This is a genomic window from Streptomyces sp. HUAS 31 (genome assembly GCF_028198125.1).
GTDB classification, from domain to species: domain Bacteria; phylum Actinomycetota; class Actinomycetes; order Streptomycetales; family Streptomycetaceae; genus Streptomyces; species Streptomyces chartreusis.
Map to the genome: position 1 here is coordinate 7,408,113 of NZ_CP116353.1, position 115,343 is coordinate 7,523,455.

The window sequence follows — 115,343 nt, forward strand, 5'->3', positions numbered from 1 at the left end:
CGACGATGCCGGCGAACCACGGCGGGCTCTCGCTGCCCTTCGTCAGCAGCGCTGGACCGGTGTATCCGGAGAGGCCGGCGAGGTCGAGCTCGGCCCATCCCGGGTCGCCCTGTTCGTCGGCGAACGTGGGCGCGTTGACGCGGAAGGTCTCCCGCACCCGGTCCGGCATCCGCTCCCACTCCCCGGGACCGAACGCGACCTCCTCCACGAACTGCCGCGCTCCCGCGAGCGGTTCACCGGACCGCAGCCGGTCGACGACGGATGCCAGGCGCCGTCCGGTCTCGGCGCGCAACGGACCCGACCCGGGGTCGTCGGCCACGACGCCCAGCAGCGGCGGCTCGTGCGCGAGGATGCCCCGGAACAGCTCGGGGTGCCGGCCGGCCAGCCCCAACGCGGTCGACGCGCCGAAGGAGTTGCCCGCGACGAACGCGGGGGCGAAGCCGAGGGTCTCCATCAGGTCCGCCAGATCGTCCTCGTCCTCACGACGTGACCCCTGCCCCGGCGGGCAGTCGCTCCGGCTGTGCCCGCGACGGTCGTAGACCAGCACCCGGTGGTCCCGGGTGAGGTCCTTCATCACCGGCACCCAGTTGTGGTGGTCGCCCCAGGAGCCATGGACCAGGACCAGCGGATCGCCTTCGCCGGCCACCTCGTAGTAGAGCTCGACGCCGTTCACCGAGACATGCGGCATGTGGATGCTCTCCCCGTTCCCGCCCGTTCGATCACCGCAGATGCCGGTCGAAGAAGCTCATGGTGACGTCCATCGAGTCCGCCCACCGCGGCCCGAACGTGTGCCCCTCACCCCGGTACGTCCGCAGCTCCACGTCCTTGCCCGCCGCCTCGAACGCGGCGACCGTCGCCCTCGTCCAGGCCAGGGGGCAGGTGTCGTCGGCGGTGCCGTGGTGGATCAGCAGGGGCTCGGTGACCCGGTCGACGTAGGTGACCGGCGAGACCTGCCGCCAGAACTCGGGGTTCTCCTGCGGGGTGCCGTGCGCGGCCTCGATCTCCTCGACGAGCGGGTCGCCCTCCGGCCGCTGGAACCGGTCGATGTTCTCCTGTGGACGGGAGCTGACCGGCGCGTACACGGCGGCGGCGTCGACCAGCCCCGGCGCCACGACCAGCGCGTTGTACACGACCCCGCCGCCCATCGACCGCCCGAGCAGCCCGATCCGCCCGTCGTCCACGTTCGGCCGGGACGCGGACCGCAGGGCGTGCACGGCGTTGATGACGTCCTCGGTGTAGCCGAGCCGCAGATTGACGTCGTTGTCGGGATCGTCGTCGGAGCCCGCGTGATTGCGGTAGTCGGTGTGCAGGACGACGTACCCGCCCCGCGCGAGGACGTCCTGCTCCCGCGGCATGCCACGGCCGGTGGTGTAGATGTCCGGATCGATGTAGCCATGCGCGAGCACCAGCGCCGGGAACGGCCCGGCACCCCGCGGGACGTTCATGATCCCCGAGATCTTCAGCCCGTTCGACCGATAGGTGACGGCGTACTGCGTATACGCGTCCGTCCGAACCCGCACCGCACCGACCCGCAGATCCGACCCCCGCTGCTCACGCTCCATCAACGCCGGAAGGGACACCGGATCCCCGGGACCGGGCGAAACCGAGACAGAGCCGGATGCCGAGACCGGTGCCGAGCCGGACGCCGGTCCAGACGCCGTGGCCGAGGCAGTCGCGCCGACGGACCCGCTCCCGCCCCGAGCCGAAGCCGAAGCCGTACGCGCACCCGCCGCACCCTCCCCATCACTCCCGGTGCACCCGACGGCAACCACCAGCACCATCCCGGCGACAACCCCGACGAGGCCCCGTAGCGACCGCATGGGGTCGAGTATGGCGCGGATCGGCGGGGTTGGCCTTGTGGGAGTGGGGCCAGAGCTCCGGCGGGCGCCGAGCCTCAGGCCGTCGGCTCCTTGGTCGGTGTGACGCCGTACGGGCCCGCTGCTGCCTTGAAGCGTTGCATCGTGGTCAGGCGGATGGCGAAGTACATGGCGGCTGCGGCGGCGAGGATGTGCAGTACGTCGGACGTCATGTACTGCTCCACCCCCTCTTTCGTTTCCGTCAAGGTCTCGGCGTCGTTGTACTTCGTGCCGGCGAAGCGGTTGAACAGGACGCTGAAGACGAACAGGCCCCACCACAGGTTCACCGGCCAGAGCCGCGCCCGGAATCGTTCGTCCTCGGTCGGCAGTGGTGTGGCGGCTCCCCACATGTCGACGGCGATGCGGTACGGCATCCAGAGGTTCACCAGGGGGATGAGCCAGCCGCCGATCGCCCAGCCGGGGCCGTTGCGGAAGCGGTCCGGTGCCATGAGGCCGGTGAGGGCGCGCATCCGGAAGAACCAGAGGACGAAGGCGATCGCGGCGGGCAGGTACACCATGACCTGGTACCGCGAGGTTGTTTCGTACAGGGAGACGGCGGCTCCCAGGTCTCCTTGCGGGGCGAAGAGGAAGCCGTCGTCCCCGTCGATCACCGCCCTGAGCCTGAGCCCGGCGAAAAGGCTGAACGCGTCGGTGAGGGCGACCAGCGAGAGGCCCGCCACCGCCGCGACCAGGAGCCAGAGGGGCGCTGCGCCGGGTCTTTCGGCGGGCAGCTGCGGATGTGGACGCGGGTCATTGGTCGCGGACACGGTGATGAGCCCCCCACGGGCGAGAAGAGAAGAGAAGAGACAGAGGCCCGCGGAACAGCGCGTGGCCGAGGCACGATATGTCGATCTCGCCCATCCCGTCCATGACAAATTCGCAGGTGGGTCCGACAATTCCGCAGGTCGGACCCTCCCCCCCGGCCCGCGGGCGATCAGTCGAGATAGTCCGCGACGAGGAGCGCGAACTCGTCCGGGGTGGCGAGCCGGATGCCGAGGTCCTCGGCCTTGGCGCGCTTGGACCCGGCGGATTCCCCGGCCACCACGAGGCTGGTCTTCTTGGACACGCTGGAGGAGGAGCGGCCGCCGGCCCGTTCGATGAGTTCGTTCATCTGGTTGCGGCTGAGCTTCTCCAAGGGACCGGTCATGGCGCCGGTGACCACCACGGTCATCCCGGAGAGCGGACCGCCCGCCGGGGCGTCGGCCGTGTCGGCGTCCGTGTCGGTGGCGTCGGCGGTGGCGTCCATGGGGACGAAGGCGGCGCCCGGCTCGGTCATGTTGACCCCGGCGGCGGCGAGTTTCTCGATCAGACCGGCGAGTTCGGCGAGCTCCGCGACGATCGAAGGTGCCTTCTCGGGGCCGATGCCCTCGACCTGCTGCAACTGCTCGGCATCGGCGGCACGGATGTTGTCCATGACGGCGAAGTGCCGGGCGATACGGCGGGACATGGAGCGGCCCGTGCCCCGGACACCCAGCGCGCACAGGACTCGCGACAGCGGGCGTGCCTTCGCCGTGGCGAGGGCGGCCAGCAGGTTGTCGGTGCTGGTCTCACCCATCCGTTCCAGCCCGAGGAGCTGCTCGCGGGTCAGGGTGAACAGGTCGGCGAGATCGGCCACCAGACCGGCCTCGACGAGCTGCACCACACGGGTGGCGCCCAGGCCCTCGATGTCGAGCTGGTCGCGGCCGGCGGCGTAGGAGAGGGAGGCGACCAGGTGGCAGTTGCGTCCCTGCTCGCACCGCCAGCGTTCCTGGCTGGTGTCGATCGCCGAACCGCAGCGCGGGCACGCCTCGGGGAAGACGATCGGCTTCTCGTCGCCGGTCCGCAGATGGGCGACCGGGGCCTCGATGCGCGGGATGACGTCACCCGCGCGGTGCACCATCACCTGGTCCCCGAGCCGCAGATCGCGCCGGGTGATGTCGGCCGGGTTGTGGAGCGTGGCGTAGGTGATGGTGGAGCCGTCGATCTCGACCGGTTCCAGGACGCCGCGCGGGGCGATGATGCCGGTGCGGCCCACATTCCACTCGACGTCCAGGAGCCGGGTGATCTTCTCCACGGCCGGCAGCTTGTAGGCGATAGCCCAGCGAGGGGCCCGCGAGCCGTTCCCGGCGGCCCGCTGGTCGTCGGCGAGATCGGCCTTGATGACGATCCCGTCGATCCCGAACGGCAGCTCGGCGCGCAGCGCGGCGATCTCCCGCACCCGGGCAAGGACGTCGTCCGTGCTGTCGGCGGTGACGCCGGGCACCTCGGTGGTGGCGGTGGTGTGCACGCCCAGCTGCCCGGCCAGGGCCATGAGCTCGCTGTGCGCGAGGCCGTCCAGCCGCGCCGTCAGGGCCTCGTCGGTCTCGGGCAGCGGCAGCAGACCGTAGCCGAAGAACGTCATCGGGACCGTGTAGGCGCGGTCCTTGGCCCGCAGGGTGCCCGCCGCGGCGTTGCGCGGGTTGGCGAAGGGCTGCCCGCCGTGCGCGGTGCGCACCTCGTTGGCGTGCTCGAACTGCGCGCCCGTCATCAGGACTTCGCCGCGTACCTCCACGGTGACCGGCTCGGCGAGCGTCTCGGGCAGGCCCTCGACGGTGCTCATCGCGTGCGAGACGTCCTCCCCGGCAGTCCCGTCACCGCGTGTGATCAGCCGCGTCAGCCGCCCCTCGGTGTACCGGGCCGCGATCGCCAGACCGTCGAGCTTCGCCTCGACGCTGTATCTCTCCGCCTCGTGCCCGATGCGGCGGGCCAGCGAGGCCGTCCACGCCGTGAACTGCTCGGCCGAGAAGACGTTGTCCAGACTCAGCATCGCGACCGTGTGCGGCACATCGCCCTCGACGGCGCCCCCGGCGACCTTCCCGCTCGGCGAGTCGGGCAGCACCTGATCGGGATGATCGGCCTCCCACGCGGTGATGCCCCGCATCAGCCGGTCGTAGGTGTCGTCGTCCAGCGGGGACGTGCCGTCCGTGTAATAGGCGGCCGCGGCCTTGACGACGTCCTCGACGGCCCGCGCGTACCCGGCGGCGTCCACGATCTGCGCAACTGGTGTTGTCATGCCTGTCATCCTGCCTGCCACCACTGACAATGCATTCCGCCGAACCCTGGCGGCGGCCGCGGCCCGCGAGGCCCTGGCGAGCAATTGTGATGCGCGTCACGGAAGGGCTAGGGTGATATCGCTTGGCGAAGCCCCCGGGTCGCGGGCCGAGCAGTGGTGCGCGTCCGGCCCGGCTTCGGGTGAGGAAGTGGTCCCGTTGTCCGTCGCCTGGGACGACATCGGCGGTCTCGTCGATGCACATGAACGATTCCTCGCCGGCTCACTCGTCGAGTCGGACGTGCGGGACTCGGTGCTCGACTCCTGGAAACGCTGCCGCTCCGTCGGTCTTGAGCCGCACCGGCTGCTGGTCCGGTACACCGGGGACGTCGCCCTGGACGAACGGTTCCGGCACGCCGCCGACCCCGTCCTGGCCGACCTGACCAGCTCTTTCGCCGATGCCAGCATGACTATCGCGCTGTGCGACGGACAGGGCCGCATGGTTCAGCGGCTCGGCGGCGACCGGCAGCTGCGCGACCGCCTCGACGCGGTGCGGTTCGCCCCCGGCTTCGACGCCTCCGAGGCGGTCGTCGGCACCAACGGCGTCGGCACCGCCCTCGCCGAGCGCGGCCCCGTCTACATCGCCGGCCGCGAGCACTTCGCCGACTGCCTCCAGCCCTTCGCCTGCGCGGGCGCCCCCGTACGCGACCCGCTCAGCGGACGCATCGAGGCCGTCCTCGACATCACGTGTCTGCGCGACCAGGGCGACCCGGCCATGGTGCGGATGGTCCGCGAGGCCGCCCGGAGCATCGAGGCCCGGCTGCTGGAACAGGCCGACCTGCGCGAACGCGCGCTCCTCGCCGCGTACCGGCGGGCCGACGGCCATGCCAGGGACTGGCCCCGACAGCCCGACGGGCTGCGGCCCGACCTGGACGGCGGGGCGCTCGGCCGGATCGACATGGCCGTGCTGCGCGCCAAGGCCGAGGAACTCATCGCCTCCCCGCACCGCACCCTCGACGAGGTCACCCTGCCCAGCGGCCGCAGCGCGACGCTGCTGCGCCGCCAGGTCACGGGCGCGGCGGGGGAGACCGGCGTGGCGGTCGAGGCCCGCGTCCTGGGCGGCCCCCGCCTCCGGCATCTGGACGTGGCTCCGGCTCCGGGGGAGACGGGGATCCCGGCGGCGCCGGCAGGGGAGGGGCGGCTCGGATCAGCGGGACGGCGGCCGGCCGGATCGCCCGTGACCCACTCCACGCCCGCCCCACAAGCCCCGGCCACCGCACCCGTCACCACCCCGGACGGCGAACCTGCGGGCGCCGAAGGCTGGTTGCTGCTCGTCGGGGAGCCCGGTGTCGGCCGGCTGGCCATGCTCGCGCGGCGGCGGCTGGAGCTGCTGCACGACGCGAGCGTGCGGATCGGCACCACCCTGGACGTCACCCGCACCGCCGAGGAACTCGCCGAGGTGACCGTCCCCCGGTTCGCCGACTTCGTCGCGGTCGACCTGCCCGACTCCGTGCTGCGCGGCGAGGAACCGGAGGCGCTCGGCGGCCGTACCGCACTGCGCCGGGTCGCCATCCGCGCCGTACGCAAACAGCCGCACAATCTGTACGACGTCGGGGACACCGTCGAGTACGTGCCCTCCACGCCGCAGGCCCGCTCCCTGGAGACCCGGCAGTCCGTCATGGAACCGGTCCTGACCGAGGCGGACGGGTGGATCGCGCAGGACCCGGAGCGGCTGACGCCGGTGCTGGAGGCCGGCATCCACTCCCTGATCACCGTGCCGCTGCGGGCCCGTGGCACGACCCTCGGCGTGGTCAGCTTCTACCGTTCCCTGCAACCCGACTCCTACGAGGACGACGACCTGTCCCTCGCCCAGGAGCTGGTCGGCCGCGCGGCGATCTGCATCGACAACGCCCGCCGCTACACCCGCGAGCACAACACCGCACTCGCCCTCCAGCGCAGCCTGCTGCCCAGGGGCCGTTCCGAGCAGAGCGCCGTCGAGGTCGCCTACCGCTATCTGCCCGCGCAGGCCGGTGTCGGCGGCGACTGGTTCGACGTCATCCCGCTGTCCGGCGCCCGCGTCGCACTCGTCGTCGGCGACGTGGTCGGGCACGGCCTGCACGCAGCCGCCACGATGGGGCGGCTGCGCACCGCCGTCCACAACTTCTGCTCCCTCGACCTGTCGCCCGACGACCTCCTCACCCACCTCGACGACCTGGTCGGACGGCTCGACCGGGGCGAGGGCTGGGCGGCGGAGAACAGCCCCGACTCCGGCATCGTCGGAGTCACCTGTCTGTACGCCGTCTACGATCCGGTGTCCCGGCGCTGCACCCTCACCCGCGCCGGGCACCCCTTGCCCGCGGTCGTCGCCCCCGACGGCAGCGTCGAGTTCGTCGACCTCCCCGCCTGCCCGCCGCTCGGCCTCGGCGGCATGCCCTTCGAGACGGTCGAGCTGGAGCTGGCGGAGGGCAGCCGGCTGGTGCTGTACACCGACGGTCTGGTCGAGGACCGGCACCGTGACATCGACGCCGGACTCGACGACCTCCGTGCCGTCCTGGCCGGTGCCGACCGCTCGCCCGAGGACACCTGCGAGGCCGTCCTCGACGCCCTTCTGCCGGCCCGCCCGGGCGACGACGTGGCGCTGCTCGTCGCCCGTACGCACTCGCTGGGCGCCGACCGGGTGGCCCAGTGGGACCTGCCCAGCGACCCGGCGGTCGTCTCCCGCTCACGCGCGGCGGTCACCGCCCAGCTCGCCGAGTGGGGCCTCGACGAGCTGACCTTCACCACCGAACTGATCGCCAGCGAACTGGTCACCAACGCCATCCGGCACGCCACCGGCCCGGTCCAGCTGCGTCTGCTCCGCGACCGTGCCCTGATCTGCGAGGTGTCGGACGGCAGCGGCACGTCACCCCGGCTGCGGCGCGCCCAGAGCACCGACGAGGGTGGCCGGGGTCTGTTCCTCGTCGCCCAGCTGACCGAGCGCTGGGGGACGCGTTACACGCCTGACGGCAAGGTCATCTGGACGGAGCAGCCCCTTCCGGGGTGCTGCCGCTGAGGGCGCCGCGATATTCAGGGCACCGGCGACTGTGCGGGCGCCTCCGGGGACCTGCGGCCCCCGGACCCCCGCTTTCGGCCCTGAACGGGCCTCGTCCTCAAACGCCGGACGGGCTGAAGGATTGCGGACCGGCATCGAGGATGAACCGCATTACCGCACCCCCGGCCCGTCGTGTCACCGCACCCCCGGCAACCCCGCCCCGCCACACCGCACATCGCTCCCCGGCACCACCCCGTCGACCAGATAAGCCGCCACCGCACCGTCCACACACGCGTTCCCCCGGCTCGCGAACACGCCGTGCGAGTAGTCGTTCTCCAGGGTGATCAGACGTGAGCCGGGCAGCAGTTTTCGCAGCTCATGGGCGCCCCGGATCGGTGTCACCGGGTCGTGTGCGGAGGCCACCAGGAGGACGGGCGGGGTGGCCGGGCCGCCCAGGGGCGTGCGGTGGTCGGGGCGGTGTTGCCAGTACGCGCAGGTCGTGGCCTCCAGGCCGGTCAGGACCGGCTGCGGGTCGAGGCGCCGTATGCGTCGGATGTCCGTCACGATCTCGCGCGGGGTGGGCGCCGGGCCGTCCGCGCACTTCACGATCCGGTTGGCCGCCTCGTAGTTGCGGGACTCGGGGCCGTCGAAGGCGGAGTGCGGGCGCAGGCCGTCCACGGTGGCGTCCGTCAGGTACGCGCGCAGACCGTCGGCCAGTGAGGTCCAGCGCTCGGTGCGGCCGAGGGCTCGGTAGACGGCGCGGTCGAACTCCGCCGGGCCGAAGCCGTTCAGCGGGCGGGCGGCGAGCCCTTGGCGTACGCGCAGGTATGAACGGCGTACGGCGGCCCTGTCCGCGCCCAGGCCGAAGCGGGCCGGGTGTCCGGCCGTCCAGCCGAAGAACGTGTCGCGGGCGCGCAGCAGCGCCCGGCTCTGGATCATGTCGAAGTCGTGCCAGTCCCAGGGCCCGACCACGCTGTCCAGCACCATCCGGCCCACCCGGTGCGGGAATCGCGCCGCGTAGGCCGCGCCCAGGTAACTGCCGTACGAGACACCGAGGAAGCCCGTGCGGGGCTCGCCCAGCGCGGCGCGGATCGCGTCCATGTCGTACGCGGTCCGCTCGGTCGACAGGTACGGCAGTACCTCCGTGCCCGCGCCCGCCGCGCAGTCGTCGGCCATGTGCCGCACCGCGGTGAGGTAGGCGCGTTCGGACCGCGGGCCCACCGGCACCGGGTCCGCGCCCGGCTTGGTGAACAGGCCGCCCATCGCGCCGCAGTCGACGGGCGCGCTGCCGCCGACGCCACGCGGGTCGAAGCCGATGACGTCGTACGAACGCCGCACGCTCGCGGGGAGTTTGGCGCGCTTGGTGACCGCGTAGGGCAGGCCGGAGCCACCCGGGCCGCCCGGGTTCACCAGCAGGATGCCGCGCCGTTCGGCGGGGGTGCCGGAGGCGGGGACCCGGGAGACGGCGATCTCGATGCGCGGGCCCGAGGGGTGCTGCCGGTCGAGCGGGACGGAGAGGCGCCCGCACTCCACGTGGTCCGGGGCGGGCGGCTTCGGCACGGAGTCGGGGCACGCGCCGAAGGCCAGGGCGGTCGCCGCGCGGGCGGGGGCGGTCGTGGGGAGCAGGGCGGCCGCGGCCACGAGGGCGCACAGCACGGCGGTGGGGCGGGGCAGGACGGACAAGGTCGCTCCGGGTTTCGGGAGGTCGGTAAGAACGGGCTAGCAAATGAAAATGATTATCGATAGCGTGTGCCCGTCAAGTCCGGTCCCCTCCCGCCGAGGGGTGCCCCGGGCTGCCCTGATGACGGAACCCATGGCACGAAAAGGGGAGTTGTGGCTCATCTGCTGGTGGTCGAGAGCTGGGTCGGATCGATGAGCAGGCTGCTGCCACGCGCCATCCGCGAGGGCGGGCACGAGTTCACCTTCCTCACCCGTGACCTGCACCACTACCTGCGCTCGGCGCCCGAGGGGACCGCGCACCCGCTGCTCGGCGCCCGCAATGTACTCACCGCCGACACCAACGACACCGACGCCCTGCTGCCCGAGGTGGCGCGGCTGCACTCGGTACTCGGCTTCGACGGGGTGATCACCTCCTGCGACTACTACCTGCCGGCGGTGGCCCGCATCGCCGGGCACCTCGGCCTGCCCGGCCCCGGACCCGAGGCCGTGGCGAACGCCTGCCGCAAGGACGTCACCCGTCGGATCCTGGCCGGGGCGGGCCTTCCCGGACCGCGCTTCGCCGTGCACGAGGAGTGGGCCGACCTCGCGCGGGCCGCCCGCGAGATCGGCTACCCGCTCGTCGCCAAGCCGGTCGACCTGTGCGCCGGCATGTACGTCCGGCGCATCGAGCACGAGGCCGAACTGGCCGAGCTCTTCCGGACGCTGGCCGACTTCCCGGTCAATGCCCGGGGACAGCGGCGCACCCCCGCCGTGCTGCTCGAAGAGCTCCTCGACGGCCCCGAGGTGAGCGTGGAGACCGTGTCGTACGCGGGCGCGGTCCACGTGGTCGGCATCACCGACAAGAGCGTCGGCGGGGCACCCGCCTTCATCGAGACCGGCCACATGTTCCCCGCCGCCCTGCCGGCCGCCGACATCGAGGCCGCCGAGCAGACCACGCTCGGCGCGCTCAAGGCGCTCGGGCTGACGGACGCCGTCGTCGCGCACACCGAGATCAAGCTGACCTCCGCCGGGCCGCGCGTCGTCGAGGTCAACCCCCGCCCCGCGGGCAACCGCATCACCGAGCTCGTCCGCCATGTCACCGGCATCGACCTCGCCGCCGCCTGCGTGGACGTCGCCCTCGGCCGCGGGCCCGACCTCAGGCGCACCGGCACCGGGCTGCGCAGCGCCGCCATCGGCTTCCTCGTGCCGGACCGCGCAGGCACCCTCGAAGCGCTCGACCCCCGTCGACTCGCCGCCGAACCCGATGTGCTGGAGGTGCGGCTCGCCGAGCCCGGCACGGCCGTGAAGGCGGCCGGCAGCAACAACGAGTACCTCGGTCACGTCATGGCCGGAGACCCCGACGGGCCCGGCGCCCGCGACCGCGTCGAGCGGCTGCTGGCGGCTCTGCGCGCCGGGCTGGTGATCCGGTGACCCCCGTCGGCGCCCGGCCCGCGGCGCCCGTCAGGACGTACGACGATCTCGTCGCCGACGTCCGCGCGGGTGCCCTCGGGCCCGACCCGCGCACGCTGCGCATCGCCGTCGCCTTCACCACCCGGCAGGCCGTACGGCACCACGGGCGCGGCACCGGCTACCGCAACGAGGTGCTGAGCCTGCGGCTCGCCGAGGCCGTCGGCTCGTGCGCGGTCGAACCCGGCGAACTGCCCGACGGCGCGCTCGACGACTGCGTGGGCGCCGACGTGGCAACCCTCCTCGGACATCCGCTGCCCGCGGTACGGGTGGCCGCCCTCGACGCCTACCTGATGCACGTCGCCCCGCACACCCCGCAGCACGGGGCCCGGTCCGTCGCCCTGCCCGCCGGCTCGTCCCTCGAGAAGTCCCGGGCGCGGGCGAGGGCCGTGGTCGAGCTGCTGGACCTGCCGGACGGTGGCACGGTGCTCGTCGTCGGAGTCGTCAACTCCCTGCTGGAGGCGCTGCGTTCGCGCGGTCTCGGCTATGTGCCGTGCGACCTCAAGGGCGGGCTCACGGAGTGGGGCGAGCCGGTCGTCCCCGACGCGCTCGCCGCCGCCGGGAGCTGCGACGCGCTGCTGGTGTCCGGGATGACCCTGGGCAACGGCACCTTCGAACCGCTGCGCGCGCACGCCCTGCGGCACGGCAAGCAGCTGGTGCTGTTCGCGCAGACCGGCAGCGCGGTCCTGCCGCGCTTCCTCGGGCACGGGGTCACCGCGGTGTGCGCGGAGCCGTACCCCTTCTTCTGGCTCGACGGCGGCCCCGGAGTCGTCCACCGCTACCGCTGTCCCGGGGGTGAGCGATGACCGCGACGGCCCTGCGTCCCACCGCACAGCGGGAGTTGCTCGCCCTGCTCGGCCGTACCCCGGTCGTGCGCGTGACGGCCGGACTGCCCCAGGCCCACCCCGGGTTCTGGGCCAAACTCGAAGGGCTCGCCGCGGGCGGCATGAAGGCACGGGCCGCCGTGTCCATGCTGCTCGGCGCGCGCGAACGAGGCGAACTGCGCCCTGGCGCGCCCGTGGTGGAGTCCACGTCCGGCACCCTCGGCATCGGGCTCGCCTTCGCCGGACAGGCGCTCGGCCACCCCGTCGTCCTGATCGGCGACAGCGAACTGGAGCCGTCCATGCGGCAGTTGCTGCGCGCGCACGGCGTCCGCCTGGAACTCGTCGACCGTCCCGCACCGCAGGGCGGCTGGCAGGCGGCCCGGCTCGGCAGGCTGCGCGAACTGCTCGCGGAACTCCCCGGCGCCTACTGGCCCGACCAGTACAACAACCCCGACAACACCGCCGGTTACGCCTCCCTCGCCGCCGAGCTCACCGCCCAGCTCGACCACCTCGACATCCTGGTGTGCAGCGTCGGCACCGGCGGGCACAGCGCGGGCGTCATCGGCCCGCTGCGCCGGCACTGGCCCGCGCTGCGCCTCGTCGGCGTCGACGCGACCGGATCGACGATCTTCGGCCAGCCCGCCCGCCCCCGCCTGATGCGCGGCCTCGGCAGCAGCATCCACCCCCGCAACGTCGCCTACGACGCCTTCGACGAGGTCCACTGGATCGGCCCCGCCGAGGCCGTGGACAGCTGCCGACGGCTCGCCCGGGGCTCGTTCGTCAGCGGCGGCTGGAGCACCGGCGCGGTCGCCAGGGTCGCCGCCTGGGCGGCCCGCGTGCACCCCGGCGCGGTCGTCGCGACCGTGTTCCCCGACGGGCCCCACCGCTACCTCGGCACCGTCTACGACGACGACTTCATCGCCGCCCACGGCCTCGACCTGGCCGGCGCCGCCACCCGCCCCGTGGAGATACCGCACCCCCGCGCCGCCGAGGCGAGCGGGTGGGCGCGGTGCGCGCGGGTCGCCGATCCACTCTCCGCCGGAAGGACACGATGAAGGCCCGCCTGCGCACCGTACGACTCGAACTCGCCGAGCCGCTGCGCATCTCCCGCTCCGTCATGACCGCACGCGACGCCGTCTGGCTGAGCGTCGAGCACGACGGCGTCACCGGACACGGCGAAGCCGTCAGCAGCGTGTACTACGGGCTGGACGCCGACACGCTCGCACGGCTGATAACGGCCGTCGGCCTGGAACGGTTCCCCGACCCCGAGAGCGCCCTGGAGGCCCTGCCCTCCGGCGCCGCACCCCCGGCCGTGACCGCCGCCGTCGAGTCCGCGCTCCTGGACCTCGCCGGCAAGCGGGCCGGCGTACCCGTCCACCGACTCCTCGGCACCGAGGCGTCGTTCGGCGTCGCCACCGCACGCACCATCGGCATCACCTCGCTCACGCACGCCGCCGCCACGGCCCGGCGCCTGGCCGCGAGCGGATTCGAGGTCCTCAAGGTGAAGGCGGGCTCGCCCGACCCCGAGGACGACGTGGAGCGCGTACGGGTCGTCCGGGACGCGGCACCGCGAGCGCGGCTGCTGCTGGACCCGAACGGGGCCTGGAGCAGGGCGCAGGCCGAGCGGCTGCTGCCCCGGTTCGCCGCGCTCGGCGTCGAGGCCGTCGAACAGCCGCTGCCGCCCGGCGACCCGGACGCGCTGGCCGCCCTCGCCGAGAGGTCGCCGCTGCCCGTCGTCGCCGACGAGGACGCGGTGGGCGTGGACGACGTACGGCGGCTCGCCGGGCGCGTCCACGGCGTCAACGTCAAGCTCGCCAAGTGCGGAGGAGTCCGAGCCGCCCTGCGCATCGCCGAGCTCATCGAGGGCAGCGGGACCGAGCTGATGCTCGGCTGCCTCACCGCCAGCACCCTCGGCCTGGCACCCGCCGTCCACCTCGCCGACCGCGCCCGCTGGGCCGACCTCGACGGGCATCTGCTGCTCGCCCACGACCCGTGGCGCGGCATCGGCGGCACCGACGGCGTCGTACGCCCAAGTGGCCTGCCCGGACTGGGAGTCCAGGAGGTGACCGCGCATGCGGACGTGGCGTGAGATGCGCGGCTTCCCGCTCGCCGTCCGGTTGCTGCTGGTCAACCAGCTCGGCGTCAACACCGGCTTCTACCTCCTCATCCCCTACCTCGCCACCCACCTCGGCGAGAACCTGGGCATGTCGGCGGCGGTCGTCGGGATCGTCCTCGGTGTGCGCAACCTCAGCCAGCAGGGCCTGTTCATCATCGGCGGCTCGGCAGCCGACCGGCTCGGGGCGCGGGGCGTCATCATCGCCGGGTGCGCGCTGCGGACCGTCGGCTTCGCGCTGTTCGCGCTGGGCGACGGGCTGCCGGTGCTGCTAGCCGCGTCCGTGCTCAGCGGGCTCGCGGGGGCGCTGTTCAACCCGGCCGTGCGGGCCTATCTCGCGCAGGAGGCGGGGGAGCGCAGGGCGGAGGCGTTCGCCCTGTTCAATGTGTTCGCCACGACCGGGGCGCTCGTCGGGCCGCTGCTGGGCAGCGCCCTGCTCCTCGTCGACTTCCGCACCTCCGCGCTGACCGCCGCCGGCATCTTCGCGGTGCTCACCGTGGCGCAGGCCCTCGTCCTGCCCGCGCGCAAGGTCGAGCCGAGCGGCAGCGGGGTCCTCGGGGACTGGCGCGAAGTGCTCGGCAACCGGGCCTTCCTGGCCTTCTCGCTCGCCATGGTCGGCATGTTCACCCTGGAGAACCAGCTGTACCTGCTGCTGCCGGACGGGGCCCGGGAGGCCACCGGCTGGGACGGGGCCGCGGGCATCGTCTTCCTCGTCGGCACGGTCGCCAACCTGGTGTTCCAGCTGCGGATCACCGGTTACCTCAAGTCCCGTCACCACAGGGGGCGTTGGATAGCCGTGGGGCTCGCGGTGATGGCACTCGCCTTCCTGCCGCCCGTCCTCGCCCCGGGTGCCGTGCCGGTCCTCGCGAGCGCACTGCTGCTCTGTCTCGGCATCATGATCGCCTCGCCGTTCGTGATGGAGCTGATCCCCCGCTTCGGCCGTCCCGAGCTGACCGGCACGTACTTCGGGATCTTCTACGTCGTCTCGGGCATCGCCGCGGCCGTCGGCAACACCGTCGTCGGCTGGGCCATGGACGCGGGGGAGAGCGGGGGCCGGGCCTGGCTGCCGTGGGTGTGCTGCGCGGTGTTCGGGGCGGCCTCGGCGGGCGGGGTCGCGTGGCTGCGGGGCCGCGGCGCGCTGCCGGAGCCCGCGGAACCGGTGCGGGAGAAGGCCGACGCATGACCGACGGCAACCTCCTCACCGACCACCCCGCCCTCTACGAGGCCCGCTTCCCCGACCCCGACCGGCTCGCCGGACGCTGGGCCGAGGACTGCCTGCGCCGCCACGGCGCCGGCCCGCGCGTCCTCGACATGGGCTGCGGCACCGGCCGCGACGCCGCCCGACTGCACCACGCGGGCCGTACGGTGACCGGCGCCGACCTCTCCGAGGCGATGCTCGCCCACGCCCGCACGCACCACCCGGGACCGGCGTACGTCAGGGCCGACCTGCGCGGCTTCGACCTGCGGGAGTCGGGCGGGGCCGCCTTCGACGCGGTCGTCTGCCTGGACAGCTCCCTGCTGTACTGCCACACCAACGACCAGCTCGACGGCTTCCTCGGCTCCTGCCGTCGCGCCCTCGCGCCGGGCGGGCTGCTGGTCGCGGAGATGCGCAACGGGGCGTACTTCCTGGGCCGTACCGATCTCCTCGACCGCCCGTCCGGCAACACCTTCACCTGGCAGGGCGTCGCCCACCGGTCGACGACCACGCTCACCGTCGACCGCACCGCCCAGCTTCTGCGCCGCACCCGCGTCTGGACCCGCGACGACGGTTCGCCGCCCGTCGCCCAGCACTCCGCCTGGCGGCTGCTGTTCCCGCACGAGCTGCGGCGCTTCCTCACCGCGCACGGCTTCGAGGTCCTCGAACTGCACGACGGACCCGGCCCGCGCACCGAACCGCCCTGGCGGGACGGCCGGCTGCCCGGGACCGCCACGGACGCGGACCGGCTGCACCTCGTCGCGCGCCTGCACACCCACTGACCCGAAGGACCAGTCATGAACGACGAACGTTTCCCCGGCCTGCACCGACGCGGCTTCCTCGCCGCCACCACCGGCGCCGCCACCGCACTCGCCCTCACGGGATGCGGCGGTTCCGGCGAGACGGCGACCTCCGACGGCGCCCCCAGGCGCGGCGGCCGACTGCGCGCCGCCTTCGCCGGCGGCGGCGCGAGCGAGACCCTCGATCCCCACCTGGCGAGCCTCTTCGCCGACGCCGCCCGGGCCAAGGCCCTCTTCGACAAGCTCGCCGACTACGGCGCCGACCTCTCCGCCCGGCCCCGGCTCGCGGAGCGCTGGGAGCCCAACAAGACCCTGGACCGCTGGCAGGTGACACTGCGCAAGGCCGTCTTCCACGACGGCAGGCCGGTCACCGCCGCGGACGTCCTTTACAGCTACCGCCGGATCGCCGACCCGAAGCAGGCGTTCCGAGCGAAGGCGTCCCTGGAGCCCATCGACCTCGATGCCAGCCGGGCCACCGGGGAACGGGGCATCGAGTTCGTGCTCAAGCGCCCGACGGCCGAATTCCCCAACGTCCTGGCCGCGTTCGGCGCGTACGTCGTCCCCGAGAACGCCACCGAGTTCGACGACCGGCCCATCGGATCGGGCCCCTTCCGGTTCGTGTCCTTCGCGCCCGGCCGCTCCGCCGTCTTCCGCCGCTTCGACGACCACTGGGACGGCGCCCCGCTCCTCGACGAGATCGAGTTCGTCGTCGCGGGTGAGGAGTCCGCCCGCGTCAACGCCCTCCTCGGCGGGCAGGTCGAGTACGCGCACGAACTCAACCCGACCACCGCCCGCGCCCACGAGCGCGGCGGACAGATCGAGATCGTACGGCTGCGCAACAGCGCCATGCAGGCGTTCTGCATGAAGACCGACCGGGCACCCTTCGACGACAGGCGGGTGCGCGAGGCGTTCTTCCTCATCGCCGACCGGCAGGAACTCGTCGACGGCGCGCTGTCCGGCGCCGGCGAGGTCGGCAACGACCTGTTCGGCAAGGGCTACGAGTACTACGCCGCCGACCTGCCGCAGCGCACCCAGGACCTCGACCGGGCCCGCGCCCTGCTCAAGCAGGCCGGCGCCGAGAACCTCAAGGTCACCCTGGACACCTCCGCGGTCGCCGCCGGGTTCACCGAGGCCGCCGGCATCTTCCGGGACCAGGCCGCGAAGGCGGGCGTCACGATCGACGTGCGGATGGGCAGCAAGGACTCCTACTGGAGCGACATCCTCGACGGCGGCACCCTGTGCTGCTACCGCTCCGGCGCCATGCCCGTCGAGGCCCACATCTCCCAGCGGCTGCTCACCGACTCCACCACCAACGCCACCAAGTGGCGGCACAAGGACTTCGACGCCCTCTACCGGCAGGCCCAGTCCACCCGCGACAGGACGGAGCGGGCCGCCGTCTACGGGCGCATGCAGCGCCGCCTGTACACCGAGGGCGGCTTCCTCGTGTGGGGCTTCGCGGACTGGATCATCGGAACGGCCCGGTCCCTGAGAGGAGTCGAGACGAAGGCTCCCGCCAACACCCTGGACTGGGCACGGTTCGACAGGGTGTGGCTGGCGTGAGGACGCGCTGGGACAGCGCCCCGAAGGGGCGCGGGGAACTGCGCGACCAGCCCGGACGGCTCCGCAGTCGACAGACGGCCCACGGCGGCACATCCTTCGTCACCCGGCGCCTGATCCTCGGCGCAGCCCAGACCGCGGCCGTCGTACTCCTGGTCTTCGCCCTCACCGAGGCGCTGCCCGGCGACGCGGCGGTCGCCCTCGCCGGTGACCAGCCGGACCCGGCCCGCATCGCGGCGATCCGCGAGGCGATGGATCTGGACCGGCCCGCGCACGAACGCCTCACGGACTGGGCGACGGGCCTGCTGCACGGCGACTTCGGCACCTCACTGACCTCGGGGCGCCCGGTCACCCGGTACATCGCCGACGGCTTCGGACCGACCCTCACCCTCGCCGCCCTCACCCTTGCGCTGCTGGTCCCGCTGGGCCTCGGCCTCGGCGTGCTCGCCGCCCGCCACGAGGGCGGCCTCGTGGACCGGCTGGTCAGCTCGGTGACGCTGGCCGTGTACGCCGTACCCGAGTTCGCCCTCGGAGTGCTCCTGGTGACGGTCCTCGCCCTGAAGCTGGCCTGGCTGCCGCCGACGGCCGTCGGCCACGGCACCGACCTGCTCGCCCATCCGGCGGTGCTGGTGCTGCCCGTCCTGGTCCTGCTGTCCCGCCCGGTCTGCTCCCTGTCCCGCCTAGTGCGGGCCGGCATGGCCGACGCCCTCGCCTCCCCGTACGTCGCCCACGCCCGCCGCTGCGGTGTCACCGGCGCCCGTCTCCGCTATGCCCACGCCCTGCCGAACGCCCTCGCCCCGGCCGTCCAGCAACTCGCCCGTACCGTCGACTGGTTGCTGTGCGGGGTGATCGTCGTGGAGGCCCTCTTCGTTGTCCCGGGCCTCGGGACCGTCCTGCTCAACGCCGTCGCCGAACGCGACGTACCGGTGGTGCAGGGGCTGGCCGTGGTCTTCGGCGTGCTGACGGTGCTGCTCAACCTCGGTGCCGACCTCGTGGCCCACCGGCTCACACCCCGGGCGGGGGTGGCCGCGTGACGCACCGCCGCTTCGCGCTCGGCCTCGGCCTGGTCGCCGTCCCGCTCCTGCTCGCCCTCCTCGGACCGTTCCTCGCGGGCGAACCGGGGCCGCGTGCCACGTCCTTCGTCCTCGGCGACGGCCACGTGCTCGGTACCGACTTCGTGGGCCGCGACGTCCTGCGGCAGACCCTGCTGGGCGGCCGTACCGTCGTGGTCACCGCCCTCGCCGCGACCGTGCTCGCCCATCTCGTCGCCGTCCCGGTCGCGCTGGCCGGCGCGCTCACCCGGCTGCGGTGGCTGGAGGACCTGCTGATGCGGCCGCTGGACGTGCTGCTCGCCGTGCCGTCGCTGCTGCTGATCCTGCTCGTGGCCGCCGTGTTCGCACCGGGTGCCGTGGGGCTCGCGCTGCTCGTGGCGCTGGTCAACGTGCCCGACGCGGCCCGGATCGTACGGGCCGCGGCCGGGGAGGTCGCCGCACGCCCTGCCGTCGAGGCGCTGCGCATGCAGGGCGAGAGCCGGTGGCGGATCGCCGTCGGGTACGTCGGCCGCTCTACGCTGCGCACCCTCGCCGCCGACGCCGGGATCCGGCTGACCGGCGTGCTGTACCTGGTGTCGACGGCCGCGTTCCTCGGGGTGGGCGTCGCGCCGGACGCCGCCGACTGGGCGGTGATGGTCGACCGCAACCGCACGGGGCTGCTGGTGCAGCCGTGGGCCGTGGTGGTGCCCGCGCTGCTGATCGTGGCGCTGACGATGGGCACGAACCTGCTCTTCGACGCGGCCCTTGAGAAGAGGGGGCGCCGGTGATGAGGGGAGATGGAACGCCGGTGACGGAGGGGAAGGGACGCCGGTGACGGAGGGGGAAGGGACGCCGGTGACGGAGAGGGAAGGGACGCCGGTGGCGGCGGAGGGCGGGACATCGGTGACGGCAGATGACGGGACACCGGTGGGCCGAGTGGCGACGGATGTCGCCGTCGCCGAGATCCGCGACCTGCGCGTCGAGATCGACGGCCGGGCGATCGTCGACGGGGTGTGCGTGAAGGTGCTGCCGGGCAGGGTGACCGCCCTGGTCGGCGCGTCCGGCAGCGGCAAGACCACGATCGGGCTCGCCCTGCTCGGCGAGTACCCGCCCGGCGCGCGCGTCACGGGTGAGGTGCGGCGGCACGCGGCCGGCCCGGTGGGCTACGTCCCCCAGCACCCCGCCGCCGTCCTCAACCCGGCCCGCCGGGTCGGCGCCCTGCTCGACGACATCGCCCGGCCCCAGGTCCGCCATCTGCCGCGGGCGCGGCGCCGTGAGGCGGCTCGCGCGCTGGTCCTGCGTGCCCTGTCGGAAGCCCAACTCACCGACTCCAAAGCTCTGTTGCGCCGCCACCCGCACCAGCTCTCCGGCGGCCAGCAGCAGCGCGTGGTCCTCGCCCAGGCCCTGCTGCTCGGCGCCCGGGTGATCGTCGCGGACGAACTCACCACCGGTCAGGACGCGTTGACCAAGAACCGGATCGTCGAGCAGCTGGCGGCGGTCGCGGCACGCGGCATCGCCGTCGTCCTGCTCAGCCACGACCTCGACGTGGTCCGCGCACTCGCCGACGAGGTCCTCGTGCTGCGCGCGGGCCGGGTCGTCGAGTCGGGACCGGCGGAGCGGCTCTGGGAGGCGCCCCGGCACGAGTGGACCCGCCGGTTGCTCGACGCACGGCACGGAACCCCGTCGGCGGGCACGGGCGACCCGGGACGCCAACCACGCTTGGAAGTACGGGACTTGACGGCCGCGTACGACCGGCGGACCGTCGTGCTGCGCACCCCGCGCCTCGTCCTGCACCCCGGTGAGTGCCTCGCCGTGGTCGGCCGCTCCGGCAGCGGCAAGACCACGCTCGCCCGCTGCCTCGCGGGCCTGCACCGCGAGCACTCGGGCGAGATCCTGCTCGACGGCACAGCGCTCCCGCGCAGCCTGCGCCACCGGAGCCGTGCCCAACTGGCGGCCGTGCAGTACGTGTTCCAGGACGCCCGCGCAGCGTTCGACGAGCACCGGCCGGTGCTGGAACAGGTGGCCCGCACGGCGGTACGGCTGCGCGGGGCGGGCGAACGGGCGGCCAGGGACGAGGCATCGGTCACGCTGAACCGCCTCGGCCTGTCACCGGACCTGGCCCGGCGTCGCCCCGGCGCGCTCTCCGGCGGCGAGCTCCAGCGCGCCGCCCTGGCCCGCGCCCTGCTCGCCCGCCCCCGCGTGCTGATCTGCGACGAGGTCACCTCCGGCCTGGACACGGTCACCCGACGCGGCATCCTCGACGTCCTCGCGGGGCTGGTCCGCGACGGTGAGGGCCTGTCCCTCGTCCTCGTCACCCACGATCTGGACACGGCACGTCTCGCCCACCGCCTCGCCGTCCTGGACGAGGGAGAGGTCGTGGAACAGGGCCCGGCGCAACGCGTCCTGACGGCGCCGCGGCACCCGTTCTCGATCGCCCTCATGGAGACGACATCGCGCTTGGAGGCCGGCGGCCGCAGCTGACAGCCGGCCTCCGGGCTCGTTCGCAGGAGGAGACGGGAGCCTCTGCGAGCGGCCCGGAGACCGGCGACCATGGGTGCGCCCGACGCCTATGACCTGGTCGGCAGGCGTCGGCGGCGCGGGCGGGCGGTGGCCCGGGCGAGCAGGATGTGGATCTGCCGGACCGCGTCACCCGGATGGGTGGCCGAGGTGGCGAAGGGCAGGCGGGTGTCGTGGTGGGAGTCCGGCGTCTGGGAGCGGAGCACCAGGCCGTGCCCGTCGAGCCGCAACGGCCGTACCTCGCACGCGCCGAGCTGCTGCCTCGCCGGGAGCAGCCGGGCGAGCGGGGTCACGGTGTCGGCGTGGGCCGCGTCCAGCCTGGCCAGCATCTCGGCCTCGTGGGTGGCCAGCGGGTCGGGCGAGGAGTGGGCGAGTTCGTCGAGGCCGACGACCGCCGTGCGGCCCTCCTCGGTGAGTACGGCCCGGGCCGGGTGGAACACCAGCGCCTTCGGGCCGAGGACGGTCAGCCGGCCACCCAGCGTGAGCCGGGCGCGCACCCGTTCGCGTACGGCGACCGGGGCGACGTCGGTGAACTCCACCAGGGCGGTCAGATCGCCGTGCGGCGCCATGGCGAGCTCGGCCGCGAGGTGACCGTCCGGCGGGTTGTTCAGGAGCAGCCGTGCGGCCGCGTCGACGGTGTGCAGGCCGATCAGTTCGACGCGATGGCCGTGCGTGGTGACGGTCAGCGAGTCGGCCGCCGCCAGCACCGAGCGGGCACGCTCGGCGGGCGTCGGCTCAGGGCAGGAGGCAGCAGACATGGGAACCTTTCGAACGCTCCAGCTCGACTTAGGTAAGCCTAACCTTATCCATTCCTGTTCGTGTTCACCAACCCGTCAGCAGCAGGTGATTGACGAGCAGCGCGAGCACGCCCTGTGCCGCGAGCCAGACGCGCGTCTTCGGCAGCAGCGCGCACGCGGGCAGCAGCCACAGTGCGAACGGCAGCCAGATCCGCTCCGTCTCCGCCTTGCTCATCCCCGACAGATCCGCGACCACCATCGCGACCAGAGCGCCGAGCACCAGAACGCCGAGCCGGAACGCGGCCGTTCGGTCCCGGCGCAGCAGCACGGCCCCGGTCCGCCGCAGCCCCGCCACCGTCGCGAGGCCCACCACCAGCACCTGGCAGGCGAGGTTGGCCCACACCCAGTAGGCCTGCGGCCGGGTGCCGCCGGCGCCCTGGTCGTAGCGGGTGACCAGCAGGTCGTACGCCTCCCACCAGTAGAAGCCCAGCGCCGTGAACACGACCGGTACGACGACGAAGCCCGCCAGCGCGAAAGGGAGGGGCCGTGCGCGGCGGGAGCCCAGCACACACACGGCGGCGGCGATCACGACGTACAGCGTCAGGCCGTACGACAGAAAGACCGTGAGGCCGAACAGGAGCCCTGAGGCGAGGCCGGTCCGGCGCGGCCGGTGTCCCGTCACCGCGAGCGCGAGCAGCGCCACCGCCCAGGCCGCGACCGCCGCGAAGTAGCCGTCGGCGGAGGTGCCCATCCACACGGCGGCCGGTGCCAGGGCCAGGAACGGTGCGGCGCGGCGGGCGAGTTTCTCGTCGGTGAGGGTGCGGACGGTCACGAGGACGCCCAGCGCGGCGGTCGCCCCGACGGTGATGCACCAGACCCCGGCCCAAGCGCCGCCGCCCAGGCCGATCCGGTCGAGGTAGACGAAGGTGAGCGTGGCCGCCGGGGGATGTCCGGCGATGTGCGCGGGCCAGTGCTCCGGCGAGGCGCCGACCACGATGTGCGAGGTGAAGTCCCGCAGCGTCGCGGGGATGTCCTGGAAACGGTCGATGACCTGGAGGTACTCGTACCGCGTGGTCAGCCGGCGGGCGATACCGCGCTCCCAGCCGTCGACGAGCGCGAGCGAGAAGGTCCAGGCCGTGCCCGCTGCCCAGACGGCGAGCAGCAGCCGCCGCCACGGCAGCCGGGCGGCCAGGGCCGGGCCGTACGCCACGACGGCGACCGCGACGGCGATCGCGGCCGGCGTGCCGGGACCGAGGTGCGGTGCCCAGTAGGCGAGCAGCGGCGGCCAGTTGACGAAGAGGGTGCCGTCCCGGTGCTCGATCACGGTGCCGACGACGGCTGCCGCCGCGACGAGCAGGACGGCCGCCGCGGCGGCGTACAGATCGCGGCGGAGGTCCCGGCGAGCGGTGGTGCGGGTGTCGGCGGCGGCCTCGGGCAGAAGATCGCTGGTCACATCCCCGACGCTAGGGGGCGCGAGGTCCGCCGGACGCGTGACGGGCGGGGACGTCAGAGATTCGTCATGGTTCAAGGCGGCGTTTCCTGCCCCTGCCCGGCCTACGGTCGGCGCATGGCTCGGTCTCCCTTCTCACCCTCCTTCTGGCGCAGCCCGCTGCGCGGCCCCTGGTTCACGTCGGTGCTCGGTGTCGTCCTGCTCGGCGGGATCACGGTGCTGTTCGTGACGGGCCTCGTGTCCTACGCCGCGTACAACCCGGACCTGTCGCCGGTGAACGACAAGACCCCGGACAAGGGCGTCCTCGGCTTCTACCTGTTCTCCTGGCCGACCGACCCGCACTGGCTCTACCGGCTCAACCAGGGCGTCCACGTCACCCTCGGCATCACGCTGATCCCTGTGCTGCTGGCCAAGCTGTGGTCGGTCGTGCCGAGGCTGTTCACGCTGCCGCCGGCGCGCTCGCTCGCACACGCGCTGGAGCGGCTCTCGCTGCTGCTCCTGGTCGGCGGCGCGCTGTTCGAGTTCGTGACCGGGGTGCTCAACGTCCAGTTGGACTACATCTTCCCCGGATCCTTCTACACGCTGCACTTCTACGGGGCGTGGGTCTTCATCGCCGCCTTCGTCGCGCACGCGGTCCTGAAGACGCCGATGGCCCTGCGCAACCTGCGTCAACTCCGCGAAGAACAGAACGACTTGATCGCGCCGAGCCCCGCGGAGCCGACGGTCTCCCGGCGCGGCGCCCTCTGGTTCGTAGGCGGCGGCTCACTGCTCCTGTTCGGCACGACGGTCGGCCAGAACTTCGACGGCCCCCTGCGCCGCACCGCCCTCCTCGCCCCGCACGGCGGCGCCGAGCCGGGGAGCGGGCCGGGCGGCTTCCAGATCAACAAGACGGCCGCGTACGCCGGGATCCGCGACGCCGACACCGGCGAGGACGCATGGCGACTGGTCGTCGTCGGGAACGGCCACACGGTCCGCCTCACCCGCGCCGACCTCCTCGCCATGCCGCAGCACAGCGCGGCCCTGCCGATCGCGTGCGTGGAGGGCTGGTCGACGTCCGACCAGTGGTGGCGCGGCGTACGGCTGCGGGACCTGGCGGCTCTGGTCGGCCACGACGAGGACCCGCCCGACGTGCTCGTGGAGTCCCTCCAGCAGCGCGGCGCCTTCCGCCGGGCCGCCCTGCGCGCCAACCAGGTCGCCGACCCCCGCTCCCTGCTCGCCCTCGCCGTCAACGGCGAGGACCTCACCCCCGACCACGGCTACCCGGCACGCGTCATCGTGCCCGCCGCCCCCGGCGTGCTGAACACCAAGTGGGTGGCACGGCTGACCTTCGGAGACCTGTGATGCGACGCCCCGAACCGCCCGTCCCGATCGGCAGCCCTCTCCAGATTCTCCTCCTCGCCTGCTCGTTCGCCCTCGCCGGATACGCGGGAGTGCGACTGCTGGAAGGAGAATGGTTCGAGATCGCGCTCTGGTTCGTCGGGGCGGCGATCGTCCACGACCTCGTCCTCGTACCGCTGTACGGGGCGGCGGACCAGGCACTGCTACGGACCTTCGAGGCGGCCGACCGCCGGACCTGGATCCCCTACGTCCGAGTCCCCGCCGCCCTCTCCCTCCTGCTGCTCCTGGTGTGGTTCCCTCTGATCACCGGTCGTGTGACGCACCGGTACACCGGCGCGACGGGCCACCCCCCGGCCGACTTCGCGACCCGCTGGCTCCTGCTCACGGCCGTACTGTTCGGAGCTTCGGCGATGGTGTTCGCCATCGGCCCGTGGCGGTCCGGGGGGCGCGCGGAGGGAGTGAGCCGCCGACATTCCCGTGACCTGTGACGCTCCCGGGAGCACGGCGACGAGGTCAGGAGGTGCTCGTCCTAAACCCCTCGACCTACCGGGTCGCGGCGCATACCTTCAAGTGCACCTTCCTGATCCCGTACGACGGACAACGCATCCGGTACGAGCAGGATGTGACCGAGCGGACGTCGGGGACGTACGACGAGGTCGTCGCGGTGCCGGAAGGACTGGGGTGAGGGGCGTGGAGTTGAAGCAGGACGGAACACAGGAGACGGTCGAGCTGGTCTACCAGCCGACGCGTGCCGACATCCTCGCGGGCGTTCTGGTGCGTGAGCGCCGACGGCGCCTGCATCTGGTGCGGTGGGGTTTCACGGGGCTGTTCGCAGCCGCCGCCGTGTTGATGGTGGCGGCACAGGGAAGCTCCTCACTGGCATGGGTGACCGCGGTCCTCTGCGCCGTCCTGATCTGGTCGATCCCGCATCTCCAGGCCCACCACGCGCTGAGCACCGTCTCCTGGCAGGGCGAGTACCGCACGTCGGTGAACGAGACGGGCATCGCCACCGACACCGTGCACACGACGCTCCTCCAGCGCTGGTCCGTCTTCCGCGGTTTCCGCGAGACCCGCGACCATGTGGTTCTGCTCAGCCGGGACCCGAACATCCTGCTCGTGGAGGTGCTGCCCAAGCGAGGGCTGCACGCTCCGGAGGAGGCGGAGCGGCTGTTGGCCGTCCTGAGCCGCCATCTGCCCCGCGTCTGACGCGACCGCAGCGGCTGAGGGGCCGCCCGCTCGGCAGCCCCTCGGCCGGTCACGCGGCCCCTCGACCGGTCACGCGGTCTCTTGGCCGGTCAGACGACCTCTCGGCCCATCACGCCGCCCGCGCCTCCGCGCCGGCCACCGGAAAGCCCTCCGTCCGCAGGACCCGCCGCTCCGCGTCCACCGCGAACACCTCGCAACCCGCCCGTGACGCCGCCCAGTCGAGGCCCTCCGCGCCCATCGCGAACGCCGCCGTCGCCACCGTGTCCGCGACTGTGAGGGAGGACGCCACGACGCTCAGCGAGAGCAGCCCAGTCGCCGGACGCCCCGTGCGGCCGTCGATGATGTGGTCGCCGCGCTCGTAGCGCGCGGACGTCGCGATCGCCCCGTCCGTCAGCTCGGCCACCGTGCACACCTTGTCGGCCTGCTCGGGATGGCGTACCCCCACCCGCCAGGGCCCGCCGCCCGCGACCACGTCACCACCGGCGTTCAGTACGAACCGCCGCGCACCGGCCGCCCGCACCAACTCGGCCGCGCGCTGCACGGACCAGCCCTTCACCACCGCGCACGGATCGAGCCCGCGCCCCGGCAGCCGTACGTCGAAGGCGCCGCCGGTGGCGACCCGGTACTCCTCGCACAGACCCAGCACCTCGTCGAGGTCGGCACTGACATCCCGGCGCGCGATCTCGCCCCGGTCGAGCCGGCGCACCTCGCTGTCCGCCTTGAACGGGCTGAACCGGGCGTCGACCTCGCGCAGCCACGCGAACACGGTGTCGGCGGCCTCCGGGCCCACGTGCGCGTCGTCGACCCGCAGCGAGACCGGGAACCCCATCACATGCTCGACGCGGTGCACGTCACGCACCCTTCGCGTCGATGGCGGCCTGGAGGGACTCCTTGTAGCCGTCGCTGGTGATCGTGGCACCGGAGACGGTGTCGACGTCGGCGCTCTGCGCCTCCAGGGTCTCGGCGACGAGCTGCGGGACCGCTGCCGTGGTCTGGGGGTGGTTCGGCTGCTGGAGCATCTTCACGGCCGTGATCCGGTCGCCGGCGAAGGTCACCTGGACCTGAACCGGACCCTTGTCGGTGTTCACGGTCGAGCCCTTGACCACAGTGTCGGCGGCCGACCCGGATTCCGACGACCCGGAATCCGCGGTGCCGGACTCCGCGGTGCCGGACTCCGCGGTGCCGGACTCCGCCGACGGGGTCGAGGCCGGGGAGGCCGTCTCCGTGGTGGGCGTGCCGAGGGACGGCTCGTAGCGCCAGACCGGGATCAGGCCCGCCACGCTCAGGACCAGGACAGGTATTGCTCGCTTCACGATGTCTTCCCGTCCTGCTCAGCCGGCCAGGCTGAAGCGCTCGAAGTGGACCTGCTCCTTGGGCACGCCCACCGCGCGAAGGCTGCCGATCACCGCGTTCATCATCGGCGGCGGCCCGCACAGGAAGACGTCCCGGTCGGTGATGTCCGGGACCAGCCGTGTCAGCTCGGCCGGGGCGAGCTTGTCCGGCGTGACCGGGCCGGTCACCAGGTGCAGCTCGGCGCCCTTGGCACGGGCGAGCTCCACCAGCTCGCCGTACAGCACCGCGTCCTGGTCCGAGGCGACCCGGTAGATCACCACCGCGTGGCCGTGCAGCTCCTCCAGCAGCGCCCGGATCGGGGTGACACCGACGCCGCCCGCGATGAGCACCGCCTCCGGCCGGGTCCGGTGCAGCGCGGTGAACGCGCCGTAGGGGCCCTCGGCGAAGACGCGGGTGCCGGGCTTGAGATGCCGCAGGGCCGCCGAGCCGTCGCCTGCCGCCTTAGCGGTCAGCCGCAGCCGGTCGCCGTCGGGCGCGGCGGAGAGGGAGAACGGGTTGGCCTGCCACCAGCGGTCCTTCGTCAGGAACCGCCACAGGAAGAACTGGCCGGCCCGCGCGGGCAGCCGGTCCAGGTCGCGGCCGGTGATGTAGATCGAGACGACGTTGTGGGACTCGGGGACGACGGCCTCGACCCGGAACTGGTGACGCCAGTTCCGCCACAGGGGCAGGACCAGGCGGCCGGTGAACACGGAGGCGAGGGCGACGCCCCACACGCCGTACCAGTACGCCGTGGCGGCGGACGACGACGTGAAGGACGTACCGACCGCGACCTGGTGCGTGAACGCCAGGATCACCGCGACGTAGGTGTACAGGTGGATGAAGTGCCAGGTCTCGTACGCCAGCCGGCGTCGCGCGAACCGGGCCGACACCGCGCCGATCACGATGATGATCCCCAGCGCGACGACGGCACGCAGCACGCCCTCGACGGTCTCGGCGAGGTCGATCAGCTGGTTCACCGGGTCCAGCGAGGACGACTCGGCGTAGCCGAAGGTGATGAACACGGCGTGCGCGAGGAGGGCCCACAGGACGCTGAAGCCGGTCCAGCGGTGCCAGGACGTCAGCCGGTCCATGCCGATACGGCGGTCCAGCCACGGCAGGCGGGCCACCAGCAGCAGCTGGAAGGCCATGAGCAGCGCACCGAGAAGGCCGGCGAGACGGCCGGTCACGATGAGCGCGTTGGAGGCGAAACCGGCGGCGGAGAAGAAGTAGAGCACCACGGCCACGTTCGCGGCCAGCACGGCGTACAGACCCGTGCGGGCGACGACCCTGGGGCGTATCGCCGTGGGGGGCGCAGGGGGCGATTGGACGGTCGTCACGTGCGACAGCTCCTTGATCTCGTCTGTGGATACCGAGCTTGTCCGGCCGGAGCTGTCGAAAAGCTGTCGTACCTCTATCAGCTGATTATCGATGTGGCCGCGGTCCCGCACCCGGCCCCGATGACCGGTGCCGGGTGCCGCACTATGAACGGGTGGAGAAAGTACGTCTTCTGGTCGTGGACGACGACCCGCCCATCGCCGACCTCGTCGCGACGGTCGCCCGCTACGAGGGCTGGGACGCGGCCACCGCGAACTCCGGCGAGGAGGCGCTGCGGCTGGCCGCCGAGTTCCACCCGGACATCGTGGTGCTCGACCTGATGCTGCCCGACGTCGACGGGTTCGGCGTCCTGGACCGGCTGCGCGCGGCCGGGACGATGGTGCCCGTGGTGTTCCTCACCGCCCGGGACGGGGTCGCCGACCGGGTGGCCGGACTGACCCGCGGCGGGGACGACTACCTGGTCAAACCGTTCGCGGTGGAGGAACTGATGGCCCGGCTGCGCACCGTGCTGCGGCGCAGCGCGGGACCCGGCTTCCAGCGTTCCGTCCTTCGGGTGGCCGACCTGTCGATGGACGAGGACACCCGCGAGGTCCGCCGCGGCGAGAGGCTGCTCACGCTCACGCCGACCGAGTACGAGGTGCTGCGCTATCTGATGCGCAAGTCGCCGACCGTGCTCACCAAGGCGCAGATCCTCGACCATGTGTGGGAGTACGGCTTCGGCGGCCGCTCGAACGTCGTCGAGCTGGTCGTCAGCAGGCTGCGCCGCAAACTCGACGAGCCCGACGACGGCACCGCACCGCTGATCCACACCGTGCGCGGCTTCGGGTACGTCATCCGGCAGGCGGCCGAGTGAACGGGCGGCTGCGGCGGGCGTATCGCGGGATGCGGCTCGGGACCCGGCTGGCGCTGGGTCTCGGCGTGCTGTCGCTGGTGGTGTTCGCGGTCGTCGGCACGGCTCTGACGACGTACATGCGCGACTACCTGTCGGCGCAGCTCGACACCCAGCTCGCGCAGGGCCAGGTCGCCCAGTCCAAGTCCATCGCGGACTACGGCACGCTCACCGGCAAGAAGTACTACAGCTGGTACTACGCCGTGTACGACGTGTCGGACGGCGAGCCCGTGCTGCGCAGGCCGGAGGACCCGGCGGACGTCCCGGCGGACGTCGACGACTTCACCTCCCTGGCCCGCGCGCAGACCGTCGCGAGCACCGAGGTCCTGCGCACCGAGCACCTGCGGGGCAAGGGCGAGTACCGGCTGCGCGCCTGCGAGGTCGAGCCCGGTGTGGTGCTGGTCAGCGCCGCGCCCATGGAGGACATCGAGGACACCGTCGGCCAGCTGATCACCATCCAGGCCGTCACCTTCGGGCTCGCGCTGGCTGCCCTCGTGGTGCTCGGGCGGGGGATGCTGCGCCGGGGCCTGCAGCCGCTCAGCGACATGGCGCACACCGCCCGCGGGATCACCTCGCACGACCTGACCGACTCGGGGCGGCTGTCGGTGCGGCACGACGGGCGCGGCGGGGGGCCCGAGGTGGAGGAACTGCGCACCGCGTTCAACACGATGCTGGAGCACATCGACGACTCGCTCGTGGTGCGCGCGGAGGCCGAGCAGCGACTGCGCCGCTTCGTGGCGGACGCCTCGCACGAACTGCGCACCCCGCTGATGTCGGTGCGCGGCTACGCGGACCTGTTCCAGTACGCGGCGGCCAACGCCCCCGAGGAACGCGACCGGCACCTGGCGCGGCTGCGCGCGGAGGCCGCCCGGATGGGCTTCCTCCTCGACGACCTGCTGCTGCTCGCCCGCCTCGACGCCGCGGAGGTCGAGACGCCGCTGCGGCCGCAGGAGGCCGACCTGGTGGACCTGGTCGAGCAGGCGGCGGACGCCTTCCGCGTCACCCACGCCGACCACCCGCTGACCGTGGCCCCCGGTCCCGGCGGTCTCGCGCTGCGCCTGGACCCCCAGCGCATCCGCCAGGTCCTGGACAACCTGCTCACCAACGCGGCCATGCACACCCCGGCCGGCACCGAGGTGTCCGTGGCGGTGTCGCTGATCGGCGACGCCGCACAGGTCCGGATAGCCGACGCCGGACCCGGCATCCCGCCCGCCGACCGGCAGCGGGTCTTCGACCGCTTCTACCGCGTCGACAAGGCCCGCACCCGCGACCGCGGCGGCAGCGGCCTGGGCCTCGCGGTCGCCGAGTCACTGGTCCGGGCCCACGGCGGCCGGATCGACCTGACGAGCGAGCCGGGGGCGACGGTGTTCACGGTGACGATCCCGCTGACCGTCGGAGCCCTTACGAAGTCATGACGTGACGGGCGCGTGGGGCCCGTCGCCGCCGGTCCCCGTCCTAGCGTGACGGCATGCGCGTACTTGTCACCGGCGGTGCCGGGTTCATCGGGTCCCATGTCGTCGAGGCGCTCGCCGCACGCGGGCACGAGCCCGTCGTGTACGACGTCCGCAGCGACCCCGCGTCGGACGTACGGGACACCGACGCCGTCCGCCGCGCCCTGACCGGCGTCGACGCCGTCTGCCACCAGGCCGCGATGGTCGGCCTCGGCACCGGATTCGCCGACGCCGTGGAGTACGTCTCCCGCAACGACCTCGGCACGGCCGCCCTGCTCACCGCCATGGCCGACACGGGCGTACGGCGGCTGGTGCTGGCCGGTTCGATGGTCGTGTACGGGGAGGGACGCTACGAGTGCGAGCGGCACGGAGTCGTACGGCCCGGCCCGCGTGCCGTCGCCGATCTGGAGGCGGGCCGCTTCGAGCCGCCGTGCCCGGCGTGCGGCGCCGCGCTCTCGCCCGGACTGGTCGGCGAGGACGCCCCGGCCGACCCCCGCAACGTGTACGCGACGACCAAGCTCGCCCAGGAACACCTGGCGGCGGCGTGGGCGCGCGCGACGGACGGCACGGCGGTGTCGCTGCGCTACCACAACGTCTACGGCCCCGGCATGCCCCGCGACACCCCCTACGCGGGGGTCGCCTCGTTCTTCCGCTCGGCCCTCGCACGCGGCGAGGCCCCACGCGTCTTCGAGGACGGCCGCCAGCGGCGCGACTTCGTCCATGTACGGGACGTCGCCGCCGCCAACGTGTCCGCGCTGGAGGCGGGTTCCGCGGACGGCGCCCTCACGGCGTACAACACCGGCAGCGGCGACCCGCACACCGTCGGCGAGATGGCCCACGCGCTCGCGGCGGCGTACGGCGGCCCCGAACCGGTCGTGACGGGGGAGTACCGACTCGGCGACGTACGGCACATCACCGCGGACTCGGCGCGCCTGCGGGCCGAGTCGGGGTGGAAGGCGGAGGTGGGCTTCGAGGAGGGAATGCGGGAGTTCGCCGAAGCGGGGATGCGCACGGCGTAGCCTGCCGGACCGGTGGTGCTGCCCGCGTTCAGGAAGCGGCGGCGGGCAGTACCACCTCGAAACGGCAGCCCCCGGGGACGTTCCGTACGGTGGCCCGCCCCTGGTGGGCCTCCACGATGCCCCGCACGATGGCCAGGCCGAGCCCGGCGCCCGCAGGGGGTGTACGGGCGTGCGTGCCGCGCCAGCCGGTGTCGAAGACGCGCGGCAGGTCCTCCTCGGGGATACCTCCGCAGCCGTCCGTCACGGACAGCACGACACCGTCCGGGGAGCGTTCGGCGGTGACGGCGACCGTGCCGTCGGCCGGGGTGCGCCGGATGGCGTTGACCAGCAGATTCCCGATGACACGGCTCATCTCCCGGCCGTCCACCTCCACCGGCACCCCCTCGACCTGCTCGCCGACCAGCGTGACGCCGTGCTCGCGGGCCAGCGCGTCCGCTCCCGACAGGGCGTCGCCGACCAGGTCGTACAGGGACATCCGGGCGAGCGAGAGGGGCAGGGTCCCGGCGTGTATCCGGGAGAGCTCGAACAGGTCGCCGACCATGCCGTTGAGGCGCTCGACCTCCATACGGATCTGCTTGAGATAGCGGTCGGGGTCGGCGGCCACCCCGTCCTCCAGGGCCTCCGCCATCGCGCGCATGCCGGCCAGCGGGGTGCGCAGGTCGTGCGAGATCCAGGCGACCAGCTCGCGCCGGGAGGTCTCCAGGGCGCGTTCCCGCTCGCGGGACTCGGCGAGTCTCGCGCTGGTCGCCTCCAACTCCCGGCTCACTGCGGCGAGTTCGGCGGTGGCGGGGCCGTCGGGGGAGGTGAAGTCGCCGCCGTCGCCGAAGGAGCGGGCGGCGAGCGCGAGGGCGTGGCTGCGGGCGGCGACCCAGCGGCCGAGCAGCAGGGCGGTGGCCAGGGAGACCACGGCTGCCATGGCGACGACGGTCGTGACGACGCTCAGGTCGTGCCCGGACAGGAACATCGCCTGGGCCACCGCGAGGGTGCCCGCGAGCATCGCGGTGATGCCGACGCCCGCGACCACGGTCAAGTGCGCGATGAGCGAGCGGCGCCGGATCAGCATCAGCACGCACGCGCCGAGCACTCCGGCCGCGGCGGCGCCCAGGAAGGCGAAGAGGGCGATCAGGAGGGTGTCGCGCATCGTCAGGCCACCTCGTCGGGTGCGGTACCGGGAGGGGTGCCGGTGGTGCCGCTCGCGTCGAAGCGGTAGCCCACGCCCCACACGGTCTGGATGAGCCGCGGCGCGGCCGGGTCGTCCTCGACCTTGCCGCGCAGCCGCCGTACGTGGACCGTGACGGTCGACAGGTCGCCGAAGTCCCAGCCCCACACCTCACGCATCAGGTCCTCCCGGCCGTAGACCCGGCCGGGGTGCCGCAGGAAGAACGCGAGGAGGTCGAACTCGCGTGTGGTGAGGGCGAGTTCGGTGCCGTCCTTGGTGGCGCGGCGGGCCGCCGGGTCCACCGAGAGCCCGGCCGCGCTGAGCGTGCCCGATGTCTGGACGGGGCCCGTGCGGCGCAGCACCGACTGGACGCGCAGCACGAGTTCGCGGGGGCTGAAGGGCTTGGTGACGTAGTCGTCGGCGCCGACCTCCAGGCCGAGGATGCGGTCGTCCTCGTCGCCGCGCGCGGTGAGCATGATGACCGGCACGGGGCCGCGGGCACGGATCCGGCGGCACACCTCCAGGCCGTCCATGCCGGGCAGCATCAGGTCCAGGACGACGAGGTCCGGCCAGTGCGCGGCGGCCCGGGCGAGGGCGTCGGGCCCGTCGCCGGCGCGGTCCACGACGTAGCCGGCGCGGTCGAGGTACCCGGTGACGATCTCGGCGACGGTGGGATCGTCGTCGACGACCAGGACACGGGCGCCTGCCCCGGCACCTTCCACTGCCCCTTTCATTGCCCCGGCCCGCGAGTACGGCTGTTGCTGCTCCATGCCGCCAAGCCTGGCACCCCGCGCGCGTGAATGCGGCCGGGGGCGCCCGACGTCCTTGTTTCGTAAGGACCCGCAGACCGAAATGTCTGTTTCGTGCTCGTAGGGTGAAAGCCGTGACGATCCCATCCGCAGGACCGAACCCGCCCAGCGCCGCGTCCGTCGACGTAGTGCTCCCCTGTCTCGACGAGGCCGAGGCGCTGCCCTGGGTCCTGGAGCGCATCCCGCCCGGGTGGCGGGCGCTGGTCGTGGACAACGGCTCCACGGACGGCTCGGCCGAGGTCGCGAGTGCCCTCGGAGCGACCGTGGTCCGGGAGGAGCGGCGCGGGTTCGGTGCCGCCTGCCATGCGGGGCTGACCGCCGCCACGGCCGACATCGTCTGCTTCTGCGACTGCGACGCCACACTCGACCCGGGCGACCTGGTGCCCTTCGTACGGCGGATCGCGGCGGGCGAGTCGGACCTGGTCCTCGGCCGACGCCGCCCCGAGTCCCGCGGTGTCTGGCCGTTGCGGGCCCGGGCCGGGAACCTCGCCGTCACCCGCCTGCTCCACCGCCGCACCGGCTTGCGCCTGCACGACCTGGGCCCGCTGCGTGCCGCCCGCCGCGAGCCCCTCCTCGCCCTCGCCCTGACGGACCGGCGCAGCGGCTACCCGCTCCAGATGGTCGTCCGCGCCGCCGACGCGGGCTGGCGCATCGCCGAGCACGACGTCCCGTACCGCCCACGCACCGGCGCCTCGAAGGTGACCGGCACCTGGCGGGGGACCTGGCAGGCGGTACGGGACATGAGCCGGGTGCTGGCGGAGGGCGGGGGTGCGGGGGAGTCGCCTGCGGGGGCGGTGGCGGTGGCGCCCGAGGGTGCCGACCGTCCCGGTCTCCTCGACGCCGGGACCGACACCCCCGCACGGAAGGGAACCGGCTCGTGACCACGCTCCTCGTCATCGCCAAGGAGCCCCGGCCGGGCCGGGTGAAGACCAGGCTGACGCCGCCCTTCACCCCCGAGGAGGCCGCCGCGCTCGCCGAGGCGTCCCTCGCGGACACGCTGGACGCCGTCGCGCACGCGCCCGCGCGACGGCGGGTGCTGGTGCTGGAGGGGACGCCGGGTCCCTGGCTGCCGGACGGCTTCGAGGTCGTACCGCAGTGCCGGGGTGGCCTCGACGAACGGCTGGCCGCCGCCTTCGCGGGCTGCGACGGCCCGGCGCTGCTCATCGGCATGGACACCCCGCAGGTGACGCCGGAGCTGCTGACGGTGGACTGGTCCGGCTGCGACGCGTACTTCGGCGCGGCCGACGACGGCGGCTTCTGGGCACTCGGACTCGCCCAGCCCGACCCGTCCCGCCTGCGCGGCGTCCCGATGTCGACCCCGCACACGGGCGCCGCCCAGCGCGCCCGCCTCGGGGACCTGCGGGTACGCGACCTGCCGCGACTGCGGGACGTCGACACGGCGTACGACGCCGACCTGGTCGCCAGAACGGCCCCGACCAGCCGCTTCGCCGCAGCACTCGCCCGCCTCACCCCGGCCACCCACCGATGACGCCCCTGCGCCGCCTGACGGCGACATGGATATCCCGCCGCACGGTCCCGGTCCCGGCAACCGCCACCGAGCCGGTGGTCCCTGGTCCGGCCGCCATCAGCGCGAGCAACGTCACCGAACCTTGGGTCCCCGGCCCTGCCGCCGCCAGCGGGGGGACGGTTACGGAGTCGACGATGCCCGGTCCTGCGGCCGTCGGCGGGGGGACGGTCACGGAGTCGACGGTCCCCGGTTCTGCGGCCGTCGGCGGGGGGACAGTCACGGAGCCGACGATGCCCGGTCGTGCCGCCGTCGGCGGGGGGACCGTCACCGAGTCCGTGGTCGCCGGCCCGACCGCCGACGGCGCCTGGTCCGCCGACCCCTACTCCCTCGCCCTCGGCAGTGGGCGCGGCCCCCTCTTTCTGCGCCGTACCGACGGCTGGCTGTTGCCGTTGGACGTGGAGCGGTGGTGTGCGGAGGCCGACGCGGCCGATCTGGAGGTACTGCGGCGCTGTGAGGGTGCGGTGCTCGACGTCGGATGCGGACCCGGCCGACTGGTCGCGGCGCTGAGCGGGCAGGGTCGGCGCGTGCTCGGCATCGACGTCAGCGAGGCCGCCGTGGCCCGCACGCTGCGGCTCGGCGCACCGGCGTTGCGGCGCTCCGTCTTCGACCCCCTGCCCGGCGAGGGCCGCTGGGGCACCGCCCTGCTCATCGACGGCAACATCGGCATCGGCGGCGATCCCGCGGCCCTGCTCGCCCGGACCGGCCGACTCCTCGCCCCCGGCGGCCTGTTGATCGCCGAGACCGTGCCGGACCTCGACCTCGACGAACGCGTCCGGGTCCATGTCACCGACGCCCGCGGAGCCACCGGAACCGCCTTCCCGTGGGCCCGCCTCGGCACGCCCGCCCTGCTGCGGTACGCGGAGCGCGCCGGCTGGCACGCCGTCGCCCGGTGGACGGCGGAGGGCCGTTCCTTCGCCGCCCTGCGCAGCGGCCCGCCGGCCTCGGCGCCGTCGAGCCGGTAATCGCCGCAAGAGGGCTCCCGGCAAAGGGAGTTGAGCAGGATGCGGCAGGGCGCCGCCGGCCTTCTGAAACCCGACCGATTCAGTGTTGGCGCAAATTTGCAGTAACGTAATTGCGCTGGCGGTGTGTCAGATGAGGCTGCTGGTACACCCGCTGTACGCATGGTGGACGGTCTTTCACCGTCGTGTGCGAGAGCGATACCGCTCGGAATGCTGTAGGGCCGTTGCGGTAGGGACGGGGTGGGAGCGAAGATGATTCCTGATGCTGCCGAGGTTGTGGCGATCCGTGGGAATCACGCCCCGCGGATTTCCGATGCCCCACCGCCGCTTCCGTGCTGATGGAGCTTCACAGAGCGAGGACCCCCCTTGTACATCGTTCGTCGGGTTGGTTCCTCTCCGCGTGAGAGGAGATGTCCGTGCGGTACCTGTTCGGGCTTTTTCGTCGAACTGTCGCGTGCTGACCTGGAGTCGATTTTCGAGGACCGTATCCGGCCCGACTACGAGCACGCGATCGTGCCGCAGGCGAACCCCGTCGTCGTGCACGTCATGGCGCAGCCCGGTGCCGGCAAGTCCGAGAACCGGCATCTGGTGCGGGGGCGCGAGAAGGCGACGCGTATCTGCGGGGACGAATTCAAGGTCGAGCACCCCGCCTATCTGATGCTCCTGGCGGCGAACCCCCGCACCGCGGGAGAGCGGATCCGCCCCGTCTACAAGGCCTGGCAGCGGCGCGTGGAGGGCATGGTCCGCCGTCAGGGCGGGGACCTCGTCGTCGAGATCAGCCCCGGGCCGCCCCAGGAGTTCCTCGACGACGTCAGCGCCTTTCGTGGCGAGGGCTACCGTGTCGAACTCGTCGTCCTTGCGGTCCGCGAGGCGGACAGCTGGCAGGGCATCGGCCTGCGGTACGCGCAGGCGTACCGGGAGAACAGTCCCTCCGCCCGGTTCACCTCCGCCACCGGACACCACGCCTGCTTCCGGGCCCTCGCCCGGGTCGTCGAGGCGGTGGAGGCCCAGTCGGCGGTCGACTCCCTGAAGGTGGTGCGCCGGGACGGCACCGTCCTGCACCACAGCGAGCGCGACACCGCCGGCCTGCTGCCGTCCGGCGCGGTCGAGGCGCTGCGCGAGGAGTGGTGGCGCGGTTATACGAACGCGGAGGCCGCGGCCTTTCGCGCCAATCAGAAGCGGCTGTACCGGGACCTGCCGATGTATCAGAAGGAATGGGAGCGCATCGAGGAACTCGCCGGACCGTTGATGCCCTCGGTCAACTGAGAGGCGCCCCACTCCGCCGGGCATTCCTCCAGCAGACGCCGTAACCTCCGGCTGTAAACCAGTGACATGCGCGCCACTTCGGAAGCCTCGGCATCGGCGAGGTATTTCCGGTCGGTGACACATGCGCGGCGTTCGGAGATGAGGCCGTCCAGGCGTTCACGGTCCGGTGACGGTGAACGTTCCTCGAGATAAATGGCCCTGTTGTACCAGGCGATGACCAGACGTACGCATTCCAGCGCCGCGGCATACCCGGCCGCCTCGGTGCGGGGGGATTCCGGCGGTGGCGCGGGCGGGCGCTGCGGGATTTCCGGCTCGGGCACGACGGGCACCTCGACGGCTTCAGCGGCCTGGCCTTTGTCGGGCGTAAGAATTCCCAGGGCCCTGGTCAACCACACCTATTTCTCTCCGTGTCCTATGGGGCGAGAGCGGAGCGCGGAGAGGCGTGTGTCCTTCCCCCGTTCCGTGGCCCACAGCTTAGGACCCTTGACTCGTCAGTGACACTCGTACGTCGTGACGAACACGCAGAGTTCTTGTGGAATGGCTGATTCCGCTATGGGGTGCTCGGTTGCCCGCACATAAAATCCGGGTATACCCGGGGGGAGTGTCGGTGGGCGGACGGGATCTTCGTGCGCTGTTCGGTTCGAATGATCGGGGAATCCAGGTCGAGGAGCACTTCACCAACCGTCAGGAGCAGTGGGAGGCCGTCACCGACGCCCTCGCCGAGCATGTGCGGACAGTGGCCGCACCGGGCTTCGACGTGGAGGACCTGGAGGCGCCGCGTGACAACGTTCTCGTGTTCCACGGCGTCGGCGGCATAGGGAAGTCGACCCTGTCCCGGAAGGTGGAGGCCGCCCTCGCCCACGGCGAGCACCGGCCCACCCAGTGGGGCGAACCCGTCCGGGTGAGCGGGCGCGTCCTGCCGGTGCGGATCGACCTCGCCCGTTCGGCGGGCACCGACTTCGAGCGCGTGGTCCTCACCGTCAGGCTCGCCCTCGCCGAGCTCGGCCGCCCGCTGCCCGCCTTCGACCTGGCGCTGCGCCGCTACTGGGACCACGTCCACCCAGGCGAGTCGCTGGAGGAGTTCCTGCGCCGCGGCGGGCTCGGCCGGCGCTTCGGGAAGGCAGTGCCGCAGCAGATGCAGTCGGCGCTGGCCGACATCGCCCAGGCGGTGCTGCTGCCGGGCACGGTCGGCGCGGTCGTCGGGCAGGTCACCAGCAGCGTCGTCCGCGCACTGCGGGACCACCGCGCCTCCGTACGGGCGCTCGCGGGCTGCTCCCGACTGGCCGACCTGCTGGAGGCCGAGCCCGACCTGGACGCCCTCTCCTACTACACCCACCTGCTCGCCTGGGAGCTCGCGCGGCTGCCCGCCGGCCGGGCGGTCCTGCCGGTGATCCTGCTGGACACCTTCGAGGACGTCGGTGACCGCGTCCACCGCGACCTGGAACGACTTCTCCAGCGCGTCGTATGGCTCATGCCCAACGCGTTCTTCGTCGTCACCGGACGCAGCCGGCTCCAATGGGCCGAGGACGCCCTGCACGGCCAGCTCGACTGGACCGGGCCCACGGCCTGGCCCGGCCTGGCCGTGCCCAGCGGGCCCGCGGCGGACGCCGCCTCGGCGGGGCCGGCCCCGCGCCGGCAGATCCTCATCGGCGACTTCTCCGCCGAGGACTGCGACGACTACCTGGCCCGCCGGCTCACGCGCGACGGCACCCCCGTCATCGCACCCGACGTCCGCGCGGTCGTCACCGCACGCTCGCACGGCCTCCCGCTCCACCTCGACCTCGCCGTCCAGCGTTTCCTGGCGATCCGGCGCACCGGGCGCGAGCCCGGCCCCGCCGACTTCGACGTCGACTTCCCGGCCCTGATCAGTCGCACCCTCAGCGATCTCACACCCGACGAGCGCCATGTGCTGCGCTCGGTTTCCCTGCTCGACAACTTCGACGTGCCCCTCGCCGCCACGGCCGCCGGGATGACGTACGAAGCCGCTGCACTGCGCCTCGTCGAGCGCCCGTTCGTCCGCACCGATCCGCACGCCGTGTGGCCGTACCACCTGCACGCGGTGATCCGCTCCACCATCCGCACGGCCGACGACCGGGCGGACGACCGCTGGTCCGCCGGGGACTGGGCGCGCGCGGCGGCCCGCGCCTTCGACGCGATCGGCGAGCGCCGGGCGGCCGCCGACGACGGGGACCGCGACCTGCTCGTCAACTGTCTGCGCCAAGGGCTGCGCCTGGCCCGGGACTTCGGACTCGACCTGGGCTGGCTCGCCGAAGCGGCCTGGAGCTATGTCGGCGACTCCGTGTGGGAGCCGCTCGCCCCGCCGGGCCCGGCGCACGGGACCGCGCCGCGCACGGCGGCCGACGCCCTGGTGGAGACCCTCGGCGCGCTCGGCCGCCGCCAGCACGAGCACCGCGAGTCCACGGTCGCCCGGCTCACCGCGGTCGTCGAGTCCGGACTGCTGCCGCCGGAGCTGCGGGACATGGCCGTCTACTACCGGGCCAAGGCCGAGCGGGACCTCGGCCGCTCGGACGACTCCCGGCACGGCATGTGCCTCGTCGCCGACGGCGGCGGACGGCTGGCACCCGCGGCCCGGCGCGGACTCGCCCACCTGGCACGGCTCTCCGGTGACTTCCCCACCGCCCTGCGCACCGCCGGCACCCTCGGCTGGGCCGGACGCCATCACCGGATCCTCGGCGACGTGTGGTGGGTACAGGGCGACATGGCACGCGCCGCGCGCTCCTACGAGGCGGCGCGCGAGGAGGCCGAGCAGCACGCGGTCGCCGGGGAACGCGCCACCGCCCAGGCCCAGCGGGCCTTCACGCTGGCCTTCGCCGACCCCGCCGTCGCCGAGGACGAACTCGTCCTCGCCCAGCAGTTGCTCACCGGCCTCGACCTGCGGGCCACCCGCCTCACCACCCGTATCGCCGCCCTCGTGCGCGACGCGGGCGCGGCGGTCGCCGGGCTGGAGGACCGGGTGCGTGTGCTGCGCGCCGAGGCCGAGGTCTCCGGGATCACGGCGGCCCGGCTGACCCTCGAACTCGCCCTGGGCTTCCACCACGCCGTCCTGGACGACCGGGACCGGCTCACCGCCTCTCTCGGGCGGCTGCGCGACCTGGTCGCGGGCGACTACGCCTACTACCCGGACCTGGTGTGCTTCATGGCCGGCCGGCCCCTGCCCGACGGCCGGCCGTCCCGGGCCCGCTGGATCGACGGGGAGGAGACCACCCGTGCCCGCTGGCGCGCGCTGGTCACCGTCCGCCGCGGCCACCTGCGCGGCATCTGACAGGGCCGGTGCAGCCGTTCGAATTTCTGCAACACAAGCGGTCTAGACTCGACCAGCGACGGCCTGTGTGAATGGCCGGAACGGAACGGTCAGTCTCCGCCAATTCCGAAGGATATTCGGCGTTTTGATACGGATAGATTCAGTCACCAAGCGCTACCCGGACGGCACGGTGGCGGTCGACCGGCTCTCGCTGGAGATACCCGACCGCTCGATCACCGTTCTCGTCGGGCCCTCGGGCTGCGGCAAGACGACCACGCTGCGGATGATCAACCGGATGGTCGAGCCCAGCGAGGGCACGATCCTCCTCGACGGCGTGGACATTCAGCAGCAGCCGGTCAACACCCTGCGCCGGTCCATGGGATACGTCATCCAGAACGCCGGTCTCTTCCAGCACCGCACGATCCTCGACAACATCGCCACCGTGCCCCGCATGCTCGGCTGGGGCAAGGAGAAGGCCCGCTCCCGGGCCCGCGAGCTGATGGAGCGGGTCGGTCTCGACGGCGCGCTCGCCAAGCGGTACCCGTACCAGCTCTCCGGCGGCCAGCAGCAGCGCGTCGGCGTTGCACGGGCCCTCGCGGCCGATCCGCCGGTGCTGCTCATGGACGAGCCGTTCTCGGCAGTGGACCCCGTGGTGCGCAAGGGACTCCAGGACGAACTCCTGCGCATCCAGGAGGAGCTCGGCAAGACCATCGTCTTCGTCACCCACGACATCGACGAGGCCGTCAAGCTCGGCACGATGGTCGCCGTGATGCGCACCGGCGGCAAACTCGCCCAGTTCGCGCCGCCCGCCGAACTGCTCTCCCACCCCGCCGACGCGTTCGTCGAGGACTTCCTCGGCGCCGACCGCGGCATCCGGCGGCTGTCCTTCTTCCCCGCCGCCGGCCTCGACCTGCTCACCGGGCCCGTCGTCGCCGTCGACGCCACGGCCGAGCGGATCGCCGCGCACGACACGACCGAGGCCCCCTACCTCCTCGTCACGGACACCGACGGCACGCCGCTCGGCTGGAGCGAGCCGGGGGACCTGACCGCCGGATCCATCAAGGCAGAGCAACTCCTGCCCTACGGACGGCCGTTCGTCCCGGCCACCGACTCGCTGCGCGCCGCACTGGACTGCGCCGTGCTCTCGCCCACCGGCTGGGCCGTCGCGGTGGACGCCGACGGCCGGGCCACCGGGGTCGTCTCCCAGCAGACCATCGCCGAGGCCATCCGGGGCGCCCATGCCGAGGGCGGGGCACGTGACGCCACCGGCGGCGACTCCGACGGACGGGGCGAGGGCCGTACGGACGTGAAGGTCGCCGGATGAACTGGGACCGCTTCTTCGACATCCCCAGCGACCTCCAGCACAGCTGGCTCGGACTGGTCGGACTGCATCTGCGCGAGGCCCTGCTGCCGGTCCTTGCCGGACTATTGATCTCGCTGCCGCTGGCGCAGCTCTGCGTGCGGTTCCGCTGGCTGTACCCGCCGGTGCTGTGGGTCACGACCGTGCTGTACGCCATCCCCTCCCTGGCCTTCTTCGTCCTGCTCATCGACTACACCGGCCAGACCGAGCTCACGGTGATGATCCCGCTCACCGTCTACAGTCTCGTCGTCCTGGTCCCGGCGATCGTCGACGGCGTCCGCTCGGTCCCCCAGGAGACCCTCGCCGCCGCCACGGCCATGGGCTTCGGCCCCGTACGCCGCTACGTCCAGGTGCAGTTGCCCATCGCGGTGCCGGCGATCATCGCCGGGCTGCGCGTGGCGACCGTCTCCAGCATCAGCCTCGTCAGCGTCGGCGCCCTCATCGGCAACCAGGGCGCGCTCGGCAACATGATCAACGACGCGAACATCTACAACCGGCCCGAACTCGCGCTGAACGCCGTGCTCAGCATGGCCGTCCTGGCGATCCTCGCCGACGCGCTGCTGGTCGCCGTACGCGTACTGCTGACGCCGTGGATGCCGCGCCGCTCGCGTCCGAAAACGAAGGCCGACCGGCCCGAACCGGCCGCCGCAGCCCTGGAGGACGCAGCCCGGTGAACCTGTTCCACTTCATCAGTGACTTCTTCAACGACAGCGCCCACTGGCAGGGCTACGACAGCATCCCCACGCGCGTGGGCGAGCACATCCAGTACACCCTCCAGGCGCTCGGCATCGCCGCCCTGATCGCGCTGCCGGTCGGCCTGGTCACCGGGCACTACGGACGCGGCGGCAACGCCCTCGCCTTCATCGCCGTCGCCGGGCGGGCCCTGCCCACCTTCGGCCTGCTGGTGCTGATGACGCTGCTGGTGGGCTTCGGCATGGTCAACGTGATGACCCCGCTGGTCATCCTCGCCGTCCCGCCGATCCTGGTCACCACCTACGAGGCGATGCGCTCCGTCGACCCGTCGCCGGTGGACGCCGCCCGGGGCATGGGCATGGGCGAGTTGGGGGTCCTCTTCCAGGTCGAGGTCCCGGCCGCGCTCCCACTGATCCTCAGCGGCCTGCGCTCCGCGGCCATCCAGATCGTCTCGACGGCCACCATCGCCGCGTACGTCGCCCTGGGCGGCCTCGGCCGCTACATCGTCGACGGCCTCTACCAGCGCAACTACGAGAAGGTGGTGGGCGGCGCCACCCTCGTCGCGGGCCTGGCCCTGGTGACCCTGGGCGTCTTCTGGGCAGCGGGCCGCTTCGCGGTGTCGCCGGGGGTACGCAGGCGGGCGTGAGAGACCCTCGCGGAGCAGCGGGCGGTTCGACAACCCCCTGAGGGGCGCGGGGAACTGCGCGACCGGCCACGACGCTGCCGCGGACGCTCGACGGCACATCGCGGCACACGGCTCGGCCGCCGGCAGTGCGACGACACGTTCTCGGTCCACTGCGGCGCCGTCGTGGCTGGTCGCGCAGTTCCCCGCGCCCCTTTCGGGGCACCGCCGTCAGGCCCCCGTGCGGGCCAGTGCCAGTTCCAGTACGACCAGCAGAGCGTCCCGTACCGAGCCGCGTTCCCGGGCGTCGAAGACCACGACCGGGACCCCGTCCGTGACGTCGAGGGCCCAGCGGATCTCCTCCATGGTGTGCTCGACCTTGCCGTCGAAGGCGTTGGCGGCCACCGCGAAGGGGATGCCCCGGTGCTCGAAGTAGTCGACGGCGGCGTAGCAGTCGTCCAGGCGCCGGGTGTCGACGATGACCAGCCCGCCGACCGCGCCCTCGACGATGTCGTCCCACATGAACCCGAACCGCTCCTGGCCGGGCGTGCCGAACAGATACAGCTTCAGCGTCGGGTCGATGGTGAGGCAGCCGAAGTCCATGGCGACGGTGGTCGTGGTCTTCAGCGGGGTGTGCGTGAGGTCGTCCACGCCCGCCGCGACCTCCGTGATGGCGGCCTCGGTGGTCAGCGGCTCGATCTCGGAGATCGCGCCCACGGCGGTGGTCTTGCCCACGCCGAAGCCGCCCGAGATCACCATCTTGACCGGCAACGGCGGTCGTACGGTCGCCGGTTCAGTCGCTGTCACTCAGAACCCCTCGTGCGTCGGGGATGGCGCGCAGGCCGTCGATGACCCTGCGCAGGACGGATGCGTCGTGGACGACGCCGGAGTCGGGTACGTGCACCGTCAGCTGCCCCGCCGCGCGCAGGTCCTCGGCGAGGACGCGCACCACGTTCAGGTGCAGCCGCAGCCGGGCCGCGATCTCCGCGAGGGACTGCGGCATCCGGCACACGGCGACGATGTCGTGCTGTTCGAAGGAGAGCCGGTCGAGCGCGTCGAGCCCCTCGGCGGTGGCCACCACCTGGGTCTCGACGGGCAGCGACGGACCGTCGCCGCCGTCCGCCACCCGGCCGGCGGTGAGCAGGAACGGCCGCACGGCGGAGGCGAAGCCGGCCGGGTCCGGACCGCTGGGCTGCGGTGGTGGGGTGCCGTCCGCCATGGCGTTGTCCGTTCCCGGGTCAGCGACCCGACGCGGCGCCGACGCTGTTCTTCAGCTCCAGCACGAGCTGCGGGCTGAGAGCGGCACCGGCGCGGTTGGCGAACACGGTCATCTCGTAGGCGATGTTGCCCAGCTTGGCCTCCTTGTCGGCGACCACGCCGAGCACGGCGCCGCTGCCGATCGCGGAGACCAGGACGTGGCCGCCCTCCAGGTCGATGATGACCTTGTTCAGGCCGCCGAGGCCGTAGTTGCCGGAGGCTCCGGCGGCCAGGCTCGTGATGCCCGAGACGATCGCGGCGAGCCGCTCGGAGTCGGCCTGCTCACGCAGCTCGGACACGGCGATGAGCAGTCCGTCGGACGAGACGGCGATGGCGTCCACGACGCCGGCCGTCTCCTTCGCGAAGCGGTTCAGCAGCCAGGTGAAGTCGGCTGCGGCGGCCTTCAGTTCGGCCGGCGTGGCGCCTTCCGCCGGGGTGCCACCTGTCGACGTGCTCACTGCTGCGCTCCTTCCGGGAGGTCGTTCTGGTTGTGCGTGCGGGGGGTTGTGCTCGGGACGGCCCGATCCTCATGGCCGCCGTTGTCGTTGCTGTCGCGGTTCGCCCGCTCGACGGCCGCCTCGAACTCCTCGAGCGCGGCCCGCACCTCGTCCGCGTCCACGGTCGGCGCGGCCTGCCGCGACACCGGACGCTCGGCGGTGTCGACGCCCGTCGTGCGCAGGGTCGCACCTCGGACCCGGCGCCGCAGAGGCCGGGCCTCGGCGACCACCGGCGTCACGTTCGCGGCGGACTCGCGCGGGGAAACCCGGCGGGGGAGGCGCCGCGGCCCGTCGGAGTCGCCGTCGTCGTCCGGTACGCCGTCCACCTCGGCGGCGGGCGAGGGCACCGGCCCGGTGGGCGTCACGGCAGAAGCGGCCGCAGCGGCAGGAGTCGTAGGAGACACCGGCACGGCAGGGGCGTCGTCCGCCGCCTCCGGCGTCTTCGCGGCCGCCGCGACCGCAGTCAGCGCCGCCGTCGCCGTCGCCCCCGTCGTACTGCCCGTCACCAGCAGCGAGGACGGCACCGTCACCTCGGCCGTCACACCGCCGCCCGGGGTGCGCGACAGGGCGACCGTGATCTCCCAGCGGCGGGCCAGCGTACCGACCACGAACAGACCGAGGACCTTCGTCGGGACGACGTCCAGCCGCTCGCGGCGGATCAGGCGCGCGTTCTCCTCGTCGAGCCGCTCGGGGCTCATGCCCAGACCGTGGTCGGCGACCACGACGACCGCGTCGTCGCCGGAGAGGGACACCGACACCTCGACCGGGCTGCCCTCCGGCGAGAACGACACCGCGTTCTCCAGGAGTTCGGCCATCATCAGCGTCAGGTCGCCGATGACCTCCGGCTCCACCCTGACCTCGGTCCGCGCACGCATCTCCACGCGCTGATAGCCCTCGATCTGGCCGAGCGAGGCACGTACGACGTTGGTGAGCGAGGTCGGACCGGCGTCGAGGACGGCCTCGTGGATGCCGGCGAGCAGCATCAGGCTGTCGGCGTTGCGGCGCAGCCGGACCGCGATGTGGTCGATGGAGTACAGCCGCTCCAGCAGCGCGGGATCCGTCTCCCCCCGTTCCACCGCGTCGATCAGGGCGAGCTGCCGGGTGGTGAGGTTGCTGACCCGGCGGCCCACGTTGCCGAACATCTCGGCGACGTTGCGCCGGCTGAGCACCTGCCGCTCCAGCAGCGCGGCGGCCGTGGTCTGCACCTGGTTGAACGCCTCGGCGAGTTCGCCGATCTCGTCGCGGGCCGTCACCGGCATCTCGCGCAGCCGCGGCGGACCGTCGTCCTCGGCGTCGTCGTCGGCCACCCGGGCCAGCTCGCGCTCGGCGACGTCGGCGACCTCCCGCGCGGCACCGGTGAGGGCCTGCACCGGGCGGACCACCGAGCGGCGCACCAGCATCGCGAGGACCAGCCAGACGGCGAAGCCGAGCAGGGCCGAACCGAGCAGCAGCACCGCGCGCCAGGCGGCCGAGTCGGAGGCGCTGTCCGCCTGGTCGGCGAGCTGGTGGATGAGCGAGGTGGTGATCGCCAGCCGGGTCTTCGCCTGGTCGCGGTAGGCGCCGTAGGAGTCCAGCGCCGTCGCGAGCGAGGCGCGGATCTCGGCGGCCGAATCGCCCTGCAAGGAGCCGGGGTCGATCTGGAGGTCGGTGTACTGGCGGCTGATGATGCTCTGCGCCGCCGTGTACTTGATGCCGTCGAGCTGCGCGGCCTGAGACTCGGTCGCGAACCTGGCGAAACGTTCTGCCTGATGCGTGTACTCGTCGTAGGAGCCGATGGCTCCGATGAACTCGATGAGCGCGTTGGAGTCACCGGTCGACGCGGAGAAGACGCCGGTCTCGAAGGCGCTGTGGGCCGCGCCCGCGCGCAGCAGCGAGTCGAGGAGGTTGCCGGTGAACGTGGTGGCGAGGTCGGGATTGCGGTCCAGGCCCAGACCGTCGATGAGCCCGTTGGCGGCGTGCGTGTAGGCCGGATCGATATTGCTGGCGGGCAGATAGCTCTGCTCGACGGTGTCCCGCAGGCTGCTCAGTCCCGTGACGCTCTTGAGGGCCTGCGCCTCGGTGTCGGGCAGCCGGTCCCCGAAGGTGTCGCGCACCCGCTGGACCTGGGAGTCCACCATGCTCTGGGCGGTGCGGTAGGCGGCGGACGAGGGTTCGTCGCCCTCGGCGGCCTCGTGCCGTACGGACAGCAGGATCGCCTGCTGGTGCTCGGCGGCCAGCCGGTCCACGAGCGTTGCGACCTCGGCGCTCTCCCGCACCAGCCGGGCGGCGTCCGACGCGTCGCGCGACTGCATCGTCTGCTCGGCGATGAGGTAGGCGAGCAGCACGGCGACCACGGCCAGCGGCACCCGGACGAGCAGGTTCAGCTTGCGTCTGAAGGGCCAGCGGTCGGCGAAGTCGCGGATACGACGCGGGCGCGATGCGCCCTCCTCGTTCGTGGACACCGAGTTGCCTCCTTCGTGGGCGTCGCACGGCGCGCGAGGTCTCACGTGACCGCTGTTGTTCGAAGTGAACCGGCTTTGTCCGGGGGACAGTACCGCCCTTTGAATGCCGTGACCGGAACTGTACGTCAAGAATCCGTTACAGCCCCCTGCACCCCAACCGTCCCGCCTTCACATCACGGCACAACTGCCCGTTACCTTCCATTTTTTGAGGCCAATCAGTGACCTGGCCGGTCTTGACTGACCGAGAACCGGCTGGATTGGATCAGTGGAAGAGTTCTCCCAACCCCCTGAATCCGGAACGGGAACCGTGACTTTCACCGCTTCACGCAGCAGGTCCTCCCTCAGGAACCATCCCGGCGCGGCCGCGGTCGCGCTCGCCGCAACGGCGGCGCTGCTGGCGGGATGTTCCTCCTCCGACGACAAGTCCGACCCTCTCGCCGGGGACGGGGCGAGCGGCGACACCGTCGTCGTCGGCTCCAACAACTTCGCCGAGTCCATCCTGCTCGCCGACATCTACGGCGAGGCCCTCAAGGCCAAGGGCATCAAGGTCACCTACAAGCCCAACATCGGCAGCCGCGAGACGACGTACGGCCTGCTCAAGAACGGTTCCATCACCGTTCTGCCCGAGTACAACGGCTCGCTGCTGGCCTACCTCGACCCGAAGGCCGTACAGGCGTCGGCAGGCGCCGTGAACGAGGCGGTCAAGGGCAAGCTGGACGCGAAGCTGACGCTGCTGGAGTCCTCGCCCGCCGAGGACAAGGACTCCGTCAGCGTCAACGCGGAGACGGCGAAGAAGTACAAGCTCACCGCCGACTCCAGCCTTGAGGACCTCAAGGACATCGCCCCGGATCTGGTGATCGGCGGCTCGCCGGAGTTCCAGACCCGGCAGCAGGGCCTGAAGGGCCTGGAGTCCGAGTACGGCCTGAAGTTCAAGTCGTTCAAGGCGCTGGACGCGGGCGGTCCGCTGACCCAGGCGGCGCTGACGAAGAACACCGTGCAGGCCGCGGACATCTTCACGACCGACCCGACCATCACCAAGGAGGGCTTCGTCGTCCTGAAGGACCCGAAGAACCTCTTCGGCTACGCGAACGTGACCCCGCTCGTCTACAAGAGCGGTCTGTCGAAGGAGGGCGTGGACGCGCTCAACGCGGTCTCCGCCAAGCTCGACACCAAGACCCTCCTGGACCTGGACTCCCAGGTCCAGCTGGAGAACAAGGACCCGCTGGACGTGGCCAAGGCCTGGCTGAAGACGGCCGGCCTCGGCTGACGTACGGCAGCTCTCGCGGGGTTGTGACGGGACGCCCGTCACAACCCCGCTGTGCTGTTCAGTGACCGACCTGGAAGGTGGCGTCCTGGCGCTCGGCGGCCGTGGAGACCGGGTCGATGCGCAGGGCGTAGTTCAAGTGCCTGATGTAGCGCGTCGGGTTGTTGTACGAGCGGAACGACGCCCAGGAGGCGTCCGCGAGCCCGGCCGTGCGGTGGAAGGTCGCGTCGGCGGCGAACGTCGACGTGCCGTCGTTCTCGTCCAGGCGCAGGGCGTAGTCGTAGTGGCGCAGATAGCGGGCGGGGTAGTTGACCGACTGGAACGAGACGCCGGAGGAGTCGGCGAGCCCCGGCACCAGCTTCCACTGCGAGTCGGGGAACGGGTCGAAGGGGTACTCGTCGATCCGCCCGGCGAAGCCGCTGTGCCGGACGTAGCGTGCCGGGTAGTTGTAGGACTTCAGCCGGTTCCAGGCCGGGGCACCCCACTTGGCGATCAGGTTGCTGTACTCGGTCGAGGTGATCGGGTGGATGCCGCAGTGCTTGGAGTTGAGCGGCTGGGTGTAGAGCCGCTGGTCCAGGGCCGTCCAGGTGCCGGCGGCCAGGTCGCTCGTCTGCCAGACGTAGAAGACGCCGTTCGGGGTGTACGTGTCTCCCCAGAGGTACCAGGTGTTGCCCGTCAGGGATTTGACCACGGTGGGGGCTTCGGTGCCGCCGTGGTTCACCGCCGTGCTGAACGGGGTGAAGCTGCCGGGGTCCAGGGTCGTCGAGCGGGCGCCCACGAGGGTGCCCTCGCGCTTGAAGTAGAGGTGGTTGACGCCGTTCACGCCGACGGTGAGGTTGCCGTCGATGACGTCGTAGCCGGGGTCGAAGAAGACCTGTGGGCCGGTCGTCGTGCGGAAGTCGGTCGTGTAGCTGACCATGATGACGTTGTGGCCGCTGCTGTTCACCGACGAGTAGAGGATGCCGTACCGGCCGCGTGAGGCGTCCCAGTAGGCCTCCGGCGCCCAGCTGTGCGTGCCGGTCATGTCGTGCAGCTTCACCAGCCGGTAGCCGGTGAAGGTGCGCAGGTCGACGGAGTCCCAGACGTGGATGTACACGCTGGTGCGGGTCCAGTCGGTGCCGCTCAGGTCGGTCGCGAGCACGACGAACGTCCCGTCCTGCTTGCGCAGCACGAAGGGGTCGCGCAGCCCGCCGGCGCCGAGGGTGGGGGTGGCGACGGGCGCGTTCTGGTTGAGCGGCGTCCACCGCAGGCCGTCGGTGCTGACGGCCAGGTGGAGGTTGTAGTTCGCCTCCAGCATGGTGTTGGACTCGGTGAAGTAGACCATCGCGTACGCCGAGTCGGCGGCGTGCGCGGTCCCGGCGCCGAGGGCCAGGGCGCCGGTCGCGGCGAGCGGGACGGTCGCTGCCATGCCGAGTACGTCTCTGCGGGACGGGTGGGCCATGTGCTCTCCAGGGGGGTGCGGGCCTTCTGGCCGGGTCACTGAATGGCCGATATATCGAACGGAGTTCGGTGAATCGACCAGAAGGTAGGAGAGCGCCGAGGTCGCGTCAATCGCACGGTCACGCTTGGCGGATTCCCGCCACCGGGTCCGTCACGGGCCCGAGTTCGGCACGCGCGCGTGCCGCCGCCCCGATCGCCACCGCATCGACGCCGAGCCCGGCAGGCCGCACGCCGATCGGACGGCCGCTGACGGGCGGCTCGGCGGTCAGCGCGGCGTGGATCGAGTCCTCCAGCAGGGCCCAGGAGCGGCTCACGCCTCCGCCGACGACGACCGTGGTGACGTCCAGCAGCCCGGCCGTCACGAGCAGGGCGCGGGCCACGGCGGCACCCGCCTCCGCGTACACGCAGGCCGCGTCCCCGTCGCCCGAGGCCGCCGCCTCGGCGACCTCCCTCGCCGTGAGCGGGACGCCGGCGCGGTCGGCGTACCGGGCGGCGATCGCCCGGCCGGAGGCCAGGGTCTCCAGGTGTCCGCGCCCGCCGCAGGTGCACGGCAGATCGCCGAAGCCGGGCACGTGCCCGATCTCGCCGGCCGCGCCGTGCGGGCCGTCGTACAGCCGCCCGTCGAGCCACAGCGCCCCGCCGACACCGGTGCCCAGAGTCATCCCGAGCACATGCGGAGCGCCCGCCGCCGAACCGGCCGTCGCCTCGCCGCGCAGGAACGCGTTGACGTCGTTGTCCAGGAACGCCGGCACGCCCAGCGCCTCCTCGACCGCCGCCGTCACCGCGAACCCCGCCCAGCCCCGGAACGAGTCGCTCGCCACCAGCACCCGCCCGGACCGCGCGTCCACCACGCCCGCCGCGCCCACCCCGACGCCGAGCAGCCGCGCGGGCGTACGGCCGAGCAGCAGCCGTACGGCATCGAGCGCGGCGCCGACCATCGCCGTGCCGCCGTCCGCCGCCGGGGTGGGCACGCCGACGCGGTCCAGGACGCCGAGAGCCGGATCGCACAGCACCACCTGGGTCGTCGTACCGCCGATGTCGACACCGGCCAGCACCGCACGCGTCACGCGCCGGCCCCCGTCCCGAGAGCCGCTCGGCTCTCCCTGCGTTGCCGTTGCAGCACCGGATCAGGCACGGGTACGGCCGCGATGAGCCGGCGCGTGTACTCGGTCCCCGGGTGCAGCAGCGTTGCCATGGTCGGCCCCTGTTCCTCGATCCGGCCGTCCCGCAGGACGACGACCCGACGTGCGAACTCCTGGACGACGGCCAGGTCGTGGGAGACGAGCAGACAGGCGAACCCCAGCTCGCGCTGCAATTCGGCGATCACCTCAAGCACGGTCCGCTGCACACTCACGTCCAGCGCGCTCGTCGGCTCGTCCGCGACCAGCAGCCGAGGCCGCAGCACCAGCGCCCGCGCGAGGCTCACCCGCTGACGCTGGCCGCCGGACAGCTCACGCGGCCCGCGGTTCGCCAACTCCTCCGGCAGCCGCACGAGTTCCAGCACCTCGGCGACCCTGGCCCGCCGCTCGGCGGACGTCATGCCCCGCCGGTGCACCCTGAGCGGCTCGGCGACGCACTCCGCCACACTCATCCGCGCGTCCAGCGAGGCCACCGGATCCTGGAGCACCACACCGACGCCGGACAGCAGGGCACGGCGCGCCCGGCCCCGGGCACGCCCGAGGTCGGTGCCGAACAGCGACACCGAGCCGGCGGCGGGCGCGACGAGCCCGAGCGCGACCCTCGCCGCCGTCGACTTGCCCGACCCGGACTCGCCCACGAGCCCGACGGTGTCGCCGGGGCGGACGTCGAAGGAGACACCGTCGAGGGCCCGGACCCGCCCGAACCGCACGGACACGTCGCTCAGCCGCACCACGGGAGGCTCCTGCGTCGCGGGCGCGTCGGTGCCGCTGAGCCGCAGCCGGGGCACCGCCGACAGCAGGCTTCGCGTGTACTCGTGCCGCGGCCGCAGCAGCACGTCCTCCACGGTCCCCGTCTCCACGATCTCGCCGCGCAGCATCACGGCGACCCGGTCCGCGAAGTCGGCGACCACGCCCATGTTGTGCGTGACCAGCAGGACGCCCGTGCCCGAGTCGGCCGCCAGCCGGCGCAGCAGATCCAGGATCTCGGCCTGCACCGTCACGTCGAGCGCGGTGGTCGGTTCGTCGGCGACGAGCAGGGCCGGTGAGTTGGCGATCGCCATGGCGATGACGACCCGCTTCCGCTGCCCGCCCGACAACTGGAAGGGGAAGGCCGAGGCCCGCCTCTCGGGCTCGGGGATCCCGACGCGCCGCAGGAGGTCGACCGCCACTCGGGCGGCCTTGGACCGCGAGACCTTGCGGTGGTTCCGCACGACCTCCGCGATCTGGGAGCCGACCCTGGTCAGCGGATCGAGGGCGGCGGCCGGCTCCTGGAAGACCATGGAGGCGGTACGGCCCCGCAGCCGGGCCAGCGCTGCCTCCGGCGCGTCCACCACGTCGGTGCCGTCGACCGTCACCCGCCCCGAGGCCCGCGCGTTGCCCGGCAGCAGCCCCATCGTCGCGAGCGCCACCGTCGACTTGCCGGACCCCGACTCACCCACCAGGGCCAGCGTCTCGCCCTGCCGGACGCGCAGCGACACCTCGCGCACGGCCGGCACGTCACCCGTGTCGGTGGAGAAGGTCACGCCCAGGTCGGCGATCTCCAGGATGTTCATCCGCGTCCCTTCACGTCGAAGGCGTCGCGCAGCCCGTCGCCGATCGCGTTGAACGCGCACACGACGAGGATGATGGCGAGGCCCGGCGGAACGATCAGCCACCAGCGTCCGGAGTAGGCCGCCGTCAGACCGGCGGACAGCATGCCGCCCCAGTCGGTCTTCGGCGGCTGGACGCCCAGCCCGAGATACGACACGTACGCGACGAGCAGGATCGCGTCGGCGATCTGGAAGGTGGCCGCCACGACGATCGTCGACACCGAGTTCGGCAGGATGTGCCGGCGGATCGCCCGCCCGTGGGTGCCGCCGGTCGCGCGCAGGGTCAGCACGTAGTCCCGGTTCTTGAGCGTGAGCGTCTCCGCCCGCACCAGCCGGGACGGCACCAGCCAGGACACCAGACCGAGGATCACGATCAGCCCGGGCGTGCCCGGCGAGGTGATCGCGGAGACCACCAGCAGGATGAACAGGGCGGGGATCGCGATCCCGGCGTCCACGACCCGCATCATCACCGCGTCCACCCAGCCGCCCGCGTACCCCGCCACGGCACCCCACAGCGTCCCGATGACGGTCGCCAGCACCCCGGCCGTCAGCCCGACGAGCAGCGAGACCTGCCCGCCGTACATGAGCCGCCCGAGCTGGTCGTGCCCGACCGCGTCGGTACCGAGCCAATGGGAGCCGCTGGGCGGGAGGTTGACCTGGGTGAGGTCGGTGTGCGTCTGGTCCGTCGAGTAGAGGAGCGGACCGATGAAGCAGAAGATCAGAAAGAGCACAACGACCGACAGCCCGGCGATGGCGAGCCGATTGCGCGCAAAGCGCGCCCTGAGGGGCGCGGGGCTGTTTCGATTTGCGGCTCCGCCGCGGGGCGCGACAAGCCCCCACCGGCGGGCAGCTTCAACACGACCACTCATGCCCGCCCCTCCTTCACCCGAGGATCGACAACTCGCTGCACCACATCGGCGAGCAAGGTCCCCACCACCGTCGCCACGGAGATGACGAGCACGCACCCCAGCAGCACCGGATAGTCGGACGACTGCGCGGCGGACCAGAACAGCAGCCCCATCCCGGGGTAGTTGAAGAGCTGCTCGACCACCAACGCCCCGCCGAACAGCACCGGCACGTAGTACCCGAGCATCGCCACCACCGGCGTCAGGGAGTTCCGGAACACATGCCGGAACAGGACCGCGTACTGCCCGGCACCGCCGGCGCGCGCCGTCCGCACATAGTCCTCGGAGAGGTTCTCCAGCGTCGCCGCCCGCATGTACCGGCTGAACACGGCCACCATCGACGCGGCGCCCGTCACCACCGGCAGCACGAGGGCCGCCGGATCCGCGAACACCTGCGCCAGGGTGTCCCCTTGCGGCGCCTGGGAGGGGAACCAGCGCAGGGTCTGCGTGAAGACCAGCACCAGGATCAGACCGAGGAAGTACACCGGCGTCGAGTACGCCACGAAGCTCAGCGTGGTGATGACGTAGTCGGCCGGCCGGTTGCGCCGCACCGCCTGCCACATCCCGAGCGGAACGGCCAGCAGCAGCCCCGCCAGCGCGGACAGCAGGGTCAGTACCAGCGTCTTCGGCAGCCGTTGCTCGATCAGCCGGGAGACCGCCTCGTTGAGCGTGTACGACGTCCCGAGGTCGCCCTGCGCCAACTCGCGCAGGTAGTAGACGTACTGGACGGGCAGCGGCCGGTCGAGCCCTTGCTCGTGGTTGAACGCGGCGATCTGCTGGGCCGTGGCCTGCGGGCCGAGGATCCCGCGTGCGGGTCCGCCGGGCAGCGCGTGCAGCAGGCAGAAGACCACGATCGTGACGATCAGGATCACGGCGAGGGCCTGGAGGAGTCGGCGGCCGAGATACAGGAGCGTGTCCATGCGTCAGCCGGTCCACTTCCACTGCGCCGGGTGGAAGTTGGCGAGCGAGTCCTGGGCGAAGCCGCCGAGGCCCTTGCGGACGACCGAGATCTGATAGACGGGCTCCGGCAGCCAGATCACCGGCAGGTCCTCGGCGAGGGCGGCGCTGTAGTCCTGCACGGCCTTGGTCGAACTCGACGTCGTGGAGGCGGAGATGAGCTTGTCGACCGCCGGGTTGGAGTAGTTGCCGAAGTTCGAGCCGCCGCCGGACTGGAACAGCGAGTCACCGGTCGGGAAGGCGGGGAAGTACCAGCTGCCCGCCGTGCCGAAGAACGACAGCTGCCACTTGCAGAGCGGCTGGTCCGCCTCGCACTGCGGGGTCTGCGCCAGCACGGAGTTCACGGGCGCGGTCTTGATCGTGAACTTGATGCCGGTCTTCGCCAGCGAGGACTGGATCGCGCTCATCATGTTGTCGGTGACCGTGGACCCGGACTGCGACAGCACCCGCATCTCGAACTTCGTGCCCTCGGCGACTCCCGCACCGCACCGGTCGGCTCCGGTACCGGGTGCCGTACAGGTCATGACCCCGCCGCGCTCGGTCCAGCCGTGGCCGGTCAGCAGCTCCCGGGCGGCCGTCGTGGAGAACGGGTACGGGTTGTCCTTCTGCTCCCGCGAGACGAAGTCGGACGCCTGTCCCTGCGGGACCGGGCCGTAGCCCGCGACCGCCGTGCCGTTGAAGACGACCTCGGCGAGACTCTTCTGGTCGATGGAACGCTGGACGGCCTGACGGGCGTACAGCTGCTTGAACACGGCGCCCATCGCCGGGTTGTTGAAGTTGTACGGCATGTAGGTGATCGCCCAGCCGGACCACGGCTTCACCTCGTACCCCTGCGCGGTGAAGCTGTCCTTCTGATCGAGGTCGGTCGCCTCGATGTAGCCGTAGTCGACCGTGCCGGAGCGCAGGGCGTTCTTCTCGGCCTCCGCCGTGGTGAAGGGGAGCAGGTTCACCGTCGGGACGGATGGCTTCTCGCCGCCGTCGTACTTCTTGTTGGCGGTGAGGACGACCTTGCCGGCCGTCGAGTACGACTTGACCGCGTACGGCCCGCTGATCGTCTTCCACAGCGGGTTCTTCTCGTAGCCGGCGATGTTCTTCGCCGCGTCGTTGAGGTCCTTCCACACCTGCTTCGCGTCGCCGCCCTTGTCCCAGACGTGCCGGGGGAGCGGGGTGATGGAGCTCAGCTCGTTGGCCAGCATCCACTGCGGGTTGTAGGCCTTGTCGAAGGTGATCGTGAAGTGGCGGTCGTCCTCGGCCTCGAAGGAGGTCCAGTTGTCCGGCGCCTGACCGGGGTTGTATCCCGCCCACTCCTTCTTGTTCGCCTTGATCAGGTCGAACCAGAACCGGACGTCACGGGAGGTGATCGGCTTGCCGTCGCTCCAGTGCCGGTCGCCCAGGGTGATCCGCACGCTCTTGTTGCCGGGTGCGAAGTCGGCGGCGGTGGCGACCGAACCGGCCTTGTTCCAACCGATCTCGCCGGTGGAGCCGTCGTAGGCGATGAGCGGCTCCCACAGCGTGTTCGCGATGGAGATGTTGTTGGTGTTCAGATGCGCCGCGGTACCGATCGGCAGGATCCAGTTCGGCGTGAAGTTCGCGGGCAGCGCGTAGTTGATGGAGTCGCGTGATCCGGACGACGCGCCGCTGCTCCCGGAGCAGCCCGCGAGCAGCAGCGTTCCGGCGGACAGGGCCGCGGCACCGGCGAGGAGTCTTGAGCGAGCAGGGGACATGGCTCTCCTCAGGGGACAGAAGCGAGGTGCAGTCAGTGAAAGCCCCGACTGTTCGAAGAAACAGGAGTGCCGCTGTAAAAAGTATGTTTCTGCTGTTCTGGAAATAGCCGGGAGAGGTCTCCGTGGGCCTAATCTCGCTGTCCCGGCCGCAGAAGACGGAAGTAACTTCGTCCATGACTGAAAAAAGTGGGTCGTTGACCCGGCGCATCCTCGAACTCCTCGCCTCCGGGCAGGCGTCCACGCGCACGGAACTGTCCGAACTGCTCGGCGCCGCGCCGTCGACGGTGTCGTTCGCGGTGGGCAAGCTGCTGGACTACGGCCTGGTCACCGAGGAGGGCACCCTGTCGTCGAACGGCGGCAGGCCGCGCAAGGTCCTCCGGCTCGGCGGCGGCGACGGATACGCCGTGGCGGCCGAACTCGGCGGCAAGCACGCCCACGTCGGCATCGTGCACTCCGGTGGCGGTCTCGCCGACGTCTCCACGGTGCCGTTCGCGACGGCCGACGGCCCCGAGGCCTCCCTGCCCGGCCTCGTCGAGACCCTCCAGGGCCTCGCCGACCGGCACGGCCGGGAACTCCTCAGAGGCGTCGGACTTTGTCTGCCCGGACCGGTCGACGTCGAAGCGGGCCTGGTGACGCTGCCCGCCCGTATGCCCGGCTGGAACCGCTTCCCCGTACGGGACTGGCTCCAGGAGCGGTTCGGAGTCCCGGTGGCCATCGAGAACGACGCCAACTGCATGGCCGTCGGCGAGCACAGTGTCCGGCCCGCCGCGCAACGCCAGGCGATCATGGTCAAGGCGGGCACCGGCATAGGCGCCGGCGTCATCGCCGACGGCCGCCTCTACCGGGGAGGTTCGGGCGCGGCGGGCGAGATCACCCACGTCCGCGTCGAGGCCGCCCACGACATCCCCTGCTCCTGCGGCAACACCGGGTGCTTGGAGACGGTCGCCTCGGGCGCGGCGCTGGTGCGCATCCTGCGCGAGCGCGGTCTGGAGGTGACGTCGACCGAGGACGTCGTACGTCTCGCGGGTGACGCCGACCCCGAGGCCACCCGCGCGGTCCGGCAGGCCGGCCGCTATCTGGGCACGGTGCTCGCCCCCAACGTCAACTTCTTCAACCCGGACGCGGTGTACCTCGGCGGCATCCTCTCCACGCTGGAGCCCTTCGTCGCCGCCGTGCGCAGCCAGTTGTACGAGGGCTGCCACCCCCTGGTCACCGAGCACCTGGTCATCGAACGGGCCGGCCTCGGCGCCGACGCCGGCCTGGTCGGCGCGGGCCAGTTCGCGCTCCAGCGGGCCCTCGCCCACGCCCTGCACACGGCGACCGGCACCCACCCCTGACCCACGCACGCCCCCCGTCAGATCCCGGAGGAGCCATGCCCCAGCCCCGTCCCGTCGTCGCGATCGCCGGCCTCGGCATCGAGTCGTCGACCTTCTCCCCGGCCCGCACCGAGGCCCCCGCCTTCCACCCGCTGCGCGGACAGGACGTCCTCACCCGCTACCCGTTCCTGGCCCCGGGACAGCCGCTGCGGGACGCGGCCGACTGGCGCGGGGCACTCGTCGGCAAGGCGCTGCCCGGCGGCACGGTGACGGCCGCCGCGTACGCCGGGCTGTCGACGGAACTCATCGACCGGCTCCGGGACCTGGGGCCCCTCGACGGCCTCTGGTTCGACATCCACGGCGCGATGACCGTCGAGGGGCTCGACGACGCCGAGGCCGACCTGCTCACCCGCATCCGCGAGGTGATCGGCCCAGACACCCTCGTGTCGACGTCCATGGACCTGCACGGCAACGTCTCCCGCCCCCTCGTCCACCACAGCGACCTGATCACCTGCTACCGCACGGCCCCGCACGAGGACGCCATGGAGACGAAGGAGCGGGCCGCCCGCAACCTCGTGGACCTCCTGGCCGGCGGCGCGCCCCGCCCGGTCAAGGCGTGGGTGCCGGTGCCGGTGCTGCTGGCCGGGGAGCAGACCTCCACCCGTATCGAACCGGCGAGGAGCGTGTACGCGGCGGTGGCCGAGGTGGCGGCGGCCGACGGCGTGACCGACGCCGCCGTCTGGGTCGGGTACGCCTGGGCGGACGAGCCCCGCAATCGTGCCGCGGTCGTGGTCACCGGACCCGACGGGGCCGCCGTCGCGGCGGGCGCCGAGCGGCTCGCCCGCGGATTCTGGGACGCCCGGCACGACTTCGCCTTCGTCGCCCCCACCGGCACCCTCGACGACTGTCTCGACGAGGCCCTCGCCGCCGGCGCCCGGCGCCCGTACTTCATCAGCGACACCGGCGACAATCCGACGGCGGGCGGCGCGGGGGACGTCACCTGGGGACTCCGACACGTCCTCGCCCGGCCGGAGTTCAAGGACCCCGCCGGCCCGGTCGTCGTCTACGCCTCCCTGCCGGGGCCGTCCGCGGTCGACGCGGCGGTGCGGGCCGGCGTCGGCGCGACGGTCACCGTCACCGCCGGCGCCGAGGTGGACGACCGGCACGCCGGGCCGCTCACGATGACCGGCGTGGTGCACTCGGTCCGGCACGGCGACCGGGACGCGGAGACGGAGGCCGTGCTGCGGGTCGGGAGCGTGCACGTGATCCTGACCCGGCTGCGCAAGCCGTACCACCTCGAACGCGACTTCACCGGAATGGAGTTGGACCCGCGCGCCGCCGACGTCGTGATCGTGAAGATCGGCTATCTGGAGCCCGAGCTCTTCGCCATGGCCGCCGACTGGAAGATGGCCCTCACCCCGGGCGGTGTCGACCAGGACCTGGTGCGGCTCGGCCACCGGCGCATCCAGCGGCCCATGTTCCCCTTCGACCCGGCGATGCCCGACCCGGACCTCACGGCCCGTATCGTCGCGCCCGCGAACCGGCCGCCGGCTCAGTTCGCCTGACGGGCCTGCGCGATCAGCTGGTCGATCAGGGCGATCAGCACGTCCCGGCAGGACTCCCGCTCCCGCGCGTCGCACAGCAGCACCCGTACGTGCTCCGGCAGCGCGAGGGACTCCCTGATCTCCTCGGCCGGGTAGGGGTGTTCGCCGTGAAAGCCGTTCACACCGACGACGAAGGGGATCTCGCGGCGCTCGAAGAAGTCGATCGCGGCGAAGCTGGACTGCGGCCGCCGCACGTCGATCAGGACGACGGCGCCGAGCGCGCCGATCGCCAGGTCGTTCCACATGAACCAGAACCGCTGCTGCCCGGGCGTACCGAACAGATACAGCACCAGCTCCCGGCTGATGGTGATCCGGCCGAAGTCCAGGGCCACGGTCGTCGCGCGTTTCTGCTCGATGCCGTCGAGGTCGTCGACGCCCAGGCTCGCGATGGTCAGGGACTCCTCGGTGCGCAGCGGCGCGATCTCACTCACCGAGCCGACCATGGTCGTCTTCCCGACGCCGAAGCCGCCGGCTATGAGGATCTTGACCGTGTCGGGCGGCGCGACCGCCTGCACGGTGGTGTCAGAGCCGGCCAAGGCCCTCCCTCACTTTCTGCAACAGGTCCAGGTCCGGGGTACGGGGGGTGACGGGATGCGGGGGGTGAACGGTGATCAGTCCCGCCTCCAGCAGATCGCAGAGCATGATGGCGACCACGCTCACCGGCAGGTCCAGATGGGCGGCGAGTTCCGCCACGGCGATCGGCCGGGCGCAGCGCCGCAGGATCCGCACCTGCTCGGGCTGTGGACGAGGTGCCCGCTCCGGCGGCGGATCCACCGCCGTCACGGTCGTGATCAGGGTGAAGTCGCTGCGGCTGGGCCTGGTCCGCCCTCCGGTCAGCGTGAAGGGACGGACCAGCCGGCCCGCCGGATCGTCTCCGCCCACCTCACGCGCCAGGGCCGACATGGGCCCGCGGTGCCGCCGAGAGGTGCTCGCCGATCTTCTTCACCAGCATGTTCATCTGATACGCCACCACCCCGACGTCCGCGCCCTGGTTGGTCAGCACGACCAGGTGGGCGCCGGGGCCGGCGGAGGTGAGGATCAGATAGCTGTTGGCCATCTCGATCAGCGCCTGGCGCACCGGCCCGCCCCGGAAGTCCATGCTGACGCCCTTGCTGAGGCTCATCAGACCGGACGCGGTCGCCGCCAGCCGCTCGGCGTCGTCGCGCAGGAACCCGATCGACTTGCTCACCACCAGGCCGTCCTCGGAGAGCACCACCGCGTGGTTGACGTCGGCGACCCGCTCCACGAGTCCGGTGAGCAACTGGTCGAGCTGGGTGTCCGTGGCTGGGGTGGGGCGTGTCATGGCGGTGTCCTTCATGAGCGGTCGGCGGGCGGGGTGGAGGACGTGGGAGCGGCGGCCGGGGAGGCGGCGGACTCGGCCGCGGGCGGCTCGTCGGGGGCGGCGTCGTCACGCGCCCGACGCGCGGCCGGGACCAGCCGGTCCACGGCCCCGGGCACGTCCGGCGCCCCCTCGCCGTCGTCGTCGCGGGCCCGGAGGGTGCCGCTCTGGAAGCCGGCCAGGGAGGAGGCGGCCTGCTCGGCGGTGAAGTCCTCGTCGTGGCCGTCGTGTTCGGCCGGCGCCGAATCCTCGCGCAGCTCGGCCGCAAGACTGGTCTGCGGCACCCGGCGCGGCAGCGGCGAGAGGCCGTCCCGGCGCGCGCCGGCCTCCGGGGCCGCGGCGGTCTCGGTACGGGCCTGCACGACGGGTCGGGCCTCCCGTACGGGCTCCTCCGGCTCGGCGGCCCCGGCGTGCTCGACCTCTTCCCGGTCCGGCGTCGGCAGGTCCCGCACCACGACGTCGTGCGGGATCAGCACGATCGCCGTCGTGCCGCCGTACGGCGAGGAGCGCAGCGTGACCGTGATGCCGTGCCGCCGCGAGAGCTGGGCGATCACGAACATGCCGAGCCGGAGGTCGTCGGCGAGCGCCACCACGTCGAACTGCGGCGGCTCGGCCAACTGGGCGTTGAACGCGGCGTACTCCTCCTCGGACATGCCGAGGCCGCGGTCCTCGACCTCCACGGCCAGCCCCTTGGCCACCATCGCGGCCCGCACGCCGACCGGCGCCGGGGCGGGCGAGTACAGCGTGGCGTTCTCGATGAGCTCGGCCAGCAGATGGATGACGTCGGCCACCGCGGGCGGCGCGAGATGCACCTCCTCGTCGGTCTGCACCTCCACCCGCCGGTACTCGGCGACCTCGCCGACCGCGCTGCGCAGGATGTCGATCAGCGCGACCGGCTCGCTCCAGGTGCGGCCCGGCCGCTCACCGCTGATGATGACGAGGTTCTCCTCGTAGCGGCGCAGCTGGCTGGCGGTGGAGTCGAGTTCGTACAGGCCCTTGAGGACGTCGGGGTCCTGGTGGGCGCGCTCCAGCGCGTCCAGCTTGGTGAGCTGGAGGTTGACCAGGTTCTGGCTCTGCCGGGCGATGCCCAGGATGATCTTCTGGAAGCCGCGCCGGGTGTCGGCGAGTTCGACAGCGGTGTGCACGGCGGTGCGCTGCGCGGCGTTGAACGCCGTCGCCACCTGCCCGAGTTCGTCACGGCCGTAGTCCAGCGGCGGTGTCGCCAGTTCCACGTCGACCTTCTCGCCCCGCTCCAGCCGGGCCACCACGTCGGGCAGCCGCTCCTGGGCGAGCCCCAGGGTGGCCTCGCGCAGGCCGCGCAGCCGCCGGGACAGCGAGCGGGTGATCCGCCACGACATTCCCACGCACAGCAGCAGCGCGATCAGCCCGCCCGCGCTCAGCGACGCCGCCTTGATCAGCAGTCCGCGCGCCTCGTCGCCGCTGCGCTGCAGCAGTCCGGTCGTCTGCTGCTGGATCAGCACCGAGTACTCCTCGGTCACCCCGGTCAGCGCGGCCCGCCACTCCTTCTGGGAGTCCGGGACGGCGATGGTCCCGTCCTTGCCCGCCGTCGCACGCGCCGCGAGCACCCGGTCCTCGACCCGCTCCAGGGTCCGCCACTGCGAACCGGCCAGGATCCGCTCCGTCTCCGCCTTCGCGGCCCCGGTGAGCGAGGGCAGGATCTGGTCCTCGACGAGCCAGCGCCGGGTGTTCACCAGCTCCGCGAACTCGGTCCACTCCTTCTCGTCCATCCGTCGCGTCGGCGAGGCCAGCGTCAGCAGCGCGTCCTCACGGGACATCAGTTCCGCCGCGTGCTCCAGCGAGACGAGCGGACCGGCCTGCGAGGTGAGGTCGCCGTCGTCGACCTGCGAGAGCTCCTGGAAGGCGTGGATCTGGTCGTCGATGATCGACGTGTACTGGCCCAGCGCCTGTACGGCGGAGATGTCGGAGGGGTTGTCCACCTGGCCCCGGTAGTACTCCAGGCTGCTCACGGACGCGACGACCGAGTACAGCCGGTCCTTCACGCGGGCGGGCGCCCGCTGGATCTCGTCCGACTGCGCGAGGAGCTTGGCGACCGCCTTGTCGGTCCTGCCGCGCTGTTCGTCCAGCCCCGTGCGGGCCGAGTCCTGCCGCGTGGCAAGCCATACGGCGGAGTAGCTGCGCTCCCGCTGGAGGGCGAGCGTGGCCTCGGTGCCCATGGCCCCCGTCGACTTGCTCAGCCCGGTCTGGGACCGCAGCCCCAGGCCCTCCGAGAACATCTGGATCGTCGTCACGCTCCAGATGGCGGCGAGCGTGACGCCGGGCACCAGTGCCAGCAGGATCAGGGAGAGACGGATGGAGCCGAGGCGGCGCCGGGGACCTGTCCGTGGAGACATTGTCGTCCTAGGGCGATCAGCGGAGGGCGGGCGGGGTCAGCGCGAAGGAACGGGGGGACGGGAGGACGGACGTCAGGGGTGACTGCGTGTCCGGCACGTCACAAGGGGTGCGCAGGATGCTATCCGTACAAGTGAGCGTAAGCGTCATGCGGGACCCAATCTTTGGCGACACCGTCGGGGGAACTGTCCGCTCAGCGGGTTCCGTTGTCGGCGAAATTCGCGACCGAGGCGACGTTCGCCTTCGTGACGAAGGCGGGCCCGGTGAGCACCGGCGCCTCGCCGCCGCCGAGGGTGTTTCCGTTGGTGCGGTAGAGCCAGAGCGAGTCCACCGCGAGATAGCCCTGGAGATAGGGCTGTTGATCCACCGCGAACTGCACGTCCCCGTCCTGGACCGCTTTGACCAGGTCCTTGTTGAGGTCGAAGGTCGCGACGTGGGCCTTGGAGCGGGACTGGTCGACCGACTTCACCGCGGCCAGCGCGAACTGGGCGCCGTTCATGACCACTTCGTCGATGTCCGGGTTCTGCGTCAGCCGGGCCCCGACGGTCGCCGTCACCGCGTCCATGTCGGTGCCGTCCACGTAGAGGTTCTCCGTCTCGCCGCCGAACGCCTTCTTCACGCCCGCGCAGCGCGCCTCCAGGGCGACGTTGCCGCGCTCGTGGATCACACACAGCGCGTGCTTGGCCTTGAGGTCGTCCAGCTTGTCGCCGACGGCGCGGCCGGCGACGCTCTCGTCCTGGCCGAAGTACTCGAGGAGTCCGGCGGACTTCCACTCGTCTATACCTGAGTTGAGGCCGATCACGGGTATGCCGGCCGCCCGCGCCTCGGCGACCGGACCCGCCATCGCCGTCGGCTTGGCGAGGGTCACGGCGATGCCGTCGACCTTCTGCCGGATCGCGTCCCGCATCAGCTCGGCCTGGCTCGCCGGGTCGTCGTCGGCGGCGTAGGTCAGCTCGACGTTGTCCTTGGCGGCCGCGACCTGCGCACCCTTCTGCACCAGCTCCCAGAAGGCGTCGCCCTCGCCGCCGTGCGTGATCAGGGTGATCTTCAGACGTGCGCCGCCCGCCGTCTCCGCGCCGGACGCGTCGTCGGACCCGCCGACGGCGGAGCAGCCCGCCAGCAGCAGACAGGCGGCGGCCGGGAGGACGGCGACGCGAACGCGGGCGGGGGAGGGGGGTGGAGTCTTCATGAGGGTGCGGCACCTCGCTGTGCGGCCGAGCCGGAGGAACGAACGGGAGAACGGCCGGCTCCGAACGGGAGGTTCGCCGACCGGGTGAACTCTCGCTGTGGCGGAGCCAATCGCGTGTGACCATCGGTAGTCAAGTGTGCAACCACACCGTGTTATTCGTTGCTGCCACATCGTGATGAACGCTGGCGGGAGGGCGAAGCGGAACCAGAGCCGCCCGTATCGCTTGCGTCCGCAAAGCCGTCAACCAGGCTTGCGCGCCACCGCTCCGTACATCGCGATGTCCTCGTCCCGCATCACCTCGGTACCCGTGCCGTCCGGGCGCCACTTGTGGACCTGGACGATGCCCGGTTCGACGAGGTCCAGACCGGTGAAGAACTCCGCCGCCTCGTCGTGGGTGCGCAGCCGCATCGGCATGCCCCGCGCCGCGTACTCCCGGGCGACCCGGCCGACCTCGTCCGGCGCGAACTCGGCGGTTCCGACGGACATCGCGAGGTAACTGCCGGCCGGCAGCGGTTCGAGGAGCCGGCGCACGATGCCGACCGCGTCGTCCTCGTCCAGCATGAAGTGCACGATCGCGATCACGGCCAGCGCGACGGGCCGGTCCAGGTCGAGGGTCTCGCGGAACACCGGGGAGTCGAGAATGCTCGCCGGGTCGCGCATGTCGGCCTCGATGTACGCCGTCGCGCCCTCGGCCGCAGGGGACAACAGGCCCTTGGACAGCGCCAGTACGAGCGGATCGCTGTCGACGTAGACGACCCGTGCTCCGGGTGCGGCCGACTGCGCGATCTCATGGATGTTGGGCGAGGTGGGTATCCCGGTGCCGACGTCCAGGAACTGCCGTATCCCCGCATCCTCGGCGAGATATCGCACGGCCCGGTTCATGAAGTCACGGTTGGCCCGCATGTGGACGGGCAAGGCGGGCCACTCACGCACCATCGCGTCCCCGGCCTCCCGATCGGCCGGGTAGTGGTCCTTGCCGCCGATGATGTAGTCGTAGATCCGGGCGGAATGGGCGATCTCGGTGTCGACACGGTCGGTGGACACGCAACCTCCAGCGGCCACAGGTGAGTTGGCGTTCTGCATGCCAACCTAGTAGGGCCGCGGGGCCGCATCAATCTGCGGCTCCGCCGCGCGGGCGCGACCAGCCCCCACGCACTCGCAGCCGCCCGACACGGCCCAGCCCTACGGCGCTGCCGCCGCCGCTTCCTTCCTGCGCTGTCGCCGCCCGCGCCGAGGCTCCTGATCCGGCAGCCAGCCGAACACCAGACAACTGCCGACCGCCCCCAGCAGCAGACCCACGAAGAACCCGCCCAGGTTGGACGTGAGCCAGGTGCCCAGGGTCACCAGGATCCCGGTGATCGAGTAGAAGAGCCGCTGCGCCGGGTTGAACAGGGTCAGCAGCCCCAGCAGCACCATCAGCGCCGGCAGCAGGTACCCCGCCAGGCCCTGCATGCCGACGTGCAGAACGACCTTCAGGGAGGCCTTCATCGTGAGCAGGATCCACGCCCCGCCCAGGGCGAGCAGCAGCCCGCCCCAGAACGGCCGGTCGGCCCGCCAGCGACGGAAGGCCGACCGGAATCCATCGGGCCCGTTCATCAGCAACCCGTGCTGCTGAAGCGGAGCTTCAGACCGGGCAGCTTGAACACCCCGGCCGTGGTGGCGTAGTTGGTCTGGCGCAGATTGGCGATGCGTACGGTGTCGGCCTGCTGGCTGAAGACACCGATCGGCCCCTTCACCCCGGCCTTGGTCAGGGTGCTCGCGTCGTTGCCGATCTCGATGTTGTTGAAGGCCGCGTCGCCCGACAGCTCGGTCGAGTCGGTGGTCAGGTCGGTCGCGCTCACCTTCTCCGCGCCGCCACCCGCGGTGATCAGCAGGTTGGTGCCGCCGAGGTCGACGCTCTGGCACAGCTTCGTGAGCGTCGCGTTCTTGATGGCGGACGTGACGATCAGGACCTGACCGCCGGTGTCCCCTTCGTTGGGGCTGCCCGGAGCCATGTTGTCGAGGCCGCCGAACTGCTCGAAGCCGGTGCCGTTCAGCTCGGTCGCGGTGACCGTGAAGGGCATGCCGGAGATCGCGAACTGGACGCCCAGCGCACCCTCGGCGGTGAGGACCGCGAGCGCACCGGCGACCAGGGTGGCCGGCACGGCCATCACGGCGGCACGGCGCGCCCGGACCCGTCCGCGTCTCGCGGTGCCCACGGGGTTTTCGGACGCTTCGGGCACGGAACCGCTTTCCGGGTTCTCGGGGGTGTTTCCGGCGGACGGGGTGACGTCCGGGGACGAGGCCATAACTGCTCCCAGGTGCAGAAAAAGTGCGGGTAGGGCATCAGCGGCACGTTGTCCTGGCGCGGACAGCGCCCGCGGCGCACGTCTCCTCGCAACTCCCGGCGGGTGCAAGGGCTTTCTCGTACTCCGCAGTAGCCAAGCCCGGAAGTTACCGGTGGTTACACCTGAGGGTCAAGGCAGTTGTGTAAAAAGGGTGTCGGTTGTGCGCCACCTGTGGGTCATACGCTCCCGACGGCCTCGGAAAGTTGCCTGGAAAACAGCAACTCCCTTTTGAAGCCTTGACGTTGACTGACCCTCAGGTTTACAACTCTCCCTGGCTCCCCCATGGATCCGTGGCGCCGGATCCGCCGCCGCGTGGCCTCTGCCCGCGTTCCCGGACCTGATGTCCTTCACATTTCCTTTTCGCGAGATCACTCCACGGCGCCGTCACGGTCGCTTCCCCCCTCGGTCCGTGCCGGCCGCACCCCCCGCCCGGTTCCGGCCGGAGCCCTTCCCACGGTCTCCGGCCGGCCTCCGGCGGGCAGCCGTCGCCGGTCCGTGTCGTACGGAGAAGGCGTCACGGACCGGCGACGGCGCACACGCACCCGGCGCCCCACCGGCCGTCCCCCCTGCCACCCCCCATAACCCCTCAGGTCCTCAGGTCCTCAGGGCACACCCCCGCAACGAAAGCCGAGGTACACCCGCATGCGTACGCGTACCCTCCTCACCCTCGCCGGCACCGTCGCCGCGCTCACCCTTCCCCTCGCCGGCCCCGCCTCCGCGGCCGCCGGCGCCGTCCTGACCACCGGCTCCGTCGGCGGTACGGCAGTCGCGGCCGGCGAGGTCCTCACCGCGCCGCTGGCGAGCGGCACCGCCGCCACGTTCTACTCCAGCGCCACCGGCACGAGTGGCATCTCCTGCACGTCGTCGCAGTTCACGGCCACCGTGACGGACAACCCGAGCGCGCCGGGCACCGCGACGGAGTCGGTCTCCGCGCACACCTTCAACGCCGCCAGCTGCACCACCAACGTGGTCGGCGTGCTCGGCGTCACCAGCATCACGGTCAACAACCTGCCGTACAGCTCCGCCGTGGGCTCCGACGGCAGCGTCACCGTCACGCCCGCCGCGGGCTCCACCATCCAGACCACGGTCGTCCTGCGCACCCTGCTCGGCAGCATCAACTGCGTCTACCAGGCGCCCAGCCTGGCCGGCACGGCGAGCAACGCCGACAACACCATCAACTTCGCCGCCGCCCAGTTCACCAAGGTCTCCGGTTCGTCCCTCTGCTTCGCCAACGGCTACTTCACCGCCAAGTACGCCCCGGTGACCAGCAGCGGCGAGGCGGTCTACGTCAACTGACCCGACCCTCGACCGGCCCTGTCCGCACCGGAGTTCACCTCCGGCGCAACCGCAGCGCCAGGGCGGCGCCCCCGGTGAGCACCAGTACCGCGGCGGCGCCGCCCGCCACCAGCGGCATCGCCGGCCCCGAGCCCGCGTCCCCGGTGGACGCCACCGGCACGCTGTCGCCCTGCGTGCGCGGGGTCTCGGCTCCGGTGGCCGCCGCGGCCGTGGGGGAGGGGTCGGTGCTACGCCGCTCGCTCGCGCGCGGCTTCACGGCCGGCGAAGAGGCGGCAGCCGTACGGCCGTCGGCGCTCGGCTTGGCCGACGCCTTCCCCGTGCCTGCTCCGGCGCCATCGCTCGCAGGGAACACGACGTCCGAGCACGAGTAGTACGTGTCCGGCGTGCTGCTGTTCTGCCAGATCGTGAACAGCACATGCCGCCCGGAGCGGTCGGACGGCAGCTTCGCCGTGAGCCGGTACGCGCCGTCCGTCAGCGCGGGGTCCCGTACCTGCGCGAACGGCTTGTCCGGTAGATCGGACCAGGTCAGCGGCTTCGTCGGGTCGTAGCCGGGCTCGGTGAGGTAGAGCTTGAACGTGCCGGTGTGCGGGATCGTGGAGACGTACCGCATCGTCAGCGTGGAACCCGGGGTCAGCCGGGTCGACGGCCAGTCGGCGCGGGCCAGATCGAGGCCCTTGTAGGCGGGCAGGCCACCACTGCACAGCTTCCCGTCCGGGACCACCTGGCGGTCACGGCCGTTCACGCCGGCGATCCGCAGGTTGTCCCACGCCGTGAAGGGCCCGCTGTTCGAGGCGACCGCGGCCCGGCACGCCGCCGACCGGGACGGACTGCCGCCGTCCGGCGAGCAGGCGTACACCCGGCTGACCGGATCCGTCGGGGCGCCGTGCGCACGGGCCGAGCCCGCGGCCCACACCGTGAGCAGCAACGGCGTGACGGCGGCGGCCGCCAGGGCGGAGCGATGCGATCTCATCCAGGGCATCCGGGACATCCGGAACGTCTCCTCGGCCGGCAGGGCAGGGTCCTCGTGGAGTACGGGAAACCGGCCCGGCGCGTTCAGTGCGCGATAAACCGGGCGGAGCCCGTCAATAGCGGTCAACCAGCCGACGTAGAGGGTGGGTTTCCGGCCGGATCGAGGGTTTCCCCTGTATCCCGATGACCTTCTCTTTGCCTATCGTTCGACCACAGCCGACCCACAGGTAACCCCGAACGGGTCGCAGCTCGCGCCAGGCCGGCCGCCACGCTCCCGCACTTTCGAAATGCCCCCCGCCGCTTCGAGGACGAAGCGAAAAGTCCGCCGCTCCGCGCTGCCCGGAGTACGGCCGGCCACGAAAGGCACTCCCCTTGCGCACCTCCACCTCCCTCAGACGGAAGCTGATATCCGTCGCCGCGGTCTCCGCCGCGCTCTTCACGGCCGCCACCACCTCGGTCGCCGTGGCCCAGGATTCCCCCACCCAGGAGGCCGCCGTCCCCGCGGCCCAGACCGAGGCCGCTCCCGGCACCCCGGCCGAGCGCCTGATCGTCGGCTACAAGTCCGGCGCCGCCGAGGCCAAGTCGAACAAGGCCGCCGAGGCCGACGCCGCCGCCAAGGGCGAGGAAGCCGGCGAGGACCTCGACTTCCAGCGCCGCCTCGGCTCCGGCGCCGCCCTCGTCGACCTGGGCGAGAGCCTCAGCAGGACGGACGTCGCCGACGTCGTCGCCGAGTACCGGGCCGACCCGCAGGTCGCCTACGTCGTGCCGGACCGCCTGAACAAGCCGCTGGCCACCCCCAACGACACCGAGTACTCCAAGCAGTGGGACCTGTTCGAGACCACCGCGGGCATGAACGTCCCGGGTGCCTGGGACGTCGCCACCGGCAGCGGGGTCACCGTCGCCGTGATCGACACCGGCTACGTCACCCACTCCGACCTCGGCGCCAACATCGTCGCGGGCTACGACTTCATCTCCGACGCCACGGTCGGCAACGACGGCAACGGCCGCGACAGCAACCCGGCCGACCCGGGCGACTGGACCGCCGCCAACGAATGCGCCTCCGGCGACCCGGCCTACGGCTCCTCCTGGCACGGCACCCACGTCGCCGGCACCATCGCCGCCGTCACCAACAACGGCAAGGGCGTCGCGGGTATCGCGTACGGCGCCAAGGTCTCCCCGCTGCGTGTGCTCGGCAAGTGCGGCGGCTACGACTCCGACATCATCGACGCCATCACCTGGGCGTCCGGCGGCACCGTCTCCGGTGTCCCGGCGAACGCCAACGTCGCCAAGGTCATCAACATGAGCCTGGGCGGTGGCGGCGCCTGCTCCACCGCGACCCAGAGCGCCATCAACGCCGCCGTGAACCGCGGCACCACGGTCGTCGTCGCGGCGGGCAACAGCAACGCCAACGCCTCCGGCTACTCGCCGGCCAGCTGCGCCAACGTCATCAGCGTGGCGGCCGCCGACCGCCAGGGGAACCGCTCCTACTACTCCAACTACGGCACGGTCGTCGACATCGCCGCGCCCGGCGGCGAGACCAACTCCGTCGCGGCCAACGGCATCCTGTCCACGCTGAACTCAGGCGCGCAGGGCCCGTCCGCCGAGAACTACGACTACTACCAGGGCACCAGCATGGCCGCCCCGCACGTCGCGGGCCTGGCCGCGCTGATGAAGTCGGCCAACCCGGCGCTGACCCCGGCCCAGATCGAGTCCGCGATCAAGACCAACTCGCGTGCTCTTCCCGGTACCTGCTCGGGCGGCTGCGGTGCGGGCCTCGCGGACGCGGCGAAGACGGTGCAGGCGGTGAGCGGGTCCGGCGGCTCCACGGGGGGCACCACCTTCACCAGCACCTCCGCGGTCTCCATCCCGGACAACGGCTCCGCGATCGAGTCCCCGATCACCGTCAGCGGCCGCAGTGGCAACGCCCCCTCGGCGCTCCAGGTCGGCGTGGACATCACCCACACCTACCGCGGTGACCTGGTCGTCGACCTGGTGGCCCCGGACGGTTCGACGTACCGCCTGAAGTCCGCCAGCTCCTCGGACTCCGCGGACAACGTCATCGCCACCTACACGGTCAACGCCGCCGGCGAGACCGCCAACGGCACCTGGAAGCTGCGTGTCCAGGACACCGCGGCCCAGGACACCGGCCGGGTCAACAGCTGGAAGCTGACCTTCTGAGCGGCAGCTGAACGCGGGCCCCGAGCGGGCGCGCACCAAGAACGGGCGGGGCGGCCGATGCGGATGGGGCATCGGCCGGCCCGCCACATGTCATGAGGGCCGACCGGCACGGTGGAAACCGTCACTCCGGTCGGTCCCGTGCACGCTCAGCGACGGGACAGATCCAGCTCCGCCTCGTCGGCGTCGGTCTCCTCGATGCCGGCCAGCACCCGCACCCCGCGGTCGGGACTCCGGTCGATGCCGGTCAGCAGCCCCGGCACCGCGACGCTCGGCAGGATGTGACCCCACAGCACCGAGATCCGCTCCGCCAGATCCGCCCGGTCGGTCAGTGCCCGGGACATCAACTGGATGCCCGCGAAGGCCCCGACCAGCAGTTCCACCGTCTGCCTCGGCTCCACGGTGGGTAGCAACTCGCCCTGCGCAGCGGCCTGTTCGAGCACCACGACGAGATGGTCCGCCCACTGCCGGAACGGGCCCGAGTGGTCCACGCCGGGCGGTGCGCACTGGTCCACGGCAAGCCGGACACTCCCCTTGAGCAGGGAGTTGTTGAGCAGGCGCTGCCCGAACACGAAGGTGATGTCGACCAGTTCCTGGAGCTTGCACGGCTGCGGCGGCACCGCGCCGCGCGGGATCTGCTCGTCCAGCACGGCCTGGGCGAGGGATTCCTTCGAGGGGAAGTGGAAATAGAGGGCGCCCTTGGTCACTTCGGCCCGCTCCAGGACCATCGCGATGGTCGTCGCGGTGTAACCGTGCTCGTCGAAGACGGCCCCGGCGGCCTCCAGGATCACCTTCCGCGTCTTGATGGCGCGCTCCTGCCTCGCCATATCAGCCCCTCCGTATGTCCGGCAGCGCCCGATTCGGTCGGTGCGCCCGGCGTGCGCCGGAGCGGTTCGGGCAGGGCCGGGCGACCCCAGGCCGCATTGAAAACAAACCGGTCGGCTCGTACTCTAACGCTCGCGGCACGGGCACCTCGCCGTTTGCCATGGCACATACGGGGGGACCCAAGGAGGGCACATGTCTGATCCGCGCCGGTTCGCCGCGACCCCGCTCGCCGCAACCCCTGAGGCGCCGGAAGGCCTGACCGCCACCGTACCCCGCCAGTTGGTGCACCGCGCCTCGCTGGCGGAAACGTTTCTCACCGGTATGACCAGCGGGGAACCCGGCCATTTCACGGTCTTTGCCGAGTGGCCCCGAGCCCATCAGTTACACGTGTCGCCGGACCGCTCGTCCTACGAGCCACTCCTCGTCGCCGAGACCGCCCGCCAGGCCGGAACGCTCCTCGCGCACACCGCCTACGACGTGCCGCTGGGCCATCAGTTCGTGCTCAAGGAGGTGCGGATCAGCGCGCTCACCGAGCGGTTGGCGCTCGGCAGGACACCCGCCGAACCGGTCCTGCACATCACCGTCACGGACGTCGACCACCGCGGCGCCCGCCCGGCCGGATTCCGCTACGAGGCCGAGATCAGGCTCGACGGCGAACCCGTCGCGACGGCCGAGATGGCCGCCAACTGGACCAGCGCGGCCGCCTACCGCCGGCTGCGCGGCGGCCGCAGCGCAGCCACCGTGTCCCCGCTGCCGGCGCCGGCCGGTCTGCCGCCCGCCGACGTGGACCGCCCCCTGCCCGCGGACGTCGTCCTCGCCCCGTCCGACCACCCCGACCGGTGGCGACTGCGAGTCGATACCGCGCATGCTGTTTTCTTCGATCATCCGCTCGACCACGTCCCCGGCATGCTGCTGCTGGAGGCCACCCGCCAGGCAGTACGCGCCCGGACGAGGGGCGACCGCCGCACACCGGTCTCCTTCCACGCCTTCTTCCACCGTTACACCGAACTCGACCAGCCCGCATGGATAGAGGCATTCGACAAGACAGGGGCGCACGGCGGCGATATGCAAGTAGTGGGCCAGCAGGGGGAGACGACAGTCTTCGAGTGCGAGGTGGGCACCGTGTGCGGGTGAGTTATCTTGTACAGGGAGTAAGAAACAAACGGCATGACCCGTTCTTTTCCCGTCCCAGGAGAGCCAGCCGATGGCGAGGCAGTTACGCGCCGAACAGACCCGCACCACGATCCTCACAGCCGCAGCCGAGCTGTTCGACCGCAATGGCTATGAGTCGACCAGCCTGAGCGACATCGTCGAGCACGCCCAAGTGACCAAGGGGGCGCTGTACTTCCACTTCGCGGCCAAGGAGGACCTGGCCCAGGCGATCATGGAACTTCAGTCCAGGGCCTCCAGACAGGTGGCGAGCGAGATGGACGCCCGGGGCCACACCTCGCTGGAGGCGCTCATGCGCACGACGTTCGGCATCACGCGCCTCGCCGTCGAGGGACCGATCACCCGCGCCGGGCTGCGCCTGGCGACGGGGGGAGTGGTGATACGGCCGCCCCTGCGGCACCCGTTCGCCGAGCTGCTGGACATCACGACCCGCAGACTCGTCGGCGCGGCGAAGGAGTCCGACGTCCACCCGGACGTCGACGCGGAGGCAGCGGCGCACGCCCTGGTCTGCTTCTTCGTCGGCACCCGGGTCGTCGGCCGCTCCCTCGAACCGGTAGCACGCCAGCCCCGCAGGGTGGCCGAGATGTGGCACATCATGATCCGCGGCCTGGTCCCGGTGCCCCGCCGGGCCCGCTATCTCGCCCTCGCGACACAGCTGGAGCGGGAGATCAAAGCCGTATGACACGGGCGATACGGTGAGCGCATGCCCGAGAGGTCCGACACCCCGCCCGTGCTCCTCGGGAACGAACCCGGCTCGTTCCCGCACAGCGTGCTCGCCGAACGCCACCCGGCGATCATCCGACAGGTACGGGAGTCCTTCCCGTACGACCCCGAGCGGCACCGCGCCCTGGACGCGCTCCTCGCCGGCTGCACCGAGGGCGTGATCGAGCCGCTCCCCGCGGACGCGCACGACCGGGACCGCTGGACGGCCTGGGGCGCGGACACGTACACGGGCCGGTCCTGGTTCGAGGTGCCGTGGCTGTGGTCCGAGAGCTACTTCTACCGTCAACTCCTCGAAGCCGTCGGCTACTTCATCCCCGGCCCCTGGCAGGGCATCGACCCCTTCCGGCCCTCCAAACTGGCCGAACTCGACGCTCCGGAGACGGACGAGGAACTCTCCGCCCTCGACGCCCTCGCCGACCGGCCCGCCGAGGAACAGGACCGGGCGCTGCTGCACGGGTCGCTGTGGGGCAACCGCGCCGACCTCGGCTTCCGGCTGTCGGCCGCGCACGACGAGACCTCCGCCGACACCCCGCCTCTGGTGGCCGACGACAGCGACACCCTCTGGTCCCTGCTCCCGCCCTCCGGCGCCGCCACCCTGGCCCTGATCGCCGACAACGCCGGCCGCGAACTCGTCCCCGACCTGCTCCTCATCGCCCATCTCCTCGCCCAGGGCCGTATCTCCCGGGCCGTCCTGCACATCAAGCCGTACCCCTACTACGTCTCCGACGCCACGCACAGCGATGTGCTCGACGCCCTCCGCCGGCTGACGTCGGCGCCGGGTGCGGCGGCGACGTACGGCCGCGCGCTCTGGTCGGCGCTTACGGACGGCCGCCTGATCGTGCGCGCCCACCCCTTCTCCGGCGGCCCGCTGCCCTACGCGGAGATGCCGGGCGACCTGCGCGAGGAGCTGGGCGCCGCCACCCTCACCGTCCTCAAGGGAGACCTCAACTACCGCCGTCTCGTCGGCGACCGGCTCTGGCCGCCGACCACACCCTTCGCCGACGTCACCGCGTACTTCCCCGGGCCGGTCGCGGCCCTGCGCACCCTGAAGTCCGACGTCATCACCGGTCTGTCCGCCGGCACGGAGGCGGCGCTGGTGGCGGCGGAGGGCCAGAAGTGGCGGACCGGCGGCACACATGCGCTGATCCAGGTCCGGGTGTGACCTCGGCTTGTCGGCTCAGACGGTTTCTTGGTCAAGTGATCTGCATCGGCAGTGACTTGATGCCGTTGATGAAGTTCGACACCAACCGCTCGGGAGGTCCCGCCGGTCGCAGCACGGGCAGAGCCCGCATGGCCTCCCGGTAGAGCGCGCGCAGCTGGAGCCGGGCGAAGTGGGCGCCCAGGCAGACGTGCGGGCCGTCACCGAAGGACACATGCGGGTTGGGCGCGCGGGACAGGTCCAGTCGGTCGGGATCGGTGAAGACCCGTTCGTCGCGGTTGGCGGAAGCGTGGAAGACGACCACCTTGTCGCCCGCGCGGATATGCCGGCCGGCGAGCTCGGTGTCTACGGCGGCGGTACGGCGGAAGGTGAGCACCGGAGGGTGCCAGCGCAGCAATTCGTCCACGGCGAGCGGTAGTTCGGCCTCTCCGGTCCTCAGTCGTTCGTACGACTCAGGGTGCTCGGCCAGGGCCAGCAGCCCGCCCGGAGCCGCGCTGCGGACGGTGTCGTTGCCGGCGACCGTGAGCAGGAAGAAGAACATCTCCAGCTCGGACTCGGCGAGTTCGGCGTCGTGCGCGAGGGTGGTCAAAACGTCGTCGTCCGGGAAACGGCGCTTGTGCGCGGCCAGTTGGCGGGCGTAGGTGAACATGTCCCGCAACATCGCGGGCGACCGCGGATTGACCGGCCTGCCCTGCCCGTCGAGCACCTGCGGGCCCGCCTCGTCGGGGTCCTGGTAGCCGATGACCCGCTGTGTCCAGTGCAGCAGCAGCTTGCGGTCGGCCTCCGGGACGCCGAGCAGGTCGGCGAGGTTGAGCAGGGCGTAGTCGTCGGTGACTGCGCCGACCAGGTCCACGGTGCCGTCCGCCGTCCGGGCCGTTTCCAGGGCGTGGGCCAGGAGCGTGCGGGCCCGCTCCTGCGCGACCCGCTCGAATCGTTCGATGCGGCGTGGAGTGAACGCCCGGCTCACGAGTCGTCTCAACCGGCCGTGTCCCGGCGGGTCCTGATTGAGCATCATGCGCCGGATGAACGGCAGATCGTCCGGATCGGGATCACGGATCTGGGTCGCGCCGACGTACGAGGAGTACGTCGCAGAGTCCTTGAGCACCCGTACGACGTCCGCGTGCCGGGTCACCGCCCAGAACCCTGGCCCGGCCGGCCAGTCCAGCACCTCGTGCTCGTCCTGCCGGGCCACGGGGTGGTGGTCGCGCAGGACGCGGTAGGCGTCGTAGGGGACGCCGGCGGCGTACTGCCGGGGGTCGAAGACGTCGGGGACGGAGGTCATGTGACCAAGGTGACGCATACCGGTGAAGACCGACAGACGGACTCGTCCGGGTCGGTGTGCGGACTGTGTGCATCACCGTGCTGTATGTGGTGATCATGACAAATTCTTGCTAGTCATGACGACATGCCGTTACGTCAATTGCGCCCGGGAACGAGGACCGCGGCGGCAGCCGCGGCCGGCCTCATGCTGATGGCCGCCACGGCCTGCGGCGACGACGGGGACTCCTCGTCCGGGACCGGCGGGCGGGAGACCGTCACGGTGGCTGCCCTTCCCCTCGTCGACTGTGCCGCCCTCTACATCGCCCGGGACCGCGGCCTGTTCGAGAAGGAGGGCCTGGACGTCCGGATCCAGCAGATCCAGCAGAGCCTCCAGGCGTTGCCCGCCCTCGCCAAGGGGCAGATCGACATGGTCGCCAGTGCGAACTACGTGACCTACCTCCAGGCCCACGAGAAGGGCACCCTCGACATCCGGATCGTCGCCGAGGCGATCAGGGCGGCGCCGCGCATGATGGACGTCCTCGTGCCGGAGGACTCGGACATCAAGACCGTCGCCGACCTCGCGGGCAGGAAGCTCGCGGTCAACGTCCTGAACAACGTCCAGTCGCTCACCTTCGACGAGATCCTTCAGAAACAGGGCGTGGGCAGGCCCGTCTACCGGGCGATCCCCTTTCCGCAGATGGGCGCCGCCCTCGACAAGGGGCAGGTCGACGCCGTGCACGCGGTCGAGCCCTACGACAGCGCCATCCAGGACGAGCTGAAGGCCAGGGTCCTCGTCGACGGCGCCTCGGCGCCCGTGGAGGCCATCCCGCTCAGCGGCTACATCAGCACCGGGGACTACACCGACGGACACGGCAGGACCCTGGCCGCGTTCCAGCGGGCCATCAGGGCGGCCGTGGAGATCGCCGAGAACGATCCCTCCGTCGTGCGGGACACCCTGCCGACCTACACCAAGGTGACCAAGGAGCAGGCCGAGTCGATCGACCTGCCCGTCTTCCCGCCCGTCATGGACGCCACGCAACTCACCCGGCTCACCGACCTGATGGAGAAGCAGGGGATGCTGAAGAAGCCGATCGACCCGGCGACGTTGCTGGTCAAGTGACGTGAGGGCCCGTCAGGAACAGGTCGTCCTCGGCGCTCTGGGAGTGCTGGTCGCCGTCGGCGCCTGCGAGGCCGTCTCCCGCGCCGGACTGGTGCGGCGCAGCCATCTCCCGCCCGCCTCGGAGGTCCTCGCGCGGGCCGTGGAACTGGCGGGCGACTCCGTCTTCCTGGACGGCATCGCCGCCACGCTCCGGGCCTGGGCGCTCGGGCTCGCGCTGGCCGCCGCCATCGCCGTCCCGGTCGGCCTGGTCCTCGGGAGCGTGCCGGTCGTCGACGCCGCCGCACGCGCGATCGTCGAGTTCCTGCGGCCGCTGCCGTCCGTCGCGCTGATCCCCCTGGTCTCCCTGCTGCTCGGCTCGGGCACCGAGACGAAGGTCGCGCTGGTGACGTACGCGTCGATCTGGCCGATCCTCTTCAACACCGTCTACGGCCTCGGCGAGACCGACCCCCTCGCCAAGGACACGCTGCGCGCCTTCGGCTTCGGCCGCCTCGCCGTCCTGCTCCGCGTCGAACTGCCTGGCACGGCACCCTTCATCGCCGCCGGCATCCGCATCTCGGCCGCGATCGCCCTCATCCTGGCCGTCGCCACGGAGATCCTCTCCGGCTTCGGCGAGGGCCTCGGCATCTTCATCGCCCAGGCGGGCCTCGCCACCGACGGCACCCGGGATGTGCTGGCGGGCGTGGTGTGGGCGGGGGCGCTCGGGCTGGTCATCAACGGGGCGCTGGTGTGGGGGGAGCGGAGGCTGTTTCCGTGGACGCCGGGACGGCGGGAGATCGGGTGACGGCGCGGGCGAAGGCGCCGCCGCGGGGTTCGGGGCGCGCGGGTCGCACCGCCGGCTCCGTCGCCGCGCGGCACGCCCTGCTCCGCTGGTCCGTGCTCGCGTCGGCCGTCGCCGTGTGGCAGTTGGCCGCCCGGACCCATGGCAGCGTGTACTTCCCGCCGCCCGTGGAGATCGCCAGGCACGCCGTCGATCTCTGGTTCTCGGGGCCCGTCCGGCACCTGTTCCTCACCGAGGAGGCCGTCGGGAACATCCTGCCCAGCCTCGGACGGATGGCCGCCGGGTTCGGGATCGCCGCCGTCGCCGGGATCGCGCTCGGCATCGCGATCGGCCGCTCGCGGCGCGTGTACGCCCTGTGCGACCCCGTTCTGCAATTCGCCCGAGCCGTCCCGCCGCCCGCCCTCGTCCCCGGCTTCGTCGTGATCCTCGACTTCGGTACGCCCATGCAGATCGCCTCGATCGTCCTCAGCGCCGTCTGGCCGGTGCTGATCAACGCGGCCGAAGGGGCCCGCCACACCGACCCGCTGCGCATCGAGGTCGCCGCCGTCCTGCGTCTCACCCCGCTCGAACGGCTCCGCTTCCTGATCCTGCCCTCCGCACTGCCCCGCATCTTCGCCGGACTGCGCCTGAGCCTCTCCCTCTCCCTCATCCTCATGGTCTTCTCGGAACTGCTCCCGGGCACCGCCAACGGCATCGGCTTCACGCTCACCGACGCCCAGTCCCGCTCGGACCTGCTCACCGTCTGGGCGGCGCTGGTCCTGCTCGGTGCCCTCGGTCATCTCCTCAACACCGGCCTGCTGGCGGTCGAGAAGCGACTCGTCGACCGAGGGAGAACGACGACCGTATGACCTCTACGCCCCCTACCACCTCCGCCCAGGGACAGCCATGCTCCGCCTAGACGCGGTCGGCCGGCACTACGGCGACCACCAGGTCCTGCACGACATCTCCCTCACCGTGCCGGACGGCCAACTCCTCTGTGTCGTCGGCCCGTCCGGCTGCGGCAAGTCCACCCTGCTGCGCACCATCGGTGGCCTGCTGCCCGGGTACGAGGGCACGATCACCCTGGACGGCACCCCCGTGGATGGCGTCCCCGACGACCTGGCCGTGGTCTTCCAGGACTACGCCCGCTCCCTCTATCCCTGGCTCACCGTCCGCGAGAACGTGGCCCTCCCGCTGCGTCGCCGGGACCTGCCGCGAGCCGAACGCCGGGCCGAGGCCGACCGCATCCTGGCGCGGGTCGGTCTGACGGACGCCGCACGCCGGCACCCGTGGCAGCTCTCGGGCGGCATGCAGCAACGCGTGGCCATCGCCCGCGCCCTGGTCTGCCGCCCCTCCCTGCTGCTCATGGACGAGCCCTTCGGCTCCCTGGACGCCCAGACCCGCGAGGACCTGGAGGACCTCCTGCTGGAGGTCCACCGCATGGACGGCGCGACGATTCTCTTCGTCACCCACGACATCGACGAGAGCGTGTACCTGGGCGACCGGGTCGTCGTCCTCTCACCGGGCCCCGGCGCCAAGGTCGTCCTGGACCTGCCCGTCGAACTCCCCGGCCCCCGGGACCAGATCACGACCCGGGGTCTGACGGAGTTCGTCGCGCTGAGGTCGGAGGTGGGGCGGGCGGTGCGCAACAGATAGCCCCCGGATTCACCCCTCATTCACGCGATGGTGTGATCATGTCCCGCGCCGTGGATGCCTCTCGGAGGCCGGGGGTAGGGCCCCGGCCATGACGCACCAGCCCTTCGAACTCCCGCACTTCTACATGCCGTATCCCGCCCGGCTGAACCCGCATGTCGACGAGGCGCGCGCCCACTCGACCGAATGGGCACGCGAGATGGGCATGCTGGAGGGGTCCGGGATCTGGGAGCAGGCCGACCTGGACGCGCACGACTACGGCCTGCTCTGCGCCTACACCCACCCCGAGTGCGACGGGACCGCGCTCTCCCTCATCACCGACTGGTACGTATGGGTCTTCTTCTTCGACGACCATTTCCTGGAGACCTTCAAGCGCACCCAGGACCGTGTCGGCGGCAAGGCCTATCTCGACCGGCTGCCGCTGTTCATGCCGATGGACCCGTCGACCCCGATGCCGGAGCCGCGGAACCCCGTCGAGGCCGGGCTCGCCGACCTGTGGACGCGCACGGTGCCCAAGATGTCCGCGGACTGGCGCCGCCGCTTCTCCGTCGCGACCGAGCACCTCCTCAACGAGTCCCTGTGGGAGCTGTCCAACATCAACGAGGGGCGGGTCGCCAACCCCGTCGAGTACATCGAGATGCGCCGCAAGGTCGGCGGCGCCCCCTGGTCCTCGGGCCTCGTGGAGTACGCGACCGCCGAAGTCCCGGCGTCCGTCGCCGAATCCAGGCCGCTCAGGGTGCTGATGGAGACGTTCTCCGACGCCGTCCATCTGCGCAACGACCTGTTCTCCTACCAGCGCGAGGTCGAGGACGAGGGAGAACTCAGCAACGGCGTGCTGGTGCTGGAGACCTTCTTCGACTGCACCACCCAGCAGGCCGCCGACATCGTCAACGACGTCCTCACCTCCCGGCTGCACCAGTTCGAGCACACCGCCCTCACCGAGGTCCCCGCCGTCGCGCTGGAGAACGGGCTCACGCCCGTGGAGGTCGCCGCGGTCGCCGCGTACACCCAGGGGCTCCAGGACTGGCAGTCCGGCGGCCACGAGTGGCACATGCGCTCCAGCAGGTACATGAACGCGCGCGCCCGCCCGACCGCGTCATGGCACGGCCTGACCGGTCCCGGCACCTCCGCCGCCGACATCGGCGCGCTGCTCGCCTCGGCCGGCGCCGAACGCCTGCGCGCGTACACGCACGTGCCGTTCCAGAAGGTCGGCCCGTCCCGGCTCCCCGACTTCCACATGCCCTTCGCGGTCGAGGTCAGCCCGCACCTCGCCGCGACCCGCGGCCGTCTGACCGAGTGGATGCACCGCATGGGCATGCTCCAGGAGGGCGTCTGGGACGAGGACAAGCTCGCCGCCTACGACCTCGCGCTGTGCTCGGCGGGCATCGACCCCGACGGCACCCCCGAGGCCCTCGACCTCAGCGCCCAGTGGCTCGCCTGGGGCACCTACGGCGACGACTACTACCCCCTCGTCTTCGGCCACCGCCGCGACCTGGCCGCCGCCCGGCTCACCACCCGGCGCCTGTCGGACTGCATGCCCCTCGACGGCGAGCCGGCGCTCGTCCCCGGCAACGGCATGGAGCGCGGCCTGATCGACCTGTGGACGCGGACGACCGCCGGGATGACCCCCGACGAGCGGCGCGCCATGAAGGCCTCGGTGGACGTCATGACGGAGAGCTGGGTGTGGGAGCTGTCCAACCAGCTCCAGAACCGCATCCCCGACCCGGTCGACTACCTGGAGATGCGCCGCGCCACCTTCGGCTCCGATCTCACCCTCGGCCTGTGCCGGATGGGCCACGGCCCCGCCGTACCGCCGGAGGTGTACCGCAGCGGCCCCGTCCGCTCACTGGAGAACGCCGCCGTCGACTACGCGTGCCTCCTCAACGACGTCTTCTCGTACCAGAAGGAGATCGAGTACGAGGGCGAGATCCACAACGCGATCCTCGTCGTGCAGAACTTCTTCGGCATCGACTACCCGACCGCGCTGGACGTCGTCCACGACCTGATGACCCAGCGCATGCAGCAGTTCGAGCACGTGGCGGCGCACGAACTGCCCGTCGTGTGCGAGGACTTCGGGCTGTCCGAAGAGGGCAGGGAAGTCATGCGGAACTACGTGACCGACCTCCAGAACTGGCTCGCGGGCATCTTGAACTGGCACCAGAAGGTCGACCGCTACAAGGCCGAGTACCTGGCCCGCCGCGCCCACGGTTTCGTGCCGGACCGCGGGCCCGCCGTACCCGTCCTCAGCTGACCTCCCGCACCCGCGCCGCGGTCTCCTCGGCGAGCTCCCGGACGCCCTTCGCGGCGTTCTCCGAGAGCTCGCCGAGTATCGCGTCGGCCGCCGCGAGCAGCGCGCGGGCCTCCTCCGGCAGGCCGGCGTCGGCCAGGGCGCCGGCGAGCCGGTAGTGCTCCTCGGCGATGAAGCGGCCGAGGTTCACGCCCTGCCAGTGCCGCAGGGAGTCGTCCCCCGGTGCCGCCAGGCCGTCCCGCAGGGTCGCCGACGTCCGTACGGCCTGCGGCAGTTGACCTGCGACCCGCTCCAGACGGGTCAGGTCCAGACGGGCGGACACCTGGTCCCAGGCCGTCTCCTGCAACGCGGCGTACAGCCGCTGGGCGCGCAACGCCTGGGCGTGGTCGCCGAGTTCCTCGAAGTCCCGGGCCAGCGCACGCAGCGGGGCCGTGGCCAGTCCGCGCGGCGCGTCCGGGCGGCGCAGTCTGCCCTGGTCCATGACGATCTCGTCGAGGTCGCGGATCAGGGCGACCCGGGCGAGTTCGGTCATGCCCTGGTCGCGGGCCAGGTCGGTCCAGGTGGAAACCGGCTCGTCCGCGGGGTCCGTCCCGAACATCGAGTCGTCGAGGTCCTGCGCCCACTGCCGCAACTCATCGGCCCCGGCGTCGGGTTCCGGCATCCCGCCGAGTCCGCACGCGGTGTCGAAGTCCGTCTCCCGCACCTCGTGCAGCAGCGGCAGGTCCCCGGTGTCCCCGCGCAGCCCCAGCAGCACGGCGGCCAGCCGCAGTTCGTCGGTCATCGAGGACCGCGTCTCGTACCGCAGCAGATGCCTCAGCAGGTCCGGGTCGCCGTCCGCGCGGTCGAACTGTGCCGCCCGCAGGGCGAGTCGCCGCCGCACCGGATCCTCGGCCACCTCCTCCCACGCGGTAGGGTCGCCGGCCCGCAGCAGCGCGAGATCCGCGCGGCCGGCCGCGAGAACCGCAACCCACAGAGCGGGCGGGGGCGGGCCGATCAGTTCGTAGGCGCAGCCCTCCTCGGCGTTGAGCAGCACGAAGTCCGGCTCGGTGCGCGACAGTGCGGCATGCAGCAGGCCGACCAGCTCGACCGCCGAGCGCTCGGGGAACCCCAACGCCGCACGGAGCTCGGCCCGCTCCTCGTCGATGCCGTGGTACTCGCGCATCTCCTCCTCGGTCTCCGCGACGCACGCCAGGATCCTCTCCTCGCCGTCCTCCGGCGACAGGCCCAGGCAGTCGCGCCAGCCCGGCAGGCCGGTCATGATGTCGAGGGCCTCGTCGACGCCGGAGCCCAGCACCCCGGCGCCGCCCTCCGAGTCGGCGTGGAGCACCGACCCGTCCGCGCACACGAAGTACGTGCCGCCCGTGTCGTCCCCGGCGATCACCTCCAGCGGGCCGCCGGAGGCGAGGCGGACGTCCTCGACATGGCCGTGGTCCGCGCGGGCCAGGTCGAAGTTGAAGGGGAAGGCGGCCAGTTCGGCCAGATGAGGGTTCTGCCGGAGCAGCCGCAGCGCGCGATCGGTCATGTCACAGAACGTAACAGCCCCCACTGACAACGGACTTCCCGCCTCCGGATGCCGTTTCCGAAACTTTCCGTCCGGAACGGGATATTCAGGGAACTTCGACGGTGCGGCGGGAGTCTTCCGGGGTGAGCGGAACAGACAACGAGAACACGGGGGTGTTCGACCTTGACCGACATCATCGAGAGGCTCACGGACAGCGACAGGAAGCCGGAGGAGGAGCAGCTCGGCACCGGCGAGCTCACGCCGTACATGGCCCCGCTGCCCGTCCCGTCCGTCCTGCGCCCGGCCTCCGACGACGTCCTGCACGAGACCGAGATCGCATTACGCCCGACCTGGGTGCGCCTGCACCCGCAGCTGCCGCCGACCCTGATGTGGGGATACGACGGCCAGGTGCCGGGCCCGACCATCGAGGTGCGGCGCGGACAGCGCGTCCGCATCGCCTGGACCAACCGCATTCCCAAGGACAGCGAGTACCCGGTCACCTCGGTGGAGGTGCCGCTGCGCACCGACGGCCGACCGCAGTCCACCACCGAGCCCGGCCGCGAGGGCGTCGAGCCCGACAAGGACGTCGCCGCGCTGCCCGCCTGGTCGGTCACCCATCTGCACGGCGCCCAGACGGGCGGCGGCAACGACGGCTGGGCGGACAACGCGGTCGGCTTCGGAGACGCCCAGCTCTCCGAGTACCCGAACGACCACCAGGCGGTCCAGTGGTGGTACCACGACCACGCCATGAACATCACCCGGTGGAACGTGATGACGGGCCTGTACGGCACCTACCTCGTCCGCGACGACGAGGAGGACGCCCTCCATCTGCCGTGCGGGGAGCGGGAGATCCCGCTGCTGCTCGCCGACCGCAACCTCGACACCGACGAGGACGGCCGGCTCAACGGACGGCTGCTGCACAAGACGCTGATCGTCCAGCAGCAGAACCCGGAGACGGGCAAGCCGGTCTCCATCCCGTTCAGCGGCCCGTACAACACGGTCAACGGCCGCATCTGGCCGTACGCCGACGTGGATGACGCCTGGTACCGCTTCCGGCTGGTCAACGCGTCCAACGCGCGGATCTACGACCTCGTCCTGGTCGACGAGGACGACAACCCGGTCCCGGGAATCGTCCACCAGATCGGCAGCGACGGCGGGCTGCTGCCGCGTCCGGTCCCGGTCGACTTCGACGGCGCGCTGCCCACGCTGACCGCGGCGCCGGCCGAGCGCTTCGATCTGCTCGTCGACTTCCGCGGCCTCGCGGGCCGGCGGCTCCGCCTGGTCAACAAGGGCCGCAACCAGCCGCCCGGCGTCTCCGACCCGGCAGGTGACGTGCGCTATCCGGCGGTCATGGAGTTCCGCGTCCGCGAGAGCTGCGAGACGGACACCTTCGAACTGCCCGAGGTGCTCTCCGGCTCCTTCCGCCGGCTCACGCACGACATCGAGCACGGCCACCGGCTGATCGTCCTCACCCCGCCCGCCACCAAGGGCGGCGGCGGTCATCCGGAGATCTGGGAGATGACCGAGGTCCACAACCCGGGCGACATCCAGGTCCCCACCGAGGGCGTCATCCAGGTCACCGGAGCGGACGGGAAGACCAAGACGTACCGGCGCACGGCACGGACGTTCAACGACGGCCTGGGCTTCACCATCGCCGAGGGCAGCCACGAGCAGTGGAGCTTCCTCAACCTCGCGCCGATCGTCCACCCCATGCACATCCACCTGGCGGACTTCCAACTGCTCGGCCGGGACGCCTACGACGTCTCCGGCTTCGACCCGGCGATCGGCGGCACCCGCAGCCCGATCCGCCACGACGCCGGCACCACGATCCCGCTGGCGCCCAACGAGCTGGGCCACAAGGACGTCTTCCGGGTGCCGGGGAACCAGATCCTGCGGGTCATGGGCAAGTTCGACGGGGCGTACGGCCGTTTCATGTACCACTGCCACCTCCTCGAACACGAGGACATGGGCATGATGCGGCCCTTCGTCGTCATGCCGCCGGAGGCCCTGAAGTTCGACCACGGCGCCGGTCACGGCGGCCACGAGGGCCACGGGGCGGGCCACACGGGCTGACGGCAGGGGACGAGCCGGCAGAAGCACACACGCGCGCGTGACCCTTTCGCACGTCACGCGCGCATGCCGGCCTCCCGTGCCGCGTGCTCGACCGCGGCTCGCGCCAGCGCCCGCACTACCGGGTGCGGGCGCGAGCCGTCGCCGGACAGCTCCGGCTGGAACAGGGTGGCCAGGAAGGGCGGCCGGCCACGGCCTGACCCTGCGAACCCCTGACACCTCTGAGTAAAGGGACTTCCCGTTCCTGACCACTGGTCAGTCTCACTCGATCGTGGCTCGTTGTGCGCCGGGGCGAAGGGTAGTCACCAGCCGGAGGCGATCCGATGGAACAGACTGTGTTGCGACCCAAGCCCATGCCTGGTCAGGGCCCCGCCGAGAGCGAGACGACCGAACCCGGAGTGCGACGTCCGCATGCCGCGCCCCGGCGCCGGGGCCGACGGCTCACGACCCTGTTGTGCGCCCTGCTGGCCGGGGCGGTCCTGGTCCTGAGCGGGGTCGGACTGGGCACGCTCGGGGCCACGGTGATCGGCATGAGCCGACTCGCCGAACTTCAGAAGCAGGTCCGGCCGGGCGCGCCCCCGAGCCCGGCCACCTCCGCGCACCCCGGGTCCTCGACCCCACCGTCCGTCACGCCGTCCCCGGCCGTCGTCGCGACCCTGGGCGTGGAAGCCGTGGACGACAGGCGGGGCGCCCAGGTCGTCGGCGTGCACGTCCCCGGGCCCGGGTACTCGGCCGGCCTGGTCAGGGGCGATGTGCTCCTCGCGTTCGGGAGGACCCGCCTCGACTCCGCCGCCGACCTCGCGCGAGCCGTCGCCCGCTCCCGTCCGGGCGACCGGGTCACCCTGACGGTGCGCCATCGCGGCGGCGGCCACCAGCAGCTGACGGTGGTGCCCGGCGTCGTCACCTGAGCGCCTGAGCGCCCCCGCGCGCGTCCGGGAGTCCGTGAAAACCACTGGTCCCGCTGCGCCGGCAGGGCCACGATGACCCCATGCCGACCACTCTCCTCGCCTTCCTGGGGGCGTGCACCCTCATCGCCGCCTCGCCCGGCCCGAGCACGGTGCTGATCATCAAGCAGTCGCTGCACAGCAGGCGCTCCGGCTTCCTGACCGTGCTGGGCAACGAGACCGGCGTCTTCATCTGGGGCGTGGTCGCCGCGTTCGGCCTGACCGCGCTGCTGACCGCGTCCGAGGTGGCGTACGACGTGATGCGGGTCGTCGGCGCGGTCGTCCTCGTCGGCTTCGGCATCCAGGCGCTGCGGCAGGCGCGCCGGGCCAAGGGCGCCGACGACGGCGTCTGGGAAGGCGCGCCGAAGAGCGGCTGGCACTCCTACCGCGGCGGGCTGCTGCTCAACCTCGCCAACCCCAAGGCGGCCGTCTTCGCGATGTCCTTCCTGCCGCAGTTCGTCCCGGAGGGCGCCCCGCACCTGCCGGCCATGGTCGGCCTCGCCGCGCTCTGGGCGGTCTACGAGGTCGGCTACTACGGCCTGTACGTGTGGTTCGTGGGCAGGCTGAAGTCCGTGCTGTCCCGCGCGGGCGTGCGCCGCCGCCTGGAGCAGGTCTCCGGCGGAGTGCTGCTGCTCCTCGGCGTCCGTATGGCCCTGGAGGGCTGAGCCGTGCCGCAGCAGCCCTCCGCGAGTCCCGCCGACCGGCTCGCGCCGTCCCTCGCGTGCGGGCAGGATGCTGCCCGTAGTCCTTATCAGCGCCCAGGGAGGCCCGGATGACCGGCACCGCACCCGCGCCCTTCACCGCGGACGACTACCGGACCCGTATGGAGCGCGCCGCGCGGGCGGCCGCCGACGCCGGCCTCGCCGGGCTCCTGGTGGCACCCGGCCCGGACCTGGTGTGGCTCACCGGCTACGCGCCCACCGCCGAGACCGAGCGGCTCACCCTGCTGGTCCTCGTCCCCGGCCGGGACCCCGTGCTCGTCGTCCCCGCCCTGGAGGCCCCCGACGCCGCGAAGGCCTCCGGCGCACCCGGTCTGACCCTGCGCGACTGGACCGACGGCAAGGACCCCTACGCCGCCACCCCCGCCCTCCTCGACGCGAGCGGCCGGTTCGGCATCAGCGACAACGCCTGGGCGATGCATCTGCTGGCACTCCAGCGGGCGCTGCCCGGCACCTCGTACGCCTCCCTCACCGACGCCCTGCCGATGCTGCGCGCGGTCAAGGACGCCGCCGAGCTCCAGCTGCTGGCCGCCGCGGGGGCCGCCGCCGACGCCGCGTTCGAGGAGATCCGCAAGGTGCGCTTCGGCGGCCGCCGTGAGTCCGAGGTGGGCGCCGACCTCGCCGCACTGCTGCGCCGGTTCGGCCACTCCCAGGTCGACTTCACGATCGTCGCGTCCGGGCCCAACGGGGCCAACCCGCACCACGAGGTCGGCGACCGGCTGATCGAGGACGGCGACATGGTCGTCCTCGACTTCGGCGGCCTGAAGGACGGCTACGGCTCCGACACCTCCCGCACGGTCCACGTCGGTGAACCCACCGAGGAGGAGCGCCGGGTCCACGACCTGGTCCGCGAGGCCCAGGAGGCCGGCTTCCGGGCGGTGCGGCCCGGCGTCGCCTGCCAGGAGGTCGACCGGGCCGCCCGCGCGGTCATCGCCGACGCCGGATACGGCGAGTACTTCATCCACCGCACCGGGCACGGCATCGGCGTCACCACGCACGAGCCGCCGTACATGATCGAGGGCGAGGAGCAGCCCCTCGTGCCCGGCATGTGCTTCTCCGTGGAGCCGGGCGTCTATCTGCCCGGCCGCTTCGGAGTACGGATCGAGGACATCGTGACGGTCACCGAGGACGGCGGCCGGCGCCTCAACGACACGACCCGCGAGCTGGTCGTGGTCGACTGACCCGCCGACCCGTCCCGGCGCAAGGAGCCCCCGTAGACCCCCGAGCGACAACGGCGCGACCATGACCCAGGCACCGACACCCACCGCGGACACCGTCCGCCGACTGGTCCGTTCCCTGCTCAAGGACGGCGTGGACGACTCGGCGGGACCCGAGGTCCGGCCCGCCTCCCCGGGCGCCGAACCCGCCACCTGGTGGGTCGGCACCCGCCATGTGCTGCGCCTCGCCCGCGACCGCGACGCCGCCGTCCGCCAGCGCCGTGAGCTGCGCCTGCGCGACCTCGTCCGGCCGCACGTCCAGGTCGCCCTGCCGACGGGCGTCGCGCACGGCGAGTGGGCGCCCGGACTGACCTACACCCTGGACACCAAGGTCCCCGGCGGGTCGGGCGCGGAGAGCGACGTCTCCGCGGTCGGGGAGGCCGACCTGGCGGGGCTGCTGACGGGGCTGCGGGAGGTCCCGGTGCGGCAGGCCGAGACGCTCGGCGTGCCGCGGGGCGCGCCCCGCTCGCTGGACGCCCTGCGCCGGGGCGCCGAGAGCGCCGCCGCGCGCCTGGCCGACGCCGACGAGTTCGACGCCGCACGGCTGCGTCAGCTCACCCAGCCGGCCGCCGTCCAGCTCGCCGCCCAGCCCGGTACCGCCGTCCTCGTCCACCACGCCCTCACCGGCGACCACCTCGTGGTGAGCGCCGACGGCCGGGTGCGCGGCGTCCTCGGCTGGGCCGACACCGTCCTCGGCGACCCCGCCGAGGACATCGCGGGCCTCGCCCGTGCCCTCGGCTCCCCGGCCGCCGTGCGCGCCGCCACCCTCGCCGGCTACGGCGCCCGCCCCTGCCTGCGCGGCCTGTGGCTGGCCCGCTGCGACACCGTGCTCAACCTCGCGGCCCGCCTCGCCGGTAAGCGCGAGGAACCCCTCACCCAGCTACGGGCACAGCTGAACCACGCCTGGGAGACGATCCTGCTGGAGCGCGTGACGGAGTTCCGCGAGGACGACGAAGAGCTCTAGACGGGGACGCGGCGCTGCTTCCGCCCAGGGCCCGTCAGCCCTGCAACAGCACCACACCCGACTCACCGGGCACATGCAGCACCCCGTCCGCGCCCGGCGCCTCCACCGGCTCCCACGCCGCCAGTACGTCCGCCTTGCGCGGCCCCAGCGGGATCGCCGCCGGTTCCTTGGCGAGGTTGACCGCCACGCGTACGTCACCGCGGCGGAACGCGAGCCACCGCTCCCGCTCGTCGTAGGCCACCTTGGTGTCGGCGAGGTCGGGGTCGGTGAGGTCGGGCTGCTCGTGGCGCAGGGCGATGAGGCGGCGGTACCAGGCCAGCACGCGCGCGTGGGGCTCGCCGTCGAGCTCGGACCAGTCCAGGCAGGAGCGCTCCCGGGTCGCCGGGTCCTGCGGGTCGGGCACGTCCTCCTCGGCCCAGCCGTGCGCCGCGAACTCCCGCCGTCTGCCGCGCCGTACCGCCTCCGCGAGCTCCGGATCGGTGTGGTCGGTGAAGAACTGCCAGGGCGTGCCCGCCGCCCACTCCTCGCCCATGAACAGCATCGGCGTGAACGGCGCGGTCAGCGTGAGGGTGGCCGCGCAGGCCAGCAGGCCGGGGGAGACCCTCGCGGCGAGCCGGTCGCCCTGGGCCCGGTTGCCGACCTGGTCGTGGGTCTGGGCGTATCCGAGGAGCCGGTGCGCCGCCGTGCGGGAACGGTCCAGGGGGCGGCCGTGGCGGCGGCCCCGGAAGCTGGAGTACGTGCCGTCGTGGAACCAGCCGCCGGTGAGGGTCTTGGCGAGGCCCGCCATGGGGGCACGCGCGAAGTCGGCGTAGTAGCCCTGGGACTCGCCGGTCAGGGCCACGTGCAGGGTGTGGTGGAAGTCGTCGTTCCACTGGGCGTGCAGACCGAGCCCGCCCGTCTCGCGCGCGGTGATGAGCCGGGGGTCGTTCAGATCCGACTCGGCGATCAGCGACAGCGGCCGGCCCAGGTCGGTGGCGAGCGCGTCGACGGCCGTCGACAGCTCCTCCAGGAAGTGGCACGCGCGTGTGTCCTTCAGCGCGTGCACCGCGTCCAGCCGCAGCCCGTCGATCCGGTAGTCCCGCAGCCAGGCCAGCGCGCTCTGGACGAGATACGCGCGCACCTCGTCCGAGCCGGGCGCGTCCAGGTTGACGGCCGCGCCCCAGGGCGTCTGATGCGTGTCCGTGAGGTAGGGGCCGAAGACGGGCAGATAATTCCCGGACGGGCCGAAGTGGTTGTGGACCACGTCGAGGACCACGCCCAGGCCCAGCTCGTGGGCCCGGTCGACGAAGCGTTTGAGCGCCTCGGGGCCGCCGTACGGCTCGTGCACGGCCCACAGCGAGACGCCCTCGTACCCCCAGCCGTGCCGCCCGGGGAACGGGCTCAGCGGCATCAACTCGACGTGGGTGATGCCCAGTTCGGCCAGGTGCTCCAGCCGCTCGGCGGCCGGGTCGAGCGTGCCCTCGCGCGTGTACGTGCCCACGTGCAGCTCGTAGAGCACGGCGCCGGGCAGCGGCCTGCCCGCCCACTCGGTACGCCATGAGTGGATGCCGTGGTCGACGACCGCGCTCAGCCCGTCCGGGCCGTCCGGTTGCCGGCGCGAGCGCGGATCCGGCAGCACCGGGCCGTCGTCGAGCGCGAAGCCGTACCGTGTCCCGTCCCGCGCCTCCGCCTCCCCCCACCACCATCCCGGGCGATCGGGATCGCGCTCCAACGCGCTGGTCGCGCCCTCGCAATGGAGCGTCACACGGTCGGCCTGCGGTGCCCACACCTCGAACTGCACGGACGGTTCCCCTTCGTCTGCTCACCGTGATGTAGCCCGTCCATGGTGCTTCAAACGAGATCAATCCGCTTTTGAATCTTCCCTTTTGCGGCGGGTGTCGCGGCTGCCGGGCCGGGCACGCGCGCGTGGCGGTCGTTTCCCCGTTTTCTGGACACCCGGGGTTCACTGACCGACAATCAGCACCGTGACGTCGTCATTCGAGTTCAACACGTACCCCGCGCGGCTCTCCGACGCGGAGCGCGACCAGGCGCTGAAGGTGCTCCGTGACGGCGTCGCCATGGGTCGGCTGTCGCACGACACGTTCGTGCGTCGCATGGAACTGGCCCTCGCGGCCCGTCGCGCGGACGAGCTCGCCGTGCTCACCGCCGACCTGCCCTCCGAGAGCCGGCTCTCGCGTGTGGTGTTCGGCACCGTAGAGGCGCTCTCCGGCTTCACCGTACGGCTGCGCCGGGCCTGGCAGGCCGAGCGGCTGCCCAAGCTGCTGCTGCCCCACCCCACGAGCGGCCATCCGCTGCGGATAGGCCGTGACCCCGCCAACGGACTGCGGCTGACCCACGAGACGGTGTCCCGGGTGCACGCCGAACTCAGTCACCAGGGCGGCTTCTGGATCCTGCGGGACCTCGGCTCCACCAACGGCACCACGGTCAACGGCCGGCGTGTGATCGGGGCCGTCATGGTCCGCGAGGGCGACCAGGTCGGCTTCGGCCGGATGTCGTTCCGCCTGGCCCTGCACTGAGCCGCCGGGCGGCCCGTGCCACCGCCCGACCGGATCTGTCGAGGTAAGTCCCTTTGCCTTTCGCGGTGTTGACGTAGTCGACAAGTCGTGACTGACTGTGCGTACACCATGCACACCAGGTGAACCGACGGCACCACATTTGTGGAGGTGTGCCCTGCCGCCACTCCTCCGCTACCCGACCGTCGACGAGCTCGGCGCCCGGGCGGCCGCACTCGTCGCCCGCCGCCCCCGCGACACCCGGTTGCGCCGTGTGGGCACCTCCCGCGCCGGCACGCCCCTGTGGCTGCTGTCCATCGGCCACGGCAGTCGCCAGGCCCTGGTCGTGGCCGGCCCGCACGCCAACGAACCGGTCGGCGGCGGCACCGTGCTCCGGCTGGCCGAACGGGTCCTCGCCGACCCCCGCCTGCACGAGGATGCCGACGCCACCTGGAACCTGCTGCTGTGCCTCGACCCCGACGGCCTGCGCCGCAACGAGGGCTGGCTGCGCGGCCCGTACGCCCTGGGCGGCTACTTCCGGCACTTCTTCCGGCCGGGCTTCCTCGAACAGCCCGAATGGCTGCCTGAGGGCGCGGCCGCCGTCACGCTGCCCGAGACCCGCGCCCTGCTCGACCTCCAGGACGAACTGCGGCCCTTCCTCCAGTGCTCCCTGCACGGTGTCGACGTCGGCGGCGGCTTCGTCGAGCTCACCCACGACCTGCCCGGCCTCGCCCAGCGCGTCGCGCACTCCGCGGCCCGCCTCGGCATCCCGCGCGAACTCGGCCCCTACGACACCCTGTACTGGCCGGAGCTCGGCCCCGCCGTCTACCGGATCCCGAGGCCCCGCCGGGGCGATCTGGCCGCCGCGATCACCGAGGCGGCCGTGGAGTCGACCTGGTTCCATCCGCACCGGCACGGCACGGTCACGGCGGTCGTCGAGGCGCCGATGTGGGGTGTCGCCGCGGTGGAGGACGGTGCGCGGCCGGTAGATGAGGAAACGGTCCTGCGGATGGTGAGCCACACCCTCCGCCATGACACCGGCGTCCTGCAACGGCTGCTGGATCGCATCCGGCCGCACCTTCCGGCCGGACCGGAGACGGCCCGGCTGCTCGCACCGGTGGACGACTATTTACTGGTCTGTCCAGGGCTGGCCGACGCCTGGGACCCCGACTTCGTGGACCCCGTCGGAGCACACGCCCTCCCTCCGCTGAGCACCGCCCACCTGGCGGCCCTGCGCATCGCCGGGCGGCGGCTCGCCCTGCGCACCGCCGGGCTGCTGCACCAGCTCGTGACGGTCGCCGGGCGCGATCCGGCCGGGGCGCTGCCCGAGCTGGACCGGCTCATCGACGAGTGGTGCGACGACTACCGCGACGGCTGCGGGGCGCGCTGGATACCGGTCGCCCGTCAGGTGGAGTACCAGGCGCGGGTGGTGCTCGCCGCGTTCGAACTCGCCCGGCGCCACGCGCCCGCGTGCTCCCGTTCGGGTGAGGCGGGGTGGAATGCCGGTGCCGCCGTGCCGATACACCGGGAATGACGCGAAGCATCTCAGCGGTACGAGGCGGTCTGCTCGCGGCAGCCGCCGCCCTCGCCCTCGGCGTGATCACGCCGCCGGCGACGGCACAGGACTCCGACTCCGGCAACTGGCTCTTCGTGACGGTCACCCGCGGCGACGGCCGCCACGGCGCGTCGACGCCCGGCAACCTGCTGCTGTGCGACCCGCCGCAGGGTCACGCGCACGCGGCCGAGGCCTGCGCGGACCTCGACCGGGTGGGCGGCGACATCGGCAGGCTGCGGCAGAAGGACGCCTTCTGCCCGATGATCTACGCGCCGGTGACCGCCCAGGCGCGCGGGGAGTGGGACGGCCATCCGGTCGACTACCGGGAGACGTTCTCCAACGGGTGCGGTCTCGCGGCGCAGACCGGGGCCGTGTTCGCCGTCGAAGCCTGACGCCGTCCGGCTGCACGCGCGTGTGCGGCGACGCGGTTCAGGCCGCTCGCCCGCGCGCGTGCAGCGCCGCCGCGACGACCGTGCGGGACTGGTGCTCGACCTGGTTCTCCAGGGGCACCCAGCGGGCGCCGAACCGTTCGGCGAAGGAGTCGCTCCAGGAGGCCACCAGGTGCTCCAGGCGCTCCGCCCCGCGATCGTCGGTCTCCTGAAGGACCCGCAGCAGCATGGCCGCCGCCCGCAGTGGCAGCCGGCGCCCGAACGCGTCCACGCTCCCGACGTACGCCATGGTGTCGTCGGCGGGCGGCGTGTGCGTCCAGTCCGCGGCCAGCCCCGGCACCAGCTCCAGCGCCCACTTCGCGGCCCGGAACAGGGGCCCGTCGACGCCGTCCAGCCGGGGGAGCGCCTCGGCCAGCACCCGCTCCACCTCCAGCGCGTCCCGCCGCAGCCGGGCCGCGAGCCGGCGCATCGCCCTTGCCGGGTCCGGATGCGGCGCCGGATCGTCCACCAGGTCGCTCGCCCACATCGGCACCTCGACGACCGCGGTGAGGCCGCCGTAGCGGTGCACGTGGTACCAGGTGCTGCTGCGCGCGTCGTCCGGCATGCTCGGGTACGCGGCGCCCGCGCCCGGCGCCGGCATCACATGCACCCCGGGCCCGGAGGCGGGCCAGCCCGCCGCGTCCGAGGCGCCGGTCTCCACGGGGATGTGCAGCTCGGCGGCGGACTTCGCGAACGGCTCCGCGAGCCCGGGGACGTCCTTGGTCAGCTGCACCCAGCTGCCGCCCAGATCGGTGCCGTGCAGGGTCACCTGGAGGTACGGCCGCAGCTCGTCGATGACCCGGGTCAGCGCCCGGGTCTCGGGCGGCAGCCGGTCCGGCGGCAGCGCGGCCGGAGCCCACTCGGGCTGCTCCGGCGCGGCGGGCCGGAAGAAGCCGCGGTGGTAGTCGAACAGGGTGCGGGGGGCCGGGGTGACGTGCAGGCTCGCCCCGTCGGGATCCGCGCACAGCAGGAAGTGCCAGGAGACGTCGGCCCGCAACTCCCGCTCGCGCAGCACCCGTTCGGCGACGGCGAGCAGGGTCGGGCCGCCCGTGGGTTCGTTGGAGTGCGCACCCGCGACCACCAGGACGGCGCGCCTGGCATGGCCGACGGACAGCAGATGGAGGGGTCTGCCGGCCCGGGAGACGCCCACCTGTCTCAGCGTGCACAGGGCGGGTCGATGGGCGGCCAGTGCGCGGGCGGACAGCACCAGTTCGGCAAGGGAGGGGTAGCGCAGCTCCGGCAGGAGACTCACCCCCGTCATGTCCGCCCTGCGTCGCATCCGCAGTACCCCATGGTCTGGTTTAGGTGTCAAGGAGTTGACGGGGGAGCCTCCCGGGGGCGCCCAGTTGCATTCAATGCCGAAAGGGCCGCAGGGGCGGCTCCGGTGAGGGTGACCGGCCCGTGCGGCCGTGGTACCGCACCGCGCCCGCCTGCGCCGATGGATGCCGGGCGCACAGGCGTGCGAGCCGTTTCACCGCTCGCCGCCATGCGCCGATCGTCGTATACGTGCCTCCGGAGTGTGCGCGGCTCCGAGCCGGTCGCGGGGCGGTAGCCGCGGCGCGCGGCAGAGCCGTACACGCCCGGAGCGCGCGCACCGGCCGGCTCCGCCGTGCCCCCAGCGCGCGCACCGGCCGGCCGGGCCACGCCGCAGCGCGCCCACCGGCCGCCCCGCACTCCTCACTCCGCCGACGCGTCACCCACCCGCTCCAGCAACGCCACCGGAAGCCGCCCGAACAGCTCCTCCACGCGTGCGTGCCCGGTGAACTCCCGCTCCGGGGCCAGCACATCGGCCCACCGCCCGGGCGGCAGCGGCAGCAGCGTCTCGCGCCAGCCTCCGGACCGCGTCAGCCGCAGCGACAGCCGCGTCACGGCGGTGAGCACCTCCCCGGACCGTACGAAGGCCACACAGTGCCCGGCGGCCGGTCCGTCGGCGGTGAGCGGTGTGTACGACGCCGAATCGCCGAACACCTCGGGGCGCCGCGCGCGCAGCCGCAGTGCCGCCGCCGTCACCGCGCCCTTGTCGCCCGGGTCCTGGTGCGGGAAGTGCACGGCCCGCCGGTTGTCCGGGTCGACCAGCGCCCGGTACTCGCCCTCGGTGCCCTGGTAGACGTCCGGGACACCCGGCATCGTGAGCTGGGTCAGGGCCGTGCCGAGCACGTTCGCCCGGATGTGCGGCTCCAGAGCGCTCCGGAAGGCCGCCACACGCTCGCCCGGCGCCCCGCACGGGCCCGCCGCGACGAACGCCGCCACCGCCTCCTCGTACGGCGGCTCCTGCTCCGTCCAGCTGGTGAACAGCCCGGCCTCGCGCACATGCTTCAGCAGCGCCTCCCGCACCCGCCCCACGTCCGCCTCGCCCAGCCCGAACACCGTCTGCCAGGCGGCCCACGCCAGTTGCGCGTCCGGCACGCCCTCGCCGTCACGGGTCACCTCCGCCAGGACGTCCGCCCAGCGCTGCGGGCACTCGGTGAGCACGGCCAGCGCCGCCCGTACGTCGGCGCTGCGCTTGGTGTCGTGCGTCGAGGCGACCGTGCCGGTGGCGGGCCAGTCGCGCTGCACGCGCGCGCAGTACGCGTGGAACTCCTCCGGCGGGACGGCGGGGCTCCCCGGGTTCCCGCCCACCTCGGTCGCCGACAGCAGCGGCACATAGCGGTAGAACGCCGTGTCCTCCACGGACTTGGCCCGCAGCGCCGACGCCGTCTGCGCGAACCGCGTCCTGAACTCCAGCTGCTCCGGCCCGTCCCCGGCCCGTCCGAGCACCAGATCGCGCACGACGTCGACCGCCGCGGCCTCCTCGGGCACGACGAACGCGAGCCGGGCCTCGGCGGCGGCCTCCTCGGTGACCACTCGGGCCGCGTCACCGGAGGCGTAGGGCCGGTACACCTCCAGCCGGACCAGGAGCTCCTGGAGCGCGGTCCGCAGCGCCCAGGGCGCCCGGTCGCGCAGCGCGGGCTCCGGGGACGTCGCGCACACGCGGCTCGCGACCCGCGTCAGCCGTTCGACCTCCGTGGCCAGCTCGTGCGTGAGCACCTTGTACGCCGCCCGCCGCACCGTCGCCGCCCAGTCGCCGCCCCGGTCCGTCTGCGGGGCCGCGAACCGGCGGTACAGGCCGAGGAGTTCCCCGAACCCGGCCGGGTCGGTGAAGAGGCCGTCGACGTGCCGCAGGGCGTCGTAGCCGGTGGTGCCGGCGACCGGCCAGGAGGCGGGCAGGTGCTCGCCGTCGGACAGGATCTTCTCCACGACCGTCCAGCGTCCGCCGGTCGCCTCGTGCAGCTGCCGGAGGTAGCCGTCGGGGTCGGCGAGGCCGTCGGGGTGGTCGATGCGCAGCCCGTCGATCACGCCCTCGTGCAGCAGCTGGAGGATCTTCGCGTGCGTGGCGTCGAACACCTCCGGCTCCTCGACCCGCACCCCGATCAGCTCCGAGATGCTGAAGAACCGCCGGTAGTTCAGCTCCGTACGGGCCAGCCGCCACCATGCCGGGCGGTAGAACTGCGCGTCCAGGAGCTCGGGCAGCGGCAGTCCCGCGGTGCCCTCGCGCAGCGGGAGGACATGGTCGTAGTAGCGCAGGACCTCGCCGTCGACCTCCAGGCGGTCCAGTTCCTCGCCGAGGGGGTGTCCCAGCACCGGCAGCAGCACCTTGCCGCCCTGCGCCTCCCAGTCGATGTCGAACCAGCGCGCGTACGGCGACTTGGGGCCCTCGCGCAGCACCTCCCACAGGGCGCGGTTGTGCCGCGGGGACATGGCCATGTGGTTCGGCACGATGTCCACCACCAGGCCGAGCCCGTGCTCCCGCGCGGTGCGGGCCAGCGCGCGCAGCCCCTCCTCGCCGCCGAGTTCCTCGCGCACGCGCGCGTGGTCCACGACGTCGTAGCCGTGCCCCGAGCCCGGGACCGCCTCCAGGACGGGCGACAGATGCAGATGGGAGACGCCGAGCGAGGCCAGATACGGCACGGCCGCCGCGGCGGCCCCGAACGGGAACGCGGGCTGGAGCTGCAGCCGGTAGGTGGCGGTCGGCACCGTCGGGTCAGGTCGCTCAGGTGTCATGGAAACGTACGTACCCGCCCTGCCGCCCTTCGTGTCATCGTCCCCTCCACGTGGTCCCGCCCGCGTGCCTAGCGTCGGACGATGCGGACGACGAGGAAGTGGGCGCAGGGCGGCGGGAAGGGGACCGCGGGAGGTCTCGGGACCTACCGCGAGGTGATCGGCCTGACCGGGCCGCTGCTGCCGGTGGTGTCCTTCCCGGCGCGGCTGCCGACCGCCACGATCCAGTTCGGCAGCGTGCTGCTGGTCGCGCGGACCAGCGGTTCCCTGGCCGTGGCGGGGCTGACCGGCGGTGCGCTGGCCGTCGGCCAGGTGGCCTGCGGTCCGCTGGTGGGCCGGCTCGCCGACCGGCACGGCCAACGCGCGGTCGTCCTCGTTTTCTCCCTCGCCAACGCCCTCGCGATCGCCGGGTTGGTCGCCGGGGCGCTCGCGGGGTTGGCGACGCCCTTCCTGGCGCTGCTCGGGGCCTGCGCCGGGGCGACGGTGCCGCAGATCGGGCCGATGGCCCGTGCCCGCCTGGTCGCGCTCGCCCGCCGGGCCGGCGCCCGTGACGCCACGGTCGGTGCCGCGCTGTCCTTCGAGAGCACCCTGGACGAGATCTCGTTCGTCCTGGGGCCGGCCCTGGTGGGCCTCGCTGCGGTGACGGCACATCCGGCGTACGCCCTGGGCGGCGCGGCGGTGCTGGTCGCCACCTGCGGCACCGGCTTCGCACTGCACCGGACGGCGGCGGCGACCCGGCCCGGACAGGACGGAGGCGCACCGGCGGAACGGCGCGCCCCGGCGAAACGCCGCTCCGGGTCCGCCTCAACAGCTCCCGCCCCGACCCGCACCCCTCGCGCCGTCCACTCCCTCCGAGCCGCCCTCGCCCTGCAGGGCGCCATGTTCGGTGCCTGCCAGGCCGGCATCACCGCGCTCACCGAGCGGCTCGGGCGGCCGGATCAGGCGGGGCTCGTGTACGCCGCCATGGGAGTGATGAGCGCGGTCGCGGGACTCTGCATGGCCGCGGTGCCCGCCCGCGTCGGGCTGACCACCCGCTGGCGAGCGGCCACCGCGGCGGCCTGCGCGCTGTCGCTGCCCCTGCTGTGGACCGACGCCCTGCCCGCCCTCTACGCCACCGTCACCGTCCTCGGCGTCGCCTACGCCCCGCACCTCATCACGGTCTTCGGGCTCACCGAGCGCGTGGTGCCGCCCGCGCGGCTCGCCGAGGCGATGGCGCTCGCGACGAGCGCGCTGGTCGGCGGGCAGGCTCTCGCGCTCGCCGTCACCGGCCGCCTCGCCGAGTCCTACGGCCCCGCGGCGGCCTTCGGAGCGGCGAGCCTCGCGGCGGCGCTCGCCTGCCTGATCGCGCTGACGGCACGCCCGGAGTCGTACAACGGACGCACCGTCGAGGAGTCGGACAGGCTCTAGACCGGCCGCTGCAACACCGTCATGCTGCGGTCCACCAGCGTCAGCCGGTCCCCGCCCTCCACCTTCGCTCCCGTCTCCGGCGGCACCCCGTCCGCGCGGCCGGTGTCGACGACCACCTGCCACTGACGGCCGTGATTGACCGGCACGACGAAGTCGAGGGTCTTCGGGGAGGCGTTGAACATCAGCAGGAACGAGTCGTCCGCGATGCGCTCGCCGCGCGCGCCCGGCTCCGAGATCGCGTTGCCGTTGAGGAACACCGTCAGCGCGGACGCCTGCGCCCGGTCCCAGTCCCGCTGGGCCATCTCGTTGCCCTGCGGAGTGAACCAGGCGATGTCCGAGAGGTCGTCGTGCGTGCCCTCGACCGGCCGCCCGTGGAAGAAGCGCCGCCTGCGGAAGACCGGATGGTCCCGCCTCAGCCACACCATCGCGCGCGTGAAGTCGAGCAGCTCGCGGGACAGCCCCTCCCCGGTCCCTTCGTCGCCCGCAGGGTCGGCGCCGTCCAGCGGCCACCGCACCCACGCCAGCTCGCTGTCCTGGCAGTACGCGTTGTTGTTGCCGCGCTGCGTACGCGCGAACTCGTCGCCGTGGCTGATCATCGGCACGCCCTGGGACAGCATCAGCGTCGCGACGAAGTTGCGCATCTGGCGGGCGCGCAGTTCGAGGACCGCGGAGTCGTCGGTCTCGCCCTCGGCGCCGCAGTTCCAGGACCGGTTGTGGCTCTCGCCGTCGCGGTTGTCCTCGCCGTTGGCGTGGTTGTGCTTGTCGTTGTAGGAGACGAGGTCGTGCAGTGTGAACCCGTCGTGGCAGGTCACGAAGTTGATGGAGGCCAGCGGGCGCCGCCCGTCGTCCTGGTACAGGTCGGAGGAGCCGGTCAGCCGGGACGCGAACTCCGCGAGCGCGCGCGGCTCGCCGCGCCACAGGTCCCGTACGGTGTCGCGGTACTTGCCGTTCCACTCGGTCCACAGCGGCGGGAAGTTGCCCACCTGGTAGCCGCCCTCGCCCACGTCCCACGGCTCGGCGATCAGCTTCACCTGGGAGACGATCGGGTCCTGCTGCACCAGGTCGAAGAACGACGACAGCCGGTCCACCTCGTGGAACTGCCGGGCCAGCGTCGCCGCGAGGTCGAAGCGGAAGCCGTCGACATGCATCTCGGTGACCCAGTAGCGCAGCGAGTCCATGATCAGCTGGAGCACGTGCGGGGACCGCATCAGCAGCGAGTTCCCGGTCCCGGTGGTGTCCATGTAGTAGCGCGGGTCGTCCGTGAGCCGGTAGTACTGCGGGTTGTCCAGGCCCCGGAAGGACAGCGTGGGGCCCAGGTGATTGCCCTCGGCGGTGTGGTTGTAGACCACGTCGAGGATCACCTCGATGCCGGCCTCGTGCAGGGCGCGCACCGCCGACTTGAACTCCAGGACCTGCTGGCCGCGGTCGCCCCAGGAGGCGTACGCGTTGTGCGGGGCGAAGAAGCCGAGGGTGTTGTAGCCCCAGTAGTTGTTCAGGCCCATGTCGACCAGGCGGTGGTCGTTGACGAACTGGTGGACCGGCATCAGCTCCAGCGCCGTCACGCCCAGCTGGGTGAGGTGCTCGATGACCGCCGGGTGGGCGAGGGCGGCGTAGGTGCCGCGCAGCTCCTCGGGCAGCCCCGGGTGACGCATCGTCAGGCCCTTCACATGGGCCTCGTAGATCACCGTGTGGTGGTACTCGGTGCGCGGGCGGCGGTCGTCGCCCCAGTCGAAGTACGGGTTGACCACGACCGACGACATCGTGTGCGGCGCCGAGTCCAGGTCGTTGCGCCGGTCGGGTTCGTCGAAGTGGTAGCCGTACACCTCCTCGCCCCAGCGGATCGAGCCGCTGATCGCCTTGGCGTACGGGTCCAGCAGCAGCTTCGCGGAGTTGCAGCGCAGACCCCGCTCCGGGGCGTACGGGCCGTGCACCCGGAAGCCGTACCGCTGTCCAGGCATGACGCCCGGCACGTACGCGTGCCGTACGAAGGCGTCGCTCTCCCGCAGTTCCACCGCCGTCTCCGAGCCGTCGTCGTGCAGCAGACACAGCTCTACTCGGTCCGCGGCCTCCGTGAAGACCGCGAAATTCGTGCCGGCGCCGTCGTAGGTGGCACCGAGTGGATATGCCTCTCCAGGCCAGACCTGCATGGACACGACTCTTTCAGCTGGCGCGCGCCACAGGGGGCGCCTTGACATCGAGTCTCCCCGAAAGTGATGGAACCACCCCTGACTTACGTCCCTCTTACCGGGCGACCAGTGCATACGCGGTATGCCAAACCAGTGGGGCCGACACGTACTCCCGGGGATGCAGGGGGAGTAGGGGGAAGATGTGCGCAAGATAGTGCACCGCCATCTGGGCAAGGTGGTGGCGGGTGCGGCCATCGCGGTGGCCGGAACGGCCGTGATGGTCGGAATCACCCTGCCGGGGACGGCGGGGGCCGACGAAACGGGAGGGAACAACGGCGGCGGCCAGTCAGCCCAGCAGGCCGCCCAGGGGCAGGGGGCCGGCGCGGTGCCGCCGGGCGTCGTCGAGCAGGCCCCGGACGAGGGTGACAAGGGCACGGGCAACGACCCGCTGACCGACGACGAGATGGACCGGGCCGCACAGCTCGCGGCGAGCCCGCAGATGCGCAGCGCCGGCGAGGACGTCGAGGGCGACCGTGGCCCGCAGCGCCTCGGCGTCGACATCGCCGAGCCCGACGCCGACGAACTGGGCGACGCGAACGCACCGCGCCGGGCCGAGGTGTCGTTCTACGACTACAAGGCCGACGCGCTCGTCACCCGGATCGTCAACCTCGACACCGGGAAGGTCGAGGAGACCTCCACCGAGCACGGTGTCCAGCCGCCGCTGAGCCGTGACGAGTACGCCGAGGCGGCGAAGCTCCTGATCGCCGACCCGCTGGGCGCGGACATGAAGGCGGACTTCAAGGACGCCACCGACAAGGAGCTCACCTCGCCGGAGCAGCTGCTGCTCAACGGCGCCGTGTACCGGGCGACCCCGGGTGCCCAGCCCGCCGTGCTCGACAAGTGCGGCGAACACCGCTGCGTGCGGCTGTTCCCGAAGGTCAAGAACGGGCCCTGGATCGACGCCCGCTCCTTCGTGATCGACCTGAGCGCCCGCAAGGTCGCCAAGCTCGACATGCGCTGACCGCACTCGGTTCGCTTTTCCAACTCGCACGCCGGTGCCGACCTCTCGCGTACCGGCACCTCACGTACTTGCACCTCCTGTAAGGGAGTCACTTCTTCATGCGCGTGAACAGAATGAGCCGCGCCCGCAAGGGCGCCGCCGTGGGCCTGTCCATGGCCGCGCTGGCCGCCGGCGCGACCACCGGCGCCGGATCCGCCTCCGCCCAGCCGAAGGCCGCCCCGGCCCCGGCCGCCGAGTGCAGCGCCGACTACCGCATCGAGCAGAAGCTCACCGGCGGCACCACCTGGCGGATGTGCTGGCGCTACGACGGCAAGGCCGGGCTGGTCCTGGAGAACATCTCCTACCAGCCCAAGGGCGAGACCAAGCCGATCAAGGTCCTCAACAGCGCCCGGCTCGGCCAGATCCACGTCCCCTACGACGACGGCAGCGTCGAGTACGACGACCTCACGGGCTTCGGCTTCGCCCAGGGCCTGATGAACCTCGACCCCGGCGAGTGCCCCGGCGGCACCATCAAGACCGTCAAGGTCCCCGAGGCCTGGCAGGACCCGAACGTCAAGGGCCTGTGCACCACGACCCGCGCGCGGGGACACGCCTACCGCATGCAGGGCGACACCGCGAACAAGGTCTACCAGGCGCAGAGCAAGGACCTGCTCGTCTACACGGTCAACCAGGTCGGCTGGTACGAGTACATGACCGAGTGGCGCTTCCAGGACGACGGCACGGTCACCATGAACGTCGGCGCCACCGGCAGCCTGTCGTACGACGACTACGACGCCGGCGACGGCCGCGGCTGGCCCATCGGCAAGGGCGACCGGGCCAAGGCCACCAGCCACAGCCACAACGTCTTCTGGCGCCTCGACTTCGGCCTGGACGGCTCCACCAAGAACCGGGTCGAGCAGTACGACTCGGCGGTGACCGCGCCCGCCGCCGGCGACCGCGCCCCGAAGACCAAGACCACCGTCACCAAGGTCGGCAAGGAGCTCGCGGGCGACGCCAAGGCCTACCGCTGGTGGCGCATGGTCAGCGCGACCGGCAAGAACAAGGACGGCCACGCGCGCTCGTACGAGATCGTCCCCGGCGTCACCACGAAGTACCCGGGCCGCAGCTTCACCAAGCACGACGTGTACTTCACCGAGTACGACAAGTGCGAGAAGTTCGCGACCAACAACCCCGGCTGCGGCAACGGCCACCCCAAGTCCGTGGACAAGTGGGTCGGCGGCCAGGCGCTCAAGCACCCGATCACCTGGATGAACGTGGGCTTCCACCACATCGCCCGGGACGAGGACCAGCAGCCGATGCCCGTCCACTGGCAGGGATTCTCCATCGTCCCGCGTGACGTGACCGCTATGAATCCGCTCACTCCGAGCGAGCTCGCCTGGCAGAACGGGCACTGGCAGCCTCGTAGTTGAGAAACGACCCTGTCCATCCGGCTGCACCGCCCACCGCTCGCGGAGTACCCTTCCTTGATCGTTGAGACGGGGAGTGCTCGGGGGAGCGGAAGGCGGTGCGCGGGTGGGCTCGGGAGGGCTGGAGTTGCCCCCTGGTGACGAGGGTCACGAGGGGAACTCCACAGAGGTCCCACCCGGCACGGTGTCCCTGGCCCGGCCGATGGAGACGAGTTCCATCGGCCCGGAGCTGGACTGGGACCCCGACGCCTGGCGCGAGGTGCGTACGCGCGCCCAACGAGCGGGCCGGGCCTACATCTGGCTGAACCTGGTCGAGCAGCGGCTGCGCGCGGTCGTGGCCGCCGTACTGCGCCCCATCTACGAACCCGTCCACGGCGACGAGTGGGTCGTCGCGGCCGCCGGCCCGGCCGGGCAGGAGTGGGTGCAGCGCGCGGTCGCCGTACGCGAGGTCAGCCGCCGCAAGGGGTATCTGCTGGACCCCGCCGACGACAACGTCCTCAGCTTCCTGACGCTGCCGCAGCTGCGCGAGCTGATGGTGCAGCACTGGCCCTGCTTCGAGCCGTACGTCGACGACCGCCGGGATGTCGAACTCGCCCTGGACGAGCTAGAGGTGACCCGCAACGTCGTCTCCCGCAACCGGGCCCTGTCCGAGGCGGTCCTCAACCAGGCCGAGCGGGCCTCCGCGCGGCTGCTGGAGGTCCTCGGCGGCAGCGGTGACGTGCCCTCGGCCCGCCGGCTGCCCATCGACGCGGTCGAGGACCTGGTCGGCGACCGCTACGCCGACGTCGTCGCCGTGCATCCCGACCGGGTGCGGCTGCTGCGCCAGTTCCCGGCCGAGGACATCTTCGGCGGCGCCCGCCGGCTCGACGCCATCGGCATCGGCCTCAACCTGCTCGTGCAGAACTTCTCCGGGCGGCGCCTGGTGCGGCTGGCCGAAGCCGGCTGCCGGGTGCGACTGCTGTTCCTGAACCCGGCCTCCAGCGCGGTCAAGCGGCGCGAGCGCGAACTCGGCATCAGGCGCGGCGAGCTGAGCCGGGCGGTCGAGATGAACATCCTGCACATGCGCCGGGTGCGGTCCCGGCTGCGCGACCCCGGCGCCTTCGAGATCCAGGTCTTCGACGAGACGCCCCGCTTCACGGCATACCTCGTGGACGGCGACGGCGCCGACGGAGTGGCGGTCGTGCAAACGTATCTGCGGCAGACGCGAGGGCTGGAGGCACCCGTCCTGGTGCTGCGCAACGGCACCCGCGTGGTCAAGTCGGACGAGATCGACGAGGGCGGGCTCTTCCCGACGTATCGCGAGGAGTTCGAACTCATGTGGGCGGATTCGCGGCCGGTGTCCTGAACTGTCCCGAAGCGGCCGACGGGCCGCCCACGACCGGCCCCCGCCTCGGGGGCGCACAAGCGGAATGCGGTCCTCTGATTGTCAGTGGCACATGGGAAGGTGGAGACCACTGGGGGAACGCACCACCAAGAAGGGGGACCGCCCATGGGCTGGCACCGTGAGCTGCTGATCGGCTTCGACCTGGAGACGACCGGTACGGATCCGCGCGAGGCGCGCATCGTCACCGGCGCCGTGATCGAGGTCAGGGACGGGCAGCCCATCGGGCACAAGGAGTGGCTGGCGGATCCGGGCGTGGAGATCCCGGCGGACGCCGTCGCGGTGCACGGCATCAGCAACGAACGCGCGGCCGCCGAGGGCCGCCCCGCCGACCAGGTGGCCGACGCCATCGCGGACGTCCTGGTCACCTACTGGAACACGGGCGTACCGGTCGTCGCGTACAACGCCGCCTTCGACCTGAGCCTGCTCTCCGCCGAACTGCGGCGGTACGGACTGCCGTCCCTGCGCGACCGTCTGGGCGGCCGCGAACCCGCCCCGGTCGTAGACCCGTACACCATCGACCGCTGGGCCGACCGCTACCGCCGTGGCAAGCGCAACCTCGAAGCGGTCTGCCAGGAGTACGGCATCGTCCTCGACTCCGCGCACGACGCCTCCGCCGACGCGCTCGCCGCGGCCCGGCTCGCCTGCGCGATAGCCGCCCGCCATCCCAAGATCGCGGGCCTCGGCCCGGCGGAGCTGCACCGCCGCCAGATCGAGTGGTACGCGGAGTGGGCGGCGGACTTCCAGAACTTCCTGCGCCGCAAGGGCGACGCGACCGCGGTGGTCGACGGGACGTGGCCGCTGCGCGAGCCGGCGGACGAGACGGTCTGAGAAGGGTGTCTTCGAGCGCCTACGCACCCGCCGCGATGCGTTCGACGCGGGGCTTGGCCAGCCGCTCGTAGTCCGCGCCGGAGATGAGCAGCGACCTTTCGAGCCGGGCCGCGTTGAAGTACAGCCTCGCCTGGCCGACGACGTCCGGATCCGCGACGACCTCGAGGTCGGGATCGAAGCTGAACGGCAGGACCGTGCCGGGGACGGCGTGGGCCAGCCGCTCGGCGGTCTCCGCGTCGCTGAAGCCCACGTAGCGGGCGGCGAACAGCGCCCGGACGGCATCCAGGTCCACACGCCGGTCTCCCGGCACGACGGCCAGGACATGACGCGTCGTGCGCCGGTCCACCTTGACCCGCAGCACGATGCACTTCGCGGCCTCCGAGGCCGGGTGCCCGCGCAGCGCGCAGACGGCCTCGGTGCTGCCCTCGGGCTCGTGGTCGATGAGGCGGTAGTCGACGTGGGCGGAGTCGAGCAGGGCGATCAGGTGGTCGTAAGTGTCGTGGTGGGTGTGCTCGGGCATGCGGGGTCCTTGTCGAGGGGGTCGGCCGGGGGAAGTCGGTGCTGCGGTGCGCGTCGGTGGGCGCGTTCCACCGCCTGGCCCCAGTAGGTGCCGGCGACCATGAGGGCCGCCCCGAGACCGGTGAGCGGGGTCAGGTGGTCGCCGCCGAGGGCCACGCCCACCGCGACCGCCCAGACCGGCTCGGTGCCCAGCAGCAGGCTGGCCCGGCTGGCGGAGGTGCGCTGCACGGCCCAGGTCTGGGCGAGGAAGGCGAACACGCTGCAGAACAGGGCGAGATAGCCGAGCTGGGCCCAGGTCGCCGGGTCGGAGCGGACCAGCGTCGGCAGGTCGTGGGCCGCGACCGGCAGGAACAGGGCGGTGCCGACGAGGGTCTGCACGGTCGTCAGCTGCAACGGACGGACCGCCCGCCCGGCGGTCAGGCGGCCGACGAGTGCGACATGCACGGCCCGGATCAGCGCGGCGCCGAGCATCAGCAGGTCGCCGAGTCGGGGCTCGTGGAAGCCGTTGCCGGACATCAGCAGTCCGACGGCCAGGACGCAGACGGCGGTCGCGGCGAAGAAGGAGGCGGGCAGCGGGCCACGGCGGCTGCCGCGGTCGAGGAGCGGGGTGAGGACGATGGTCAGGCTGATGATGAGGCCGGCGTTGGCGGCGCTGGTGTGGGCGACGCCGTACGTCTCCACGACCAGGACCGCCGCCTGGGTCAGGCCCAGAGGCACTCCGATCCGCAGCTCGTCTCGCGTCCACCGGCGCGCCCCGCGCCGCCGGGCGGCGACCAGGCCGAGACAGGCCAGCGCGGACAGGGCGTAGCGGGCGAACAGCACGAGCAGGACGGGCAGGGCCGCGGTCGCCGTCTGGGCGGACAGATAGCTGGAACCCCAGACGAGCGCGACAAGGAGGAGTACCGCATCGGTACGGCGGACGTCGGACACCGGCCCACCGTGCACCGGAGACGTCCTTGAAGCCCAGTACCACTTTCTAAAACGATCATTTAGGAGCCCTACATCGTCGGCCTACACTGAGGCGATGGACGAACGGCAGCTGCGGATCCTTCGGGAGCTCGGCGAACTGGGGAGTGTCACGGCGGTCGCCGAGGCGCTGCTCGTGACGCCGTCGGCGATCTCCCAGCAGCTGCGGCTGCTCCAGCGGTCCATCCCGGTGCCGCTCACCGAGCGGCAGGGACGCCGCCTGGTCCTCACCGACGCCGGGCAGGCGCTGGCGGGCTCGGCCGTGGAGGTCGAGACGGCGCTCGCGCGGGCGCGGCACGCCGTCGAGGAGTTCGTGCGGCGGCCGGAAGGCGAGGTGTCGGTGGCGGCGTTCCACAGCGCGGGCACCGCGTTCTTCCCGCTGCTGCTCCGCGCGCTGGCCGGGCCGGGCAGACCGGCGCCGAGACTCGTCGACGAGGACGTGCCGCAGGAGGACTTCCCGCGGCTCACCCGGGAGTACGACATCGTCCTCGCCCACCGGCTGGACCACGCCCCGCCCTGGCCGGACACGGTGGCCGCGACGACGCTGCTGCGTGAGCCGCTGGACGTGGCCATGCCCGCCGACCACCCTCTTGCTGCGAAGCGCCGCGTCACCCCGCGCGACGTGGCGGACGAGTCCTGGATCACCGTGCACGACGGCTTCCCGGTGCTGGCGGTCATCGAGGCGATCGCCGCGGCGGCCGGCCGGCGCCTGCATCTGGCGCACCGCATCAACGAGTTCGCGGTCGTCGCGCAGGTGGTGGCGGCCGGAGGCGGCATCGCGCTGATGCCCCGCTGGACGATGCCCCGGCATCCGGCGCTGACCCTGAGACCACTGAGCGGCGTCCAGGCCAGACGACACATCGACGCGCTCTACCGCCCGGAACGCACGGCGAGGTCTGCGGTCCGCACGGTCCTGACCGAGCTGCGCCACGCCGCGAGCGACATCCAGAGCCGGCTGTCCGACGGTGGGGCCACGCCCTGAAAGGGCGGGCTCAGAACGGATACCACCGCACCGTCTCGTCCCCGTCCCGCAGCGAGGCCACCCGTCGTTCGAACTCGGCCAGCGCCTTCGGGTTGGTCGGCGCGTGCTGGGCCACCCACGCGCAGCTCGCCGTCTCCCGCGCCCCGCGCAGCACCGAGCAGCCCTCCCACTCGCGCACGTCCCAGCCGTACGTCTCGACGAACGACCGGTAGTCGGCGGCCGGCATCCCGTACCGGTCCCGTGAGAGCGCCATGACCACCAGGTCGTGCTCGCGCAGATCGAAGGCGAAGGTCTCCAGGTCGACAAGGACCGGCCCGTCCGCCCCCACATGCACATTGCGCGGCAGCGCGTCCCCGTGGATCGGCCCCGGCGCCACATGAGGCGTCAGCCCCGCCGCGGCGGCCGCGAACCCGTCCCGCCGCTCCCGCAGATACGCCGCGTCAGCCGGATCGATCGCGTCACCGGCGAGCCGCAGCCAACGCTCCACCCCGCCCAGCAACTCACGCGGCGGCAGGGCGAAGGAGGGCGCGGGCAGGGCGTGCACGACCCGTAGCAGTTCGGCCAAATCCCGTGGCCCGGCGGGCCGTACGGGATCCGGCAGCCGGTGCCACACGGTCACCGGATGGCCCTGGACCAGACGCGCCTTCGGCTCGGCCGCCCGCACCGCGGGCACGCCCGCCTCCGCCAGCCACACGGCGATGTCGAGCTCGCGCCGCGCCCGGTCGAGGAGTTCGGCGTCACGGCCCACCTTGACGGCCAGGTCACCGGCGGCGAAGACCGCGTTCTCGCCCAGGGCGAGCAGCCGGGCGTCCCGCGCCGGTCCGGGCAGTACGTCCGCCGCGGCCAGTACGTCCCGCGCCCGTGCCTCGTCCATCGTCCGCCTCCGTGTGTTCGTCCGCCGCCGGGATCGGCGTCGGATTCCCGCCATCCGCGCTCAGTCTCGCATTTCCACAGGTCGGACCGCGTGCGCGCGGCCTTGACGGGGTACGGCGCCTTCACGACCATGACGGGGCCCACCCGAGCCGCACAAAGGGGCTGATTCCGTGACATCGGTGACCGAGGCGGAGAGCGGGGTGAGACCTGCGCCGGGCGGCAAGGAGCGGCGCGGTGTCATGGACCGCGGCGCCTGGTTCCTCGTCCTGCCCGCGCTGATCCCCATCCTGGTCCTGAGTGTCGGTCCGCTGCTGTACGGCATCGCGCTGTCCCTCACCGACGCCCAGTCCGGACGGACCCGGCCCACCCAGTGGATCGGCACGCTCAACTTCACGGACCTGCTGCACGACACGCTGTTCTGGGAGTCGTTCCGGATCGGCCTGGTCTGGGCGGTCGGCGTCACCGTCCCGCAGTTCCTGCTGGCGCTGGGCCTCGCCCTCCTGCTCAACGAGGACCTGCGCCTGCGCTGGCTCGCCCGCGCCCTCGCGATCGTCCCGTGGGCCATGCCCGAGGTCGTCGTAGGTGTGATGTGGCGGCTGGTCTACAACCCGGACGCGGGCATCCTCAACGAGACGATCCGCGACCTCGGCCTCGGTGACGGCCGCGACTGGCTGAGCGGGCTCGGCACCGCCCTGCCGGCCGTCGTCGTCGTGGGCATCTGGGCGGGCATGCCGACCACGACGGTCGCCCTGCTCGCCGGCCTCCAGAACACCCCGCGCGAACTGCACGAGGCGGCGGCCGTGGACGGCGCCGGCGCCTGGCGCCGCTTCCGCACGGTCACCTGGCCCGCCCTGCGGCCCGTCGCCCTGTCCATCACGGCACTCAACCTCATCTGGAACTTCAACTCCTTCGCCCTGGTCTACGTCCTGACCAGCGGCGGGCCCGGCGGCCGCACCCGGCTGCCGATGCTCTTCGCCTACGAAGAGGCCTTCCGCTACGGGCAGTTCGGCTACGCGGCGGCGATGGGATGCGTGATGGTGGCGCTGATCTCGATACTCCTCGCGCTCTTCCTCGTCGGCAGGCTGAGGGGAGGCGAGAAGGCATGAGGACCGGCCGAACCGCCCGCGCCGGGCAGTACGTGGCCCTGCTGGCGTACCTCGTCTTCCTGGCGTTCCCCTTCCTGTGGCTGATCTCGACCGCCTTCAAGCCCCCGCGGGAGCTGGGCAGTCTGCATCCCACCTGGATCCCGAGGGACCCCACCCTCGCCAACTTCCGCCGGGCCTTCGACGAACAGCCCCTGCTGCACGCCGCCCTCAACTCCCTGATCGCCGCGCTCGGCGCCGCCCTCGTCGCCGTGCTGCTCGCGACCCCGATGGCGTACGTCATGGCGCGCCACCGCACCCGGCTCGCCCGGGCGGCGACCGGCTGGGTGGTCGTCAGCCAGGCGTTCCCTCTGGTCCTGGTGATCATCCCGCTGTTCCTGGTGCTGAAGAACCTGCGGCTGATCAACTCGATGCCCGGGCTGATCATGGTGTACGTGGTGTGGGCGCTGCCGTTCGCGCTGTGGATGCTCGTCGGCTACGTGCGCGCGGTGCCGCCCGAACTGGAGGAGGCGGCGGCGGTGGACGGGGCCGGGCGGCTGAGGACCCTGGTCTCGGTGACCGCGCCGCTGCTGGCGCCCGGGATCGTGGCGACGGCCATGTTCGCGTTCGTCACGGCGTGGAACGAGTTCTTCTTCGCCCTCGTCCTGCTGAAGACCCCGGAGAAACAGACTCTGCCGGTGATCCTCACGCACTTCATCGGCGCGGAGGGCGTCGCCGACCTCGGCCCGCTGGCCGCCGCCGCGTTCCTCGCGACGCTGCCCTCGCTGGTCGTGTTCGCGCTCATCCAGCGACGGATCACGGGCGGCATGCTCACCGGGGCGGTGAAGAACTGATGCGTACAAGACTGCTGTTGGGCTGCCTGGCCCTGGTACTGCTGCTCGCCGGTTGCAGCGACGGCGGCGACTCCGCCGGTGGCCGTATCACCCTGCGCTTCCAGTCCCTGGCCTGGCAGGAGGAGTCCGTCCAGGCCAACGAGGAGCTGGTGCAGGAGTGGAACGCGAGCCATCCGAATGTCAAGGTCGAGTATGTGCAGGGCAGTTGGGACGGTGTCCACGACCAGCTGCTCACCTCCTTCGAGGGCGGTGAGGCGCCGGACATCATCCACGACGCCTCGGACGACCTCGCGGACTTCGCGTACGGCGGCTACCTCGCCGATCTGACCGACCTGCTGCCCGCACGGCTCAGGTCCGACATCCCGCAGCGCAGTTGGGAGACGGCGACCTTCGGGGACGGGATCTACGGCGTGCCGTTCCTCCAGGAGCCGCGGGTGCTCGTCGCCAACGCGAAGTGGCTGAAGCAGGCGGGCGTACGCGTTCCGACCCCCGAACGGCCCTGGAGCTGGGCGGAGTTCCGGGCGATCACCGAGCGGCTCAGCGGGGACGGCAGGTACGGCGTGGCCTGGCCGCTCAAGGAGCCCGTCTCCGCCACCCTCAATCTGTCGCTGTCGTCCGGCGGACAGCTCTTCCACCGGGACGCCGACGGCAAGGTGACCGTGCGCTTCGGTGCGGACGACGAGGTCATGCCGCGCACCGTCCACGACCAGGTCAACGCCGACCGCAGCGCCTCCCCGACGACCCTGGGCAGCGGCGGCTCGGACACCCTGCCCGGCTTCTTCGGCGGCCGGTACGCGATGGTCCCGCTCGGCTTCTCCTACCGGCAGCAGATCGTGCAGCAGGCCCCCAAGGGCTTCGACTGGCAGGTGCTGCCCGCCCCGGCCGGCGCCGACGGGCTCACCCAGGGCGTCAGCCCGCAGACCCTGTCCATCGCCGAGGACAGCCCGCACAAACGGGAGGCGGCCGAGTTCATCGACTTCCTGCTGCGCCCCGACAACATGGTGCGGCTGGCCCTGGGCGACTGGATGCTCCCCACCGGCACGAAGGCCCTGAAGGACCCGGCCCTGCACACCACCGAGAACGACTGGGCCACCGGTACCGCCCTCGCCGCACATCTGCGCTCGGCGCCCGCGCAGTCGGTACGCGGCTACCCGGAGTGGAAGGACAAGATCGCCACGCCCGCGTTCCAGGAGTACTACAGCGGGGCCATCGGCCTCGACGAGCTGCGCCAGCGGCTGGAGGAGGACGGCAACCTCGTACTCGCCCGCTACCAGCGCTGAGGTAATTCGGTTGTAGGCGCCGCCCGGCCCCGCCTAACGTGCGGTCCGTGGCAGCGAACAATGCGATCACCAGCACCGGTCTCGGCCGGGGCTCTGCGCACTCCGTACGGATGCGCCGCGGCCCCGGAGCCCTGACCGGCCCGGGGAGCCACACCGTCCGCTGATTCCACGCGGACCCGCTTCTCCCTCCTTTTCTCTCCTGTCTTCCGGTCAGGGCCTTCGTCTGCCCTTCTCCCTCTCCACGGAAGACAAGGACCGCAGGCCATGGCCCGCCCCACCCGCGTATCCCGCGCGCTCTCCCAGAACTTCCTCGCCGACCCCGCGGCCGCCGGACGACTCGCCCGCCTCGCCGTGCCACTCGGCCGCGAGGCACCCCTGCTGCTCGAAGTCGGCGCCGGAAAAGGCGCGTTGACCGAACAGCTCGTCCCGCACTGCCGACGCCTCCTCGCCTACGAGATCGACCCACGCCTCGTCCCCGCGCTGCGCTCGCGCTTCTCCGACACGCCACAGGTCCGCGTCGTGGGCGAGGACTTCCTCCTGGCACGGCCCCCGCGCACACCGTTCTCCGTCGCCGGGAACGTCCCCTTCTCCCGCACCGCCGCGATCGTCGACTGGTGCCTGCGCGCGCCCGCCCTCACCGACGCCACGCTCCTGACCCAGCTGGAGTACGCCCGCAAGCGCACGGGTGACTACGGCAGCTGGACCCGGCTGACGATCCTGACCTGGCCGCGTCACGAGTGGCGGCTGATGGGCCGGGTCGGGCGGCACAGCTTCCGGCCGGTGCCCCGGGTGGACGCCGGGATCGTACGGATCGAACGGCGGCGCACGCCGCTGCTGGGCGCCGGCGCGCAGGACAGCTGGCGGCGTCTGGTCGAGCTGGGCTTCTCCGGGGTCGGCGGCTCGCTGCACGCGTCGCTGCGACGGGCGCACCCGGGGCGGCGGGTCGACGCGGCGTTCCGCGCGGCCCGCCTTGACGCGGGGGCCCTCGTCGGCGAGGTGCCGCCGGGGGCGTGGCTGACGCTGCACGAGGTGCTGGGGGTGTCGGCGGCATGAAAGCGAGTTGCACGAGACGTATCGTCTCGATTAGCGTCGGGGTCATGACCAGTCCCGCTCACATCGCCATGTTCTCCATCGCCGCGCACGGCCACGTGAACCCCAGCCTCGAAGTGATCCGCGAGCTCGTGGCGCGCGGGCACCGGGTCACCTATGCGATCCCGCCGGCCTTCGCCGAGAAGGTCGCCGCCACCGGCGCCGAGCCGAAGCTGTGGAACTCCACGCTGCCGGGCCCCGACGCCGACCCCGAGGCGTGGGGGAGCACCCTGCTGGACAACGTCGAGCCGTTCCTCGCCGACGCGATCCAGGCGCTCCCGCAGCTGATCGAGGCGTACGACGGGGACGAGCCGGACCTCGTCCTGCACGACATCACCTCGTATCCGGCACGTGTCCTCGCCCACCGCTGGGGCGTGCCCGCGATCTCGCTCTCACCGAATCTCGTCGCCTGGGAGGGCTACGAGGAGGAGATCGCCGAGCCGATGTGGGCGGAGCCGAAGAGGACCGAGCGCGGGCAGGCGTACTACCGCCGTTTCCATACCTGGCTGGAGGAGAACGGCATCACCCAGCACCCCGATCCGTTCGCGGGCCGGCCCGACCGCTCCCTCGTCCTCATCCCGCGGGCCCTCCAGCCCAACGCCGACCGCGTCGACGAATCGGTCTACACCTTCGTCGGCGCCTGCCAGGGCGACCGCACCGCCGAGGGCGTCTGGCGCCGACCGGAGCGGGCCGAGAAGGTCGCGCTCGTCTCCCTCGGATCGGCGTTCACCAAGCAGCCGGCGTTCTACCGGGAGTGCGTGCGCGCCTTCGCCGGCCTGCCGGGCTGGCACCTCGTGCTCCAGGTCGGCCGGCATGTCGACCCCGCCGAGCTCGGGGACATCCCGCCCAACGTCGAAGTGCACGACTGGGTCCCGCAGTTGGCGATCCTCAAGCAGGCCGACCTGTTCGTCACCCACGCGGGCGCCGGCGGCAGCCAGGAGGGCCTGGCCACGGCCACCCCCATGATCGCCGTCCCCCAGGCGGTCGACCAGTTCGGCAACGCCGACATGCTCCGGTCCCTCGGCGTCGCCCACCACATCCCGACCGAGAAGGCCACGGCCGAGACCCTCCGTGAAACGGCCCTCACCCTCACCAGCGACCCGGAGGTCGCCCAACGCCTGAAGACCCTCCAGGCCCAGATGTCCGAGGAGGGCGGCACCCGGCGGGCCGCCGACCTGATCGAGGCCGAGTTGCCCGCTCGGCGGGGCTAGTCCGGGAACGGCGTCGCGATGGCCGTCCCATTGCGGGGGCGGCCATCACATTGGAGCGGGGGTCCGTCACACCGTGACGGCCTGTCGGCTGAGGGTCAGACGCGCGTTGTCGAGAGTGGCGTCCATCCGAGCGGCCTGGCCCTTGGTGAACATGAACATCGCGGCGTCGTCGGTGTAGTCCATGTAGTTCATGAACATGTCG

The 115,343-nt window shown here is 72.1% G+C and carries 100 protein-coding genes and 1 pseudogene (2 of these 101 cut by a window edge); 58 read left to right on the forward strand and 43 right to left on the reverse strand.

Annotation, left to right across the window (positions count from 1 at the left end; all coding sequences use genetic code 11):
• The 4 genes from PGH47_RS32885 to ligA all read right to left on the reverse strand — a co-directional run.
• Positions 1–688, reverse strand: the 5' portion of a protein-coding gene (locus tag PGH47_RS32885) for an alpha/beta fold hydrolase (protein ID WP_271666392.1). It extends 137 nt beyond the left edge of the window; only the first 688 of its 825 coding nucleotides appear in the window; the start codon lies at positions 686–688; the stop codon falls past the left edge of the window.
• A gap of 31 nt (positions 689–719) precedes the next feature.
• Complete coding sequence (locus tag PGH47_RS32890; RefSeq protein ID WP_271666393.1) at positions 720–1,580, reverse strand: alpha/beta hydrolase family protein; 861 nt, start codon at positions 1,578–1,580, stop codon at positions 720–722.
• 314 nt (positions 1,581–1,894) lie between these two features.
• Positions 1,895–2,623, reverse strand: a complete 729-nt coding sequence (locus PGH47_RS32895; protein ID WP_271666394.1) for a DUF4328 domain-containing protein — start codon at positions 2,621–2,623, stop codon at positions 1,895–1,897.
• 167 nt (positions 2,624–2,790) lie between these two features.
• Positions 2,791–4,887 carry an NAD-dependent DNA ligase LigA gene (gene ligA, locus PGH47_RS32900; protein ID WP_271666395.1) on the reverse strand — a complete coding sequence of 699 codons (2,097 nt, stop codon included), beginning with the start codon at positions 4,885–4,887 and terminating at the stop codon, positions 2,791–2,793.
• A 187-nt stretch (positions 4,888–5,074) separates the two neighbouring features.
• Between ligA and PGH47_RS32905 the strand changes: the two genes are divergently transcribed.
• Entirely contained in the window at positions 5,075–7,915 is a 2,841-nt protein-coding gene (locus tag PGH47_RS32905; protein ID WP_271668201.1) for a SpoIIE family protein phosphatase, read from the forward strand.
• Positions 7,916–8,089: 174 nt separating this feature from the next.
• Here the strand turns inward: PGH47_RS32905 and PGH47_RS32910 are convergent, their stop codons facing one another.
• Positions 8,090–9,577, reverse strand: coding sequence for an alpha/beta hydrolase (locus tag PGH47_RS32910; RefSeq protein WP_271666396.1), 1,488 nt, complete (start codon positions 9,575–9,577; stop codon positions 8,090–8,092).
• Positions 9,578–9,727: 150 nt separating this feature from the next.
• On the opposite strand from PGH47_RS32910, the gene PGH47_RS32915 reads away from it, so the two are divergent.
• From PGH47_RS32915 to PGH47_RS32960, 10 genes are all read left to right on the forward strand, one after another.
• Complete coding sequence (locus PGH47_RS32915) at positions 9,728–10,984, forward strand: ATP-grasp domain-containing protein (RefSeq protein ID WP_271666397.1); 1,257 nt, start codon at positions 9,728–9,730, stop codon at positions 10,982–10,984.
• Positions 10,981–11,826 carry a Rossmann-like domain-containing protein gene (locus PGH47_RS32920; RefSeq protein WP_271666398.1) on the forward strand — a complete coding sequence of 282 codons (846 nt, stop codon included), beginning with the start codon at positions 10,981–10,983 and terminating at the stop codon, positions 11,824–11,826. The genes PGH47_RS32915 and PGH47_RS32920 overlap by 4 nt, the downstream gene beginning before the upstream one ends.
• Positions 11,823–12,899 carry a PLP-dependent cysteine synthase family protein gene (locus tag PGH47_RS32925; RefSeq protein WP_271666399.1) on the forward strand — a complete coding sequence of 359 codons (1,077 nt, stop codon included), beginning with the start codon at positions 11,823–11,825 and terminating at the stop codon, positions 12,897–12,899. Before PGH47_RS32920 ends, PGH47_RS32925 begins: the two co-directional genes overlap by 4 nt.
• The gene (locus PGH47_RS32930; RefSeq protein WP_271666400.1) at positions 12,896–13,933 is read left to right on the forward strand and encodes a dipeptide epimerase; all 1,038 of its coding nucleotides are present in this window, start codon (positions 12,896–12,898) and stop codon (positions 13,931–13,933) included. The genes PGH47_RS32925 and PGH47_RS32930 overlap by 4 nt, the downstream gene beginning before the upstream one ends.
• A complete protein-coding gene (locus PGH47_RS32935) occupies positions 13,917–15,140 on the forward strand; it encodes an MFS transporter (RefSeq protein WP_271666401.1) in 1,224 nt (407 codons plus the stop codon). Before PGH47_RS32930 ends, PGH47_RS32935 begins: the two co-directional genes overlap by 17 nt.
• Entirely contained in the window at positions 15,137–15,934 is a 798-nt protein-coding gene (locus PGH47_RS32940) for a class I SAM-dependent DNA methyltransferase (protein WP_271666402.1), read from the forward strand. Before PGH47_RS32935 ends, PGH47_RS32940 begins: the two co-directional genes overlap by 4 nt.
• A 15-nt stretch (positions 15,935–15,949) precedes the next feature.
• Positions 15,950–17,512, forward strand: a complete 1,563-nt coding sequence (locus PGH47_RS32945) for an ABC transporter substrate-binding protein (RefSeq protein ID WP_271666403.1) — start codon at positions 15,950–15,952, stop codon at positions 17,510–17,512.
• 38 nt (positions 17,513–17,550) lie between these two features.
• Positions 17,551–18,543: an ABC transporter permease gene (locus tag PGH47_RS32950; protein WP_271668202.1), complete on the forward strand. Its 993-nt coding sequence runs from the start codon at positions 17,551–17,553 to the stop codon at positions 18,541–18,543.
• Positions 18,540–19,328 carry an ABC transporter permease gene (locus tag PGH47_RS32955; RefSeq protein WP_271666404.1) on the forward strand — a complete coding sequence of 263 codons (789 nt, stop codon included), beginning with the start codon at positions 18,540–18,542 and terminating at the stop codon, positions 19,326–19,328. The genes PGH47_RS32950 and PGH47_RS32955 overlap by 4 nt, the downstream gene beginning before the upstream one ends.
• A 115-nt stretch (positions 19,329–19,443) precedes the next feature.
• Complete coding sequence (locus tag PGH47_RS32960; RefSeq protein WP_443048624.1) at positions 19,444–21,021, forward strand: ABC transporter ATP-binding protein; 1,578 nt, start codon at positions 19,444–19,446, stop codon at positions 21,019–21,021.
• Between the two features lie 86 nt (positions 21,022–21,107).
• Here the strand turns inward: PGH47_RS32960 and PGH47_RS32965 are convergent, their stop codons facing one another.
• Both PGH47_RS32965 and PGH47_RS32970 read right to left on the reverse strand, forming a co-directional pair.
• Positions 21,108–21,815, reverse strand: a complete 708-nt coding sequence (locus tag PGH47_RS32965) for a DUF2470 domain-containing protein (RefSeq protein WP_271666405.1) — start codon at positions 21,813–21,815, stop codon at positions 21,108–21,110.
• 64 nt (positions 21,816–21,879) lie between these two features.
• Positions 21,880–23,247: a hypothetical protein gene (locus PGH47_RS32970; RefSeq protein WP_271666406.1), complete on the reverse strand. Its 1,368-nt coding sequence runs from the start codon at positions 23,245–23,247 to the stop codon at positions 21,880–21,882.
• Between the two features lie 114 nt (positions 23,248–23,361).
• Between PGH47_RS32970 and PGH47_RS32975 the strand changes: the two genes are divergently transcribed.
• The 4 genes from PGH47_RS32975 to PGH47_RS32990 are packed head-to-tail and all read left to right on the forward strand — an operon-like array spanning position 23,362 to position 25,788.
• Positions 23,362–24,585, forward strand: a complete 1,224-nt coding sequence (locus PGH47_RS32975) for a molybdopterin-dependent oxidoreductase (protein WP_271666407.1) — start codon at positions 23,362–23,364, stop codon at positions 24,583–24,585.
• Entirely contained in the window at positions 24,585–25,070 is a 486-nt protein-coding gene (locus tag PGH47_RS32980; protein ID WP_271666408.1) for a hypothetical protein, read from the forward strand. The genes PGH47_RS32975 and PGH47_RS32980 overlap by 1 nt, the downstream gene beginning before the upstream one ends.
• 32 nt (positions 25,071–25,102) lie before the next feature.
• Positions 25,103–25,267 (forward strand): hypothetical protein, encoded by a 165-nt coding sequence (locus PGH47_RS32985; RefSeq protein ID WP_271666409.1) that lies wholly within the window; start codon positions 25,103–25,105, stop codon positions 25,265–25,267.
• A 5-nt stretch (positions 25,268–25,272) separates the two neighbouring features.
• On the forward strand, positions 25,273–25,788 hold the full coding sequence (locus tag PGH47_RS32990) for a YcxB family protein (protein ID WP_271666410.1): 516 nt from the start codon (positions 25,273–25,275) through the stop codon (positions 25,786–25,788).
• Between the two features lie 109 nt (positions 25,789–25,897).
• Here the strand turns inward: PGH47_RS32990 and PGH47_RS32995 are convergent, their stop codons facing one another.
• Genes PGH47_RS32995 through PGH47_RS33005 form a run of 3 tightly spaced genes read right to left on the reverse strand, consistent with a single transcriptional unit; the run spans position 25,898 to position 28,457 of the window.
• Positions 25,898–26,638: an FAD:protein FMN transferase gene (locus tag PGH47_RS32995; RefSeq protein WP_271666411.1), complete on the reverse strand. Its 741-nt coding sequence runs from the start codon at positions 26,636–26,638 to the stop codon at positions 25,898–25,900.
• Position 26,639: 1 nt separating this feature from the next.
• Complete coding sequence (locus PGH47_RS33000; protein WP_271666412.1) at positions 26,640–27,101, reverse strand: FMN-binding protein; 462 nt, start codon at positions 27,099–27,101, stop codon at positions 26,640–26,642.
• Between the two features lie 18 nt (positions 27,102–27,119).
• Entirely contained in the window at positions 27,120–28,457 is a 1,338-nt protein-coding gene (locus PGH47_RS33005) for a ferredoxin reductase family protein (RefSeq protein ID WP_271666413.1), read from the reverse strand.
• A gap of 152 nt (positions 28,458–28,609) precedes the next feature.
• Between PGH47_RS33005 and PGH47_RS33010 the strand changes: the two genes are divergently transcribed.
• The 3 genes from PGH47_RS33010 to PGH47_RS33020 are packed head-to-tail and all read left to right on the forward strand — an operon-like array spanning position 28,610 to position 31,814.
• On the forward strand, positions 28,610–29,308 hold the full coding sequence (locus PGH47_RS33010; protein WP_269644370.1) for a response regulator transcription factor: 699 nt from the start codon (positions 28,610–28,612) through the stop codon (positions 29,306–29,308).
• Positions 29,305–30,759, forward strand: coding sequence for a sensor histidine kinase (locus tag PGH47_RS33015; protein WP_271666414.1), 1,455 nt, complete (start codon positions 29,305–29,307; stop codon positions 30,757–30,759). The genes PGH47_RS33010 and PGH47_RS33015 overlap by 4 nt, the downstream gene beginning before the upstream one ends.
• Before the next feature lie 53 nt (positions 30,760–30,812).
• Positions 30,813–31,814: an NAD-dependent epimerase/dehydratase family protein gene (locus PGH47_RS33020; RefSeq protein WP_271666415.1), complete on the forward strand. Its 1,002-nt coding sequence runs from the start codon at positions 30,813–30,815 to the stop codon at positions 31,812–31,814.
• Positions 31,815–31,842: 28 nt separating this feature from the next.
• On the opposite strand, the gene PGH47_RS33025 is transcribed toward PGH47_RS33020, so the two are convergent.
• Both PGH47_RS33025 and PGH47_RS33030 read right to left on the reverse strand, forming a co-directional pair.
• Entirely contained in the window at positions 31,843–32,955 is a 1,113-nt protein-coding gene (locus tag PGH47_RS33025; protein ID WP_271666416.1) for a sensor histidine kinase, read from the reverse strand.
• A 2-nt stretch (positions 32,956–32,957) separates the two neighbouring features.
• Positions 32,958–33,707, reverse strand: coding sequence for a response regulator transcription factor (locus PGH47_RS33030; RefSeq protein WP_271668204.1), 750 nt, complete (start codon positions 33,705–33,707; stop codon positions 32,958–32,960).
• Positions 33,708–33,847: 140 nt separating this feature from the next.
• On the opposite strand from PGH47_RS33030, the gene PGH47_RS33035 reads away from it, so the two are divergent.
• The 4 genes from PGH47_RS33035 (at position 33,848) to PGH47_RS33050 (ending at position 37,535) form a co-directional block, all read left to right on the forward strand.
• Positions 33,848–34,663, forward strand: coding sequence for a glycosyltransferase family 2 protein (locus PGH47_RS33035; RefSeq protein ID WP_271666417.1), 816 nt, complete (start codon positions 33,848–33,850; stop codon positions 34,661–34,663).
• The gene (locus PGH47_RS33040; protein ID WP_271666418.1) at positions 34,660–35,271 is read left to right on the forward strand and encodes a TIGR04282 family arsenosugar biosynthesis glycosyltransferase; all 612 of its coding nucleotides are present in this window, start codon (positions 34,660–34,662) and stop codon (positions 35,269–35,271) included. Before PGH47_RS33035 ends, PGH47_RS33040 begins: the two co-directional genes overlap by 4 nt.
• A gap of 269 nt (positions 35,272–35,540) precedes the next feature.
• Positions 35,541–36,272 carry a methyltransferase domain-containing protein gene (locus tag PGH47_RS33045; RefSeq protein WP_271666419.1) on the forward strand — a complete coding sequence of 244 codons (732 nt, stop codon included), beginning with the start codon at positions 35,541–35,543 and terminating at the stop codon, positions 36,270–36,272.
• Between the two features lie 510 nt (positions 36,273–36,782).
• Complete coding sequence (locus PGH47_RS33050) at positions 36,783–37,535, forward strand: zeta toxin family protein (protein WP_271666420.1); 753 nt, start codon at positions 36,783–36,785, stop codon at positions 37,533–37,535.
• Here PGH47_RS33050 and PGH47_RS33055 read toward each other — a convergent pair.
• Positions 37,475–37,924 (reverse strand): hypothetical protein, encoded by a 450-nt coding sequence (locus PGH47_RS33055; protein WP_271666421.1) that lies wholly within the window; start codon positions 37,922–37,924, stop codon positions 37,475–37,477. The genes PGH47_RS33050 and PGH47_RS33055 overlap by 61 nt on opposite strands.
• Positions 37,925–38,142: 218 nt before the next feature.
• On the opposite strand from PGH47_RS33055, the gene PGH47_RS33060 reads away from it, so the two are divergent.
• From PGH47_RS33060 to PGH47_RS33075, 4 genes are all read left to right on the forward strand, one after another.
• A complete protein-coding gene (locus PGH47_RS33060) occupies positions 38,143–40,818 on the forward strand; it encodes an ATP/GTP-binding protein (protein ID WP_271666422.1) in 2,676 nt (891 codons plus the stop codon).
• A 124-nt stretch (positions 40,819–40,942) separates the two neighbouring features.
• Positions 40,943–42,121, forward strand: a complete 1,179-nt coding sequence (locus tag PGH47_RS33065; RefSeq protein WP_271666423.1) for an ABC transporter ATP-binding protein — start codon at positions 40,943–40,945, stop codon at positions 42,119–42,121.
• Positions 42,118–42,831 (forward strand): ABC transporter permease, encoded by a 714-nt coding sequence (locus tag PGH47_RS33070; RefSeq protein WP_271666424.1) that lies wholly within the window; start codon positions 42,118–42,120, stop codon positions 42,829–42,831. The genes PGH47_RS33065 and PGH47_RS33070 overlap by 4 nt, the downstream gene beginning before the upstream one ends.
• Positions 42,828–43,496, forward strand: a complete 669-nt coding sequence (locus tag PGH47_RS33075; protein WP_271666425.1) for an ABC transporter permease — start codon at positions 42,828–42,830, stop codon at positions 43,494–43,496. Before PGH47_RS33070 ends, PGH47_RS33075 begins: the two co-directional genes overlap by 4 nt.
• 207 nt (positions 43,497–43,703) lie before the next feature.
• Here the strand turns inward: PGH47_RS33075 and PGH47_RS33080 are convergent, their stop codons facing one another.
• Genes PGH47_RS33080 through PGH47_RS33095 form a run of 4 tightly spaced genes read right to left on the reverse strand, consistent with a single transcriptional unit; the run spans position 43,704 to position 47,667 of the window.
• Positions 43,704–44,231: a GTP-binding protein gene (locus PGH47_RS33080; RefSeq protein ID WP_271668205.1), complete on the reverse strand. Its 528-nt coding sequence runs from the start codon at positions 44,229–44,231 to the stop codon at positions 43,704–43,706.
• A gap of 34 nt (positions 44,232–44,265) precedes the next feature.
• Positions 44,266–44,691 (reverse strand): DUF742 domain-containing protein, encoded by a 426-nt coding sequence (locus PGH47_RS33085; protein ID WP_030961653.1) that lies wholly within the window; start codon positions 44,689–44,691, stop codon positions 44,266–44,268.
• A gap of 19 nt (positions 44,692–44,710) precedes the next feature.
• Entirely contained in the window at positions 44,711–45,187 is a 477-nt protein-coding gene (locus PGH47_RS33090; RefSeq protein WP_030961655.1) for a roadblock/LC7 domain-containing protein, read from the reverse strand.
• Entirely contained in the window at positions 45,184–47,667 is a 2,484-nt protein-coding gene (locus tag PGH47_RS33095) for a sensor histidine kinase (protein WP_271666426.1), read from the reverse strand. Before PGH47_RS33095 ends, PGH47_RS33090 begins: the two co-directional genes overlap by 4 nt.
• A gap of 307 nt (positions 47,668–47,974) precedes the next feature.
• Between PGH47_RS33095 and PGH47_RS33100 the strand changes: the two genes are divergently transcribed.
• Entirely contained in the window at positions 47,975–48,934 is a 960-nt protein-coding gene (locus PGH47_RS33100; protein WP_271666427.1) for an ABC transporter substrate-binding protein, read from the forward strand.
• 58 nt (positions 48,935–48,992) lie between these two features.
• Here the strand turns inward: PGH47_RS33100 and PGH47_RS33105 are convergent, their stop codons facing one another.
• From PGH47_RS33105 to PGH47_RS33130, 6 genes are all read right to left on the reverse strand, one after another.
• Positions 48,993–50,372 carry a glycoside hydrolase family 43 protein gene (locus PGH47_RS33105; RefSeq protein WP_271666428.1) on the reverse strand — a complete coding sequence of 460 codons (1,380 nt, stop codon included), beginning with the start codon at positions 50,370–50,372 and terminating at the stop codon, positions 48,993–48,995.
• Between the two features lie 118 nt (positions 50,373–50,490).
• Positions 50,491–51,438: an ROK family protein gene (locus tag PGH47_RS33110; protein WP_271666429.1), complete on the reverse strand. Its 948-nt coding sequence runs from the start codon at positions 51,436–51,438 to the stop codon at positions 50,491–50,493.
• Positions 51,435–53,063, reverse strand: a complete 1,629-nt coding sequence (locus PGH47_RS33115; RefSeq protein WP_271666430.1) for a dipeptide ABC transporter ATP-binding protein — start codon at positions 53,061–53,063, stop codon at positions 51,435–51,437. Before PGH47_RS33115 ends, PGH47_RS33110 begins: the two co-directional genes overlap by 4 nt.
• A complete protein-coding gene (locus PGH47_RS33120; protein ID WP_271666431.1) occupies positions 53,060–53,968 on the reverse strand; it encodes an ABC transporter permease in 909 nt (302 codons plus the stop codon). Before PGH47_RS33120 ends, PGH47_RS33115 begins: the two co-directional genes overlap by 4 nt.
• Positions 53,965–54,924 carry an ABC transporter permease gene (locus PGH47_RS33125; RefSeq protein WP_271666432.1) on the reverse strand — a complete coding sequence of 320 codons (960 nt, stop codon included), beginning with the start codon at positions 54,922–54,924 and terminating at the stop codon, positions 53,965–53,967. Before PGH47_RS33125 ends, PGH47_RS33120 begins: the two co-directional genes overlap by 4 nt.
• 3 nt (positions 54,925–54,927) lie before the next feature.
• Complete coding sequence (locus tag PGH47_RS33130; RefSeq protein ID WP_271666433.1) at positions 54,928–56,685, reverse strand: peptide ABC transporter substrate-binding protein; 1,758 nt, start codon at positions 56,683–56,685, stop codon at positions 54,928–54,930.
• A gap of 173 nt (positions 56,686–56,858) precedes the next feature.
• Here PGH47_RS33130 and PGH47_RS33135 point away from each other — a divergent pair, with 173 nt between their 5' ends.
• Positions 56,859–58,022 (forward strand): ROK family transcriptional regulator, encoded by a 1,164-nt coding sequence (locus PGH47_RS33135; protein ID WP_126901570.1) that lies wholly within the window; start codon positions 56,859–56,861, stop codon positions 58,020–58,022.
• A gap of 35 nt (positions 58,023–58,057) precedes the next feature.
• Positions 58,058–59,566 (forward strand): M81 family metallopeptidase, encoded by a 1,509-nt coding sequence (locus tag PGH47_RS33140; protein WP_271666434.1) that lies wholly within the window; start codon positions 58,058–58,060, stop codon positions 59,564–59,566.
• Here the strand turns inward: PGH47_RS33140 and PGH47_RS33145 are convergent.
• The 8 genes from PGH47_RS33145 to PGH47_RS33180 form a co-directional block, all read right to left on the reverse strand.
• On the reverse strand, positions 59,554–60,141 hold the full coding sequence (locus tag PGH47_RS33145) for a GTP-binding protein (RefSeq protein WP_271666435.1): 588 nt from the start codon (positions 60,139–60,141) through the stop codon (positions 59,554–59,556). The two genes, PGH47_RS33140 and PGH47_RS33145, sit on opposite strands and share 13 nt — an antisense overlap.
• Positions 60,128–60,508: a DUF742 domain-containing protein gene (locus PGH47_RS33150; RefSeq protein WP_176575067.1), complete on the reverse strand. Its 381-nt coding sequence runs from the start codon at positions 60,506–60,508 to the stop codon at positions 60,128–60,130. Before PGH47_RS33150 ends, PGH47_RS33145 begins: the two co-directional genes overlap by 14 nt.
• Positions 60,489–60,908 carry a roadblock/LC7 domain-containing protein gene (locus PGH47_RS33155; protein ID WP_030961072.1) on the reverse strand — a complete coding sequence of 140 codons (420 nt, stop codon included), beginning with the start codon at positions 60,906–60,908 and terminating at the stop codon, positions 60,489–60,491. Before PGH47_RS33155 ends, PGH47_RS33150 begins: the two co-directional genes overlap by 20 nt.
• A gap of 11 nt (positions 60,909–60,919) precedes the next feature.
• A complete protein-coding gene (locus tag PGH47_RS33160) occupies positions 60,920–63,316 on the reverse strand; it encodes a sensor histidine kinase (RefSeq protein ID WP_271666436.1) in 2,397 nt (798 codons plus the stop codon).
• Positions 63,317–63,507: 191 nt separating this feature from the next.
• Positions 63,508–64,503 carry a substrate-binding domain-containing protein gene (locus PGH47_RS33165; RefSeq protein WP_271666437.1) on the reverse strand — a complete coding sequence of 332 codons (996 nt, stop codon included), beginning with the start codon at positions 64,501–64,503 and terminating at the stop codon, positions 63,508–63,510.
• A 240-nt stretch (positions 64,504–64,743) separates the two neighbouring features.
• Positions 64,744–65,547 (reverse strand): SAM-dependent methyltransferase, encoded by an 804-nt coding sequence (locus PGH47_RS33170; protein ID WP_271666438.1) that lies wholly within the window; start codon positions 65,545–65,547, stop codon positions 64,744–64,746.
• 138 nt (positions 65,548–65,685) lie between these two features.
• Positions 65,686–66,099: a DUF6114 domain-containing protein gene (locus PGH47_RS33175; protein WP_125529901.1), complete on the reverse strand. Its 414-nt coding sequence runs from the start codon at positions 66,097–66,099 to the stop codon at positions 65,686–65,688.
• Positions 66,099–66,791 (reverse strand): DUF6230 family protein, encoded by a 693-nt coding sequence (locus tag PGH47_RS33180; protein ID WP_107907721.1) that lies wholly within the window; start codon positions 66,789–66,791, stop codon positions 66,099–66,101. Before PGH47_RS33180 ends, PGH47_RS33175 begins: the two co-directional genes overlap by 1 nt.
• Positions 66,792–67,472: 681 nt before the next feature.
• On the opposite strand from PGH47_RS33180, the gene PGH47_RS33185 reads away from it, so the two are divergent.
• A complete protein-coding gene (locus PGH47_RS33185; RefSeq protein WP_271666439.1) occupies positions 67,473–68,126 on the forward strand; it encodes a Tat pathway signal sequence domain protein in 654 nt (217 codons plus the stop codon).
• Positions 68,127–68,160: 34 nt separating this feature from the next.
• Here the strand turns inward: PGH47_RS33185 and PGH47_RS33190 are convergent, their stop codons facing one another.
• Positions 68,161–69,105: a lytic polysaccharide monooxygenase auxiliary activity family 9 protein gene (locus tag PGH47_RS33190; RefSeq protein ID WP_271668206.1), complete on the reverse strand. Its 945-nt coding sequence runs from the start codon at positions 69,103–69,105 to the stop codon at positions 68,161–68,163.
• 362 nt (positions 69,106–69,467) lie between these two features.
• Between PGH47_RS33190 and PGH47_RS33195 the strand changes: the two genes are divergently transcribed.
• Positions 69,468–71,273 (forward strand): S8 family peptidase, encoded by a 1,806-nt coding sequence (locus PGH47_RS33195; RefSeq protein ID WP_271666440.1) that lies wholly within the window; start codon positions 69,468–69,470, stop codon positions 71,271–71,273.
• Between the two features lie 146 nt (positions 71,274–71,419).
• On the opposite strand, the gene PGH47_RS33200 is transcribed toward PGH47_RS33195, so the two are convergent.
• Positions 71,420–72,097: a ScbR family autoregulator-binding transcription factor gene (locus PGH47_RS33200; RefSeq protein WP_126896911.1), complete on the reverse strand. Its 678-nt coding sequence runs from the start codon at positions 72,095–72,097 to the stop codon at positions 71,420–71,422.
• A gap of 190 nt (positions 72,098–72,287) precedes the next feature.
• Here PGH47_RS33200 and PGH47_RS33205 point away from each other — a divergent pair, with 190 nt between their 5' ends.
• From PGH47_RS33205 to PGH47_RS33215, 3 genes are all read left to right on the forward strand, one after another.
• The gene (locus PGH47_RS33205; RefSeq protein WP_271666441.1) at positions 72,288–73,229 is read left to right on the forward strand and encodes a ScbA/BarX family gamma-butyrolactone biosynthesis protein; all 942 of its coding nucleotides are present in this window, start codon (positions 72,288–72,290) and stop codon (positions 73,227–73,229) included.
• A gap of 70 nt (positions 73,230–73,299) precedes the next feature.
• Positions 73,300–73,947 (forward strand): ScbR family autoregulator-binding transcription factor, encoded by a 648-nt coding sequence (locus tag PGH47_RS33210; protein ID WP_030949148.1) that lies wholly within the window; start codon positions 73,300–73,302, stop codon positions 73,945–73,947.
• Positions 73,948–73,968: 21 nt separating this feature from the next.
• Positions 73,969–75,150: a damage-control phosphatase ARMT1 family protein gene (locus PGH47_RS33215; RefSeq protein WP_271666442.1), complete on the forward strand. Its 1,182-nt coding sequence runs from the start codon at positions 73,969–73,971 to the stop codon at positions 75,148–75,150.
• 31 nt (positions 75,151–75,181) lie between these two features.
• Here PGH47_RS33215 and PGH47_RS33220 read toward each other — a convergent pair whose 3' ends face one another.
• Positions 75,182–76,429: a cytochrome P450 gene (locus tag PGH47_RS33220; protein WP_271666443.1), complete on the reverse strand. Its 1,248-nt coding sequence runs from the start codon at positions 76,427–76,429 to the stop codon at positions 75,182–75,184.
• Positions 76,430–76,618: 189 nt separating this feature from the next.
• Here PGH47_RS33220 and PGH47_RS33225 point away from each other — a divergent pair, with 189 nt between their 5' ends.
• The 5 genes from PGH47_RS33225 to cyc2 all read left to right on the forward strand — a co-directional run bounded on the left by PGH47_RS33225 (position 76,619) and on the right by cyc2 (position 82,188).
• Complete coding sequence (locus PGH47_RS33225; protein WP_271666444.1) at positions 76,619–77,527, forward strand: ABC transporter substrate-binding protein; 909 nt, start codon at positions 76,619–76,621, stop codon at positions 77,525–77,527.
• A gap of 1 nt (position 77,528) precedes the next feature.
• Positions 77,529–78,308, forward strand: coding sequence for an ABC transporter permease (locus tag PGH47_RS33230; protein WP_271666445.1), 780 nt, complete (start codon positions 77,529–77,531; stop codon positions 78,306–78,308).
• Positions 78,278–79,153 (forward strand): ABC transporter permease, encoded by an 876-nt coding sequence (locus PGH47_RS33235; protein WP_271666446.1) that lies wholly within the window; start codon positions 78,278–78,280, stop codon positions 79,151–79,153. The genes PGH47_RS33230 and PGH47_RS33235 overlap by 31 nt, the downstream gene beginning before the upstream one ends.
• 37 nt (positions 79,154–79,190) lie before the next feature.
• Positions 79,191–79,940 carry an ABC transporter ATP-binding protein gene (locus tag PGH47_RS33240; protein ID WP_271666447.1) on the forward strand — a complete coding sequence of 250 codons (750 nt, stop codon included), beginning with the start codon at positions 79,191–79,193 and terminating at the stop codon, positions 79,938–79,940.
• 88 nt (positions 79,941–80,028) lie between these two features.
• Positions 80,029–82,188, forward strand: a complete 2,160-nt coding sequence (cyc2, locus tag PGH47_RS33245) for a germacradienol/geosmin synthase Cyc2 (protein ID WP_271666448.1) — start codon at positions 80,029–80,031, stop codon at positions 82,186–82,188.
• Here the strand turns inward: cyc2 and PGH47_RS33250 are convergent.
• On the reverse strand, positions 82,181–83,707 hold the full coding sequence (locus PGH47_RS33250; RefSeq protein ID WP_271666449.1) for a hypothetical protein: 1,527 nt from the start codon (positions 83,705–83,707) through the stop codon (positions 82,181–82,183). The two genes, cyc2 and PGH47_RS33250, sit on opposite strands and share 8 nt — an antisense overlap.
• A 162-nt stretch (positions 83,708–83,869) precedes the next feature.
• Between PGH47_RS33250 and phsA the strand changes: the two genes are divergently transcribed.
• The 5 genes from phsA to PGH47_RS33275 all read left to right on the forward strand — a co-directional run bounded on the left by phsA (position 83,870) and on the right by PGH47_RS33275 (position 89,600).
• The gene (gene phsA, locus PGH47_RS33255; protein ID WP_435887852.1) at positions 83,870–85,759 is read left to right on the forward strand and encodes an O-aminophenol oxidase PhsA; all 1,890 of its coding nucleotides are present in this window, start codon (positions 83,870–83,872) and stop codon (positions 85,757–85,759) included.
• Between the two features lie 320 nt (positions 85,760–86,079).
• Positions 86,080–86,664: a PDZ domain-containing protein gene (locus PGH47_RS33260; RefSeq protein ID WP_271666450.1), complete on the forward strand. Its 585-nt coding sequence runs from the start codon at positions 86,080–86,082 to the stop codon at positions 86,662–86,664.
• Between the two features lie 80 nt (positions 86,665–86,744).
• On the forward strand, positions 86,745–87,365 hold the full coding sequence (locus PGH47_RS33265) for a LysE family translocator (protein ID WP_271666451.1): 621 nt from the start codon (positions 86,745–86,747) through the stop codon (positions 87,363–87,365).
• A gap of 107 nt (positions 87,366–87,472) precedes the next feature.
• Positions 87,473–88,600, forward strand: a complete 1,128-nt coding sequence (locus PGH47_RS33270) for an aminopeptidase P family protein (RefSeq protein ID WP_271666452.1) — start codon at positions 87,473–87,475, stop codon at positions 88,598–88,600.
• Between the two features lie 61 nt (positions 88,601–88,661).
• Positions 88,662–89,600 (forward strand): aminoglycoside phosphotransferase family protein, encoded by a 939-nt coding sequence (locus PGH47_RS33275; RefSeq protein ID WP_271666453.1) that lies wholly within the window; start codon positions 88,662–88,664, stop codon positions 89,598–89,600.
• 34 nt (positions 89,601–89,634) lie between these two features.
• On the opposite strand, the gene treZ is transcribed toward PGH47_RS33275, so the two are convergent.
• Positions 89,635–91,380, reverse strand: a complete 1,746-nt coding sequence (gene treZ / locus PGH47_RS33280) for a malto-oligosyltrehalose trehalohydrolase (RefSeq protein ID WP_271666454.1) — start codon at positions 91,378–91,380, stop codon at positions 89,635–89,637.
• 184 nt (positions 91,381–91,564) lie between these two features.
• Here treZ and PGH47_RS33285 point away from each other — a divergent pair, with 184 nt between their 5' ends.
• The 3 genes from PGH47_RS33285 to PGH47_RS33295 all read left to right on the forward strand — a co-directional run bounded on the left by PGH47_RS33285 (position 91,565) and on the right by PGH47_RS33295 (position 94,039).
• On the forward strand, positions 91,565–92,116 hold the full coding sequence (locus PGH47_RS33285) for an FHA domain-containing protein (protein WP_271666455.1): 552 nt from the start codon (positions 91,565–91,567) through the stop codon (positions 92,114–92,116).
• Between the two features lie 139 nt (positions 92,117–92,255).
• On the forward strand, positions 92,256–93,626 hold the full coding sequence (locus PGH47_RS33290; protein WP_271666456.1) for a M14 family zinc carboxypeptidase: 1,371 nt from the start codon (positions 92,256–92,258) through the stop codon (positions 93,624–93,626).
• Positions 93,623–94,039 carry an SSI family serine proteinase inhibitor gene (locus PGH47_RS33295; protein WP_271666457.1) on the forward strand — a complete coding sequence of 139 codons (417 nt, stop codon included), beginning with the start codon at positions 93,623–93,625 and terminating at the stop codon, positions 94,037–94,039. The genes PGH47_RS33290 and PGH47_RS33295 overlap by 4 nt, the downstream gene beginning before the upstream one ends.
• Positions 94,040–94,076: 37 nt before the next feature.
• On the opposite strand, the gene PGH47_RS33300 is transcribed toward PGH47_RS33295, so the two are convergent.
• Together PGH47_RS33300 and treY are read right to left on the reverse strand one after the other, a co-directional pair.
• Positions 94,077–95,327, reverse strand: a complete 1,251-nt coding sequence (locus tag PGH47_RS33300; RefSeq protein WP_271668208.1) for a M14 family zinc carboxypeptidase — start codon at positions 95,325–95,327, stop codon at positions 94,077–94,079.
• Positions 95,328–95,752: 425 nt separating this feature from the next.
• The gene (gene treY, locus PGH47_RS33305; RefSeq protein WP_271666458.1) at positions 95,753–98,116 is read right to left on the reverse strand and encodes a malto-oligosyltrehalose synthase; all 2,364 of its coding nucleotides are present in this window, start codon (positions 98,114–98,116) and stop codon (positions 95,753–95,755) included.
• An 81-nt stretch (positions 98,117–98,197) separates the two neighbouring features.
• Here treY and PGH47_RS33310 point away from each other — a divergent pair, with 81 nt between their 5' ends.
• Positions 98,198–99,520 carry an MFS transporter gene (locus tag PGH47_RS33310; protein WP_271666459.1) on the forward strand — a complete coding sequence of 441 codons (1,323 nt, stop codon included), beginning with the start codon at positions 98,198–98,200 and terminating at the stop codon, positions 99,518–99,520.
• Here PGH47_RS33310 and glgX read toward each other — a convergent pair.
• Positions 99,517–101,667 (reverse strand): glycogen debranching protein GlgX, encoded by a 2,151-nt coding sequence (glgX, locus tag PGH47_RS33315; protein WP_271666460.1) that lies wholly within the window; start codon positions 101,665–101,667, stop codon positions 99,517–99,519. The genes PGH47_RS33310 and glgX overlap by 4 nt on opposite strands.
• A 181-nt stretch (positions 101,668–101,848) precedes the next feature.
• Here glgX and PGH47_RS33320 point away from each other — a divergent pair, with 181 nt between their 5' ends.
• The 4 genes from PGH47_RS33320 (at position 101,849) to PGH47_RS33335 (ending at position 106,285) form a co-directional block, all read left to right on the forward strand.
• Positions 101,849–102,667 (forward strand): Tat pathway signal sequence domain protein, encoded by an 819-nt coding sequence (locus PGH47_RS33320; RefSeq protein ID WP_271666461.1) that lies wholly within the window; start codon positions 101,849–101,851, stop codon positions 102,665–102,667.
• 98 nt (positions 102,668–102,765) lie between these two features.
• Positions 102,766–104,076, forward strand: a complete 1,311-nt coding sequence (locus PGH47_RS33325) for a copper amine oxidase (RefSeq protein ID WP_271666462.1) — start codon at positions 102,766–102,768, stop codon at positions 104,074–104,076.
• 103 nt (positions 104,077–104,179) lie between these two features.
• Complete coding sequence (locus PGH47_RS33330) at positions 104,180–105,418, forward strand: SAV2148 family HEPN domain-containing protein (protein WP_271668209.1); 1,239 nt, start codon at positions 104,180–104,182, stop codon at positions 105,416–105,418.
• Between the two features lie 144 nt (positions 105,419–105,562).
• Complete coding sequence (locus PGH47_RS33335; protein WP_271666463.1) at positions 105,563–106,285, forward strand: 3'-5' exonuclease; 723 nt, start codon at positions 105,563–105,565, stop codon at positions 106,283–106,285.
• A gap of 19 nt (positions 106,286–106,304) precedes the next feature.
• Here PGH47_RS33335 and PGH47_RS33340 read toward each other — a convergent pair whose 3' ends face one another.
• Both PGH47_RS33340 and PGH47_RS33345 read right to left on the reverse strand, forming a co-directional pair.
• Complete coding sequence (locus PGH47_RS33340) at positions 106,305–106,805, reverse strand: YbaK/EbsC family protein (RefSeq protein WP_271666464.1); 501 nt, start codon at positions 106,803–106,805, stop codon at positions 106,305–106,307.
• On the reverse strand, positions 106,766–107,734 hold the full coding sequence (locus PGH47_RS33345) for a DMT family transporter (protein WP_271666465.1): 969 nt from the start codon (positions 107,732–107,734) through the stop codon (positions 106,766–106,768). The genes PGH47_RS33340 and PGH47_RS33345 overlap by 40 nt, the downstream gene beginning before the upstream one ends.
• Positions 107,735–107,828: 94 nt before the next feature.
• Here PGH47_RS33345 and PGH47_RS33350 point away from each other — a divergent pair, with 94 nt between their 5' ends.
• Positions 107,829–108,752 (forward strand): LysR family transcriptional regulator, encoded by a 924-nt coding sequence (locus tag PGH47_RS33350; RefSeq protein ID WP_271666466.1) that lies wholly within the window; start codon positions 107,829–107,831, stop codon positions 108,750–108,752.
• A gap of 10 nt (positions 108,753–108,762) precedes the next feature.
• Here the strand turns inward: PGH47_RS33350 and PGH47_RS33355 are convergent, their stop codons facing one another.
• Complete coding sequence (locus PGH47_RS33355) at positions 108,763–109,626, reverse strand: phosphotransferase enzyme family protein (RefSeq protein ID WP_271666467.1); 864 nt, start codon at positions 109,624–109,626, stop codon at positions 108,763–108,765.
• Between the two features lie 169 nt (positions 109,627–109,795).
• Between PGH47_RS33355 and PGH47_RS33360 the strand changes: the two genes are divergently transcribed.
• The 5 genes and pseudogenes from PGH47_RS33360 to mgt all read left to right on the forward strand — a co-directional run bounded on the left by PGH47_RS33360 (position 109,796) and on the right by mgt (position 115,141).
• Positions 109,796–110,731, forward strand: coding sequence for a carbohydrate ABC transporter permease (locus PGH47_RS33360; RefSeq protein WP_376054063.1), 936 nt, complete (start codon positions 109,796–109,798; stop codon positions 110,729–110,731).
• Positions 110,728–111,561, forward strand: coding sequence for a carbohydrate ABC transporter permease (locus tag PGH47_RS33365; RefSeq protein ID WP_271666468.1), 834 nt, complete (start codon positions 110,728–110,730; stop codon positions 111,559–111,561). The genes PGH47_RS33360 and PGH47_RS33365 overlap by 4 nt, the downstream gene beginning before the upstream one ends.
• Positions 111,561–112,841 carry an ABC transporter substrate-binding protein gene (locus PGH47_RS33370; protein WP_271666469.1) on the forward strand — a complete coding sequence of 427 codons (1,281 nt, stop codon included), beginning with the start codon at positions 111,561–111,563 and terminating at the stop codon, positions 112,839–112,841. The genes PGH47_RS33365 and PGH47_RS33370 overlap by 1 nt, the downstream gene beginning before the upstream one ends.
• Positions 112,842–113,105: 264 nt before the next feature.
• Positions 113,106–113,894, forward strand: a complete 789-nt coding sequence (gene erm / locus PGH47_RS33375) for an ErmE/ErmH/ErmO/ErmR family 23S rRNA (adenine(2058)-N(6))-methyltransferase (RefSeq protein ID WP_271666470.1) — start codon at positions 113,106–113,108, stop codon at positions 113,892–113,894.
• A 7-nt stretch (positions 113,895–113,901) separates the two neighbouring features.
• Positions 113,902–115,141, forward strand: a pseudogene (mgt, locus tag PGH47_RS33380) (macrolide-inactivating glycosyltransferase).
• Positions 115,142–115,207: 66 nt separating this feature from the next.
• Here the strand turns inward: mgt and PGH47_RS33385 are convergent.
• Positions 115,208–115,343, reverse strand: partial view of a zinc metalloprotease gene (locus PGH47_RS33385; protein WP_271666471.1) — the final stretch only. The gene runs 815 nt beyond the window's last position; only the last 136 of its 951 coding nucleotides appear in the window; the start codon falls outside the window, past its right edge; its stop codon occupies positions 115,208–115,210.

Excerpts from the sequence above, each read along its gene's own strand:
- PGH47_RS33220 (WP_271666443.1), bottom strand. The coding sequence starts at position 76,429 with ATGACCTCCGTCCCCGACGTCTTCGACCCCCGGCAGTACGCCGCCGGC.
- PGH47_RS33275 (WP_271666453.1), top strand. The coding sequence starts at position 88,662 with ATGACCCAGGCACCGACACCCACCGCGGACACCGTCCGCCGACTGGTC.
- PGH47_RS33200 (WP_126896911.1), bottom strand. The coding sequence starts at position 72,097 with ATGGCGAGGCAGGAGCGCGCCATCAAGACGCGGAAGGTGATCCTGGAG.
- PGH47_RS33265 (WP_271666451.1), top strand. The coding sequence starts at position 86,745 with ATGCCGACCACTCTCCTCGCCTTCCTGGGGGCGTGCACCCTCATCGCC.
- PGH47_RS33165 (WP_271666437.1), bottom strand. The coding sequence starts at position 64,503 with ATGAAGACTCCACCCCCCTCCCCCGCCCGCGTTCGCGTCGCCGTCCTC.
- PGH47_RS33295 (WP_271666457.1), top strand. The coding sequence starts at position 93,623 with ATGACGCGAAGCATCTCAGCGGTACGAGGCGGTCTGCTCGCGGCAGCC.
- PGH47_RS33260 (WP_271666450.1), top strand. The coding sequence starts at position 86,080 with ATGGAACAGACTGTGTTGCGACCCAAGCCCATGCCTGGTCAGGGCCCC.
- PGH47_RS32925 (WP_271666399.1), top strand. The coding sequence starts at position 11,823 with ATGACCGCGACGGCCCTGCGTCCCACCGCACAGCGGGAGTTGCTCGCC.
- PGH47_RS33190 (WP_271668206.1), bottom strand. The coding sequence starts at position 69,105 with ATGCCCTGGATGAGATCGCATCGCTCCGCCCTGGCGGCCGCCGCCGTC.
- PGH47_RS33125 (WP_271666432.1), bottom strand. The coding sequence starts at position 54,924 with ATGGACACGCTCCTGTATCTCGGCCGCCGACTCCTCCAGGCCCTCGCC.
- PGH47_RS32930 (WP_271666400.1), top strand. The coding sequence starts at position 12,896 with ATGAAGGCCCGCCTGCGCACCGTACGACTCGAACTCGCCGAGCCGCTG.
- cyc2 (WP_271666448.1), top strand. The coding sequence starts at position 80,029 with ATGACGCACCAGCCCTTCGAACTCCCGCACTTCTACATGCCGTATCCC.
- PGH47_RS32935 (WP_271666401.1), top strand. The coding sequence starts at position 13,917 with ATGCGGACGTGGCGTGAGATGCGCGGCTTCCCGCTCGCCGTCCGGTTG.
- PGH47_RS32965 (WP_271666405.1), bottom strand. The coding sequence starts at position 21,815 with ATGTCTGCTGCCTCCTGCCCTGAGCCGACGCCCGCCGAGCGTGCCCGC.
- PGH47_RS33250 (WP_271666449.1), bottom strand. The coding sequence starts at position 83,707 with ATGACCGATCGCGCGCTGCGGCTGCTCCGGCAGAACCCTCATCTGGCC.
- PGH47_RS33120 (WP_271666431.1), bottom strand. The coding sequence starts at position 53,968 with ATGAGTGGTCGTGTTGAAGCTGCCCGCCGGTGGGGGCTTGTCGCGCCC.
- PGH47_RS33210 (WP_030949148.1), top strand. The coding sequence starts at position 73,300 with ATGGCGAGGCAGTTACGCGCCGAACAGACCCGCACCACGATCCTCACA.
- PGH47_RS33180 (WP_107907721.1), bottom strand. The coding sequence starts at position 66,791 with ATGGCCTCGTCCCCGGACGTCACCCCGTCCGCCGGAAACACCCCCGAG.
- PGH47_RS33205 (WP_271666441.1), top strand. The coding sequence starts at position 72,288 with ATGTCTGATCCGCGCCGGTTCGCCGCGACCCCGCTCGCCGCAACCCCT.
- PGH47_RS32945 (WP_271666403.1), top strand. The coding sequence starts at position 15,950 with ATGAACGACGAACGTTTCCCCGGCCTGCACCGACGCGGCTTCCTCGCC.
- PGH47_RS32980 (WP_271666408.1), top strand. The coding sequence starts at position 24,585 with ATGCGACGCCCCGAACCGCCCGTCCCGATCGGCAGCCCTCTCCAGATT.
- PGH47_RS33025 (WP_271666416.1), bottom strand. The coding sequence starts at position 32,955 with ATGCGCGACACCCTCCTGATCGCCCTCTTCGCCTTCCTGGGCGCCGCC.
- PGH47_RS33340 (WP_271666464.1), bottom strand. The coding sequence starts at position 106,805 with ATGCCCGAGCACACCCACCACGACACTTACGACCACCTGATCGCCCTG.
- PGH47_RS33155 (WP_030961072.1), bottom strand. The coding sequence starts at position 60,908 with ATGACACGCCCCACCCCAGCCACGGACACCCAGCTCGACCAGTTGCTC.
- PGH47_RS33030 (WP_271668204.1), bottom strand. The coding sequence starts at position 33,707 with ATGAAAGGGGCAGTGGAAGGTGCCGGGGCAGGCGCCCGTGTCCTGGTC.
- PGH47_RS33215 (WP_271666442.1), top strand. The coding sequence starts at position 73,969 with ATGCCCGAGAGGTCCGACACCCCGCCCGTGCTCCTCGGGAACGAACCC.
- PGH47_RS33140 (WP_271666434.1), top strand. The coding sequence starts at position 58,058 with ATGCCCCAGCCCCGTCCCGTCGTCGCGATCGCCGGCCTCGGCATCGAG.
- erm (WP_271666470.1), top strand. The coding sequence starts at position 113,106 with ATGGCCCGCCCCACCCGCGTATCCCGCGCGCTCTCCCAGAACTTCCTC.
- PGH47_RS33135 (WP_126901570.1), top strand. The coding sequence starts at position 56,859 with ATGACTGAAAAAAGTGGGTCGTTGACCCGGCGCATCCTCGAACTCCTC.
- PGH47_RS33020 (WP_271666415.1), top strand. The coding sequence starts at position 30,813 with ATGCGCGTACTTGTCACCGGCGGTGCCGGGTTCATCGGGTCCCATGTC.
- PGH47_RS33085 (WP_030961653.1), bottom strand. The coding sequence starts at position 44,691 with ATGGCGGACGGCACCCCACCACCGCAGCCCAGCGGTCCGGACCCGGCC.
- PGH47_RS33365 (WP_271666468.1), top strand. The coding sequence starts at position 110,728 with ATGAGGACCGGCCGAACCGCCCGCGCCGGGCAGTACGTGGCCCTGCTG.
- PGH47_RS33160 (WP_271666436.1), bottom strand. The coding sequence starts at position 63,316 with ATGTCTCCACGGACAGGTCCCCGGCGCCGCCTCGGCTCCATCCGTCTC.
- glgX (WP_271666460.1), bottom strand. The coding sequence starts at position 101,667 with ATGCAGGTCTGGCCTGGAGAGGCATATCCACTCGGTGCCACCTACGAC.
- ligA (WP_271666395.1), bottom strand. The coding sequence starts at position 4,887 with ATGACAACACCAGTTGCGCAGATCGTGGACGCCGCCGGGTACGCGCGG.
- treY (WP_271666458.1), bottom strand. The coding sequence starts at position 98,116 with ATGACACCTGAGCGACCTGACCCGACGGTGCCGACCGCCACCTACCGG.
- PGH47_RS33130 (WP_271666433.1), bottom strand. The coding sequence starts at position 56,685 with ATGTCCCCTGCTCGCTCAAGACTCCTCGCCGGTGCCGCGGCCCTGTCC.
- PGH47_RS33105 (WP_271666428.1), bottom strand. The coding sequence starts at position 50,372 with ATGGCCCACCCGTCCCGCAGAGACGTACTCGGCATGGCAGCGACCGTC.
- PGH47_RS33240 (WP_271666447.1), top strand. The coding sequence starts at position 79,191 with ATGCTCCGCCTAGACGCGGTCGGCCGGCACTACGGCGACCACCAGGTC.
- PGH47_RS32940 (WP_271666402.1), top strand. The coding sequence starts at position 15,137 with ATGACCGACGGCAACCTCCTCACCGACCACCCCGCCCTCTACGAGGCC.
- PGH47_RS33225 (WP_271666444.1), top strand. The coding sequence starts at position 76,619 with ATGGCCGCCACGGCCTGCGGCGACGACGGGGACTCCTCGTCCGGGACC.
- PGH47_RS33185 (WP_271666439.1), top strand. The coding sequence starts at position 67,473 with ATGCGTACGCGTACCCTCCTCACCCTCGCCGGCACCGTCGCCGCGCTC.
- PGH47_RS33150 (WP_176575067.1), bottom strand. The coding sequence starts at position 60,508 with ATGTCGGCCCTGGCGCGTGAGGTGGGCGGAGACGATCCGGCGGGCCGG.
- PGH47_RS33325 (WP_271666462.1), top strand. The coding sequence starts at position 102,766 with ATGCGCGTGAACAGAATGAGCCGCGCCCGCAAGGGCGCCGCCGTGGGC.
- PGH47_RS33115 (WP_271666430.1), bottom strand. The coding sequence starts at position 53,063 with ATGAACATCCTGGAGATCGCCGACCTGGGCGTGACCTTCTCCACCGAC.
- PGH47_RS32975 (WP_271666407.1), top strand. The coding sequence starts at position 23,362 with ATGGCTCGGTCTCCCTTCTCACCCTCCTTCTGGCGCAGCCCGCTGCGC.
- PGH47_RS33175 (WP_125529901.1), bottom strand. The coding sequence starts at position 66,099 with ATGAACGGGCCCGATGGATTCCGGTCGGCCTTCCGTCGCTGGCGGGCC.
- PGH47_RS33335 (WP_271666463.1), top strand. The coding sequence starts at position 105,563 with ATGGGCTGGCACCGTGAGCTGCTGATCGGCTTCGACCTGGAGACGACC.
- PGH47_RS33070 (WP_271666424.1), top strand. The coding sequence starts at position 42,118 with ATGAACTGGGACCGCTTCTTCGACATCCCCAGCGACCTCCAGCACAGC.
- PGH47_RS33080 (WP_271668205.1), bottom strand. The coding sequence starts at position 44,231 with ATGGTGATCTCGGGCGGCTTCGGCGTGGGCAAGACCACCGCCGTGGGC.
- PGH47_RS33355 (WP_271666467.1), bottom strand. The coding sequence starts at position 109,626 with ATGGACGAGGCACGGGCGCGGGACGTACTGGCCGCGGCGGACGTACTG.
- PGH47_RS33350 (WP_271666466.1), top strand. The coding sequence starts at position 107,829 with ATGGACGAACGGCAGCTGCGGATCCTTCGGGAGCTCGGCGAACTGGGG.
- PGH47_RS33310 (WP_271666459.1), top strand. The coding sequence starts at position 98,198 with ATGCGGACGACGAGGAAGTGGGCGCAGGGCGGCGGGAAGGGGACCGCG.
- PGH47_RS33370 (WP_271666469.1), top strand. The coding sequence starts at position 111,561 with ATGCGTACAAGACTGCTGTTGGGCTGCCTGGCCCTGGTACTGCTGCTC.
- PGH47_RS33270 (WP_271666452.1), top strand. The coding sequence starts at position 87,473 with ATGACCGGCACCGCACCCGCGCCCTTCACCGCGGACGACTACCGGACC.
- PGH47_RS33045 (WP_271666419.1), top strand. The coding sequence starts at position 35,541 with ATGCCCGGTCGTGCCGCCGTCGGCGGGGGGACCGTCACCGAGTCCGTG.